This is a genomic window from Sphingomonas colocasiae (assembly GCF_019880585.1).
Taxonomy (GTDB): Bacteria; Pseudomonadota; Alphaproteobacteria; order Sphingomonadales; family Sphingomonadaceae; genus Sphingobium_A; species Sphingobium_A colocasiae.
Genome location: NZ_JAINVV010000009.1, coordinates 1 through 115343, shown reverse-complemented (window position 1 = coordinate 115343; position 115343 = coordinate 1). Strand labels below are relative to the sequence as shown.

Here is a 115343-nt window from a genome sequence, read left to right as displayed (position 1 = left end):
ACGACGGATCGGAAGGCTATACGCGGCGCGGTGACCTGATGGTCTCGCCCTCCGGCCTGCTCCAGACCGGGGACGGCCATCTCGTCCTCGGCAATGGCGGCCCGATCTCGATCCCCACCTCCGCCTCCGTCTCGATCTCGCCCGATGGCTCGGTCCAGGTGGTCGCGCCCGGCGGCGATCCGAAGGCTCCGGAGACCGTGGACCGCATCAAGCTGGTCTCGCCCGAAGGCACGCAGATCGCGAAATCGGTGGACGGGCTGTTCCGCGTCGTCGGCGATGGCGCGCTGCCGGCCGATCTCGACGCCCGCGTCACCACCGGCGCGCTCGAGCAATCCAACGTCAACAGCGCGCAGATGCTTGTCGAGATGATCGAGAACCAGCGCTCGTTCGACATGCGCACCAAGATGCTGACCACCGCGAAGGACCTCGACGAGGGCGGCGCGGCGCTCATGCGCATCAACTGATTCCAGCGAAGGACTGATCCATGCCCACTTCCGCCATGCATGTCGCCCGCACCGGGCTCGAAGCGCAGGACGCGCGGATGCGCGTCATCGCGAACAACCTCGCGAACGTCGGCACCACCGGCTTCAAGCGCGATCGCGCGTCGTTCGAGACGCTTGCCTATCAGGACGTCCGCGTCGCCGGCACCCAGTCGAGCAGCGAGACCAAATATGCGATCGGCCTGAATCTCGGTACCGGCGTGAAGGTGCAGGGCACCGCGCGGATCGAGACCCAGGGCGCGCTCAATACGACGAGCAATGCGCTCGATCTCGCGCTCGACGGCAATGGCTATTTCCAGGTGCAGATGCCCGGCGGTCAGATCGCCTATACCCGCGCCGGCAATTTCGCGCGCTCGCCCGAAGGGCAGCTCATCACCGCGCAGGGCTATCCGGTCCAGCCCGGTATCACCATCCCGGAAAATGCCACCGAGATCACCGTCGGTCTCGACGGCACGGTTTCCGCGACGATCGCGGGCGAGACCGAGCCCAGCCAGCTCGGCCAGCTCACGCTCGCCAGCTTCGCCAACCCCGCGGGCCTGCAGGCGGCGGGCGACAACTTCCTGCTCGAGACCGCCGCGAGCGGCGCGGCGCAGGTCGGCGTCGCCGGCCAGGAAGGCCGCGGTTCGATCCGCCAGGGCATGCTCGAAGGATCGAACGTCAATGTTGTCGAGGAGCTGGTCGACATGATCGAATGCCAGCGCGCCTATGAGGTGAATTCCAAGATGATCTCCGCTGTCGACGAAATGCTGCGCAATGCGAACCAGACGCTTTAACCGCACCGTCGGCCTGCTGCTCGCGGGCGGCCTCGCCTTCATGCTGTCGCCCGCCGACGCGAAGAAGGCCAGGCCCAAGCCGGGCTTCGAGGCGACTCTGCCGTTGCCGCCCGCGCAACCCCCGATGGTTGCCGATGGCGCGATCTTCCAGGCCAGCAGCGGCTATGCCGCGCTCCACGAAGGCAATCGCGCCCGCGCGGTCGGCGATCTGCTGACCGTCGTGCTGGTCGAACGGATCACCTCGTCTAAGTCCGCCACATCGAAGACGGCGCGCGACGGAGGCTTCTCGATCACGCCGCCCACGGCCGGCCCGCTCGATTTTCTGAACCCCAATGCCCTTAAGGCTTCGGGCGGATCGTCGTTCAATGGGAATGGCGCCGCCGCTCAACAGAGCGCGCTGGGCGGCGAGGTCAGCGTGACCATCGCCAAACTGCTCGGAAACGGCAGCGCCATCGTCAAGGGCCAGAAGCGGCTCACCTTGAGCCAGGGCGAGGAATGGGTGCAGTTTTCGGGAATCGTCCGGCTTGCCGACATCGACCAGATGAATCGCATCGCGTCGACGCGCGTTGCCGATGCCCAGATCGAATATTCGGGCAACGGCCAGGTCGCGCGCGCCAGCCGCGAGGGCTGGCTGCAGCGCTTCTTCAACATGATCAGTCCCTTCTAAGGCTCAAGGACCCCACGCCATGATCCGTCTGCCGAAGCTTCTTCTCGCACTTTTCGCCGCCGCGCTGCTTCCCGCCGCGCCGGCGCAGGCCGAACGCGTCCGCGATCTCGGCAGCTTCCAGGGGGTGCGGACCAACCAGCTCGTCGGTTATGGCGTGGTCGTCGGCCTTGAGGGCACGGGCGACGACAATCTCGAATATGCCGCGCAGGCGATGAAGGGCGTGACCAATCGGCTCGGCCTGCAATTGCCGCCGGGCATCCAGCCGGGGCTGAAGAACGCGGCGGCGGTGATGATCACCGCCGATCTTCCCGCCTTCGCCAAGCCCGGCCAGCGCATCGACATCACGATTTCCGCGCTGGGCAAGGCCAAGTCGCTGCGCGGCGGATCGCTGGTGCTTTCGCCGCTGATGGGCGCCGACGGGCAGATCTACGCGATGGCGCAGGGCAATCTCGTCGTCGGCGGCCTGGGCGTCTCGGCGCGCGACGGATCGAAATTGTCGGTCAATGTGCCGACGGTCGGCCGCATTCCGCTGGGCGCCACGGTCGAGCGCGCGGTCGCGACGGGCTTCGATACCCGCGACGTGCTGCGCTTCAACCTCAACGAAGCCGATTTCCTGACCGCGCAGCGCATCCGCGACGCGATCAACCAGAAATTCGGCCCCATCGCCACGCTGGAGGATGCGGTCACCGTATCGCTCGCGCTGCCGACGGGCGCCAATACGCGCGGCGCGATGATGGCGGCGATCGAGATGCTCGATATCACGCCGGCCGAAGCGCCCGCGCGCGTGATCGTCAACAGCCGCAGCGGCACGGTGGTGATCAGCAGCGCCGTGCGTCTTGCGCCGGCGGCGGTCAGCCATGGCAAGCTCGTCATCCATATCGACGAGGCGCCGCAGGTGGTGCAGCCCGCGCCTTTCTCGCGCGGGGAGACCGCGGTGCAGGAAAACAGCACCATCTCGGTCGAACAGAGCAACAATCACCTAGCCGTGCTCAATCCCGGACCGTCGCTGTCGGCGATCGTGGATTCGCTCAACAAGCTGGGCGTCAGCCCTCCCGATCTCGTCGCGATCCTCGAAGCGCTGAAGCAGGCGGGATCGCTCAAGGCGGAGTTGATCGTGATATGAAGATCGCCAATTCCCTTCCCCTCGCATCCAGGCCGGCGGAACAGCAGGCTCAGCTTGGCAAGGCGGCGCAGCAGTTCGAGGCGATCTTCGTCCGACAGATGCTGGCGGCCGCCCACAAGGCGAAGCTGGCCGACGGGTTGTTCGACAACAGCGCCGTCGAACAGTTCCAGTCGATGCAGGATTCGCGGCTGGCGGACATCGTCTCCGAAAATGGCGGGCTCGGCCTCGCCCGTACGATCGAGCAGCAGCTCTCGCGCCAGATCGGCGGTAACGCACCATGAGTTCCGATCTCATCTCGATCGCGCGCAGCGGCGCCAGCGCTGCGCGCATCGCGCTCGACGTCACCGCGCAGAACATCGCCAATGCCGGCACCGACGGCTATGTCCGTCGCTCGGTCGCGATGGCAGAGGTGTCGGGCAGCGGGATGCTCTACACCCAGAACGACGTCTCGCTTCACGGCGTGCGCGTCTCTGGCATCGTGCGCAATGCCGACGAGTTCCGCCTGGCCGAAGTGCGCCGCACCGGCAGTGACCTGGCGCGCGTCAACGCCGAAGTGGGGGCGCTTTCCAATATCGAGAGCGCGCTGGAACAGCCCAAGATCTCTTCGGCGATCGCGACGTTCGAGGCGAGCCTGCAGGGGTTGAAGGCCGATCCGACCAATCCCGCGCTCCGCGCGGTGGTGCTGGAAAACGCCCAGTCGGTCGCGGACGCGCTGAACGCGGCGGCGGGCGGCCTCGATTCTGCCAGGACGGCGCTGCAGGCCGATGCCGCGGACGGTGTCAGCAAGCTCAACCAGCTTTCCGCCGATCTCGCCAAGATCAACACGCGGCTCGTCCGTTCGAGCGAGGGCAGCAGCGATCAGGCCGCCCTGCTCGACAAGCGCGATTCGATCCTGAAGTCGATGAGCGAGATCGCCGGCGTCTCGGTGACGATCGGCGCGCATCGCACCGCCGAGGTCAGCCTGGGCGGCGTCGCGCTGGTGACGCCCGATGGCGCGTCGACCGTGGGCGTCGGCGTCGCGGCGGACGGATCGCTCGCCTTCGATGTCGGCGGCACCGGCGTCGCGATCGTCTCGGGATCGCTGGCGGGCACCGCGACCGGGCTCACCCAGGTCAATGACGCGCGCGCGCGGCTCGACGATGTCGCCGCCACCATCATCGGTGCGATCAATGGCGCGCAGGCATCGGGCGTCGCGCTCGACGGCAGCGCCGGCCAGCCGCTGTTCGGCGGCACCGGCGCGGGCGACATCACGATGGTCGCGACCACGGGCGGCGCGATCGCCACGGCGCCGGCGGGCGCGGGGGCGGACAGCCGCAACACCGGCAATCTCGATACGATGATCGCCGCGCTTGGCGGCAGCAACGCGCTGCGCAAGTTCGACGCGCTGCTGAACGACACCAGCGCGGCGGTTGCCGCGCGATCGGTGACGCGCGACGCGCTCGGGGTGATCGCCAGTGGCGCGGAGGGCGCGCTCGCCACCCAGGCGGGCGTCAGCCTCGACGACGAAGCCGCCAATCTGCTCCGCTTCCAGCAGGCGTTCCAGGCGTCGGGCCGGATCATGCAGGTTGCGAAGGACCTCTTCGATTCCATCATCTCGATCAACTGAGGCTGACCATGACCAGCATCGGCACCGACGGATTCTACAATCGCTCGATCGGCAGCCTGTCGTCGCTGCGCGCGCGCGCCGAGAAGCTGCAGACCCAGATCGCGACCGAACAGAAGCTGCAGCGCGGTTCGGACGATGCGGTCGCGGCGCGGCAACTGCGCCAGCTCGATCACCAGGATACGCTGGCCGCCGTCCACAAGACCAATGCCGCGATCGCCAATTCGGACATGGCGCTGGCCGATCAGGCGCTGACCGAACTCGGCAATCTCGTGATCCGCGTTCAGGAACTCGCGACCCAGTCGGCCAATGGCACGCTCAACGATGCCCAGCGCAAGATCAACGGCGAGGAGATCGCCCAGATCCACAAGAGCATGGTGGCGATCCTGAACGGCAAGGATTCGACAGGGCAGCCGCTGTTCGCGGGCACCGCCAACGGCCCGGCCTATGCTGTCGCCGCCGACGGCACCGCCAGCTATGCGGGCAATACCACGCCGGGCGAGCTCGACGTGGGGGAGGGCATCACCGTCGCGCGCAGCCTGACCGGCCCCGAATTCCTCAATTTCTCGGTCGACGGCACCGACACCGATCTGCTGACCGTCGTCCACAATCTCGCTACCTCGCTCCAGTCCGGCGCCGCGACGGGCGCGAGCGACGCCAGCGCCGCGCTCAAGAGCCTGACGGCCGGGCTCGGTGCGATCGGCACCGGCCACGCCATCATCGGCGCACGCCAGGCGCGTGTCGAACTCGCCACCTCGCTCGCCACCGAGCGCGGCGAGGTCCGCGCGGCCGACCAGACCCGGCTGGGCGCGACCGATCTGCCGACGGCGATCGCCGAACTGCAGGAAATGATGACGGTGCTGGAAGCGAGCCAGGCCAGCTTCACCAAGCTCTCCAGCCTGTCGCTGTTCGACTATCTCCGGTGAAATTTCGCGCCCGATCGCGGTTAACAACGCGCTGACCATGCCGTTCTAACAGATGACGCTCCCTGCCTTGGGGGCGGACCGTTTCAAAGTCCTGGCCGCGCATCGGCCATTCCGGGGGAAGCATGTTCGTAGCCATCGGCATTGTCGTTCTGATCGTCATGGTCTTTGGCGGCTTCACCATCACCGGCGGTGCGCTCGGCCCGGTGATGGAAGCGATCCCGCATGAAATGCTGATCATCGGCGGCGCCGCCGCCGGCGCGCTGATCACGGGTAACTCGATGCACGAGCTGAAGGCGCTGGGAAGCGGCCTGGCCAAGGTGTTCAAGGGGCCGAAGCACAACAAGCAGGATCACATTGATGCGATGCTGCTGACCTCCAAGCTGATGCGGATGCTGCGCACCGAGGGGCCGGTGGCGATGGAATCGCATGTCCAGGATCCCAAATCTTCCGCGATCTTCGCCGAATATCCGCGCATCCTCGCCAATGACGCGCTGGTCGCGCTCATCTGCGACACGCTGACGCTGATCGTGGTCTCCTCCGGCACGCTTGAGGTCCATGCCGTCGAGGATGTGATGGACAATGCGATGAAGACGCATTTCCACGAGATGCAGGAACCCGTCCACACGCTCCAGTCGCTGTCGGACGCGCTGCCCGCGCTCGGCATCGTCGCGGCCGTGCTCGGCGTGGTGAAGACGATGGGGTCGATCGACAAGCCGCCGGCGGTGCTGGGCGGCATGATCGGTTCGGCGCTGGTCGGCACCTTTCTGGGCGTGCTGCTCGCCTATGGCATCGTCGGTCCGCTCGCGACCCGCCTGAAGCAGGTCGCAGACGCCGACGAGCAGATCTTCCACGCGGTCAAGCAGATCGTCATCGCGTCACTGCACAATTATCCACAGCCGCTGGTCGTGGAGGCCGCGCGCTCGGGTCTCAGCCACGCCTTCCGCCCGGGCCTCTCGGAGATGCTCGACGGGCTGAGGAGTCGCTGAGGTGACGACCAAGGCCAAGAAGGGGTCGAACCTGCCGCCGCCGATCATCGTCAAGAAGATCATCGTGGCGGGCGGCGGCGGCCATCATGGCGGCGCCTGGAAAGTCGCCTATGCCGATTTCGTGACCGCGATGATGGCGTTCTTCCTGCTGCTGTGGCTGCTCGGCGCCACCAACGAGAACCAGCGCAAGGGCATCGCCGACTATTTCTCGCCGACGCTTGTCAAGATGCGCGAGCAGAGCGCGGGCAGCAACGGCATGTTCGGCGGTGATTCGATCACCTCCGCCGACAATTATCCGCATCGCGCCTCGCAGACGGGCACGCGATCGATCACCATCCCGCGCGACACAACGGGCGGCCCGCGCGAAGGCGCGACCGAGGATCGCAAGATCGCGCAGGGGCCGACGCCCGAGCAGAAGGCGCTCAAGCTGAACGCACTGCGCCAGCGCGTCACCCAGCGCGTCGAAACGCAGGACAAGCTCAAGCGGCTGGCCAGCCAGATCCGCTTCGTCCAGACGCGTGAGGGCATCCGCATCGATCTGGTCGACGACGCCGATTTCTCGATGTTCCAGCTCGGCACCACCGTGCTGGTGCCGGAGGCGGTGGAGCTGCTGCGCATCATCGGCGACGCGGTGAAGGACGAAAGCGGCGCGCTCACCATTCGCGGCCACACCGATTCGCTGCCCTGGCGGCGCGGTCAGGTGGCGAGCAACTGGTCGCTGTCCTCGGGCCGCGCGGAGGCGACGCGCCAGACGCTGATGCGCTTCGGCGTGCTCGAACCGCGCTTCCGCCGGATCGAAGGCGTCGCCGATCGCGAGCCACTGATCGTGAAGACGCCCACCGATCCCAGGAACCGCCGGATTTCCATCACCATCGCGGACTAGGGTCCGGCACCATGACTGATGAGGCCGTGACGAGGACGAATTGGGTTCATGGCCAGGCGCGAGTGCGCCGGATGGCATCGCTATCCGGCAATCGAGCCACGACGCCAGGGATCCAATTCCTCCTCGCCCGAAGGGTGGCATCATCATCAGTCATGGCGCCGGACCCTGGGGCTGTTCGCCATCGGCCCATGCCGGTTTGCGACCGGCGACGGAGCCGTGCCCGGACTTCCAGATCTGGTCGATTTCGGCCGATGCGATGGGCGTCGAGACGCCATATTCACATAAGCACCGGATTTGAGATGCAATTTCCCGTTGCATTTTGCACGGATATGACTCAAATCGGGAAATCCCTGTATGTCCCGAAATGGGAAACAGGGGTTGCGGCAGCCTTAGCCTGTGGGGGGCTTTGGGGTCGCTCTAGCCTGTGGGGGGCTAAGTGCTGCTTTTCTCGCGACGCCGCGATGGCGTTTCCTGCGTGATATCCGGCGTTGCGCGCCGTCGATTCCGTTCGGTCACCAACTGATGGGCGCCGCGGGCCTGATCGGCGCGGCCGTGGTCCAGTCGCTCGGATTGGCGAGCGAAGTGCAGACCACGATCGTGACTCAAGATCGCGAATGGGCGACGTCGCTCGCGCAGGAACTGCGCGACCACCATCTGCCGACATTGACGCCGGCCAGCCCGGCGCGCTGGCGCGAGCATTTCGACCAGGAGCGCGCGAACTGCGTGATCTTCGACCTCGATCATGGCAGCGACGGCGTGTTCGACGCGATCGCGCAGATCAGGAACCAGGCGGCGCACACGATGATCGTCGCGGCGGCATCGTCGCCTTCGATCAAGATCGTCGTCAACGCTATGCGCGCCGGCGCCATCGATTTCGTCAACAAGCGCCACCCGGTTCAGGAAACGCGCGAGCAGATCCGCGAGGCGGCCGCCCGCGCGCGCGAGCAGGAAGTCGCGCAGGTGGCAGGCAATGCCCATCGTACGCGTATCGATGCGCTCAGCGCGCGCGAGCGTGAAGTGCTGCGCCTGCTCGCGGCCGGCCTCGCCACCAAGCAGATCGCACACCGCATGGAGTTGAGCCCGCGGACCGTGGAGATGTTCCGCCGGCGCATCCGCCAGCGTCTGGAAGCCAATTCGATCGCGGAAGCGATCAGCATCTGGATGAGCCATCGCGACCAGCCGGAGCTCCTCGCCGTCGCCTGAATCGAGGCTTCCCAAGGTCCTCCGTACGGGGCAGGTCATCCGACCTTCGGGCATATGCATTCACGCGAATGCTTGGCCGCGCCCTGCTGGCAATGGACCTTGCGGCAGGCGTGGAATCCCAATCCGCCAAACCCGCGCAGGCTGGCATCTCTCAACCGGATCGCGCTCCATTCCTGTGGCAGATGCAGACTCTCGCTGACGGACGCGTATCTGTCCGGTCACCGCAAAAGGAAACGCCCGGCGACCTTGCGGTCGCCGGGCGTCTTTTCGGCCGTTCCTCGAAACGATGCCATTGCCTTTGGCTGGGTAGGCAATGGCGATAGCGGCACCCCCCACGAGCCCGCATGATCGGAAACGGCCGTCCTTCCCGGCTTCGGCGCAACCCGGCGCGAGGGGGCCGGGTGCCGATGCCTGGGAGTAGAAAACCCGCGATGTGCAATCGCGGTGCGATCCGTTCCGCCGGGGCCGGCGCTTGTGCCGGCCCCGGCGGGTGACGGGATCAGCGCAGCAGCGAGAGAACGTTCTGCTGGCTCTGGTTCGCCTGGGCGAGCATCGCGGTCGACGCCTGGCTCAGGATCTGCGCCTTGGCGAGCGCGGCGGTTTCGGCCGAATAATCGGCGTCCTCGATGCGCGAACGGGCGTCGGACAGATTGGTCGAATTGGTCGTCAGATTGTTGACCACCGATTCAAGGCGGCTCTGGCCGGCGCCGAGCGAAGCGCGCGCGGCGTTCACCGAGTCGAGCGCGGTGTCGACATTGCCGATGGCGGTGCCGGCGGCGGTGTCGCTGGCGACGCTGAACGCCACGGTGACGCCGGTCAGTGCCGAGATCGACAGAGCGACGGTGTCGGTGCTTTCCGCGCCGGTCTGGATCGTGACGCTGGTCGCGGCCGTGGTGCTGAACAGCGTGACGTCGTTGAACTTGGTGTTGCTGACGATGCTGCTGATCTGGCTGGTCAACTCGGTCACTTCGGTCTGCATGTTGGTGCGGTCGCTGCCGCTATAAGTGCCCGACTTGGACTGGACGGCCAGTTCGCGGACGCGCTGCAGCATGTTGGTGACTTCGTTGAGCGCGCCTTCGGCGGTCTGCGCCAGCGCGATGCCGTCATTGGCGTTGCGGATCGCCTGGTTCATGCCGCGGACCTGCGCGGTCATCGAGGTCGAGATGGCGAGGCCGGCGGCGTCGTCCTTGGCGCTGTTGATGCGCTTGCCGGTCGACAGGCGCTCCATGGCGCTGCCCAGCGCCTTGCTGGCGGAGGTCGAAGCGTTCGCTGCCCGCAGCGACGCCATGTTCGTGTTGATCACAGTCATGTCTAGTCTCCAATTCTTGCTGACCCACGCCCCATTTCGTGGGCCGGATGTCGCTTCAGGCAACATGTGCCGTCAGCAAGAGCGGCGAACCGGCCGGAGAGTTAAGGGTGCAGGGTAAAATTAACCAGACAACATACTGATATAATTGAATAATAATTCTCTTCTACAGGGTTTTCACCGTATCCCCGATTGCGGCGTCGTTAACCTTAACACCCGCATAACCATCGTATTGAAGCTGCGAAGTTGCCTGGTGGGGGGCATTCGAAAATGACCGGACTCGATCATGACGATATCGTGCTGCGCGCACATGGACAGCTGGTCCATCGCGCCTCGGCGATCTTCGCGGCCTCGGCGGGCAACCGCGGCGACGCCGGATGCACGCTGACCGCGTCGGATACCGCGCAGCCCGCCGGTCGTGGCCGCGTCGTCGCGCTGGAGCGCAATGATGAGCCCTTCATCGAACGGCTTGCCGGCAACCGGCTGAAGCTCGGCTATGCCGATGGCGGTTCGGAAGCCGCGCTCGCGGCGTTGATCGCCTGCGTTACCAAGGCGGGCGATCCGATCGCCGCCGATCCCGAAAGCCTGGCAGTGCTCTCGCTCGCCGAGCGGCTGGCCGTCAGCGATATTCCCGTGCTCATCAACGGCCCGACCGGCACCGGCAAGGAAGTGCTGGCGCGTTTCATCCACTCGCGCAGCGCGCGGGCCGACAAGCCCTTCGTCGCGGTCAATTGCGCTGCGGTTCCCGAAGCGATGCTCGAAGCCTTGCTGTTCGGCCACCAGAAGGGCGCGTTCACCGGCGCACACAATGCCGGCGAAGGTTTCTTCCGCGCGGCCGATGGCGGCACGCTGCTGCTCGACGAGATCGCGGAGATGCCGCTGGCGCTGCAGGCCAAGCTGCTGCGCGCCTTGCAGGAAGGCGAAGTGGTGCCGCTGGGCGCCACCCGTCCGATCAAGATCGATGTCCGCATCGTCGCCTGCGCCAACCGTGACCTGCCGCTCGAAGTGGAGGAAGGCCGTTTCCGCGCCGACCTTTTCTATCGTCTCAACGTCTTTCCCCTGTCGCTGCGTCCGCTGTGCGAGCGCCCCGAGGATGTCGCGCCGCTCGCCTTCGCGCTGGCGTTGCGCCATGCCCCGGCCGGCGCGCCGCTGCCCTGGATCGCGAACGACGCGCTCAACGCGCTGAAGGCGCACAACTGGCCGGGTAATATCCGCGAACTCGAGAATGTGATGCGCCGCGCGCTGCTGCTCTCGAACGGCGATGGTGAGATCGGCCTGCGTCACATCCATTTCGATCGCCCCGCGCGGCTGGTCACCACCAATGTCGCAGTCCAGTCGGTCCAGCCGGTCGAGGTCGCCGCGCCGGTCGCCGAACCCGTTGCCGGTGAAGCGCTCAGCAAGGTCGTCCAGCTCTCAGAGGCGCGCGCCATCATGGCGACGCTGGAGGCCTGTGACGGCAGCCGCGTCCGTGCCGCCAAGCGGCTGGGCATTTCGGAACGCACGCTGCGTTATCGCCTGGCGCGCTTCCGTGAGGCCGGCCAGATGATCGCGGGAGGCACGGCATGACTTCCCCCGTCGGCGGCGCGTCCGGCCTTCAGCAGATCCTGGCGATGCGCCAGGAGATGATCGACAAGAACCAGCTTCTCCAGTCGTTGCGCGCAGGCGCCGGTGCCGGCGCCGCGCCGGCGGAGGCGCCGAACGCACCCGTCGCGCCCAATGGCCCGGCGGGCGGTTTCACGGATGCGCTCAAGACCGCGCTCGACGGCGTCAATGCGACGCAGCAGCGCGCTTCGGATATTTCCGCCGCCTATGAACGCGGCGAAGTGACGGACGTCGCCAAGGTGATGCTGGCGCGTCAGGAAGCGGGCATCGCGTTTGAAGCGACCTTGCAGGTCCGCAACAAGCTGCTGTCCGCCTATCTCGACATCCTGCGAATGGGAGTCTGATAGATGAGCGATCTCGTTCCGGCTTCGGCGCCCGTTCCGCTCGGCAATGCCCGGGCGGTGGATGGGCAGCGCCCGGCCATTCTTCAGCAGATCAGCGGCTTCGCCGCGCAGCCCGCGGTCAGGCGGACCCTGCCCTATGCCGCCGCCGTCGGCGTGCTCGGCTCGGCCGCGCTGGCCTGGATGGTGCTGAGCCCCGCGCCGCAGCGCGTGCTCTATTCCGAGCTCGCGGACGGTGAAAAGGCATCGGTGACCCAGGCGCTCGACAAGGCGTCGATCCCCTACAAGCTCGATCCCGCGACCGGCGCGATCACGGTGGGCGAGGGCGATATCTATCGTGCGCGCATGATGGTCGCATCGGACGGCGCGGTGGCGGCGCCCAGCAGCGGCACCGACCTGATCGATTCGATGCCGCTGGGCGCCAGCCGCAGTGTCGAGGCCGAACGGTTGCGCGCCGCGCGCGAACGCGAACTGCAACTGACGATCATGGAGATCGACGGTGTGGAATCGGTCCGCGTCCATCTGGCGCAGGCCGAGAAATCGGTGTTCGTGCGCGACAATTCGCCGCCGCGCGCGTCGGTGATGCTCAAGCTTGCGCGCGGGCGCCAGCTTTCCGACGGACAGGTGACCGCGATCGTCAATCTCGTCACCGGATCGGTGCCGGGTCTGTCGAACGACGAGGTCAAGGTGATCGATCAGCATGGCCGGCTGGTGTCCGACCGGAATGCCGGCAATGCCAATATCGACCGGCTGAACATGCAGTCGCGGATGGAGGAGAAGCTGCGCGGGCAGCTTTCGCAGTTGCTGACGCCGATGTTCGGGGAGGGCAATTTCTCCACCGAGATCCAGGTCGATCTCGACATGAACGCCGTCACCTCCGCCCGCGAAAGCTGGAACAAGGACGGCGCCGTCCGCACCGAAACCACGCAATCCTCGCCGGTGCCCGAAAACCCGATCGGCTATGGGGTGCCGGGCGTGCTGTCCAACACGCCGCCGCCGCCCACACAGGTCGTGCCGGGCGCGCCTGGAGCACCCCAGGCCAATCCCGCCAAGCCGGCCGTGCAGACCGTCGGCGGAGCCGCGCCGGCGACACCGGCGGCTGGTGCCGCCGCGCCCGCTGCGGGCGAGGCCGCGGCGACGCCACCCGCGCCCGAACTGAGCCAGAGCGCGACGCGCACTTATGAACTGGGCCGCGAGGTCGCGGTTTCGAACGGCACGCCGGGCGATATCAAGCGCCTGTCGGTCGCCGTCGTGCTGAGCAGCGCGGCGATGGCGTCGCGCAAGCCCGCCGATATCGCGCAGATCAAGTCGCTGGTCGGCGCCGCCGTCGGCGCCAATACCCAGCGCGGCGACCAGGTGGAAGTGATCGCGCGCAAGTTCCAGAGCGAACCGGTCGTCGTCACGCCTTTCTACGAACAGCCCTGGTTCGCCACGGTGCTCCGCAACGGCGTGGCGCTGATCTGCGTGCTGCTGCTGATCTTCTTCGGCCTGCGCCCCGCCATCGCGGCGATGCGCCGCAAGTCCGAGGGCAAGGCCGGCGGTGATGCCGAGGGCGAGGGGCCGCGCGCGCTCGTGGCCAGTGGCGAAGCCGAGGACGGTGACGCGGGCGCCGCCGCCACGCTTTCGACCGAGGCGATGCTGACCGAGCGGCTCGACCGGATGAAGCTCGCCGATCAGGTCGGGCTGGCCCAGCGCTTCATCAGCGAACAGCCGGACAGCGCGATGGCGGCGATCCGCCAGATGCTGGCCGAAGCCGAAACCGCAAAGGCCGATGCGGCATGACCGAGCAGAAAACCACCTTCACCAAGGCCGAGCGTGCCGCGATCATGATCATGATCATGGACGACGAGCAGGCCACCGAGGTGCTGCGCCATCTCGAGCCGCAGGAACTGCGGCTGCTCGGCCAGGCGATGTGCGACCTGAAGGAGGTCGCGCCGTCGCAGGTCGCGGCCACGATCGGCGGTTTCCTCGATCGCACCCAGCGCCAGGGCCTGGTCAATCACGACAATACCGGCCGGGTGCGCAATCTGATGACGATGGCGCTGGGCGAACGCAAGGCGGACAGCCTGATGTCGCGCATCGCGCCGGCGGCCAAGACCAGTTCGATCGAGCTTACCAAATGGCTCGACGCCTCGGTGATCACGCCGCTCGTCAAGAACGAGCATCCGCAGCTTATCGCGGTGCTGCTCACCAATCTGGAGCCGGAGACCGCGGCGCAGGTGCTCCACGCGTTGCCGCGTGCGATGCAGCCGCAGGTGGTGCATCGCATCGCCACGCTCGGTCCGGTCACCGCCGGCGCGCTGGCGATGCTCGAAACCGTGCTGTCGCAGCGCATCACCGACAGCCATGGCCCGGCCGCGCTCAATATCGGCGGCCCGCGCGAGGCGGCGGAGATCATCAACAACGCGTCGCGGGCGACCGAGAAGCGGATCATGCCCGAGCTCATCAAGATCGACCGCTTCGTCGCGAAGCAGATCGAGGGGGAGATGTTCAAGTTCGATCATCTGCTGTCAATCGACGACAAGTCGATGGGCGCGCTGCTGCGCGAAGTCGATTCCGAACAGCTCATCGTCGCGCTCAAGGGGCTGGAGGACGAGGATCGCGAGGCCTTTTTCCGTTGCATGTCCAGCCGCGCCGCCGACGGCGTGCGCGACGAGATCGAGGCGCGGGGCCGCATCAAGCTCAGCGAAGTGGTCGATGCTCAGAAGGCGATCGTCCAGATCGCGCGCAGGCTGGCGGCCGAGGGCACGATCTCGTTCGGCGCCGGCGATGACGATTATGTCTGAGCGGATCCATGACTAGGGCATTGTCGATCAGCGAACTCGCCGATTTGCTGGCGCAGGGGGACGGGGAGGGCGAGGCCGCCTTCGAAGACACGGGATTCGAGAGCGGATCGGCCGAGGCGCCGATGCCGGAAACCGAGTTGTCGGCGCCGTCCACGCCGATCGCGGAGCTTGCCGTTCAGGCGGCCCGCGCCGCCGCAGCCGCCGAGCCGGGGCCGGTGATGCCGCGCCATTTTTCGCCCGATCCCGATATCGCCAGGGCATTGGGCGTGATGCCGCAATCGAGCGAGGACGATCCGATCCGCCAGGCGTGGAAATCGGGATTCGAGGATGGCGTCGCCACCGAAAAACGGCTCTCCCGCGAAATGCAGGGCGAGGATGTCGCGGCGCTGACCGCGCTGGGCGAGCAGATCCACCAGATCGACGCGGCGAGCCTGCACATGCTCGAAAGCCGCATGCGCGATGCCGTCGTCGCATTGTGCCGCCAAGTGATCGACGATTGCGCGATCGCGCCCGAGCGGCTCGCGGCGCGCATTCAGGCTGCGGTGCGCATGCTCGCCGCCACGCACAACGAAAAGCGCGTCGAGGTGAGCCCGACCGATTTCAAGCTGCTCGGCGGCCAATTGCCGGCCGAATGGACCGTCATCGCCAATCCCGATCTCGCGCGCGGCGCAATCCGCGTGATGACGCCCGAAGGCGGCGTCGAGGACGGGCCGGAACATTGGAAACTCGCGCTGGAAGAGGCGATCCGCACATGCTGAACGGCCTGGCCGCACTGCTCGACCGGTTCGAAACGGCCGAAATCGACAGCGCGCCGCACAGCTTCGGTCGGCTGACCGCCTGTGACGGCCAGTTGCTCGAGGTCAGCGGCCTGGCCGTGCCGATCGGCACGCAGTGCCTGGTCGACTATCGGCCGGGGCACAGCGTTGCCGCCGAGGTCATCGGTTTCCGCAACGGCCTCACCATCATGATGCTGCTCGCCGATCCGATCCTGATCCGGCCGGGCGCGCTGGTCCGTCCCGCCGGATTGCCGGGACTGGTGCCGGTGGGACATGAATTTCTCGGCCGGTCGGTCGATGGCGAAGGGCGGGCGATCGATGGTGGCCCGCCGATCCGCGCCGGCGAATTGTGGCCGGTCGGCGGCATTCGCGGCAATCCGCTCGATCGCAGCCCTGTCCGTCAGCCCTTCGATACCGGGGTGCGCGCGCTCAACGCGCTCACCACCTTCGGCATCGGCCAGCGCGTCGGCATCATGGCCGGCTCGGGCGTCGGCAAATCGGTGCTGCTCGGCATGATCGCGGACGGCGCACGCGCCGATGTCGTGATCGTCGGCCTGATCGGCGAACGCGCGCGCGAAGTCTCCGATTTCGTCCAGCACCGCATGGCGGGCGAGATGCGCCACCGCACCGTGGTGGTGGCGGTGCCTGCCGATCACGCACCCAATCTGCGCGTGCGCGGTGCGCTGCACGCCACCGCGCTCGCCGAATATTTCCGGGCGCAGGGCCTTTCGGTGCTGCTGATCATGGACAGCCTGACCCGCGTGGCGCATGCCGCGCGCGAGATCGCGCTGCTGCTGGGCGAACCCTGTTCTGCGCGCGGCTATCCGCCATCGGCGCTGTCGACATTGACCAAGCTGGTCGAACGCGCAGGCAATTCGGAGGAGAGCGGCGGCGCGATCACCGGCATCTACACCGTGCTCGCCGACGGCGACAATCAGGACGATCCGGTGGTCGATACCGCGCGATCGATCCTCGACGGGCATATCGTGCTGTCGCGCGATCTGGCGCAGCGCAACCAATATCCCGCGATCGACGTCGCGGCGTCGCTCAGCCGCGTGATGAGCGACATCGTCGACAAACCGCATATGAAGGTCGCGCGCGAATTCCGGGCTCTCTCCGCCACCTACGAAACCAATCGCGACCTGATCCTGATGGGTGCCTATCGCGCCGGCAGCGATGCCGGGATCGATCGTTCGATCGCGATGCACGAGCATCTCCAGCAGTTCATCTGCCAGGCCGAGGAGGACCGCGTGACGCTGGCCGACAGCATCGATCAGCTCGCCGCGTTGCTTGGCCATGGCCAATGATCCCCAGCGGCTGAAGCGGCTGCGGCGGATCGAGAAGGTCCGCGCGGTCACCAAGGAGATGAAGCTCGCCGAAGCGGCGCGCGCCGAAAGCACGCTGCACCAGTTGCGCGGCCTTGCCGAACGCACCCGGGCGATGGCGGCCGGCTATTCCGCGCGCGCGGATTCGACGCATGCCGGCCAGCTTGCCGGCATGTTCACCTTCTCCCAGTCGCTTCATCGCATGTCTGACAAGGTTTCGGCCGATGCGGCGACCGCCCAGCATCTTGCCGACCGCCTGGGTCGCGACGTGCATGCGGCCGAGCGCAGCCGCGCCACCGCGCAGGAACGCGCCGACAAATATCAGGCTGACATGGCCCGCGCGGCGGCCGCCAACTATGCCGATGCGGCGGGCCGAAAAGGGTTTGGCACGAAGTTTGAATAGAGAAGGGCGAACCTGCTCCAGGAGCTTTGCCCAATGCCCGACGCCGCCGTCCCCGCCCTTCAGCCGATCGCCCAATTCCTGGCGATTGGTGCGCCGGTGGCGGCCGATGCGGCGGTTTCGGCCGATTTCGCGGCTTTGCTGGCGCAACAGGTCGTCGACGGAACGGCAATGGCTTTGCCGGAACCCGGCAAGATCTTGCCGGCTGGCCGGCAAGATCTTGCCGCCCTGCAATTGCCGGTCGTGATCGTTCCCGAAGATGGCGTTGCCGAGGACGGGATCGACATGCCGGTGGCCGACGACGCCGAAGGTGATGACGAGGGTTCGGCCGATCGGGCGATGCCCGAAATCCTGTTCCCGATCTTCGCTATGCTGTCGCAGCCGGTGCCCGTGCGGGCCGAGCCGGCTGCCGGGACATCGGACGCGCCCGTTGCGTCGCCTTCGCTCATGCAGCCGATGGCGATGACGGCGCCGATCCTGCCCGAAGGCGCGGCTCCGGTCGCGACCCAGTCTCCGGTCACGTCGGCCATGCCGGCCGCGCAAGTCGCGCCCGTCGCCGCGCCGGCCGTCACCGCCGCACCCGGACAGACCATGTTGTCCTCCGATATCGTCGAGGCCGTTCGCGCCGCGCCCGCCGCCGCGCTGCCCACGCACAGCGTCGCGTTCGTGATGCGCGCCGATCCGGCCGCAACGCCCGTCACGGCGACGCCGTTCGCGGCCGCGCCTTCGGTGGAGGTCGCGCTCGATGCGCGGCCGGTCGACGGCAAGGCCGAACAGCCCGTGCGGGAGGCCCGGCCGGCGCGCTTCGTCGCGCAGCCGGTGGCGGAAGCACGCAACGCCGCGCTCGCCATCCAGGCCGATCCGATCGCGGAAGCCGCGCCGCGCAAGTCGCGCCTGCCCGCCGATATCGCGGCGCTGTTCGATCCGTCGCCGGTGCCCGGCGCGCCGACCTCCGAATTTCGCGGCGTGGCCGCTGCGTCGGCGACCGCCGCGATCGACGCGCTGCCGCGCGACCGCGCCGTCTCGCTGGTCGATACCATCGCGACGCTGCGCAGCGAGGCGCGCGGTGACACGCTCTCGCTTGCGATCCAGCATGACGATTTCGGGCGGATCTCGGTGCGCTTCGAACAGTCGGACGACAAGGTCGTCGTCCAGTTCGACACGCAGGACGCCGATCTCGCGCGGCTGATCGCGGACGCCGCGCCCGACCTCAAATCGGCCGGCGAACCGCACGGCATGCGCTTCGAGCGCCGCGACGCCACCGCCGGCAATGGCGGCGCCGGCTCGAACATGGGCGGTTCGCACGATGCGCCCCGCCAGGGCCGCGATGCGGCCACAACCCATGGCAGCCAGCGGCCGCAGTCGAGACCGACGCGCGACCGTGGCGGTATTTTCGCCTGACATTGACCTTCCGGAGACCTTGAGATGAGCACCGCAAAAACCATGGGCGCCGCCGAAGCGCCGCCGAAAAAGAGCAAGGGCCTGATGATCAAGCTGCTCGCCGGCGCGACGCTGATCGGCGCGGGCGGCGGCGTCGCCTATGGCCTGATGCTCCAGGGCGTCATCGGCAGCGCGGCCGAAGTGAAGGAAGACAAGAATCCCAAATTCGTCCGCAAGGGCGAGGCCGATCCCTATGCGCCGGTGGGCGAGGGGCATGGCGAGGGCGCCGCCGCGCAGGACGTGGACGGTGAGGGCGGTGAGCCCTATCGCACCAGCTATTACAGCTTCAACGACGAGTTCACGTCGAACCTTCGCGAGAGCGGCCATTTCGTCCAGCTCAGCCTGGCCGCGTCGACCAATTATGACGGCCGCGTGCTGCTGTGGCTCAAGAAGCACGAACTGGCGATCCGCTCGGCCATCCTGATCGTGCTTGCCGATACCAGCGAGGAAGAGGCCTATAGCGTCGTCGGCAAGGAAAAGCTGCAGAAGCGGCTGACCGACGCGATCAACAAGGTGCTCGTCACGAACGAAGGCTTTGGCGGCGTCAAGGCCGTCTACTTCAAGTCGTTCATCGTCCAGTGAACGCGCATGTCGGCATGAAGGGCGGCGGGCGCGGCTCGTCGGCGCAGCACGCGGAAACGCTGCTGGCGGGAAGCCAGTCGGCGACGACCGACCTCGACCCGCTGAACCAGCTTGCCGGCCGTCTGCGCAAGGGCATGAAGATGGGCCTGGAGCCCATCCTCAACACCCTGCCCGAAGTGACGCTCCAGCCCGCGGCGATGATGCGTTACGACACCTATATGGCCGACGTTCCGTCGCTCGCCAGCAACAGCCTGTTCCGCGTCAAGCGCTCCGATGCGCGTTTCCTGCTGTCGGTCGACGGCGGCGCGATCATGCGGCTGGTCGATCGCTATTTCGGCGGCAGCGGCGCGGTCGATCCCGTGCTGCCGCAGGAATTTCCGATGTCGGCCGAACTGATGATCGAACGGCTGGAAACGATGATCGTCGCGCGCCTGGCCGATGCGATGGGAAGCACACCCGAGATCGAGCGCGAGAAGCATGAGGCGACGATCGCCCATCTCGCCTATCTCGAGCCCAGCGACCAGATCGTGCTCTCGCGCATGACAGTGAGCGAAGCCGCGCGCGAGCCCTGGCATATCGATTTCGTCTTCGCCGGCACCGCGCTGCGCATGCTGGCACCCAAGCTTGCCAACCGCGTCACCAGCCGCCGCCCCGGCCGCGCCGACTGGGACGATCTCGTCCAGTCGCCGCTGGGTGAAGTGCCGCTCACGGTGCGCGCGGTGATGGCGGAAAGCTCGATCTCGATGGCGACGATCGCCGCGCTCGAACCCGGCCAGATCCTGCCGATCTCGCTCGCCCGCCATGTCGCGCTGCGCGTCGGTGAACAGGCGATCGGCTTCGGCACCATGGGCAAGCATGAGGACCGCATGGCGGTCCGCCTCAAGCAGATCCTCAAGGACTAAGGACCAGACGATGACCATCACCGCGAAGAAATTCGATATCCTGAAGGATGTCGACGTCCGGCTCACCGTCGAGCTCGGTCGTACCAACCTGAAGCTCAAGGACCTGCTGGCGCTCGGCGAGGACAGCGTCGTCACGCTCGACAAGCTGTCGGACGACCTGCTCGACGTGCTCGTCAACGGCACGCTGATCGCGCGCGGCGAGGTGGTGACGCAGGGCGACCGTTTCGGCCTGCGCATCGTCGAACTCGCCAATCGCGCTGGCGGCGGCGACGAGGATGTCGCCTGATGCTCTGGTACATCGTCAAGCTGCTGATTATCCTGCCGATGATCGCGGGCCTCGCCTATGGCAGCCTGCGTCTCGCCAAGCATATGCAAGGGCGCCTGGCGCCCAATCAGGGCGATCGCATCGCGAAGATCATCGAATCCTCGATGCTTTCGCCGGGCGTGAAGATCGCCGTCATCGAATTCCATGGCCGCGAGATTCTGGTCTCGGCCACGCGCAACGGCCTCGCCACCCTGGCGGAAGCGCCTGCACGGCCGCGCGCCGCGGTGAACGGAGACGCCAAGTGAAGCGTATCCTGTTCGCGCTCTGCCTTGCGCTGATCGCTTTCTCTCCCGAACTCGCGCATGCCGCGGCCGCCGCGCCGCTGCCGATGCCGGCGCCGCCCGCGGCGCTGCCCGGCGCGCTCGATCGCGCATTTGGCGAGATCAGCGGCAATCAGGGCGGCAGCATGTCGCTGTCGCTCCAGTTCCTGCTCATCATGGGTCTGCTCACGATCCTGCCGAGCCTGTTGCTGATGATGACCAGCTTCACGCGCATTCTGATCGTGCTTGCGATCCTGCGCCAGGCGCTCGGCCTCCAGCAATCGCCGCCCAATCAGGTGCTGATCGGCCTTTCGCTGTTCCTGTCGCTGTTCGTGATGGCGCCGGTGCTGGAGCAGGTGAACACCAATGCCATCCAGCCCTATTCGGCGGGCACCATCAATGCGGAACAGGCGATCGCCAAGGGCGGCGAAAGCTTCCACGCCTTCATGGTCACGCAGACGCGCAAGACCGATCTGCAGATGTTCTCCGACATGGCAGGGCAAAAGGGCTATGCCCGCTCCGCCGACATTCCCTTCTCGATCCTGATGCCGGCGTTCGTCACCAGCGAACTCAAGACCGCCTTCCAGATCGGCTTCCTCGTCTTCCTGCCTTTCCTCGTCATCGATCTCGTCATCGCCAGCGTGCTGATGTCGCTGGGCATGATGATGATGTCCCCCACCGTCGTATCGCTGCCCTTCAAGCTGCTGCTGTTCGTCCTTGTCGACGGCTGGGCGCTGCTGATGGGCTCGCTCGCCGCCAGCTTCGGAACCTGATCCGATGGATAACGCAACCTCGCTTCTCGAACTCGCCAACCGGACGATGTGGGTGGTCGCGCTCGTCGCCGCCCCCGTTCTCCTCGCCTCGCTGGCGGTCGGCCTGGTCGTGGGCATGATCCAGGCCGCGACCTCGGTCAACGAACAGACGCTCACCTTCGTGCCCAAGCTCGCGGTCACCGCGCTGGTGCTCGTCATTTTCGGCGGCTCGATGATGGGGCTGATGACCGATTTCACGCAGGACCTGTTCGCGATGATCCCGGAGATCACCCGGTGATAGCGGTCGATTTCGGTTTCGGGACGCTCGAAGCCGAACTCTGGCGGATGATGTTCATCATGACGCGCATCGGCGCGGCATTGCTCGCCGCGCCCATCTTCAGCTCGGCCGGCGTGCCGGTGCAGCTCCGCGTCGCGATCACCGGCGCCGTCGCGATCCTCGTCACCGCCTGGACCGACGTCGCGGCGCCCGCCGCTTTGCTCTCCGCCGCCGGGCTCGTCGCGATGGCGAGCGAAGTGCTGATCGGCCTGGCGATGGGCTTCGTCATCCAGTTGACCTTCGCCGCGCCCACGATCGCGGCCGAAGTGATCAGCGGCACGATGGGCATGAGCATCGCCACCGCCGCCGATCCCAATTCGGGCGCGGGATCGACCGCGCTCGGCCAGTATTTCTCGATCCTGCTGACGCTCGCCTTCCTCGCGGTCGACGCGCATCTCCAGTTCGTCTCGCTGATCGTGCGCAGCTACACGGTGTTTCCGCCGGGCGGAAGCTGGCTCTCGGCCGCGCAGTTCGAACAGGTGGTGAGCTTCGGCGGCGACATGCTGGCGACGGCGGTGCTGCTGGCGCTTCCGGTCACGCTGATCCTGATCCTCGTCAACGTCGTCACCGGCATCGTCAGCCGTTCGGCGCCCTCGCTCAACCTGTTCGCGCTGGGCCTGCCGGCCGGCGTCTTCGCCGGCATCATCGCGCTGGTCATTTCCGCGCCGCTGCTCAACGAACAGTTGCTCGGCCTGGCGGGCGACGCCGTCGCCGATGTCGAGACCATGCTGGTGGCGCGATGAGCGAGCAATCCGGCGAGAAGAGCTTCGCGCCAAGCCAGAAGCGGCTGCGCGATGCCGCCAAGAATGGCGATGTCGTCCGTTCGCGCGAACTGGCGACCGCCGTGGTCGTGCTGGCCGGCGTCGCCTGGCTCTGGTTCGCCGACGACTGGATGATGGCCAGTTTCAGCGAAGTCTTTCATCTCGGCCTGCGCTGGGACCGGGCCGCGCTCGACAATTTCGAACCCGGCGCGGTGCTGCGCGCGATGCTGGGGGCGACGCTGCCGATGATCCTGGCGCTGGGCGCGATCACGATCGTCGTCTCGCTCGCCTCGCAGCTCGCGTTCGGCCATGGCCGCTTCAACGCTGGCAACATGGCGCCCAAGTTCAGCCGCCTCAATCCGCTGTCGGGCCTCAAGCGCATGTTCGGCCCCAATGGCCTGATCGAGCTGGGCAAGGCGCTGGTCAAGGTCGCGCTGCTCGGCGCCATCGCCTGGTGGTTCGCGCAAGGGGTGATCGGTTCGGTGCTGGGCCTGGGGCGCGGCAATCTGATCGGGCAGCTCGACTATGCCTGGGATCTGCTGATCCGGCTGATGCTGACGCTCTCGGCCGGCTTGGTCGTCATCGCGCTGTTCGACGTGCCGATCCAGATCGTCCGCCAGCTCGGGCGCCTGAAGATGACGCATCAGGAAATGCGCGACGAGCACAAGGAAAGCGAAGGATCGCCCGAGAAGAAGGCCGCGATCCGCCAGCGCCAGCGCGAGATCGCCAAGGGCGGCATGCACCGCGCGATGCGCGACGCACAGTTCGTCATCACCAACCCGACGCATTTCTCGGTGGCGCTCACCTATGATCCGACGCGCGCCTCGGCGCCGATCGTGCTCGCCAAGGGGCGCGGCGAAAAGGCGCTGGCGATGCGCGAGCTCGCCAAGGAACTGAACGTGCCCGTGCTCGAATATCCGATGCTCGCGCGCTCGGTCTATTTCACGACGCGCGAGAATATGGTGATCCGCGAGGAGCTGTTCATCGCGGTCGCATCGGTGCTCGCCTTCGTCATGTCGCTGAAGCGCGGCGAACGCCCGGCCCGCCCGGTGATCGACGTGCCGATGCACATGCGCTTCGACGAATTCGGCCGGGCGGCCGAACAATGAGACATATGGGGATTAAGTCCGTGGCACGGCGGACGTTCTAGCGATCATGGACTCGATCATCTCCACCCTGGGCGCCGGTAGCGGCATCGATATGGCAGCGCTGACCACGAAGCTGGTCGACGCGCAGTTCGCGACCAAGATCGCGCGGCTGGAGAAGAAGGACGAGCAGCTCGACGCGCAGATTTCGGCGGCGTCCTCGATCAAGAACAAGATCCAGCTTCTGGCGACGGCGCTCGGCGAACGCGTCCGCACCGGCGATCTGACGCCGCTGCCGACCATCGCCAACGGCGCGGTCGCGACGGTCAGTCGCCTGTCGGTGGCGGCGCCGACCAAGGGATCCTATTCGCTCGAAGTGCAGCAGCTCGCGGGCAGCCAGTCGCTGGCGAGCGCGGCTTATGCCAGTGCCGCCACCACCGTCGGATCGGGCACGCTGACCTTGCGCTTCGGCACCGTCGACGGATCGAGCTTCACCGCCAATGCCGCGCGCGATCCCGTGACGGTCACGATTGCGCCGGGCGCGACCTTGCAGGGTGTCGCCGATGCCATCAACATGTCGGGCAGCGGCGTCACCGCCTATGTCGCGACCACCACCACGGGCGCCAAGCTGATGATGAAGGGCGCTGACGGCGCCGAGAACGGCTTCACCGTCGAAGCGGCTGAAACGGCGGGCGACGAGGGGCTGGCGGCGCTGGCCTGGGCGCCGGGCGGCACGTCGTCGGCGCAACTGTTCTCGACCGCGACCGACGCGCTCTTCAAGCTCGACGGCCTCGAGATGTCGAGCAAGACGAACACAGTGACCGACGCGATCGACGGTCTCTCGATTTCGCTGAGCGGCACCAATATCGGCAATCCCACGCGGATCGGCTTTTCGAACCCGGCGCCCAACATATCCAGCGCGATGAGCGATTTCGTCGCGGCGCTCAACGAGATCCAGGCCGAGATCGCCGAGGTGATGAACGTGCAGAGCGGCGATATCCGCCGCGATGGCGGCGCGCAGGCGCTGCGCCGCGAACTTTCCAACCTGACGTCGAAGATCATCATGCCCAACGCCGCCGAAGGGGAACCGGCGACGCTGGCGCAACTGGGCGTGAAGACCAATCGCGACGGCAGCTATTCGCTCGACACCACTGTGCTCGGCGCGGCGCTCACCGCCAATCCCGAAGCGGTTTCCAGGATGTTCACGCCCGGCCTGTACGGCGTCTATGCGGAGATGGACCGGATTTCGCGCAGCGCTTCGGCGGTCGGGAACCCCGGTTCACTCGCGGCGTCGATCCAGCGCTACACCAGCATGAAGAAGGATATCGTCGAGGATCGTACGACGCTCGACGAGGCGTCGCAGCGCCTGCGTGACCGGCTGACGCAGCAATTCAGCGTCGCGGATTCGCGCGTCGCGAACTTCAAGTCGACGATGACCTTCCTGGAAAACCAGATCGCGGCGTGGAACGCGAAGGACTGATATGCTGGCCACGCGCACCAATCCGGCCGAAACCTATCGGCGCATCGAATTCGACGCGCGCGTCAGCGGCGCCGATCAGCGCCAGCTCGTCACCTTGCTGGTCGAAGAGCTGCTCGCGGCGCTGCAATCGGCGCTGTTCGCGCATGACCACGGCCATAACCAGCGCAAGAGCGCGGCGATGACGCGCGCGATCGCGGTGCTGACGACGATGGAACTGGGCGTGATGCCGGGCGCCGAGGACGGCATCGGCGCGACGCTGCTGCATTTCTATCGCGCGGGAAAACGCACGATCCTCGATTCGGTTGTCGGCTTCGATCGCGAGGCGATCGTGCGGCTGCACGGTGATTTCGACGATATCCGCCGGTCCTTCGTTCAGCGTTGAGCCGTCCTCGCCCGACAGCGTCGCAGGCCCTGCTCTATTCGTTTATCCACAGCGTGTGCGCGTCGATGCGCAGTTTCAGGATCACGCGTGCCGCAGCTGCGCGCGCCGCGATCTCGGCGGCGCGGGTTTCGTTCGCCTGGCGTTCCGCGTAGAGCCGGTCGGCCAGATCGATCGCGCCGAGCGACTGGCCGCGCGCGGAGAGGGCCGCGCTTTCCTCCGCCCGCCGGACGGCTTCGCGGCTTGCCCGCCACGCGTTCAACCGCCCCTGGGCTTCGGCGACATCGGCTGCGGCATTGCTCGCGATTTCCCGCTCGACCTGCATCTGGTCGGCGCGCGCCGCCGTCGCTTCCGCAGCCGCCTGATCGGCCAGGGCCCGACGATGGCCACCGCCCAAGGGCAGCGATGCGAACAGGCCCGCCCCTTTCTCTTCGCCGCCGCGTTCGCTGAACAGGCGGAAACCCAGTGATGGATCGGCCATACGGTCGGAACGCGCACGTCGCGCCATGACGGCGCGGCGGTCCGCCTGGCCTGCGGCGGCGCCGATCTCATGGCTGCGTTCGACGATCAGCGCCTGCAGTCGGGCGAAGCCTTCCGCGGGTATGGCGGGATCGGCCAGGCTGGGCGGGTCGGCGGGCAGGGGCAGGTCCGGAAACCGCGCGGCGAGCAACGCTCGCGCGCGATCACGATCGGCCGCGGCGTCGCCGGCTTGGGTTTCGGCCAGCGCAAGTGCGACATTCGCCTGTTCGAGATCGAGCTGAGCCGCGTCCCGCAGTGCGACGCGGCGTCCCGTCGCCTGTACGAGCGTGCGCTGGTTTGTGACCAGCGCCAATGCGTTGCGATGCAGGTCGGCCGCGCGCAGCCAATCATACCAGAGCTGGGCCAAGGCCAGCGCGGCCTGATGGCGCGCATCTTCCATCAGATCGGTGGCAACGGTGACGGCCAGGGCACCGGAACTGCGATCGAGCGCCGCCTTGCCGGGCAAGCGGAAAGCACGACTGATCGTGGTATCGAATTCGGTATGGTCACCTTCGCGCTCGATGGTGCGGCGGGACAGGGTTCCTTGTGCCGTGATCTCGTGCGATCCGCGCCGGAGCGCGTGGCTTTCGGCGCGCGCGGCATCGATGCGTGCCATCGCGGCGGCAACGGTCGGCTGGTTGTCCAATGCGCTCGCGACAATGGCTTCGGGCGGCAGATCGTTCGACTGCGCGATGGCCGGGGCGGAAAGGGTCGCCAGCAGCATCCACAGATGTCTCATGCGATCCGCCCTCCCTGCTCAAGCCTGACGGTGCGCCATCGAAAGGGCAGGCGCCGCCGCGTTCGTGTGGCGGCGTCCAGCGCGCCGGCGAGTTGGCCGGCGTCCAGCTCGACCTCGATCGCCATGCGGTCGAGCGTCCCGGCGACCCGTTCGGCGGTCGCCGCATCGGCATAATCGCGGCCGAGGACCGCCTCGCGGTGCAGATGGACGGGTGCACCCGCATGGTCGCGCAGTGCCGTGGCGATCTGGTCGGCATCGTCGACGCCGCAGAACAGGGTGAGGAGCATGCGGGTCATATCCTGGCCTCCGGCTGCTTCTCGCCGAACCTCTCATAGAGGATGGGCAGCAGCACCAGCGTGAGCAAAGTCGAGGTGAAAAGGCCGCCGATGACGACGATCGCGAGCGGTTTCTGGATTTCCGATCCCGGGCCGGTCGCGAAGAGCAGGGGGACCAGGCCGAAGCCGGTGATGCTGGCGGTCATCAACACCGGGCGCAGCCGTCGCTCTGCGCCCCGGCGCACCGTCTCGGCCATCGCCATGCCGTCCGCGCGCAACTGGCGGAAATAGGAAACGAGGACGAGGCCGTTGAGCACGGCGATGCCGAGCAGGGCGATGAAGCCGACCGATGCGGGCACAGAGAGATATTCGCCCGCCAGCCAGAGCGCGATGATCCCGCCCACCGCCGCGAACGGGATGTTCGCCAGGATCAACAGCGATCCGCGCAGCGACTTGAGCGTGACGTAGAGGACAAGGAAGATCAGCAGCAGCGCCGCCGGGATGACCAGCATCAGCCGGGCGGAGGCACGCTGCTGGTTCTCGAACTGTCCGCCCCAGACCAGGCGATAGCCCGCCGGAAGGCGAATTTTCTGCGCGACACGCGCCTTCGCCTCATCGACATAGCCGACGAGATCGCGGCCGGAAACGAAAGCCTGCACCAGAGCGTAGCGGGCGCCGCTTTCATGATCGAGGCGAATGGGGCCGACGGTGCGCTCCACCCGTGCGAGATCGCTGACCCGTGCCAGTTCGCCGGATGGCGTCGTCACTTGCAGATCGGCGAAGCGCGCGGGATCGTTACGCACCGCATCGTCGCCGCGGATCAGCACCGGAATGCGCTTCTGCGCTTCCGCCACCAGTCCTGCCGGAAGGCCTTCGAGCTGGGCGCGTAGCGTATCCTGCAATGTCTCCACCGGCATGCCCGCGCGGCCTGCCGCGACGCGATCGATGTCGAGCTGGAAATAATCGACGGTGTCGTTGGCGACCGTCGTCACTTCGGTCGCGCCGCGTGTCGATTGCAGCTCATGCCGGACGCGGGCCGCGAGTTCCGCCAGCGTGTCGAGATCGGGGCCGAAGATCTTGACGGCGAGGTCGCCGCGCGCGCCGGTCAGCATTTCGGCGACGCGCATCTCGATCGGCTGGGTGAAGGTGGGTTCCACGCCGGGCATGCCGGCCAGTGCCTTGCGCATCTCCTCCACCACGAAATCGCGATCGCCGCGCCACTCGGATTGCGGTTTCAGCGTCACGAATAGATCGGTTTCGTTGAGGCCCATGGGATCGAGGCCGATCTCGTCGGTGCCGGTCCGCGAAATGACGCCGGTCACCTCGGGTACCTTGCCGATCAGTTCCGCTTCGATCATGCCCGTCAGCGCCAGCGATCGATCCAGGCCCATGGTCGGCAGCTTGGTCACCTGGATGACCACCGATCCCTCATCCATCGTCGGCATGAAGGTCTTGCCGACAGCACCATAGGCAAGCACTGCCAGTGCGAGGCCCGCGCCCGACAATGCGTAGACCAGCCGCTTGCGCGCGAAGGCGCCGGCCAGCAGCGCCGCATAGCGCGGCGCGAGCTTGCGCATGATCCAGGGTTCGCCATGCGCACCGCTCTTCAATCCGAAAGACGCGAGAACTGGCACCAGGGTGAGTGCCAGCAGCAGTGATCCGGCGAGCGCGAACATGATGGTGAGCGCAACCGGAGCGAACAGCTTGCCTTCCAGTCCTTCGAGCGAGAGCAGGGGCAGGAAGACGAGTGCGATGATGACCAATCCGGCGGAGACCGGCACGATCACTTCGGCGGTCGCGCGGAAGACGATGTTGAGGCGCGGCGCGGCCTCGTCGCGCGCGCGGCCCAGCCGCTCGACGACATTCTCGACCACGACGACCGCGCCGTCGACCAGCATGCCGATGGCGATGGCGAGCCCGCCCAGGCTCATCAGATTCGCGGACAGCCCCATGCCGCGCATGAACAGGAAGGTGGTGAGCGCAGCCATGGGCAGCGTGACCGCGACGATCGCCGCGGCGCGCCAGTTGCCCAGGAACAGCACCAGCAGCACGATGACCAGAATCGTCGCTTCGATCAGCGCCTTCTGCACGGTGTTGACGGCGCGCCCGATCAGGTCCGATCGATCGTAGAAGATCGAGATCTTGGTGCCTGCCGGCAGGCTGTTCTCCACCTCTGCCAGGCGCGCGCGGATACCGTGCACCACCTGCTGCGCGTCGGCGCCGCGCAACGCGATAACCAGCCCCTGTACAGCCTCGCCCTTGCCATCGGCGGTGACGCCGCCATAGCGGGTGAGCGATCCGGTGCCGACGGTCGCGACGTCGCCCACGCGCACGATCGCGCCGTTACGCGTGACGACCGCCATCTGCGCGAGATCCTGCGCATCGCGCACCGCGCCGACGGCGCGCACGATCAGCGTCTCTTCTCCCGAGCCGAGTCGCCCGGCGCCGTCGTTGCGGTTTCCGCGTTCGATCGCCGCCTTCAGGTCGTCGACCGAAAGGCGAGCGGCCGCGAGCGCAACGGGATCGGGCCGGACTTCATAGCTGCGGACATGGCCACCCAGTGCATTGACATCGGCGACGCCCGGCACGGTCCGCAGCGCGGGCCGGATCGTCCAGTCGAGCAGTTCGCGTTTCTCGCTCAGCGACAACGGTCCGTCGATGGTGAACATGAACACGTCGGAGAGCGGTGTGGAGATCGGCGCCATTCCGCCCTCCACGCCGGCGGGCAGTTCCGCCATCACGCCGGCCAGCCGTTCACCGACCTGCTGCCTCGCCCAGTAGATGTCGGTTCCGTCGATAAAGTCGATCGTGATGTCCGCGATCGCATATTTTGCGGTGGACCGGAGCATCGCCTGATCGGGCAGCCCAAGCATCTCCAGTTCGATCGGCGTGATGACGCGGGTTTCAACCTCCTCGGGCGTCATGCCCGGCGCTTTCAGGATGATCTTGACCTGGGTCTGCGCGATATTGGGATAGGCGTCGACCGGCAGCGTCGAATAGGCCCAGCTGCCGAGGCCCGCGACGACCAGCGCCAGCGCCACAAGCATCAGCCGATAGGAAAGCGACCAGGCGACCAGTCCGCGCAGCATCAATTCTGTCCGGCCAGCGACTTCAGTTCGCTGGTGCCGCTGGTCGCGACCCGTTCCCCCGCGCGCAACCCCTTGAAGATGACGGCGCGGTCGCCCGCCTTTTCTCCGGCTTCGACGGTTCGGGCGGCAACGCCCTTGTCGGTGCGGACGAATATCGTCGGTCTGCCGTCGATGTCGATCACGGCGCCGGCAGGCACGATGACCGCGCCCATGGGTGCCGGGCCCAGCAGGGTCGCGCTGGTCGATCGGCCCGATACGATGCCCGGCGCCGCCGGAATCGCCGCGCGCAACACCGCCGACCGGGTTTGCGGATCCACCACGGCGCCGACGCTGCTCACGGTGCCGCGCACGCCGTCCCCCATCTGCACTGCCATGCCGGGGCGGATCTGGCCGATCAGTCTTTCGGGCAATTGCGCGGTCAGTTCATACCGGCTCGCGGCGTCGATCACATAGGCGGCGGTCGTCCCGTCCACCGGGCTGCCGGTTTGGATCGCTGTGCTTGTCACCCGTCCGGCGATGGGGGCGGTGAGCGTGTAGGTGCCGCTGGCGGGGGAGCCGTTGACCATGGCGACGATGCGCCGCTGCTCGTTCAGCTCCGCCTGCGCTTCGCGCAGCGCCGCGCGCGCTTCGTCCGCACGGGCCCCGGCGATGATCCCCTCGCGCGCGAGCTGGCCCAGCCGACCGTCATTGGCGCGCGCCACCGCCACGCGTGCCGACGCCTGTTCCACGCCGGCGCCCAGCGTCAGCAACTCGCGCGCGGCGACGACAGCGAGGGGCTGGCCGGCGCGCACGCTGTCGCCCTCGACCACCAGTGTCCGGGTGACGACGCCTGGGATGATCGCGGCGACCGCGACACGCGCATTGGGCGGCGGCGCGACGGTGACGGGCACGGTACCGATCGCGATCTCGGTCGCGGTTTCGGCGGCGGCGAAGCGGACCCCGATCCAAGCCATTTGTTCGGCCGAGAGATTGAGTGCGCCGGGTCGCACAGGCATGGCGGCGTTGGCCGTCCCATTCACCGGCTCGGCCTCGGGTTCGGCCGAACAGGCGGCCAGCAGCGTGAGCAGGCCCAGCGATCGCATCTGGTACATGGCGGCTTCATCCCCGGGGAGTGCTTCGGTACGTGGGCGCTGTGTACTTGCCGAACCTGTCAGAATCCTGTCAGGTGCGGCCCATGCGGATCCTGCTGGTCGAAGATGGGGCGGAGCTGGCCCGACGGATGGTCGCGAACCTGACGCGTCACGGCATGACCTGCGAATGGCTGACCACGGCCGAGGATGCGGAGGGGTTCGCGGGTGACGGCTTCACCGCGATGGTTGTCGATATCGGGCTGCCCGGCATGTCCGGCATCGAGCTGGTTCGCCGGCTGCGCGCGCGCGCGATCGCGACGCCGATCCTGATCCTGACCGCGCGGGGGAGCTGGCAGGAAAAGGTCGAGGGGTTGAACGCGGGCGCCGACGATTTCATCGTCAAGCCCGTGCGCGTCGAGGAACTGGTCGCGCGGCTTCACGCCCTCGCACGGCGGGCGGCCGGACATAGCGGCACGCGGCTTATGGCGGGGTCGCTCGCGCTCGATCCCGCAAGCGGCGAGGCCTGGCTGGCGGATGCGCCGCTGGCGTTGACGGCCAGCGAATTCCGCCTGCTCCAGCTGCTGCTCTACAATGCGGGGCGCACGCTCACCCGCCAGGCGATCATCGACGGGCTCTACCGTATCGATACGGACCGGGACGCGAACGCGATTGAGGTGCTGGTCGGCCGGCTCCGGCGCAAGATCGGACGCGAGCGGATCGCGACGATGCGCGGTCTCGGCTATCGTCTGTCGGCATGAACGCGGCATTGCGCAACAGCCTGCGATTCCGTCTGATCGTGGGATCGGCGATCCTGGTGACGATCGCGATCATGATCGCCGGGCTGTTCATCGCCAATCTCTATCAGATACACACGACGGAACGGTTCAGAAGCGAGCTCGACCATCATCTCGAGGAACTGGTCGCGCTGATCGAGCTCGGTCCGGACGGCGGCCGCCAGGTCCGGCAACCTCTTTCGGATCCGCTGTTTCATTTCGACGGCTCGGGTCTCTACTGGCAGATCGATCAGGCCGGGCATCCGCCACTGCGTTCGCGATCGCTGGGGCGCAACCTGCTCATCGCCCGGCCGGACGATGCGGCATGGGCGGATTCAACGGCCGGTGCCGAACCCGTGCTGCAGCGGACGCAGGTCGTGAACGGACCCGGCGGTGCGCGTCTTGCGGTGACGATCGCATCGGCGCGCCGGCTGCTGGAAGCGCAGGTCGATCAGTTCCATCCCGATCTCGCTTGGTCGATGGCGATTCTGGCCTTGCTGATGATCGGTGGCGCTGCAGCGCTGGTCCGCTTCGGTTTGAAACCGGTGCACCGGCTCGGCGATCAGGTGGATCAATTGCGGCGCGGGGAGATCGGCCGGCTCGATCAGCGGGTGCCGGCTGAGGTCGAGCCCGTGGTCGTCCGGCTCAACCAGCTTCTCGATGGCCAGGCGCAGCTGATCGCGCGCGCGCGCACCGAATCGGGCAATCTGGCGCACCATCTGCGCACGCCGCTGGCGCTGATCGCCGACGAGGCGGAGCAGCTTCGCCTGACCGGCCACGAGGCATCGGCGGACTTCCTGCTGGCCCGTTGCGACGCCATGCGCCGGCATATCGATTATCACCTGACGCGTGCTGCCGCAGCGGGTACGCGCGGTGCCGGAACCATGACCGAAGTCGCGCCACTGGTGGGGCAGATCGTCGCGGCGATGGAGCGGCTGCATCTCGCCCGCGCCATCGAGATCCGGGCGGAGATCGCACCGGGCATGATGCTCGCCTGCGAAAGCGGGGATCTGGCGGAAATCCTTTCCAACCTGATCGATAATGGCTGCAAATGGGCACGCAGCCGCGTGACGATTCAGGGTGAGGGGACGCGGATCGCCGTATCGGATGACGGCCCAGGCATTCCGATCGAGCGGCGCGCCGATGCGGTCGCGGTTGGCGTCCGCCTCGATTCCGCAACGCCGGGAACAGGGTTGGGGCTCGCCGCGACCCGTGATCTGCTGCAATTCTACGATGCGGCATTGCAACTCGACGCCGCACCGGAAGGAGGGCTGCTTGCCGTGATTTCGTTCAGGCCGGCGGCACGGCAATAGGCATGGTCATGCGGGGTTGGCGCAGGCCGCATGGCGGTGTCTGGCCCCGCGCCGGAAATATGGCGCGCGATTGTTGAACAGCCTCATCCATTCCCGATGCGTGAGCTGCAATCTGGACTGCAGAAGCCGATCATATCGGGCCGGCGTGTAAAGCGTCGGCCAGTCGGATCCGAAAACGAACCGCTTGATGCCGATCTCGCGCATCTGCGCGGAATAGGCCGATATCAGTGCCGGGTCCGCTTCCTCGTCGACCACGATCAGCGCGACGTCGAAAACGAGATTCTTCGTGCCCGGCTTCCTATGCCGGATCGCGTCGGTATAGCGCGCGATCGCGGCGACCGCCGCGGAATCCAGCCTCCCGGATCCGCCGCCATGCGCGATCTGCACCGGCGAGTCGCCGGCAAAGGGCAGGATCTTTTCGATGAATGTGTCGACGTCGGAGGCCGGATAATCGGCATCGCTGCGCACATGGGCGACGATCGCCAGACGGTTGTCGCGGGCGAAGGCGAAGACCCTGGCGAGCGTCTCGACCTGGTCGGGTGAGCGCGGATCGAAACCGGAATTACCCAACTGCACCTTGATGCCCGTCACGCCCGGTTCGCATGCCCAGTGTCGCAATTCGTCCATCGCGAAGTCGCTCAGCGGATTGATGCCGATGAACGCCAAAAGCCGCCCGCCGGACGCGCGCGCCGCCGCGACTGTGGCGGCGTTCTCGATCCGCGTCAGCCGCGTGGCTTCAGCGGGCGGCAAGGTGCTGAAGCGCGACGCGAACATATAGGCTTCGGAAAGCAGCACACCCTGGCGGATATGTGCTTGGTCGAGCGTCCTCAGCGCGTCTTCGAGCGTACGGGTTTCGAGCATTTGCCGGTCGAGGCGCTCGAAGCGTTCGGGCGATCGTGCGGCCGCTTTTCTCAGCTCCGCCGTCACCTCCGGCCCCTGGATATGAAGATGATGGTCCGCTGCGGGGGGCGGCTGTTGGCCGGCCGCACCGATGGCCTCCCCGGCCGCGAGGCTCAGTGCCATCGCGGCCAGGGCAACCCCTGCCGTCTTCACTAGAACCGGATCCGTGCGCCGGCCGAGAAGTATGTGCCGATCACGTCGTAATAGGGCGAGTAGGTCGACGACTTGGGCGGATCCTTGTCGAACAGGTTGGAGACGTCGATATACAGTTCCGCCTTGGGGCCGCCGCCCGGCATCGCCACCTTCACCGTCGCGCCCAGATCGACATAGGCAAAGGCGGGGATCCGGCCGTTGACGTTGTTGACCGTATTGTCGGTATTGCCCGCCGAGATATAGCGGCCGCGCATATAGGCGCCGAACGCCGGCCCGTCATAGCTGACGCTCGCGGTCGCTCGCAGCTTGGGCACGCCGAAGCCGAAGGCGAAATTTTGCGACTTCACATATTCGATCCGGCTGATGCCGTCGTCGGTGGTCAGGCTGTTCACCCAGCTTGCCAGCCCGCGCAGCGTCATCCGGCCGTCGCCCAGTGCAAAGCCGTAGGACAGATCCACGTCGATGCCGTCGGTCTTGTAGCGCGACAGGTTCACGTTGGACGACAGCACTTGCAGGATATTGCCGGTGCTGTCGCGCTGGACGCGCGCGCACAGATCCTGGTTGCCGTTGGCGCAACGCGCGACGATGTCCTGCGCAGCGAGCGTCACGATCACATCATCGATCTTGATCTTGTAATAATCGATCGAGACGCTGAGACCGGGGAGCGAGGGCGGTGAGAAGACGAAGCCACCCGTCATCGTATCGGCGGTTTCGGGCATCAGCTTCGGATTGCCGCCGCCGATGACGGTCACCTGCGAGCTTTGCCCGGTGACGGGATCGGCCACCGGGGTTTGTCCCTGCGTCCGCGTCGTGAACAGTTCCGCCAGATTGGCCGATCGGATATCGCGAGACCGGGTGAAGCGCCCGCGGAAACCGGGGAAGAATTCGTTGGTCACGCCCAGCTTCCACGACCAGATCGATCCGGTCGTGCTGTAGTCGCTGATCCGGACGGCGCCGTTGAACTGCAGGTCGTTGAGCAGGGCGACATCCTTGACGATCGGCACGAGCACTTCGCCGAATGCTTCCTTGACGGTGAATTTGCCCGCCAGCGGCGCCGTGTTGAAGCTGGTGAACGCGCGCGCCAGCGAAAGCGGATCGGCGATCTGATTGACCGCCTCGCGCCGCGCTTCGGTGCCGATCGCGATCGACACCGGCCCGGCCGGCAGGTCGAAGGGTTCGCCGCGCAGGCTGATGCCGCCGACGTCGAGTTGCGACTTCGCCCGGATCGACGGCGATCCGGTGACATAGGCGGCTGCGGCGGCGGAGACATTGCCGTTGCCGAACAGGTTGATCGGCACGCAATTCGTCGTCGGATTGGTCAGCGCGACGCGGCAGATCGGCTGGCCCGTCACCGGGCTGATCAGCGAATCGATCGCCTGCGCGAAATTCTGCGTCAGGATCTGGTTGTGCGTGCTCTGCCGGTTCCGCGTCTCGCCATGGCTGTAATAGGCGCTCCACCGCCAGCTTTCGCCGAACCGGCCGTCGAGTGCGATCGTGCCCTGGGTCGTCGGCCGGTCGATATCGAATTCCAGCGTCGCGAAATCGCTGTTGAAGCGGCCGAAGGTGAAGCTGGTCTGGCCGGCGGCGGCAAGCTGCGTGCGCACCGTCGCGGGCAGGAAGGCATTGTCGCTCTTGATCGTGATCGTGCCGCGGCTGCTGTCGACATAGGCGTCGTACCGGTTGTAGAAGCGCGAATGCCGGATCTCGGCGGTCAGCTTCAGCGCGTCGGAGAGTTCGTAGCCGATCCGGCCGAGCATGTTGTAGCGACGGATCGGGGCGACCAGCGGCGCGATATCGTCATTGCTCGGCCCCTCGCCGCCAAGCATCGACGTGCCGATCACCGTACCGAACTGGAAGTCGCGCAGCGTGCCGTCGGGATTGAACGCCTTGTTGCGCAGCGCGCCGGACAGGATCAGCCCGCCGACCGCGGCATTGGCGAAGCCGACATCGGGCGCCAGATAGAATGCGCCGGCGCCGTTGGAGACCGACGACCAGCGCCCGGCATTGCGGCGCAGCGTGCGCGGCTGGATACCCTGATTGTCGTAATATTCGCCGCCGATCAGGATATGGCCGCGGCCGCCTGCGAAGGATTTGCCGAACGCGCCTTCGAAGCGATAGCCGTCATAATCGCCGCGGCTGGAAATCGTGGCTTCGCCGCCGAGCTTCACGCCATCCAGCTTGTCGTCGAGCGCGATGTTGACGACGCCCGCGACTGCACCCGAACCCCAGGCCGCAGATGCGCCGCCGGTGACGATGTCGACGCTCCGGATCAGGATGGTGGGAACGGTGTTGAGGTCGTTGTCCGCCGAAAATCGGCGCCCGTCGAGCAGGACCAGCGTACGCGCGATGCCAAGGCCGCGCAGGTCGACGGGGGACGATCCGCCATCGGAATTGGTGGTCGTTACCTGCGGTCCGCGCGTGCCGCGAAACTGGGGCAGGTCGTTCAGCGCCTCCGCGACATTGCTCGGTCCGCCCATCTTCAACGTTTGCGCGGTGACGGAGACCACAGGTGTCGGCGCCTCGAAGGCGCGATCGATGCGCGACGCGGTGATCACGATCTCGCTGGTCTCGGGCTCGGCCAGCGGGTCTTCGGTGGCGATGGTCGCGGACTGCTGCGCAGCTTGCGCCAGGGTGATGGTGCCGTTCTGCGTCGATGTGATCGCGAGCCCGAGCGGCGCGATCAGCCGGTCGAGCGCCTGGCGCGGGGTGAAGCTGCCCCGGACGGTGGGCGTGCGTCGTCCGCTCACCGCAGCATAGGGAAAGACGATCTGGCGATCGGCCTGCTTCGCCCACTCGTTGAGGCCATTGGCGGCCGCCTGCGCCGGAATGTCGAAGCGCTGGCTGCGTTCCTGCGCCGATGCCGGCGTCGCGATCGCGATGCTGGCGATGCTTGCGCTTCCGATGATCGCTGCCCGCAGCGCCGAATGATAATCTCGCATTCTCGTCCCCCCGTTTTTAACCGGCCGGTCGGCCGTGCGGGCCATTGACGCGTCTGCGGGCGCGATCCTCACGTCGCGTAACAAATATTTCTCATTTCGCGCTCAGCACAATGACGTCGCCCCTGCGCTCCGCCTCGACGGGCAGCGATCGTTCGATCGAGGCGCCGAACCCTTCCGGATCGGTCGCACGGAAATAGCCGCCGAAGCGCATCGTGCCCACTGCCGGATCGGCGATCTCGATCCTGACCGCATTGTAGCGGTTGAACTCGCGCGCCGCCTGGGCAAGCGTTTCGCCGGCAAAGGCGATGCGGCCGTCGCGCCAGGCAAGCGAACGCTTGATCTCGTCCGGGTCGCGTGGCGAACGCGCGGCGTCGCCCACCGCGTTGAGCGCATAGCGCTCGCCCGCGGTGACGCGGGCAATCTGTTCGCCATTGCGTTCGATCACGACCGTGCCTTCGGAGACCAGCACTTCCAGCCCGCGATCGACCCGCACCGTGAAGACGGTGCCGACCGCGCGCACGTCGCCCAACTCCGTTTTCACCACGAACGGGCGCTTGGGATCCTTCGCCACCTCGAACAGCGCTTCGCCTTTGCCGAGGCGGATCTCGCGCAGCTTCGGCGCCATTGCGACCGCAACCGCGCTTGCGGTGTTGAGCTCGACCGTCGAGCCGTCGGTGAGCGCGGCGCGATATTGCTCGCCCATGCGCGTCGCCATCTGCCGGGTCTCACCCGCCGGGCCGCCGGGCACGGCGATCTGCCATATGCCGAACGCGGCGGCGAGCGCGGCCGCTGCGGCGACGGGCACCCACCAGCGCCGCGCCTGGGGCGGATCGATCGCGATGCCTTTCAGCGCGACGGCGCGGTCGAACCGGGCATTGACCGCTTCCAGCCGCACATAGGCGCCCAGGTGACGCGCATCGGCGGCGCACCAGGCCTCGAACGCGGCGGCATCAGCCGGATCGAGCGCGCCGGCATCGTGGCGCGCCAGCCAGCGGGCAGCGGCGGCCTCGGTGCGTTCTGCGTCAGTCATGGCCGGCCCTCCTCGACCAGAAAGCGCGGGTCAGTACACCCGGCACGCCCGATTCGCGCGGGGGGCGGGTCAGCACGGCTGCGCACAGGCGGATGCCGCGCGCCACATGTTTCTCGACCGCGCTCTGGCTGACTCCCAGCCGGTCCGCGGTCTCCTTCTGGCTCAACCCCTCGATCTTGCGCAGCACGAATGCCTTGCGGCATGCGGGCGGCAGATGCTCGATCGCGTCCTTCAGCCGGGTCAGTTCCTCATGCGCGCTCAGTTCCTCCTCCGGATCGAGCCCCGGATCGATCGCGCCGAGCCGGTCGACATCGGCGACCGTCCGGATCGGGACGACGCGGCGGCGGCGCACGATCGATCCGGCGGTGTTGCGCGCGGTCTGGAAAAAGAAGGGGCCAGGATTGCGGATGGTTTCGATCGCGCAGGCGGCAAGCCGGGCATAGCTTTCCTGGATCACGTCCTCGACCTCGTCGGCGCTCCATCCGGCACGCGAAAGCCACGCACGGACCTTGGGTTCGTACGGCACGATATGTTCGGCAAACCATTCCGCCCGGGTCGTGGCGAAACCTCCCTGTTCGATCCGCGGTCGAGGCTAGACGATCGGAAGCGGGAAATCCTCACTCCGCTATCGAAAGATTTTTTGCGGATCGAAGGAGGGCGTTGTCGTGGTGCGCCAAACGGCGCCGCGCGGCTGACGCGGGACGATCTCGATTGTGATGAGGGCGCTGTCTGTCGCGCCATGAACGCGCCGATCGTGCGGCGACTTGGTCCTGCGCATGTCGAGGGGGCAGGATCGTCCCGGGTAAAGGTCCGCCCCGGTCCCGGCGTCGCGCTCAGGCGCGGCCGGAACCGGGACGGGAAAAGGATCAGCCGTTCAGCTTGTCCTTGACCGCCTTGGCAGCGGTGAAGCCGAGCTTCTTCGAAGCGGCGATCTGGATGGTCGCGCCGGTCGAGGGGTTGCGGCCTTCGCGCGCGGCGCTGGCCTTGACCTTGAACTTGCCGAAGCCGTTCAGCGAGATCTCGTCGCCCTGGGCGGCGGCATCGGTGATCGCGGCGAAGACCGAGTCCACAACCTTGCGCGCATCGGCCTTGGTCAGGCCATGATCGGCGGCAATGCGCTCGGCGAGATCGTTATTGTTCATATCGGATTCCTTCCTGTCTCGTTGACGCCCGTCGCCGGGCGCGTGTCCATCGGTCGATCGAACCATCGACAGATGGAGGCGCCGCGTACGCGGTTTGGCGCGTTTCGAAAAGAGGGAGTCGTCGCAAGAAGACGCCGGAATCGTTGAAATTGCTCCAGATCGGGGGCTTTCGGGGGCAGGCTGCGGGAAATCGCGTCGAGCCAACGGCATTTGCCGGCGGAAAACGGCAAATGCGCGGCATCGTCCGCCGGGATCGGCCACCATCGGCCCGGCCGGCGATCAGCCCGGCGTTTCGGGTGCCGATCGATACGTCGTGCATGCGCATGCGGATCGTCGGCATATTGACGTCACAAAGGGGCGGCCGCGCCTGGAATCCGGAAATTGTCATCGATCGGAGGATTCTCCAATCGCGAGCGGTGAGAGTCCGCGCTGCCGGATCGATCACTGCGGCTGCGATGCGGCTTTCCAAGCGCGCCTTCATCCATGTACCAAGAATGGAGATGAAAGCGATCGTCGATCCAAGCAATGCCCTGGCGCGCGGCCTCGCCGCGATTCGCGAGCAGTTCCAGGTGCCGGCGTCCTTCCCGCCCGAGGTGCTGGCGGCCGCCGATCGCGCCGCTGCCCGCCCGCTCGACGGCCATGTCGATCGCACCGAACGCGCGTTCGTGACGCTCGATCCCGCGACATCGACCGATCTGGACCAGGCCTTCGCGATCGAGCGCGACGGCGGCGACCTGCTGCTGCACTATGCCATCGCCGACATTGCCTGGTTCGTCGCGGACGGCGACGCGATCGATCGCGAGGCGTGGCGGCGTGGCGCGACGCAATATCTGCCCGACGGCAAGGCCGGGCTCTATCCGCCGGTGCTGAGCGAGCGGGTCGCCAGCCTGTTGCCGGACGGGCCCAGGCCGGCGGTGATCTTCACGATCCGCGTGGATGGGGACGGCACTGTGCGCCTCGACGGCGCCGAGCGCGCGATCGTCCGTAGCCGGGCGAAGCTGGCTTATGACAGCGTCCGCGACACCGATCTGCCCGACGGGTTCGCGGATCTGGCGATGCGGATCCAGGCGGCGGAAAAGCGGCGCGGGGCCGCGCGCGTCGATCCGCCCGAACAGGAGGTGGCTTCATTGCCCGGCGGCGGCTTTCAGCTCGTCTTCCGGCCGCGACTGGACTCGGAGGATCGCAACGCTGCATTGTCGCTGGCCGCCAATCTGGCGATCGCCGATGCGCTTCAGGCGCATCATACCGGCCTGTTCCGCGTCATGGCCGAACCCGACGAACAGGCCGTCGCGCGCCTGCGCCTGACCGCCGCCGCGCTGGGCCTCGATTGGCCCGCCGCGGCGCCGCTCGCGGCGTTCGAACGCACCCTCGACGCCGGCGACGCGCGCCAGGCCGCTTTCATGCTCGCGGTCCGCCGCGTCGGCAACGGCGCGTCCTACATGCCCTATTGCGATGGCGTCGTGCCCTGGCATGCGGCGATGGCCGCGACCTATGCGCATGCGACGGCGCCGCTGCGCCGGCTGGCCGACCGTTATGTCGTGCTGGCGACGCTCGCGATCGCCAACGGCGCGGCGGTGCCTGAAAGCGTTGGCCGCGCCTTCGAAGCGTTGCCGGAGGTGATGGCGCGCGCCGATGCGCTGGGCGGCCGGATCGGCCGCGCCGCGATCGATCTGGCCGAAGCGGTGATGCTCCGCGATCGCGAAGGACAGGTCTTCGCGGCGGTCGCGACCGACATCCAGGACAAGGGCGCACGGATCCAGCTTTGCGATCTGCCCGTCGTCGCGCGCGTGAATGGCGCGGATATCGTGCCGGGAGTCGCGTTGAAGGTCCGTCTGGTCACGGCCGATCCCGACCGCCGCAATGTCGTGTTCGAACGGGTCTAGCACCGGCGCGATGCAGGATCTCAACGATCTCTATTATTTCGTCCAGGTCGTGGATCATGGCGGCTTCGCCGCTGCCGGCCGGGCACTGGGCATCCAGAAATCGAAGCTGAGCCGCCGCATCCTCCAGCTTGAGGAACGGTTGGGCGTGCGGTTGCTCCAGCGCTCCTCGCGCCGGTTCTCGGTCACCGAGATCGGGCGCGAGTTCCATGATCGCTGCGTCGCCATGCTGGTGGAAGCGGAAGCGGCCGAGCAACTGGTCGCCGAAATGCGCACCGAACCGCGCGGCGTGGTCCGGATGAGCTGCCCGACCGCGCTGCTCGCCTTCCAGTTCGGCGCGCTGGTCGCGCGCTTCATGGCGGCGAATCCGGCGGTCGAGGTTCATCTGGAAGCGACCAATCGCCGGGTCGATCCGATCGCGGAGGGCATCGACATCGCCATCCGCGTGCGTTTCCCGCCGCTGGAGCCGACCGAACTCGTCATGCGCCGGTTGGACGAGAGCCGGCAATGTCTCGTCGCCAGCCCGCATCTGGTGCCGCATGCGCTCGCATCCCCGGCGGATCTCGCCGGCTTGCCTAGTCTCGATCTCGGCCCGCCGCATCGACAGCATGTCTGGCAATTGCATCATGGCGATGGCGGCAGCGCCTCGGTCAATCACCAGCCCCGGCTGGTGACCGACGACATGGCGGCGTTGCGCGCGGCGGCGCTTGCCGGCGTCGGCATCGTGCAACTGCCGACGATGATGATCTGGGAAGATATCGAGGCGGGCCGACTCGCGCATATCCTGCCCGACTGGCGGCCGCGCAGCGGCGTGATCCACGCGGTATTCCCATCGCGCCGGGGATTGCTGCCTTCGGTGCGCGCGCTGGTCGATTTTCTGGCGGCGGAATGCGAAGCGCAGCGCCGTCGCGCCGACAGGTTCACGGAATAGAATTTCTCTACTCAATTAATAGAAAAAAGTTCTCCTGTTTTGGAATCGAGAATGGCATTGCGGTGGCATGAGTTCCGTCGCCATATCCCCAAAGACTGCCCTGATCGTCCGCCATGTGCCCTATGAAGGCCTGGCCGGTTTCCGCGCGCCGATCGAATCCGCCGGTTACCGGCTGAGCTGGATCGACGCCAGCGATCCCGAATTTCCCGAAGCGGATCTGGTTTCGCCCGATCTCGTCATCCTGATGGGCGGGCCGATGGGCGTCTATGAAAGCCGGGAGCATCCCTGGATCCCGCACGAGATCGAGCGGCTGAAGGCGCGGCTGGACGCGGACCGGCCGACATTGGGCGTCTGCCTCGGCGCGCAGATGATCGCCGCCGCGCTTGGCGCGCAGGTCTATTCGGGGCCGGAGCAGGAAATCGGTTTCTACCCATTGTCGGTGACCTCCGCCGGCGCGGAAACGCCGCTGCGCCATCTCGACGGTGCCCGCGTGCTGCAATGGCATGGTGACACTTTCGATCTGCCGCGCGGCACCGAATGGCTGGCGCAGACCGATCGCTACCGTCATCAGGCCTTTCGGCGTGGGAAACGCGTGCTCGCGTTGCAATGCCATGCCGAAATGGGGCTCGATCCGCGCATCGACGCCTGGATCGCCCAGTCCGGCCCCGATCTCGATGCGGCGGGTTTGTGCGGCAACCGGCTTCGGCTAGACTATTACCGGCACGGCCCCGACGCGGTTGTCGCGGGGCGGCAGATGATCTCGGCCTGGCTCGGCGAACTCCACTAAGGGATGGAGCGCCAGCCTGCGATGCCCGGGACGAGGAGAGCGGCATGGCGGTGTTGAGGATCGACGATCCGGACCTGATCGAACGCGCGGCGGCGCTGGGCATCACGATCAGCCCATCGACGCCCACGCTGGGCGCGGAGATCGCGGGCATCGATCTCGATCGCCTGCTCGACCCGCCGGTGGCCGCGATCGTCCGCGAGGCCTAGCTGCGGCACAAGGTGATCTTCTTCCGCGATCAGGACATCAGCCATGAAAGCCATATCCGGCTCGGTCGGCTGTTCGGCGCGCTGGAGGGGCATCCGGTCATCCCGCACGCGCCGGGCCATCCCGAATTGCTGCTGATCAGGGGCGTGGAAGGCGTCACGCTGAGCGAGGAGAAGGTCGAGCCCTTCAAGGCCTTCAACAAATGGCATACCGACGTCACCTTCCGCCCGAATCCGTCGATCGCATCGATCCTGCGGGCGCGGACGATCCCGCCGGTGGGCGGCGACACGATCTGGGCCGATGCGGCGGCCGCCTATCGGGGGCTGCCGCACACGATCAGGGACCGGATCGCCGATCTCGATGCCGAGCACGATATCGTGCGCAGCTTCGGGGGACGGGTGAGCGAGGAGAAGCGCGCACAGCTCGCGCGGGATTTTCCGCCCGCGACCCATCCGGTGGTGCGGACCCATCCCGAAACCGGCGAGAAGATCCTCTACGTCAATCACACCTTCACGACGCGGATCCTGGGCATCGCCGAGGAGGAGAGCCGGGAATTGCTGACCTTGCTGTTCGATCGCATCAAGGTGCCCGAATATCATGTCCGCTTTCGCTGGAGCCCCAATGCGATCGGCATCTGGGACAATCGCTCCACCCAGCATTATGCGGTGGGGGACTATTGGCCGGCCGATCGGCTGCTCGAACGCGTCACCGTCTCCGGCGACGTCGTTTCGCGATAGGGGCTGAGAATGATTTCAGCGATGAAAGGAAAAGTTGCTTTCATCCCGATATTCTCAATCATATTAGTAGACTTAATAATTCGGGGCCGGATCGTTCGGTAGCGGCGACCCGATCGCACCGAACGAAAAGCAAATCGGAGAGTCGTTTTCATCAAGCCCTGCGCACCCATGGGCGGCGTGCGGCCATCGGCCGCGCTTGCCCGGCGCGGGGCTGCCTTGATCGAATAGCCGGGAGTTTCCCCTATCTCCCTCTCCCGGTAAATCCTGGGCCGCATGCGAGTCACGCCGCATGCGGCCCCTTTTTGGGAAGCTCAGGCCGTCTCGGCGACGATGTTGCGCAATGCCTGTTCGAACGCGGCGGGCGGCTGCCCACCCGAGATCAGATAGCGATCGTCGATGATCACCGCCGGCACCGAAGCGATGCCGCGCGATTGCCAGAGTTGTTCGGCGCGGCGGACATCCTCGGCATAGCGCCCCGATTCCAGCACCTCGCGCGCGGCCGCGCCGTCGAGCCCGGCCTGTTCGGCGGCGGCGATCAGCACCTCATGGTCGGAGGGGGCCTGTCCGTTCGTGAAATAGGCTTCGAACAGCGCGTGCTTGAGCGCGGCCTGTTTTCCTTCGATCTCCGCCCAGTGCAGCAGGCGGTGCGCGTCAAAGGTGTTGTAGATGCGGCTGTCGTTCGATGTGGCCATGGTGAAGCCGACCTCGGCGGCGCGGGCGCGGATCATCTCGCGATTCGCGGCCGATTGTTCGGGCGTCGAGCCGTATTTCTGCGCGATATGCTCGACGATATTCTGCCCTTCGGGCGGCATGTTGGGATTGAGCTCGAACGGATGGAAGCTGATGCGCGCGTCGATCAGGTCACCGGTCCGCGCCAGCGCTTCCTCCAGCCCGCGCAGGCCGATGATGCACCAGGGGCAGGAGACATCGGACACGAAGTCGATCTTCATCGGGCGGGCCATCGGCAATTCCTTTCGATCAGTCGCCGCCGATATGGGGAGCCCTGGACCGAGCGCCAGAGCTCGATTCATTTGAGCCGAAACAACCAACCATGGTGTCATTCCCGCGTACGCGGGAATCCAGCTTTTCCGTGAAGCGTCAGAAAGAAGAAGCGGGATTCCCGCTTTCGCGGGAAGGACAAGGCGAGTTTGGTTCGAATGGATCGAACCGCTCTAGTATCGATCGGCGACGGTTCCCTTGCCGTGGAAATCATAGCTGAAGGCATCGGCGGGATAGGGAAGCATCGTCCGGTTCCAGTCTTCGAACGCCTGTTTCATCGCCGCGAACCGTTCGGGTTGATGCGTCTTCAGATTGGCGCGTTCGCGCGGGTCGGCGGCAACATCGAACAGATAGTCATGGCCGCCCAGCTTCAGATATTTGAGGTCCCCGTCGCGCATCGCCGACTGGTCGTTGGCCTTGTGCCGCCAATAGAGCTTACGCTGCGCGGGGGCTGACTCGCCGGTCAGCATCGGCAGGATGTTCATGCCGTCGGTGGCGGCGGGGTCGGACAGCGGGGCGGCGGCGGCGGCGAGCAGGGTCGGCAGCCAGTCCATCGACGCGGTCACCTGAGCGGATACGCCGCCGGCGCGGATGCGACGCGGCCAGCGCACGATCGCGGGAACGCGGATGCCGCCTTCGAGCAGCTCGCCCTTCATGCCCGTGAACGGCCAGTTCTTCGAGAAACGCTCACCGCCATTGTCGCTGGTGAAGATCACGATCGTATCCCGTGCGAGCTTCATCCGGGCGAGCGCCTGGAGCACCCGGCCGATATTGCCGTCGAGATTGGTGACCATCTCGGCATAGGTTCTGGCGCTGCCGCCGTCATAATGGAAGGAATCGCGGATCGATGTCGCGATCGCGGCATCTTGCGGCCCTTCCCAGGGCCAGTGCGGCGACGTGTAGTGAAGACTGAGCAGGAAGGGGGCCTCGCCCGCCGCGAAGCGCGACAATTCGTCGATCGCGCGATCGGTCAGCATATCGGTCAGATAGCCGTTGCGCTTCACCGCGGTCTCGCCGTCGAACAGATCGGGCGTATCGACGCCGCGGATGGTGAGGGCATGGGTGAAATAATCGACGCCGCCGCCATAGCTGCCGAAGAACCGGTCATAGCCGCTCTTGAGCGGGCCGAAATCGGGAAGGGTGCCGAGATGCCATTTCCCGACCAGCGCGGTGGCATAGCCCAGGTCGCGCAGGCGCGAGGGCAGAGTGGCGCCGCCTGGCGGCAGGCCGAGCGCGAGGTTGCGGCCCAGCGGCTCGTCGAGTCCGGCGGGCAGGCGATACTGGTAGCGGCCGGTGATCAGCGCCAGGCGGGTGGGCGAGCAGACCGAGGAATTGGCGTAGGCCTGCGAGAGTTTCAGTCCGTCGCGGGCCAGTCCGTCGAGATGCGGCGTCGCGTAATCCTCGCGGCCATAGCAGCTCAGATCAGCGTAACCGAGATCGTCGGCCAGGATGAACAGGATGTTGGGGCGCCCCGATCGCGCGGTGCGCGTGGCGGCGCTTGCCGCAGGGGAGAGGCCGAGTGCCGCGCCCGCCGATGCCTGGGCCAGAACCTGCCGGCGCGAAAGTCCGTCTGTCGTCATCACGCTACCTCGTCCATGTCCACTACGATCTTGCCGATCGCCTGCCGGTCTCGTAGCACCGCGATCGCGTCTCCCCCGCGCGCCAGGGGATAGCGCGCCGAAATGTGCGGGCGAAGCCTGCCGGCGCTGTAGAGGTCGAACAATGCGCGCAGATTGGCGGCATAGCCGTCCGGATCGCGCGCGGCGAAGCCACCCATGAACACGCCGACGATCTCGCAGCCTTTGAGCAGCGGCAGGTTGAACGGCACCGATGGAATGCCGGCGACGAAGCCGACGACCAGATAGCGCCCGTTCCACGCCATCGCGCGCACGGCGGGTTCGGCGAAGCCGCCGCCGACGGGATCGTAGACGATATCCGCGCCGTCGTCGCCCAGCGCTTCGCGGATCAGGCCTGTCATCGCCTTCGCCGACGCGGCATCGCGGGGTTCGCCGTCATGGACGATGACATGCGCGGCGCCCGCCGCGCGCACGGCGTCCGCCTTTTCGGGCGATGAAACCAGCGCGAGCACCGTGGCGCCGAGTGCGGCCGCGATCTCGACGGCGGCGAGACCGACACCGCCCGCAGCGCCGAGTATGACCACGCGATCGCCCGGCGAGATCCGGCCCCGATCGACGAGCGCGTGATAGGATGTGGCATAGGTGGACATCAGCATCGCCGCTTCGGGGCCGGGAAGGTCATCGGGCAGCTTCATCGCCATCGCCGCGTCGCACGCGACATGGTCCGCCAGCCCGCCGATATAGGTGAGCGCCGCGACGCGATCGCCGGGGGCGAAGCCGGCAACACCCTCGCCGATCGCGGCGATCACGCCCGAAACCTCGCCGCCCGGCGCGAAGGGGCGGGGCGGGCGATGCTGATAGCGATCCTCGATGATCAGCACATCGGGATAGTTGATGCCGCAACTCGCCACGCGAATCAGGATCTGGCCGGGTCCGGGCACCGGACGCGCGAGATGTTTCAGCTCCAGCGTTTCGGGGCCGCCGCAGCGCGTGCTCAGCAATGTTCGCATGGCGTTTCCGCAAGTGCCGCTCATCAACCATCCTCCCGCGCCGCCACATGGCCATCATTGTTAAGTAAATTAACAATATGCGCGGAGGCTTGCAAGCGTTTCGCCTGGAGGCCCGACCTCCGCGTGATCAGGAGTTTCGGCAAGTATCTTGTCTTTTAATGTCAATAAAGTTGACATTCGTCCGGCGTTGGCGCAGCTATGGGCGAACAACGCCACTCAGGTGAGTCAAAAGGCGGGAGGGAGAGGATGATGATCGCGATTCGGAGCAGGGGCGATTGGCTGTCGGCGCGGGTTTCGTGCGTCGCAATGGCAATGGTGGCCAGCATCGGCACGGCCGCGGCGCAGGATGCGCCCGCTGACGATCTGGCGAGCGAGATCATCGTTACCGCGCAGAAGCGCGAGCAGAGCCTGCAGGACGTGCCGATCTCCATCCAGGTCGTTTCCGGCAAGGCGCTGCAGGAGACCGGCATCCGCACCTTCGAGGATCTGGGGCCGCTCATTCCCAATTTCACCGTGGTCAAGACACCGGCCGCCAACATCATCTCGATGCGTGGCGTTGCTTCCGGCCCCGGCAGCCCGTCGCTCGAACAATCGGTGGTGATGTTCGTCGACGGCATTTATGGCGGCAATGCGCGCCAATTCGCCTCGCCCTTCCTCGATATCGAGCGGATGGAGGTACTGCGCGGGCCCCAGGGCGCGCTGGTCGGCAAGAACACCAATGCCGGCGCGATCAACATCGTCACGCGCAAGCCCGGCTTCGAATTCGGCGGCTATGTCCGCGCCGACTATGCGATTGATCCCAGCGGTCCGACGGTGGAAGGCGCGCTCGACATCCCGATCGCGGACAATCTCGCGGTCCGCGTCGTCGGCAAATATTCCGATGTCGACGGCTATATGTACAACAGCTTCTCGAACAAGGATCAGCCCGCCCGGCGGGAGATCGTCGGCCGCGCCGTGCTCTATTACGACAATGGCGGCCCGATCACGATGACTGCCAAATATGAGCATGCCGATGTCAAGGTCGACGGGTCGCCCGTCCAGATCATGTCCGCGCTCAAGGGGCGCGGGATCGATCACGTCAAGGAAAGCGGGCTCGCCTTCTCGAACGAGTTCGACAATATCCGCACCGACACCGCGTCGCTGCAGTTCGACATCGAGCTTGGCGAGCACACGCTGACCACGATCACCGGCTATTCGCATTTCGTCAGCAAGAACCGGATCGACGCCGATTTCACCGAAGTGACCGGTGCCAGCGCCGATTTCGACATGAATTTCAACCAGATGTCGCAGGAAATCCGGCTGCTCTCACCTACCGGCAAGACGATCGAATATGTCGTCGGCGCCTATTATCAGGTTGGCGACCTGCTGGAAGAGCGCACGACCGGCGTGCTCTTTGCGCCGGCGGCCAGCACCTATCGCATCATGGATCAGGACAGCCGCGTCTGGTCCTTCTACGGACAGGTCACCGCGAACATCAGCGACAGCCTGCGCGCGATCGGCGCGCTGCGCTATACGCATGAGCGCAAGAGCGCGACCTACAAGCGTTTCTCCGGCCCCAATACCTATACCGATCTGCGCACCGGCACCCAGGTCGCCAATTTCTCGGATAGTCTGCGCGAAGGGCTGATCGATCCGTCGGCGACGGTGCAGTACGACGTCAACGACAATGCCATGGTCTATTTCACCTACAGCCGGGGTTCGAAAGGCGGCGGCTTCCAGGGCGCGATCTCGAACGCGGTGCCCTTCTCCTTCCAGTTCGAGCCCGAGCGCTCGCAGTCTTTCGAGGCGGGCGCGAAGCTGAGCTTCCCCGGTGTCGGCCATCTCAACCTGGCGGCCTACCGCACCAAATACACCAATCTTCAGGTATCGGCTGCCCTGCCCTCGCCCGATGGGCTCAGCGCACCCTTCTTCACGGGCAATGCCGGCGATGCGGTGGTCAAGGGCGTGGAACTGGACGGCCTGATCCGGGTCGCGCGCGGATTCGAACTGATCGGCAATGCCGCCTGGACGCCCAGCGCCAAATATGGCGATTATGGTGCGGGGCCCTGCTATACCGGACAGACGCCCAACGGCACCCAGCCCGGATCGTGCAACCTGTCCGGCCTTCGGCTCAATTTCACGCCGAAATGGGCGGGTGCGGTGACGGCGCGCTATTCGGGCGATATCGGATCGTCGCTCAAATTCACGGGCAGCCTGACGACGCTGTTCCAGTCCTTCTCGCGCCGCGATTCGACGCGTGATCCGTTGGCGGTGCAGCCGGCTTATGCCAAGATCGACGCGCGCATCGGCATCGGCGCACCCGACGAAAGCTGGGAACTGGCGGTGATCGGTCGTAACCTGACCGACAAGACGACGGTGGCGTTCGTCGGCGCCGGCGGCCTGGCGGCAACGGTCTTCTCGCCCGACTCGCGATCGCTGACCGTCGATGCGCCACGCACCTTCGCGGTGCAGGCTTCGTATAAATTCTGATCGGCAAGGGTGGCCAGCACGACGATGACGGCGTTCGATCTCGAAAAGGCCGCGACCTTCAGGAACGGCCACCCTTTTGCCACTTACGAAGCGTTGCGGGCCGATGATCCGGTGCGTCGCCATGACGGCCGCGACGGTCGGCCGCCTTATTGGACGCTGACGCGCCATGCCGATGTCGAGGCGGTTTCGCGCGACAATGTCCGCTTCACCTCCACCCAGGGATTCCGGGTCTTCGAGGAAGGCGGCATCGCGCTGCTGACGCCGAAGATCCGCGAGGCGGTGACGAGCACGATGATGACGATGGACCCGCCGCGCCATGGCGAGGTCCGCCGCCCGCTCCAGCCCAGCTTCCTGCCCTCCGCATTGCGGCGGCTGGAAGCGAGCGTGAACGGCTTCGTCGCCGATCTGGTATCGAACCTGCCCGATGGCGGCGAGATCGAGTTCGTTTCCGAAGTCGCCGCGATCGTGCCGATCCGCACCCTCTGCCTGATGCTCGGCATTCCCGACGAGGATATCGGCAAGGTGTTCGACTGGACCAACCGGCTCGTCGGCACGTCGGATCCCGACTATGCCAGTTCGCGCGAAAGCTCGCTGGCGGCGTTCGAGGAGGTGTTCGACTATGGATTGGCGCTGTTCGAGGCGCGCCAGGCCGATCCGCAGGAGGATCTGCTGACCATCGTCGCGACCATGATGTCGGACGGCGCGCCGCTGCGCGATGCCGTCAAGCGCGGCCTGTTCACCCTGTTGCTGGCGGCGGGCAACGAGACGACGCGCAATTCGCTGTCGGGCGCGATCGTCGCGCTCAGTCGTTTTCCCGACCAGAAGCGCAAGCTGGTCGAGCAGCCGGGCCTGATCGCGGGCGCGGTTCCCGAATTGTTGCGCTATGTGACGCCGGTGATCCAGATGATGCGCACCGCCCTGGTCGACGTCGAGATCGGCGGTGTCGCGATCCCGGCTGGGGATCGGGTGGCGATGCTCTATGGCGCGGCCAATTCGGATCCGGCGATGTTCGCGGATCCGCGCCGGCTGGACGTCGAGCGGACCAACGCGTCGCGTCATCTGTCCTTCGGGATCGGCATTCATCATTGCCTGGGCGCCCGCGTCGCGACGATGCAGCTCGAAGCGCTGCTGACCGCATTGCTCGCGCGCTTCCCCGATATCGCGATCGCCGGCGAGCCCGACTATCTGCAGAGCAATTTCGTTTGCGGCATCAAGCACCTGCCTGTTTCGCTCGGCAGGGCAAGGTGAACATGGCGGTGGCGAAGATGCGGGACGAGCAGCCGGTGTGGAACGGGATCGGGGCGTCCTGGCCCGAAACCACGCTCGAACGCCAGGTCGCGCGGTTCGCGCGTGAAAAGCCCGATGCGATCGCGGTGATCTCGCCCGATGCCGCGCTCGACTGGCGCACGCTCGATGATCGTGCGAACCGGCTGGCGGCGGCGCTGGTCGCGCACGGACTGAAACCGGGCGATCGGCTGGGCTGGCTGGGGCGCAACGGCGTCGATTTTCCCGTTATCCTGGTCGCGACCCGCCGCGCGCGACTGGTCCTGCTCGGCCTCAACTGGCGCCTGTCGGCCGCCGAGATCGCGGCGGTGGTCGATCGCGCGCGCCCCGCGATGATCATCGGCGATGCCGAATTCGCGCCGTTGCTGCCCGCCGGCCAGGCGATGACCGAAACCGGCGGCGCGCTCGACGCGCTGATCGCCTCTGGTGATGTCGTTCGCGTGGAGGGCCAGCGCCCCGACGATCTTACCACCTTGTTCTTCACATCGGGCACCACCGGCGAACCCAAGGCGCTCGCCTATACGAGCGAAGCGGTGGAGCGGATGACCTGCGCGCCGACCACGCTCGATTTCTCGGCCGACGCGCGGCTGCTGATCGTCGCGCCGGTTTTTCACACCGCCGGCTGGGCCTGGACCCAATATGGCCTGGCCGGTGGCATGACGCAGATCCAGCTTCCCGCCGCAACCGCGACCGGCATGCTCGACGCGGTCGATCGCTGGCAGGTAACGCATGCGCAATGGGTGCCGGCGATGCTGAGCACCGCGCTTGCCGAACACCGCGCACGCGGCACCGGCACCACCAGCCTGCGCATGATCGCCTATGGCAGTTCGCCGATCGCGGAGACGTTGCTCGACGCGTGCATCGCCGCGTTCGGCTGCAGCTTCTCGCAGGTCTATGGGCTGACCGAGAGCGTCGGGCCGATCACCCATCTGCCGCCCGATGCGCATGACGCGCGATCGCAGGGCAAGTCGCAGGCGACCGGCCTTGCCAATCCTGGCGTCGAACTGCGCCTGGTCGATGATGACGGCATGGACGTGGGGCCGGGCGAGATCGGGGAGATCTGGGCGCGGCTCGCGCATCCCGAGGCACATCACTGGTCGATCGATGGGGTGGGGGAAAGCGTGGCCGATGCCGATGGCTGGCTGCACACCGGCGATGTCGGCTATCGCGATGCCGACGGCTATCTGTTCGTCACCGATCGCAAAAAGGATGTGATCATTACCGGCGGCGAGAATGTCTATCCGGTGGAAGTCGAAAAGGCGCTGTCCGCGGCGCCGGGGGTGGCGGATGCCGCAGTCTTCTCGCTGCCCGATCCGCGCTGGGGTGAAACCGTGGTCGCCGCGATCATTCCGCAGGACGGCCATAGTCTCGATGCGGCGGCGGTGATCGCGGACTGCCGATCGCGGCTGGCGCATTACAAATGCCCGACGCGCATCTTCGAAACGACTTGCTTCCCGCGCAACGCTTCGGGCAAGGTCCTGCGACGGGCCCTTCCCGAGCTGTTCGGCCAATGAGCCTTGCTGCGGCTCAATTCCTGGCGCATTGCGGAGGGAAGGCGAAGCCGGAACGGGGGCAGCGTGCAGCAATTTCTGATGATGGATCTGCTTCGGGCCTATTACTGGTTCGACGAAGCGCTGCAGGCCGGGCTGAAGCAGCATGGCTGGGGGGATGTGACGCGATCGCAGTCGCTGATCCTCTCCAACGTCGCATTCGGCGTGCGCCGCGCGTCGCAGCTCGCCAAGAATCTGGGGGTCACCCGTCAGGCGATCAGCCAGATGCTGACCGAGATGGAGCGCAAGGAACTGATCACGATGAGCGCGGATCCCAGCGACGGCCGCGCGCAGATCGTCAATTTCAGCACGCGATCGCAGGGGATTCGCGACGACGCGATGAAGATCCTCAACACCATCGAGGCCCGGCTGGGCGAGCAGCTCGGCAAGCGACGCTTCGAGGCGCTGACCGAAGCGCTTTCGCGCGACTGGGGCCCGCCGGCCTTCGTCGACCAATAACCGCGCACCGTCCGGGTGGGACGATGCGTGTCTCCCCAACCGGATAGAGGTGTCATGACCCAGCTTCCCGGCGCCGCGCTTCGCGGCCGATCCGCCATCGTGTTCGGTGGCACCAGCGGCATCAATCTGGGCATCGCGCGCGCCTTCTGCGCGCAGGGCGCCCATGTCTTCGTTGTCAGCCGCAAGCAGGAGAATGTCAACGCCGCGGTCGAGAGCCTGCGCGGCGATGGCGGCCATGCCGACGGACTGGTCGCCGATGTCCGCGATTTCGACGCGGTCGCCGCCATCGCCGCGGCGGTGGCGGAGAAGGCGGGCGGGATCGACATCGTCGTTTCCGGTGCCGCCGGCAATTTCCTCGCCTCGGCGGAAACCATCTCGTCCAACGGTTTCCGCACCGTCGTGGATATCGATCTGATCGGCACGTTCCACGCCGCGCGCGCCTGCCATCCGCATCTGCGCACGCCGGGCGCCAGCATCATCAACATCACCGCGCCGCAGGGCGCGAAGCCGATGATCGATCAGGTCCATGCCTGTGCGGCGAAGGCGGGCGTCAACATGCTGACGCGCTGTCTGGCGCTCGAATGGGGGCCGCAGGGCATCCGCGTCAACGCGATCTCGCCGGGCCCGATCGGGGAGACGGAGGGCATGCGCCGGCTTGCGCCGAGCCGCGAAGCGGTGGATGCGATCACCGGCGTGGTGCCGCTGCGCCGTTTCGGCACGATCGCGGAGATCGCGGAGGCTGCCTGTTATCTCGCTTGTGCAGATTATGTGAACGGCGTGGTGCTCGACGTCGATGGCGGCGTGATGCTCGGCACCGGGGGGATCGTATGAGCGTGCTTGCCGGGCGGACGGTGTTGATCACCGGCGCTTCGTCGGGTGTCGGGCGCGATCTGGCGCGCAGCCTGGCCGGGGCGGGGGCTCGTGTGGTCGCCTGTGCGCGGCGGCGCGCGATGCTCGACGATCTGGTGGCGGAGATCGCGGGCGCGGGCGGCAACGCCTTCGCGCAGGATTGCGATGTGACCGACGCGGCCGCGATCGCCGCCGCCTTCGACGCGGGCGAGGCGCGCTATGGACCGATCGACAGCGTCATCGCCAATGCCGGCATCAACCATGCGGGACCGGCGATGAAGCTGGAGGTGACCCAGCTCGACGCGATCCTGTCGGTCAATCTGCGTGGCGCGTTCCTGACCGCGCAGGAGGGGGCGCGGCGTATGATCGCGGCAGGTGATGCGTCCGATGCGCCGCGCCGGATCCTGTTCGTCGCGTCGATCCTGGGGCTGCGTCCGCAGGCGGGGGCGGCGGTCTACAGCGCGACCAAGGCGGGGGTGGTGATGCTCGCCAAGTCGCTCGCGCTCGAACTCGCGCGCCACCGGATCAGCGTCAACGCGCTCTGCCCCGGTTATATGCCCACCGACATCGTCGACGACTGGTTCGAAAGCGAGGGCGGCAAGCGCCAGATCGCGGGCTGGCCGCGCCGCCGCCTGATGCCCGTCGCGGAACTGGAAGCCGCCGTCCATTATCTGCTGTCGGCGGCCGCGGGCTCGGTGACGGGCACGTCGCTGACGGTCGACGACGGCCAGTCGCTGGCCTGAATAATGTCTAGTTACTTGACAAAATTTGCGTGAGGTCCGACAGTTTTTTCGCGACAGGCAATGAGTCCGACGCGCTGAATCGAGGAGGATGAGATGACCGAAACGCCCGAAGCCCGACCGATCAAGGGCGTCCATCACGGCGCCTTTCGCTGCCGCGACGCGGAACAGACCCGCTGGTTCTACGAGGATGTGCTGGGGCTGGTGACCGAAGGCGGCGTGGTGCTCGACGAAGTACCCGGCACCGGCGCCGACGATCCCTATCTCCACATCTTCTTCCGGATGACGAACGGCGAATATATCGCCTTTTTCGACGCGCCCGCCTCCGCCGATCCGGAATGGTTCCAGCGCAAGGAAAGCTTCGACATGCACTGGGCGTTCGAGGTCGAATCCGAAGAGGCGCTGCTGGCGATGCAGGCGCGGATCAACAGCTTCGGGGTCAGTGCGCTCGGCCCGATCGACCATCATTTCGTCCGCTCGATCTATATGTACGATCCAAACGGCATCCAGGTGGAACTGACCTGCCGCACCGCCGATCACGACGCGATCTTCGCCAAGGAAAAGGCGGAGTTCGCGGACGTGCTCGCGCGCTGGTCCGAACGGACGCGCGCGGCGAAGCTCGAGAAATTCGGCGCCGAGGCGATCGCGAAGCGCGGCCGCGCGCCGGCAAGGGCCTGACCATGTCCGCATCGCGATATGAACGCATCCCCTATCTCGTCATGTTCGACGAGAAATCCGCCTTCAAGGACACCTATGCCGGGGAGATCGGCAAGGTCGTGGTCGAGGCGCATCTGCTGAAGCCCGAAACGCCGTCGGACAGCGTCGTGATCTTCTCGCACCCGATCGGTGGTGGCGCCTATCTGCCGCTCATCGGCACGCTCGCGAAGCACGGCATCCACACCATCTATTGCAACACGCGCTATCGCGGCAACGATACCGCGCTGATCATGGAACGCGCCGCGATGGATTTCGCGGCGTGCGTGCGGGATGCGAAGGAAAGGCTGGGCTACAAGAAAGTCTATCTGGGCGGCTGGAGCGGCGGCGGCGCGCTCTCGCTCTTCTATCAGGCGCAGGCGCAGGATCCACGCGTCACGCATACCCCGGCGGGCGATCCCTACGACCTGAACGCCGCGGACTTCATCCCGGCAGACGGCATCATGCTGCTGGCCGCGCATCTGTCGCGCAACCTGACATTGACCGAATGGCTCGATCCTTCGATCACCGATGAAACCCGGCCGTTCGATCGCGATCCCGAACTCGATCTCTATGCGCCCGATGGACCGAAGCCGCCATTCTCGGATGCGTTCATCGAGAAATACCGCGCGGCGCAGATCGCGCGCAACCGGCGTATCACCGCCTGGGTGAAGGACGAACTCGCCGCACTGAAGGCTGCGGGCAAGCCCAATCACGAACGCTGCTTCACCGTGCAGGGGACGATGGCGGATCCGCGCTTCGTCGATCCCGCCATCGATCCCAGCGACCGCAAGCCCAATTGGTGCATGCTCGGCGATCCTTCGGTGGTGAATGACGGGCCGGTGGGGCTGGCGCGCTTCACCACGCTCCGCAGCTGGCTGTCGCAATGGTCCTATGACGATTCCAATGCCGACGGCATCAAATGCGCGGCGCGCATCTCCGGCCCGATGCTGGTGATCGAAAACAGCGCCGACGATGCCTGCACCCCCAGCCATGCCGCGCGGCTGATGGCGGCCGCCACCGGCTGTACGCAGACGCATCACGTGGTGACGGGCGCCAATCACTATTATTTCGGTCAGCCCGACTTGGCCAACGAAGCCGCCAGGCATATTCGCGACTGGATCGCCGGTCTGGAGGGATGAGTGGAATGAAGGATGAAGCGACTGGGCCGCTGGCCGGCCTGATCGTGGTCGAGATGGGCCAGCTGATCGCCGGGCCGTTCTGCGGCCAGCTCTTGGGCGACATGGGCGCCACCGTCATCAAGATCGAGCCGCCGCGCGTGGGCGATCCGATGCGCCAATGGGGGCAGGGCGTTCCCGTCTGGTGGGAAGTGATCGCGCGCAACAAGAAATCGGTCTCGATCAACCTGCGCGAGGCGGAGGGGCAGGCGCTGGCGCGCCGGCTGATCGACCGGGCCGACATATTGATCGAGAATTTCCGCCCCGGCACCATCGAGAAATGGGGGCTGGCACCCGATACGCTCCACGCCACCAATCCCGGGCTGATCGTCGTGCGCATGTCCGGCTATGGCCAGACCGGCCCCTATGCCGGCCGCGCCGGCTTCGGCGGCATCGGCGAGGCGATGGGCGGCTGGCGCCGCCTGGTCGGTGATCCCGATCGGCCGCCGAGCCGGATGGGCGTCTCGATCGGCGACAGCCTGGCCGCCACCTATGGCTGCATGGGTGCGCTGGCGGCGCTGCACAACCGCGCCGCGACCGGGCTGGGCCAGGTGGTGGACAGCGCGCTCTACGAAGCGGTGCTGCAGGTGATGGAAGGGCTGGTCCCCGAATATACGGTGGGTGGATCGGTCCGCCAGCGTTCGGGGTCGGTGCTGCCGGGCATCGCGCCCTCCAACGTCTATCCGTGCAGTGACGGCGAATATCTGATCGGCGGCAACCAGGATACGGTGTTCCAGCGGCTCTGCCAGGCGATGGGCCAGCCCGAACTGGCGTCCGATCCGCGCTATGCGACGCATGGCGCGCGCGGCGAACGTCAGGCGGAGCTCGATGATATCATCGCCGAATGGACGTCGCGCCACACCGTGGCGGAGGTCGAACAGGCGATGCTCGATCATGGCGTGCCCGCCGGTCGCATGTTCGGCCCGCAGGACATGCTGGACGACCCCCATTTCCAGGCGCGCGATGCGATCGTGACGGTGGAGGGATCTCGCTGGGATGGGCTGAAGATGCAGAACGCCTTCCCCAAGCTGTCGCGCACCCCCGGCTCGGTACGCAGCCCGGCGCCCGAACATGTCGGTCAGGACAATGCGGCGGTGCTGGGCGGGATGCTGGATCTCGATGCAGAAGCGCGCGCCGATCTGGAGGCAAGGGGCATCATCTGAAGCCGGAAAGCTTCAGCCCATCACCGCATCGAGCTGGCGCGCGTCGAGATATTCCTCGATGCGCGTCACCGCGCCGTCCGTCACGAACACCAGCGCGCAGCATTCCACCGCGACGCGGGCGCCGTCGCGGCGCGTGCCGGTCAGCCGGTGCCGATGGACGAAGCCGCCGTCGAACGGGGTGATCCGGCGATCTGCATAGGCGCGATCAGGCATGCGCTTCACGAACAGCGGCAGGAAGGCGGCGACCTCGCGCGCGGCGATATTGCGCTGGGTCGTGTTCGACCAGAGCGTGGCATCGGGCGCGTAGAGGCTCTTGAGCGTCGCGGTGTCGCCGGCTTCGAGCGCGTCGAACAATTTGGTTGCGAGCATGGTCAGATCGGTGGTCATCAGGGCTCCTGGCGGACAAGCGAGGCGCGGAATGCGCGCATGGCGGCGGCGATGCAGATCACGCCGATCGGCCCCGCGATCGCGGTGAAGCTGGTGAGCGACCGGCCGATCAGCGCGGGATCGCCGAAGATGCGGTCGGTCAGCAGCGCGACGGCGGTCGGCGCGAGCGCCAGCGACAACAGCGTCACGACGAACAGGTAGAGCGCGGCAATCCGCGCGCGCAGCGGCGCGGGGGCGAGTTTCTGCACCGCGACCGCGCCGGGCGGATAAGCGGCGGCGCCGAACAGCAGCGCCAGGGAAAACATCGCCGACGCGCCGATCGCGCTGGGCATGAACGGCGCGATGGCGCCGAACAGCGCCATCAGCGCGATGCCCGCGCCGACGACGGACAGCGACGCGGTCGCGGCGCCAGAGCGTGTCCACCGGTCCGAGATCGCGCCGCCGGCGATCGCGCCGATCGGGCCGAGGACGAGCAGGCCGATCCCCAGCATCCGGCCGGCGCCGGCGGGCGTCTCGCCATAGGCGCGGATCAGGAAGGTCGGCGCCCAGGAGAGCAATGCCGTCGTGATCATCCCCGAAATGCCGTTGCCGACGAACAGCAAGGTCAATGTCCGCCATTCGCGGACAAGGAAGGGGCGGAGCGGCATCGGCGTCGCGGCGGTCGCCGCGATGCGCCGGCGCGGTTCGGGAATGGTCAGTGCCAGCAATGCCAGAAGCAGTCCCGGCGGACCGAGGATCAGGAAGACGAGCTGCCAGGCCCGCACCGGGCCGAAGGGGGTTTCATGGCCACCGCTCGTCGTCGCGAAACCGATGATGATCCCGCCGATGATGAAGGCGAGTCCGCCGCCGACCGACACGCCCGACGAAAAGATCGCCATGGCGCGGCCGCGCTTGTCCTCCGGGAACAGGTCCGCGATCAGCGAATAGGTGGCGGGGCTCAGCGTCGCTTCGCCCACGCCGACGCCCATCCGGGCGAGAAAGAGCTGCCAGAAATTGCCTGCCAGGCCGCAGGCCGCGGTCATCGCGCTCCAGAAGGCGATGCCGACCGCGACGATCGCGGTGCGTGAACGCCGGTCCGCCAGCGCCGCGATCGGGATCGCCATGCTGGTGTAGAAGATCGCGAAGGCCAGCCCCTGAAGCAGGCTGATCTGGGTGTCGCTGAGATCGAGGTCCGCGCGCAGCGGCTCGACCATCAGCGAGATGATCATCCGGTCGATATAGGACAGCGTATAGGCGAGGAAGAGCACGAACACCGCCCACCAGGCACGGCCTTCGCCGATATGCGGCGCGTCGCTCGCGGGCAGGGGGGCGGCCATGCGCGCGGTCCGCTACTGGCGGACCGGCCCCAGATCGAGACCCAGCACATGCTTGCCGTAGAGTTCGTTCGCATCGTCGCGATCGAGCAGCACATGGGTGCGCACGGTGTTGATGTCGCGCTGGATCAGCTGGAAGGGCGATCGCTCGTGCTGCGCGCGCGCGCCCGCCATGCCCGCCATGGTGTTGATGATATCGGCGCAGGTGGCGACGGCGAGCGCCGCGTCGCGGCGATAGCGCAGCCGTTCCTCCGCGCTGGAGGTGCGGCCGCTTTCGGCCAGCAGGTCGACATCGACGAAATGGCGCTGCATCAGCCCGTGAAAGGCGTCGTAGCGCGCCATGGCGTCGGCGATCTTGGCCTGGGTGCTCGCGCGCGCGGCATGGTCGATCCCGCCATAGCCGACCCGGCCCTTGGTGAACTCGATGAACTCGTCGATCGCGCGGCGCGCCAGCCCCAGCGACGCACCGACCGTGGCGATCATCAGCACGGTGTGAAGCGATGCACGCAGCCCGCGATATTCGGGAAGGGCCTCGGCGCCCGGCGTCTTGCCGACCATCAGCAGATTCTGCGACAGCGTCAGGTGATCGGGAACGAACAGGTCGCGCACATGGAATTCGCGGCTGCCGGTGCCGCGCATGCCGGAAACGAACCAGTTGTCGACCACCTCCACCTGCGCCTTGGGGATCAGCAGATTGACGGTCTCCGCGCCGTCGGTGCCCTCGACCACCGCGAGCGCGCCCACCCAGTCGGAGAAATCGATGCCGCTGGCGAAGCCCCATTCGCCGTTGACGCGGTAGCCGCCGTCCACCTTGCGCGCCGAACCACCCTTGCCGGAAAAGGTGAGCGGGAACAGCGCGTGACTGGTCTCGCCATACAGCGCCTGCTGCGCTTCCAGCCCGAAATGCGACAATACCCAGTGATGGCATCCCAGGATGCCGAACAGCCAGGCAGTGGATCCGTCGCCCTGGCCGATCAGCAAGGCGGTGTCGAAAAAGGTCGAAAGGCCGGCCTGGCTGCCGCCGAAGCGCTTGGGGGCGAGCATCTGGAGAATGCCGGCATCGAGCATCTCGGCGACCGATTCGTCGGCCACGCGGCGTTCCTTGTCGACGGCATAGCCGCGTTCGCGCAGCGCCGGAATCATCGCGCGCGCGCTTTCGAGCAGCGCTTCCCGATTCGGGCCGGGCTCCCGCTCGCTCGTTGCCGCCGTTTTCGCCTGTGTCGCCATGAACTCTCACCACCCGTTTTAGTCAATCTACTTTACATATTTGGGTCGGGGCTTACAAGGGGGGAAACGACAGGCGCCGATCGGCCGGGTTCAAGGGAGAAGCAGCGTGGCCAATATCCTTATCGTCTTCCATTCGCGCGACGGCATGACCGAGGCGCTGGCCAATGCGGTGGCCGAAGGCGCGATGGCGGCCGGCGGCGGTGTGCGGCTGCGCCGCGCGCGCGAATTGGTGGGGGCGGATGTGATGGCGCTGGCGCCGGGCTGGACGGAGAATGCCACGCGCATGAACGCGCTGTACGAAGCGCCGACCGCCGATGATGCGGTGTGGGCGGATGCGATCCTGTTCGGCACGCCCTCGCGCTTCGGCCTCGTCTGTTCGGAGGTGAAGGCCTATCTCGACAGCTTGGGCGCGCTCTGGGCGCGCGGCAAGCTGGTCAACAAGGTCGGCTCCGCCTTTGCCGCATCGGCGACGCCGCATGGCGGTAATGAAGTGACGAGCCTGACCCTGTTCATACCGATGGCGCATTTCGGCATGGTGATCGTGCCGCCCGGCTTCGCCGACGGCGCGATGTTCAAGGCCGGCACGCCCTATGGCGCATCGGCGGTCTCGCACAACAAGCCGGGGGCGCTGCCCAGCGACGCCGATCTCGACGCCGCGCGCTTCCAGGGCCAACGGGTGACGGAGATCGCGCGGCGGCTGAAGGGATAGGGCTGGTTACGATCCGGCGACGGGCGGTGTTTGATCGGGATTGATGCCCCTACCTTGTCATTCCCGCGAACGCGGGAATCCCGCTTCTTCTTCTTCTTCTTCTTGATGCTTCACGGAAAAGCTGGATCCCCGCGTTCGCGGGGATGACACAGGGGGCGTAACGAGAGAGTAGCTTCTCCCGATCTACAACGTGCGTCCCACGATCAGCCGCATGACCTCGGACGCGCCACCATGGACGCGGTCGATGCGGGCGTCGCGGAAGATGCGGGCGATCGGATATTCGTTCATATAGCCATATCCGCCAAAAAGCTGGACGCAGTCGTCGATCAGCTTCCATTCGGTCTCGGTCACGAACAGCTTGATCATCGCCGCGAAGGCCGCGTCGAGCCGGCCGGCGAGATGTTCGGACAGGCCGTGCTGGAGGAACGCCCTGGATGCGGTCGCCGCGGTCTTGGCGTCGGCCAGCTTGAACTGGGTGTTCTGCAGGTCGATCAGGCTCTTGCCGAACGCCTTGCGGTCTTTGGTGTAGGCGATGGTCTCGGCCAGCGCGCGTTCCATCAGCGCCATGCCCATGCATGCGATCACCAGCCGCTCCTGCGGCAGCATCGCCATCAATTGACCGAAGCCGAGCCCGACCGAACCGCCGAGCAGGGCGTCCTCGGGCACGACCACATCGTCGAAGAACAGTTCGGACGTGTCCTGTGCCTCGCGCCCGACCTTGTCGAGATTGGTGCCCCGGCGGAAACCGGTTGCATCTCCCTCCACCAGGAACAGGCCGATGCCGTCGCTGCCGTCTTCCTTCGCGGCCTTGGCGACGACGACGATCAGTCCCGCGCTCTGCCCGTTGGAGATGAAGGTCTTCTGACCGTTGATCCGCCAGCCACCGTCGCAGCGCATGGCGCGGGTGCGCACGCCCTGCAGGTCCGATCCCGCGCCCGGCTCGGTCATCGCCACCGCCAGGATCGTTTCGCCCGAAACCGCGCGCGGCAGCCAGCGCGCCTTTTGCGCCTCGGTCGCATAGTGGAGCAGATAGGGAGCGACGATACTGCTGTGGACGGCGACGCCGAACCCTTCCAGCCCGCGACGGCCGGTTTCCTCCAGCACCACCCAGTCGTGTCGGAAATCGCCGCCGGGGCCGCCATAGGCCTCGGGAATGCTTGGGCAGAGCAGCCCTGCCTCGCCCGCCATCCGCCAGAATTCCGCCGGCACCTGCTTGGCCAGGCGCCATCCGTCGAGCGTTTCGGGCGTGGCGTGGCGATCGAGGAAACGGGCGACCGCGTCGCGATACAGGATGATCTCCTCATCCAGCATCGGATCGATCTCGCGGATGGGCAGAACGGACGTCATATTGGGTCGGTCTCCAGGCAATGATGTCAATTTACTTGACATATAATCGGCCGCGCGAAAAGGGTGTGCCATGGGAAGAGGACATGATTGAGCCCGAAGGACGGGACGATGCCGCGTCGCTGGCGGCCGCGCTCGAACGCGCATTCGCGCGCCAGCATGGCGCCGTGCCGCGCCTGTCGCCGCTCACCCGGCTGAGCGGCGGCGCCAGCAAGGAGAATTGGGCCTTCTCGGCGACGTCCGACGGCGTCGAGCGCGCGCTGGTGCTGCGCGCGGCGCCCGCCGAATCGCGCTTCGAATCGGCGGGCGTGATCTCGCTTCCGGCCGAAGCTTCATTGTTGCGGCTGGCGCGCGCGAACGGCGTGCCCGTGCCCGAAGTCGTCTGCGAACTCGCCGATGCCGATCGCCCCGGTTATGCGATGCAGCATGTCGCGGGCCAAAGCGTCGGCACACGCATTCTGAAGGACGAGGGGCTCGCCGGGGCCCGCGCCGGCATGGCGCGGCAGTGCGGGGAGATATTGGCGCGCATCCATGCGATCCCCCTGGATGGATCGCCCGCGCTGGATGTGCTGATGCCCGCCGATGCCGTCGCCGCGCTTGCCGAGGGCTATCGTGCGACCGGCCAGCAGCGGCCGGTGTTCGAACTCGCCTTGTGCTGGCTGGCCGATCGCCTGCCCGATTGCGGCGCCCCCGCGCTCGTCCATGGCGATTTCCGGAACGGCAATCTGATCGTAGGGCCGGACGGTATCCGCGCGGTGCTCGACTGGGAAACCGCGCATATCGGTTGCGCGGCCGAGGATCTGGGCTGGCTCTGCGTGCCGAGCTGGCGGTTCCAGCGGCCGGATCTGCCCGTCGGCGGCTTCGGGACCCGCCAGGCGCTGCTCGCCGGTTATCATGCCGCCGGCGGCCGGCCGACATCGATGGACGATCTCCGTTTCTGGCAGATGTTCGGCAGCCTGCGCTGGGGCGTGATGTGCGCCGGGGTCGGCGCGCGCTTCGCGGCCGGCGTCCGTTCGGTCGAGGGCGGCATGATCGCGCGCCGGGCTTCGGAAACCGAATATGACCTGCTGGCACTGATGAAGGAGAGCGGCGATGCTTGACGCACCTTCGGGCGACGACCTGCTGGCCGAGGTGGAACGCGCGTTGAAAGAAGGGATCGCGCCCGGCTTCGCGCAGCGCGTTACGGCCAATGCGGTGGCGCTCGCGCGGCGCGAACGCGCGATGCAGGCGCCGCTCGATGTCGCCGAATGCGAACGGCTGACGGCGCTGATCGGGGAGGCCGGTGATCTCGCCGTGCTCAACGCGGCTTTGTGCGCCGCGATCCGCACCCGCGCGATCGATGCCGGATCGGCGCAGCTGATGACGCATCTTTGGGAAACGACGCGCGCCAAGCTCGCGGTCGATCAGCCCGCCTACCCACCTTTCCGCGCCGAAGCGCAGCAGTGAGGGCCCTATGGATTTCGACCTTCCGTCCGACCTGACCGATTATCTCGCGACGCTCGATCGCTTCATCGCCGACGAGATCGCGCCGCTCCAGGCGGCCGACGACAATGAACGCTTCTTCGATCATCGCCGCGAATGGGCGCGCACCGATTGGGATCGCGGCGGCCTGCCCCGCCATGACTGGGAGGATCTGCTCGCAGAGGCGAAGCGGCGCGCCGATGCCGCCGGCCATCTGCGTTTCGCTTTGCCGGCGGCGTTCGGGGGGCGCGACGGCGGCAATCTCGCCATGGCGGTGATCCGCGAACATCTCGCCGCCAAGGGGCTGGGGCTGCACAATGATCTGCAGAACGAGCATTCGATCGTCGGCAATTTCCCGACCGCGCTGATGATCCGCGATTTCGGCACCGATGCGCAGCGCGAGGCGCTGATCCCGGGCATTCTCGACGGATCGCTGTTCGTCGCCTTCGGCCTGACCGAGCCCGATCACGGATCGGACGCGACGCATATGGAGACGCGCGCGGTGCGGGAAAGCCGCGATGGCGTGGCGGGCTGGCGGATCGACGGCGAGAAGATGTGGATCACCGGCATGCATGTCGCCAGCCATTGCCTGCTGTTCGCGCGCACCGATGGCGCGGCGGGTGATGCGACGGGGATCAGCTGCTTCGTCATGCCCAATCCCATCGAGGGGCTGAAGATCGAGGAATATCTCTGGACCTTCAACATGCCGACCGATCATCCGCGCATGACGCTGGACGGCGTCTGGCTGCCCGAGGATGCGATCCTGGGCACGGCCGGTGACGGCCTCGTCCTCGCCCAGCATTTCGTGCACGAGAACCGCATCCGCCAGGCCGCGTCCAGCCTGGGCGCGGCGGTCTACTGCATCGAGGAAAGCATCGCCTATGCGCGGGCGCGCAAGCCGTTCGGCAAGCCGCTGGCCGCGAACCAGGGCATCCAGTTCCCGCTGGTCGAGCTCGCGACCCAGGCGGAGATGCTGCGCCAGCTTATCTACAAGACAGCCTGGGAAATGGACCGCATGCCCAAGCCGGAGGTGGAGAAGCGCCTCTCCGACAAGGTGAGCATGTGCAATTACTGGGCGAACCGGCTGGTCTGCGAAGCCGCCGATCGCGCGATGCAGGTGCATGGCGGCATCGGCTATTCGCGGCACAAGCCGTTCGAGCATATCTATCGCCATCATCGCCGCTACCGGATCACGGAGGGGGCGGAGGAGATCCAGATGCGCAAGGTGGGCGCATGGCTGTTCGGCTATGCCGGGCCGCGCCGCCACGCCGGAGGCCGGCCGTGAGCGCGACCGGCGACCGGTTCGAAACCATCATCGTCGAGCAGCGCGGCGCGGTCGACTGGCTGACGCTCAACCGGCCCGAACGGCTCAACGCGCTCGACGACCGGATGACGGCCGAACTGCGCGGCTATTTCGAAGGATTGTACGACCGCCCCGATCGCCGCATCGTCGTGCTGCGCGGTGCGGGACGCGGCTTCTGCTCCGGGCTCGACCTGGGCAGCGATCTTGCGCGACGCTTCCGGGAAGGCAATGTCGGTGCGGCTTTCTCGGTCCAGCGCGGCATCCGCAATGTCATGCTGGCGATGCGGCGCTGTCCGCAGCCGATCATCGGCCTGCTTCATGGGGCGGCCGCAGGCGGGGGCTTCGTGCTCGGGCTCGCCTGCGACATCCGGATCGCCGCCGAGAATGCGCGGATGAACGGCGCTTTCATCCGTATCGGGCTGGGCGGCGGTGATGTCGGCGCTTCCTATCTGCTGCCGCGTCTGATCGGCGCTTCCGCAGCCGCCGAACTGCTGCTGACGGGCCGCGATCTCGATGCCCAGCGCGCGCTCCGGCTCAATCTCGTTTCCGAAGTGGTGCCCGAGCACGAGCTGGAGGCCGCCGCCGATCGTTATCTGGAGCCGATGCTGGCGACCGGTCCGATCGCGCTCGGCCTCACCAAGGAGGTGCTCAACGCCAATCTCGATGCGCCGAGCTTCGAAGCCGCGTTGATGCTGGAAGATCGCAACCAGGTCGTTCTCAGCCGCACCGCCGATTTCGGCGAGGGCGTGGACGCGTTTCGTGCGAAGCGGCGGCCGGTGTACCAGGGGGAATAGCGCCACCGGTTGCGCGCCGCACTGTCCGGCGCGAGGCTGAAGCCCTGCGTCATCGCCATCCTGGAGATGACCGTGAAGAACGATAGCGGACCGAAGATCCGGCACGCGATCCGTTGACGATTGATTGGGCATCGCCTGCTATGATCCGCCGACTTGCGGCATTTTTCGTGCATGCTCGCTCGGAAAAACGGAGCGGATATGGCAGACGAGATCGAACTGAAGCTTGAGCTGACAGGCGACGCGGCCGCCCGGATCGAGGCCTCCGGACTGCTGCCCGGCGATCCCCGCAAGGCCCGGCAGCGATCGATCTATTTCGATACGCCCGACCGGGATCTCGCCAGGGCGGGTTTTTCGCTGCGCATCCGCCGTTCGGGCCGCAAGCGTATCCAGACGGTCAAGGCGTCGGGAGCGGGCGCGGCCGGGCTGTTCGTGCGCTCCGAATGGGAGCGTCCGGTTGACGACGACAATCCCGTGCTCGATTGCACCACGCCGCTCGCCACCCTGCTTGGCGATGCGGTCGACGCCGTCGCCCCCGCGTTCGAGGTGAAGATCGACCGGCACGAATGGATCGTCATGGAGGGCGATGCGGTTATCGAACTGGTGCTCGATCGCGGCGAGGTCGTGGCGGGCGAACGCCGTTCGCCGGTCTGCGAGATCGAGCTGGAACTGAAGTCCGGCGATCCGGCCGCGCTGTTCGTGCTCGCGCGCAGGATCGACGCCGTCGCGCCGGTGCGGCTGGGCGTCGTCACCAAGTCCGAACGCGGCTATCGCCTGATCGCGGCGGCCTCGGCGATGGCGAGGGCGGAGCGGACCGAACTCGATGGCGAGATGACGGCGGCTTTGGCCTTCCGGCGGATCGTGCAGTCGTGCGTCCGCCAGTTCCGCCTCAACGAGGCGCTGCTGCTGACCGGACCGAATCCGGAAGCGCTGCATCAGGCGCGCGTCGCGCTGCGCCGCCTGCGGTCCGCGCTTTCGATCTTCAGACCGATGATCGGCGCCGATGGCGACGCGCTGGGCGCGGACCTGCGCTGGCTGGCGTCGGAACTGGGCGACGCCCGCAATCTCGATATGCTGCTCGACCGCGCCGGGCATGGCCCGCTGTACGACCGGATCGCGGCGGCGCGGGCGGTCGCATATGAACGCGTGCATGACGCGTTGCTGTCCGCGCGGGTGCGCGGCCTGATGCTCGCCCTGGCCGAATGGGCGGCAATCGCGAACTGGTCCGGATCGTCCGGCGGCGAGGCGGATGGCGATCAGCCGGCGCGCGGCTTCGCGGTCGCGGCGCTGGATCGCTTCCGGCGACAGGTGAAGCGCAAGGGTCGCGATCTCGCGCATCTTGACGACGAGGCGCGGCACGCGCTGCGCAAACATGCCAAGAAGCTCCGCTACGCGGCGGAATTCTTCGCGGCGCTTTTCGGCCGCAAGCGCGAAAAACGGCGATACAAGCGCTTCGTCAAGGCGCTGGAAGCGCTGCAAGACCATCTCGGCGCGCTCAACGATCTCGTGACGGCGCGTCGGATATTGAAGACGTTGGGCGTCGCCGACGGACCGGACGTATCCGCGTTGCTGGTCGAGGATGCGAAGGACGATCTCGTCGAGGCGGCGGCTGAGGCGCACGAGGATCTGGTCGACACCAGGCGATTCTGGTGATGGCGGCCGCGCCGGGACGCGGCGCCGGACGCTGACATTCGTCCCTCCGGAAAGGATTTCGATCACCCCCCGACTAATCCCCCATCGCGGCGAAAGATCGGCGCGAAACAAAAGGGGGGAAGGTGATGAGGAAATCGACGATCCGAACCATGCTGCGCGCCGGGGCCGCGCTCGGCATGCTCGCGCTGTCCGCCATGGCGGCGGCGCAGGATGCGCCGCAGGGCGAGGAGCCCGGCTTCGGGGATATCGTGGTGACCGCCGACAAGCGCGCGGAACGGTTGCAGGACGTGCCGGCATCGGTGAGCGCGGTCACCGGCGAGCAGCTCCAGGCGGTGCGCGCGACGCAGCTTGCCGATTATGCGGGCTATGTGCCCGGGCTGGTCTTCACCAGCCGGGGCGGACAGGGGCATGGCTATATCGCGTTGCGCGGCCTGGCGCCGCTGGGCGAAACCGCCGCCGTCGGCACTTATATCGACGATACGCCGGTGGGATCGAGCAGCGGCCTGGCCGCCGGATCGTCGATCGTCGTCGATCTGACGCCCTATGACGTCGAACGGGTGGAGGTGCTGCGCGGCCCGCAGGGGACGCTCTACGGCGCCAACGCGCTGGGCGGGCTGATCAAATATGTGACCGTTCAACCCGACACCGGCGGCGTCTCCGCCCGGCTGGGCGGGGAAGTGTCCGATACCGCCCATGGCGGCGGGTTGGGCTGGGCCGCGCGCGGCGCGCTCAACCTGCCGGTGGTGACCGACACGCTGGCCGTACGCGGCAGTTTCCTGTTGCGTCGCTCGCCCGGCTTTGTCGACAATCCGCGCCTGGGCCTGAGCGATCTCAATGATGCGCGGCAGGTCAATGCCCGGCTGGCGATGCTGTGGCAGGCGAGCGACGACGTCACCATCCGGCTTTCCGGCCTGTATCAGCGCAATCGCGCCGACGGCTCCAGCCATGTCTCGCTCGATCCCGTCACGCTCAAGCCGGCCGGCGGCGATCTGCCGCAGCAGCGCCATGTGCTGACCGGCTTCGATCAACGGCTCCAGCATTATTCGGGGAGCCTCGCCTGGTCGCTGGGTGGCGCCGAGCTGCTTTCGGTGACGAGCTATTCGCGCGGCTCCTCGCGCGACACGGCGGACCTGACCGAGCCCTATGCCGCGTTCATCCCGCTGTTCTGCGGGCTGTTGTCCGCGTGCCCGCCGGGAACGACCGGGATCGTGCCGCTTCAATATCGCAGCCGCGTCGCCAAGTTCACGCAGGAGGTGCGGCTGAGCTCGACCGGGGACAGTGCGTTCAAATGGATGGTGGGCGGCTTCTATACCGACGAGACCGCGTCCTACCATCAGGATCTTCAGGCGCGGCGGACCGACGGGACGCTGATCGCCGGGCTCACGCCGTTCGGAACGGTGGTGCTCGATTCGGGCTATGAGGAGAAATCGCTTTTCGGCAATCTCGGCTACAGCTTCGACGATCTGATTGACATCGGCGCCGGTCTGCGCTGGGCCAGAAACGATCAGGTCTATGGCCAGACCACCACCGGGCCGATGCTGGGTGAAGGCAATGTGCCGAACAACCGGTCTTCGGAAGATGTGGTCACCTATATGGCCAATGCGCAGCTTCATCTGGCGCGCGACGCGATGGTCTATGCGCGCTTCGCGACGGGCTATCGTCCGGGCGGACCCAATGTCGCGCTGCCCGGCGTGCCGCCCAAGGTGAATTCCGATTCCACGCGCAATTACGAGATCGGGTTGAAATCGGAATTGTTCGATCGGCGCGCGTTGTTCAACGTCACGGCCTTCCTGATCGACTGGAACGACATCCAGGTGAACCTGCTTACCGCGCAGAATCTGGGCTACCTCGCCAATGGCGGAAAGGCGCGCAGCAAGGGCTTCGAGTTCGAGGCGATGCTGCGCCCGGTGGACGGGCTGCAACTGGGCGTCAACGGCGCCTATACCGATGCGCGGATCAGGAGCGGCGCGGTGCCGCTGGGCGGCAAGGATGGCGACCGCATCTCGTTCATTCCGCGCTTCAGCGGTTCCGCCACCGCCGATTACCGGACCGCATTGGGCGCCCGTGAATTGCACCTCAATCTGGGCTATCGTTATGTCGGCAGCCGTTTCGCGATGCTGGAGAGCAATCCGGCGGCGCGACGGGCGCGTCCCTATGGTCTGGTCGATGCGGGCGCCGCGCTGTCGGACGATCGCTGGACGCTGCGCCTGTTCGCCAAGAACCTGTTCGACAAGCGCGCTTTCCTTTCCCCCGTGCCGCTGCGGCGCGGGGCGACGACGGTCTACTATGTCTCGCCCGTCGTCGAGCCGCGCGTGATCGGGATCAGCCTGGATACCCGCTTCTGATCCGGCCTGACGCCCCGGCCAGTTCGTCGGGGCGTCAGCTTCCCAGCGCCGCGCGCAGCATCTCCTTGGCGCGGGTCAGCCGGATCGACACGCTGTTGGCGGTCAGGCCCAGCATCGCGGCGATCTCGCGCGGGGTGAAGCCCTCCAGCGTCAGCACCACCGGCTCGCGCGCGCTCAGCGGCAGCGTGCGGACCGCGGCCATCAGCCGGCGCTGCTGGTCGTTGCGCTCGATCTCGTCGAAAGGCGAGGGCTGGCCGCAGGGTATCGCCTCGTCGAGTTCCGCCATGCGCGGTTCGGCGGCGGCGCGCGCGACATGGCTGATCGCGCGATTATGCGCGATCCGCGCCAGGAAGGTGCGGATTGACGCGTCGCCGCGAAAGCTGGGCAGCGAACGCCAGACCGCCGCCAATATGTCCTGCTGCAGTTCCTGCCTCTTCGCGGGATCGGCTTCATAGCTGGCCGCGATGCGGGCGAGCATCGGGCCATGCTCGCCGAGCAGGGTCTGGAATGCCTCCTCGCGCGCCATTCCGGTCAGCCGTCCGCTCCGCTCAGCCCCATGGCCGGTTCGGGCGGAAACAGATCGTCCTCGATCGCGTGCAGCCCCCGCAGATAGCGTCTGTTTTCGCGCAGCAACCGTGTGCAGCGCCACAGCAGCAGCCCGAGATAGGCGATCGCGAACACCGCCTTTTCCCAATAGGGGAGCGGCACGAGGCTGCGATAGGCCGGGTCGGCATGGGCATAGCCGAGCACCAGCAACAGCACGATGCCGGTCGCGGCGACGCAATAGCCCGATATCGCCCAGCGGATTCCCGCCTCGGCCTGACGGATCGACACGCGGAATGCACCATCTGCATTGGCGAGGCTGGCGCGATCCATCGCGAAACGCGTCCAGAGCGCCAGGCCGATCGCGAACCCGCCGAACAGCAGCAGCGATATGCCGACCAGCCGCGAGGGCCAGTCGCCGCGATAGAGCAGGAACAGGCCCAGAAGGATCTGGACGATGCCTTGCGCCAGATCGACCGCGAACAGGATCGCGGCGTTGCGCGCCCGGCGGTGAAGCTGGCGCTGCACATGCGCGACGTCGATCGCATCGGCGGGCGTCTGCCAGATCGTCGCCAGCGCGGACCATTTCTGACCCTCGTCGATATCCATATGTCCAACCATTTTCGATCGTCGATGGCTCGGGCCTAACGTCGAATGTCGCTGATCTGAAACGAAAATCATCACCGACGAAGAAAAACGCGCGATCGCGCGAAAGAAAATCCGGATCGCGAAGACTGAATGACTGTCGCTGTTTTTGCGCCCTGTTCGAAAGGGCTGGAATCGGACGCTCTCCCTGCTTTCACGGCGTTGACGCGGCGCGATGAATTCAGCGCGCGCGCCGGTGATTCCCCCGGTTCTTCGAAAAATCGCACCCGCCGCGAAAGAGTTCGGGTGGTTCCCCAGACTGACGGTACGACCGAGACAAAAGGGGAGGGAAGGACCGTGAACCAGATCCGTCGGCTTCGACGAAGCCTTGCGGCATGTCTGCTGGCGACCGCCGTGCTGGCCGCGCCGCCGGCGGCGGCCGATGGCGATTACGACGTCGTCATATTGGGCAGCGTGCGCGGCGGCATGACCGTCGCGACCGGCCAGGGCGTGCGCCGCGTCCATTTTCATTATGTCGATCGCGGGCGTGGCCCCGATTTCCGGACCGAGCAGCGATCCGACGCCAACGGCATTCCGATCGCTTATTCGGCCGATGGCCATAATTATCTGCGCGGCACCGTCGACGAGCGGTTCGATCGCAGCGGCGGTATCGGGCGATGGAAAAGCCGCGCCGACCAGGGCGAGAGCCGCGTGCCCGGCTTCTACCTGCCGCACGAAGGCAGCATGGACACGACGAGCAGCCTGGCCGCCGCATTGCTGCGCGCGCCCGGCGGCGAGCTGGCGCTGCTGCCGCGCGGCAAGGCGCGGATCGAACGGGTGACCGAACGGGCGCTGCCCGCCGGCGGCAAGGCGACGCTCTATTTCATCCATGGCCTGTCGTTTGCCCCCAGTCCGGTCTGGCTGGATGACGCGAATGATCTGGTGCTCGAAGGCAATGGCTGGGTGTCGGCGCGGCGCAAGGGACTGGGCGCGCTGGGCGACGAACTGGTCAAGGCGCAGGAAAAGGCGCTGACCCAGCGCGAGATCGATCAGGCGCAGAGCCTTGCGCGCAAGCCGGCGGGCGCTGTCGTGTTCCGCGACGTGACGCTTTACGACGCGGCGAAACGCGGCCGCGCGGAACATCGCACGGTGATCGTGCGCGGCAACCGCATCGCATGGGTCGGGCCGGCCAGGGCCGCGCGCATTCCCGACGGTGCCGAGGTGATCGACGGCGGTGGCCGCACGCTGCTGCCGGGCCTGTTCGACATGCACACCCATCTGGCGGACAATGTCGGCGGGCTGCTGGCGATCGGATCGGGCGTGACGAGCACGCGCGATCTCGCCAACCAGATCGCGTCGCTGTCCGAACGGATCGCTGCCTGGGATTCGGGTCGGCTGATCGGTCCGCGCGTCTTCCGTTCGGCGATGATTGACGGGCGCCATCCGCTGGCCGGGCCGACCGAACTGCTCGTCGGCACCAGGGAAGAAGCGGTGGCCGCCGTCGCCCGCGCCGCCGACGCGGGATATCCGGCGGTCAAGCTCTACAGTTCGCTCTCCACCGATCTCGTTCCCGTCATCATCGCCGAGGCGCATCGCCGTGGGTTGCGCGTCGGCGGGCATGTGCCCGCCGGCATGACGATGACCCAGGCGATCGAAGCGGGCTTCGACGAGATCAACCACGCCAATTTCTGGATGCTCGGCCTGATGGGGCCGGCGGTCGTGGCGAAGACCAACACGCCGGTGCGCCTGACCGCGCTGGGCGAACATGGCCGCGATATCGATCTGTCGGGCCGGCCGGCGCGCGATCTGGTCGCGCTGACGCGCAAGCGCGGCATCGTGCTCGATCCGACATTGAGCATCCTGGAGGACACGCTGATGGCGGAGCCGGGCAAGCCGGTGCCGAGCATCGCGGCCTTCGCCGATCGCCTGCCCGCGACGGTCGCGCGCTCGGTCTCCGGCGGGGGCATCGCGCAGAACGACACCGAACGCGCGCGCAATCGCCAGTCGCTCGATCGGCTGGGCCAGATGTTCATGATGATGCACCGCGCGGGCGTGACGATGGTGGCGGGCACCGACGGCCCGCCGGGCATCACGCTGCCGCGCGAACTGGAAACCTATGTCGAGGCGGGACTGACGCCGGGCGAGGCACTTTACATGGCGACGCTGGGTGCCGCCCGCGTGGCCGGGGCGGGCGATCGGCTCGGCTCGATCGAAGCCGGCAAGCTGGCCGATCTCGTGCTGGTGGAGGGTGATCCGACCCGGACCATTGCCGACGTCGCCCGCACCTCGCTCGTCATGAAAGACGGGCTGATCTTCGATCCGGACGCATTGTTCGTCGCCGCCGGCATGCAGCCGCGCCAACCACGCACCATCACCAAGGGGGACAAGAAATGACACAGGATCGCAGGCATTTTCTCATCGGTTCGGCGACCGCTGCGGCGGTGGCGGCCGGCGCCGCGAGCATGGCGCAGGCGCGGAGCGCGGCGGGCGCATCGGGTGGCGGCGTCTTCGTCAATTCGCTGGGCACCCTGTTCGGGTTCGACGCACCGCCGCCGCCGCCGGGATCGAAACCGCTGATCGTCGAAAGCCGGCCGGAAATGGTGACCGACAGCGCGGTGCGCGACACCTTGGCCGCCGGCATCTCGGCGGTGAACATCACATTGGGTCATGTCGCGGGGGATATCGATCCCTTCGAGCATAGCGTGGCCGATATCGGGCGGTGGAACCGGATCCTGCAACAGCGGTCCGGCCAGTTGCTCCATGTGCTGAAGGCCGACGACATCGTGCGCGCCAAGCGCGAGGGCAAGCTGGGCGTGATCTATGGTTGCCAGAACAGCACGATGCTGGGCGACAAGGTCGAGCGTGTCGATTTGTTCGCCGATCTTGGCCTGCGCGTCTTCCAGCTCACCTATAACGCGCCGACCGCCGTGGGCGACGGATCGATCGCGCCGGAGAACCGTCCGCTCAGCGCGTTCGGCCGCAGCGTCGTGGAAAAGCTCGCGGAGCGGCGGTTGCTCTGCGATCTGTCGCACAGCGGGCAGAAGACCTGCCTCGACGCGATCCGCCATTCGCCGCGCCCGGTGGCGATCACCCATAGCGGCTGCCGTGCGCTTGTCGACGTGCCGCGCAACAAGACCGACGAGGAGCTTCGCCTGGTCGCCGAGCGCGGCGGTTATGTCGGCATCTATTTCATGCCCTTCCTCACCCATTCGGGGCCGGCGCGCGCGGAGCATGTGGCGCAGCATATCGAACATGCGATCAAGATCTGCGGTGAGGACCATGTCGGCATCGGCACCGACGGCCCGATGTCGCCGGTGCCCAATATGAAGGAATATCTGGAAACGCAGCGCCAATATATCGCGCAGCGCCGTAGCCAGGGGATCGCCGCGCCGGGCGAAAAGGAGGACGCGCCCTTCTTCGTGATCGATCTGCAGGGGCCGAGCCAGTATCGCGATCTTGCCCGGCTGCTGCGCAGCCGGGGCCATTCGCAGGCGCGGGTCGACAAGATCCTGGGGCAGAATTTCTTGCGCGTCGCGCGTGAGGTCTGGGGTTAGTTTGGGCTCTTCGCGGCAGCCCGCAGCGCCGTCCATCCCGCTTCGATCCGGGCGATGCCCCGGGCGATGTCGGGCTGGGCGGCGATCGCCGGCCAATAGGCGGCAAGGCGCGGATGGGCTGCCAGCGGATCGGCACGGTCGAAGACCGGCAGATACTGGACGATGTAGCGCAGCACCGGCGCCGCCGCGAGATCGGCCAGGCTCAGCGCGTCGCCCACCGCATGGCCGCGATCGTCGATCGCGCGGTCGAGACAGGACAGGCCGGCATCGATCGCGGCGATCGCCGGATCGACGACCGTGGCGTCGCGGCCCGATCGGCGGAGTTGCCCGAAGAGCGGCGTCATCGGCCCCATCACATACAGGTCGACGATCCGGGCGATCAGCCGCGCTCGCGCGCGCGCCCCCGGTGTTGTCGGGCGCAGCGCGGGTTCGGGATGGATATCCTCGACATAGTCGCAGATCACGTCGGATTCGGGCAGGATGAAGTCGCCGGCCCGGAGCACGGGGATCTTGCCGATCGGATTGATCGCGCGGAACGCGTCGGAGCGGAGTCCGCCCGGCGGCGGCGTCACTTCATAGGCCAGGCCCTTGATGTCGAGCTGCACTGTCAGCCGCTGCATATAGGGCGAGATATCCGCGCCATAGATCAGATAGGGCGTCACAGCCGGCTCAACCCGCCATCGACGAGCAGCGTCTGCCCCGTCATCATCGCCGATCCGTCGCTGGCCAGGAAGGCGGCGAGCCCGGTCATGTCGTCCGCCTCGATCACCCGGCCGATCGGCTGGTTGCGTGCGAAATCGTCGAACAGGCCGGTGCGCCCCGCCGCGTCGAGCTGACGCTCGGTGCCCGGCGTGCGCGTGAGGCCGGGGGAAATCGCGTTGACGGTGATGCCATGTCCGCCCAGGTCGCTCGCCAGCGCGCGGGTGAGGCCGATCACCGCCATCTTGCTGGCGGTATAGGCGGCGACGCCCTGGCGCGGCAGCGTCAGGATCGATGATCCGATATTGACGATCCGGCCCCAGCCGTCCGCCTTCATCGCCGGGATCAGCCCCAGCGCCATCAACAGGCTCGCCTCGACATTGAGCGCGAAGACCGCGCGCCATTGCGTCAGCGTCAGCGTCTCCAGCGGCGTCACCGGATAGGCGCCGGCATTGTTGAGCAGAATCAACGGCCCCGATCGCCAGCCGAGCACCGCCGCGACGGTGGCGTCGATCTGCTCGGGGTTCGTCAGGTCGCAGCGAAAGGCCATGGCGTCGCCCCCCGCCGCGACGATCGTTTCGGCGATGGGTGTGCAATCCTCGCGGTCGATCAGGGCGACGCGTGCACCATCGGCGGCCAGCCGCCTTGCATAGGCCGCGCCGATTCCCATCGCCGCGCCGGTGACAACGGCGGTGCGCCCGGTGAGCGCTCCGCTCATTTGGGCACCGGATAGGCGCCGATCGCGGCCTGCACGCTCATCTGGCGGATCTCGGTGAAATCATGAAGCCCGGCGGGGCCGGTATAGCCCCAACCGCTCTGCTTCACGCCGCCATTGGGAAAGCCGATCTCGCCGGCCACGGTCTGTTCGTTCACCTGGATCATGCCGGCTTCCAGGCCATGGGCCAGCGCAAGCGCGCGATCGGCATTGCCCGACAATATGGCGGCGGAGAGGCCGTAACAGGTGGCGTTGGCGATGCGAACCGCATCCTCGCCGCTGTCGGCGGCTTCCACCAGCACGACCGGGCCGAAAATCTCCTCGCGCGCGGCGTCGGCGCTGGCGGGCACGTCGGCGAGTATCGTCGGCGCGAACAACCGGCCGTCGCGCGTGCCGCCGGTGAGGATGCTCCCGCCCGCCGCGACCGCCTCCGCCACCTGCGCTTCGACCAGCTCGGCGGCGCGATCGGTGATCAGCGGGCCGATAAAGGTTGCGGGGTCGGCGGGGTCGCCGCGCACCAATGTTGCCGTACGCGCGACGAAGGCGTCGGTGAACCGCGCGAACAGCGGGCGTTCGACGATGATCTTGCGCGCGTTCATGCAGATCTGGCCCTGATGGTAGAAGGACGCGAACAGCGCGGCGTCCACCGCGCGGTCGACATCGGCATCGGCCAGCACGATCAGCGGATTATAGCCCCCCAGTTCGAGTACGGTGCGCTTCAGATGCCGGCCGGCGCGTTCGGCCAGCCGCCTCGCGGTCGGCGCGGACCCGGTGAACATGATCAGCCGCACGGCCTCGCTTTCGAACACGGCGTCGGCGACCGGGCCGATCTCGCCCGGCGCATTGGTGATCACGTTGAGCACGCCCGCGGGCAGGCCTGCTTCCTCCATCACTTCCGCGATCATCAGCCCGGCGACGATCGGCGAGTCCTCGGACGGCTTGAGCACCACCGTATTGCCATAGGCGAGCGGCGTCAGGATCGTCCGCCACGCCAGGATATGCGCGCCGTTCCACGGCGTGATGCCGAAGACGACGCCTAGGGGATGGCGCACGGTGAAGGCGAAGCGGCCGGGCACGCCGCTCCGCAGCACCTCGCCGACCGCCAGATAGGGCCAGCCCGCCGCGACACGCAGCGTATCGATGCTGCGCGCCACCTGGAACGCGGCGAAACCCTGGGTCGCGCCGGTTTCGGCGGTCAGCATCGCGCGGACCTCGTCGGCGCGGCGCGCCAATATGTCTGCAGCGCGCAGGAAGATCGTCGCGCGCGCCTGCGGCGTCGTCGCGGCCCAGGCGGGAAAGGCGGCCGCCGCCGCATCGATCGCGGCCTGCGCATCGGCGCGGCTGGATGCCGCCGCCTGCGCCACCAGCCGGCCGTCATAAGGGCTGGTGTCGGGATAGGTGCGCCCGTCCGCCGCCGGCACCCAGCGGCCGCCGATGAACTGGTCGCGGACGGGGGCTTCGCTCATGCCGTCATCCGGGGGCTGTATGCGGCGAAGGAGGGCGCGATCAGGATGCCGGGCCTGGCACGCATCACTTCGGGAATGGCGCGGATCACCGGCCCGGCCACGCAATATTGCATCGCCTTCGAACGGTCGGGCATGCCTTCGGGTTCGACAAGGTCGATGCGCGCCTTCAGCCCCGGCGCGCCCTTGATCTCGATCTCCCAGCCATCGTCATGATCCCAGCCGGGCATCGACCGGTCGAGCAGCCACAGCATCTGGATCGTGAAGAAGGGCTTGCCGTCCTTCATGCCGCGAAAGCGCCAGCGGAAATTGACGACGCCACCCGCCTTCACCACGCCGACCGGCAGGACGATATCCCTGTCCGCCACGCCGAATTCGTGATCGGCGACCACTTCGTCGAACTCGACCTGCATCGCATTGCCGACAAAGCCGACGACTTCGCCGAAGATATGCTTGAACACCTTCTGCACGCGCGGGCCGCTGGCGATTTCCTCCACCGGCTTGCCGACGCCCATCAGGTCGAAGATGAAGCCCGGCGACAGCACGTCGGAACAATCGTAGATTTCGGTCACCTCGACGCTGTCGACCTGGGTGCAGACGCTGGTGAGCAGCACGGACAGTCGCTCGCCGATGAAACCGGGATTGATGCCCGTGCCGAACAGCACCGAATTGCCCTCGCGGCATGCCTCTTCGAAGCCCTGCGCGTACGCGTCGCCTTCGGCGAGCGGATAGGTATGCGCGATCGTGCTGATCACGCTCTTGCCGCTGCGCAGCAGTCTTTTGATGATCTCGTCATGTTCGTCGTAGGATTCGGACGGGTTGAGCGGCAAATGCAGCACCACATCGGCCTCGGTCGCGACGATCTCGTCGACCGAATTGGTGGCCATGATCCCGGTTTCGCCGCGCCGCGCGATCTCGCCGGCGTCCTTGCCCACCTTGTGCTCGGAATAGACGAACAGCCCGGCCAGCTCGAGGTCGGGATGGTCGATGATCTGGCGCAGGCAGGTCTTGCCGATCGCACCCGTCGCCCATTGGATTACCTTGATCGCCATCAGTCCTCACCTTTCCCGTAATCGTCCTGCCAGCCGCGTTTCAGCCGCCCCGTCTGGATCAGCGTGCCGCCGTCGATCGTGATCGTTTCGCCCGTGATCCAGCCCGATCGCGCGCTCGCCAGGAACAGCGCGGCATCGGCGATGTCGTCGGCCTCGCCGATCCGGCCCATCGGCAGGATGCGTGCGAAGGCGTCGTAATCGACCGCGGCGGTCGCATCGGTGCGCACGACGCCGGGCGCGATCGCGTTGACGCGGATCGCGGGGCCGAGTTCGGCGGCGAGCATGCGCGTCATATGGAGCAGCCCCGCCTTGGCGGTGGCATAGGCGCCCATCGCGCGCGGCGCTGAAAGCCCGCCGATCGATGCGATGTTGACGATCGCGCCGCCATGCTCGCGCATCGATCGCGCCCACGCGGCACGGATCCACAGCAGGGGCGCGCGCAGGTTCAGCGACAGCGCGGCGTCGAAATCACGCATCGGCATCGCGACCAGCGGCCCGTCCGGCGGCGGCCCGCCGGCATTGTTGATGAGCACGTCGATCCGGCCTGTGGCGGCCAGCGCGGCATCGGTGGCGCGCGCGATCGTATCCGTATCCTCCACGCTGCCCGCGACGGCGGTGGCGGCCGCTCCGATCGAAGCGGCTGCCGCGTCCAGCCGGCCGGCATCGCGCCCCACGAGCACGACATGCGCGCCTTCGGCCGCGAACAGCCGCGCCGTCGCCAGGCCGATTCCACGCGATGCGCCCGTCACGATCGCCGATCTTCCCTGAAGCTGCCCCTTGTCCGGCGACGCTGCGGCCATCTCTCTCTCCGGCATTCTGCGATGCTGGGGCGAGCATATAAGTCGGCCGCAGTTAGTCAATCTACTTGATTATTTTTTCCGGCGTCGCGATGATGCCGGCGAAAGGATGGTGCGTGTGGACGGCGTGCATGCGGGACGGACGGCGCTGGTGACGGGCGCGGCGCGGGGGATCGGCCTGTCGATCGCCCGGGCTCTCGCGCAGGGCGGCGCGCGCGTGGCGCTGGTCGATCGCCTGCCGGCGGACGAGCCGGCCGCAACACTGCCCGGCAGCCGGGCGTTCAGCTGCGATCTGGCCGATCCCGACGCGATCGCCACGCTGCTCGACGAGGTGGCCGCCTGGGGCCGGTGCGACATGCTCGTCCATGCCGCCGGCCTGTTTCCGACCACGCCGGCCGATACGCTCACGCTCGATGCCTGGCGGCGGGTGTTCGCGGTCAATCTCGATGCCGCGATGCTGCTGGCACAGGGCCTGGCGCCGGCGATGCGGTCGGGCGGCTGGGGGCGGATGGTGATGATTTCGTCGGGCACGATCGGCGTGCCCCGGCGCGAGGTCGCGGCCTATGTCGCCAGCAAGATGGGACTGATCGGCCTGACGCGCGCGCTGGCGAGTGATCTCGGCGCCGACGGCATCACCGCCAACGCGGTCGCGCCCGGCTTCGTGTCGACCGAGGGTACGCGCGAGAAGTTCGACCGGATCGACGCGCTGGCGTCCTCGATCGCGGCGTGCCAGTCGATCCCGCGTCTCGCGACGCCGGAGGAGATCGCATCCGCCGTCTCCTTCCTCTGTTCGGACGGCGCGGCGATGATCAGCGGGCAGACATGGATGGTCGATGGCGGCTGGCACAGGCTTTGAATATGGGTTTCTTCAGGAGAGTGAGATGACCGCAACCCTTGAGCGCGACCGGGAGAAACCGGTGCTCGACCTGCTCGATCCCGACGTCTTCGCCGCCGGCCACCCGCATGCGCTCTACGATCGGCTGCGCGCCGAAACGCCGGTCTATCGCCATCCCGGATCGGCGGTGCAGCCCGGTTTCTGGGCGCTGCTGCGCCACCGCGACATCGAAACCGTGTCGCGCGATCCGGCGCGTTTCACCTCGACGCGCGGTTTCCGGCTGACCACCGATGTGCGCGCGGGCATGTGGCCTTCGGTCACCTCCGTCCTGGCGCGCACGCTGATCGCGACCGACCCCCCCGAACAGTTGCACCAGCGCGGGCCGGCCCAGCCCTTTTTCATGCCCGCCGGCCTCCGGCGCGTGGAGGAGCAGCTTCATGCCTATGTGGCGGAGCTGTTCGAAGGGCTGGAGCGCGACCTGGCGGACAGCGGTGATGCGCCTATCGAGTTTGTCGAGCGGATCGCCGCGGTCATCCCGATCAAGATGATCAGCCTGTTGCTCGGCATGCCGGCCAGCGACGAGCATCGCATCTTCGACTGGACCAATCGCGTGCTCGGCAGCGACGATCCCGATTATGCGCGCGACATCGACGATGCGAGCAGCGCCTATGAGGAGATGTTCGAATATAGCCTATGGCTGATGGAGGAGCGCCGCCGCGAACCGCGCGACGATGTGATGACCGCACTCGCCCATGCGACCGTCGATGGCGAACCGATGGATCCGGAGATCCGCAAGGGTTTCGCCGCCACGCTGATCGCGGCGGGCAACGATACCACGCGCAATTCGCTGTCGGGCGCGATGCTCACCCTGGCGGCCCACCGGCAAGAACGCGCGCGCCTCGCCGCCAATCCCGCGATGATGGGCAAGGCGGTCGACGAGCTGGTGCGCCACGTCTCCCCGGTCGTGCAGTTCATGCGCACCGCGACGCAGGATAGCGAGGTGGGTGGCCAGGCGATCGCGGCGGGTGAGCGGATCGTGATGCTCTATGGCGCCGCCAATCGTGATCCGGAGATGTTCGCCGATCCGCACCGGCTGATCCTCGACAGGCCCAACGCCAATCGCCACCTCACCTTCGGCATCGGCGCCCATCGCTGCCTGGGTTCGCGGCTGGCGGGCACGCAATTGTCGCTGATGCTGGGCGAGATCCTGCGCCGCTATCCCGATTACCGCATTCTCGGTGAACCGGCGCTGATGCGCAGCAACTTCCTGTGGGGGGTGAAGGCGCTCGACGTGGCGCTGCGGTGATCGGCCCTAGCCCTCTCACCTTGTCATTCCCGCGCACGCGCACGGGTGTCCGGGATTTCAGGGAGTCGTGAGATAATGGCGGTACCGCTTCTCAAATGACCCCAAAAACCAGTCGTCATTCCGGCGAAAGCCGGAATCTCGTGCTCTATGTCGAAGAAGATTCCGGCTTTCGCCGGAATGACGCGAGTTGTGATGAAAGCGCGCGCTTTCTACTGCCCATGTTCTCCCATTGCCGCCTGGAAGCTTGTCTCGACAACAGGACAACAGGCTCATCCCAAGGGATTGCTTGGCTTACGCCTACCTCAGCCAAAAGAATCCCGGACACCACTGCGCGCACGCGGGAATCCAGAGTCGTAGAGTTCGATGATCGACATCTTCTGGATTCCCGCGTGCGCGGGAATGACGGGGTGGCGGCTCAAACCTGCTCGACCAGTTCCCAGTCCCGCTCGAACGGCACCGCCGGGAAATGCTCGCTGTCGAGCGGATCGCCATCGGCAAGCGTCGGGGTGAAGGGCATGCGCAGCTTGTAATAGCCCGTCTGGAAGCGCGCGGTCTCGCCCGCCCATCGCGTCGTGTGCGCGCGGCGGCGGCGGTCGGGGGAGAGGTTGCCGTTCGCGGCATGCGCGGTCCACATATGATGCGCCAGCACGTCGCCGGGCTGCACGTCCCAGCCGATAACCTCCGGGCCGTTTTCGATCGCATCGAAATCGGGGCAGGGATCGCCGCTCGTATTCTTCGCGTCGGGCCGGATATGGCGGACGAAATTGGTGGAGGATGCATAGGCCGGACCCTCATGCGAGCCGGAGGCGTAGCGCATCGCGCCCGATTGCTGGTCGACATCGTCCAGCGCCATCCAGAGCGACAGCGCCTGGGTGCCGTGGATCGGCCAGTTGGGGCCGTCCTGGTGCCAGCTCGTCGGCGTCGGCGTCATCGGTTCCTTCACCAGCATCTGATCGAACAGGAGATTCACCTTCTCCGCGCGCAGCAGCCGCGCCGCGATGGCTGATGCGGGCGAGGCGAAGGCATAGTCGCGGAACGCCGCGTCGCGCCGCCAGACATAGGTTTCTACCGCCAGCCGCCCGCCATCCGCCGCCGCCTCGATATGGATCGGCCCCGGATCGGCGAGCACCCGATCCATCGCCTCGCGCATCCGCGCGACCCAGCCGGCATCGAACATGCCGCGCAGGCAGACCGCGCCGGTGGTCTCGAACGCGTCCACTTCGGCATCGGTGATGGGCCGTATCAATCGACTTGCCATGGCGACTCTCCTCCTGATTTTGTTCAGATACTTGACAAAATAATCGGTCGCGTCAACGTTTCCCCGAAAGCATGGCAAGGAGAGCATCGGCATGGCGGGGCGCGGACGGATCGATTTCCACACCCATTTCGTCCCCGACATCTATCGCGAGACGCTCGCCGCCGCCGGCATCGCCTCGGTCGGGCGCGTGCCCTTTCCGCAATGGAGCCTGGACGGCCTGTTCGAGGGGATGGAGCAGCTCGGTATCGCGCGGTCGCTGCTGTCGATCTCGGCGCCGGGCGTCGATTTCGGCGATCCGGTGCTGGCGATCGATCTCGCGCGCCGGACCAACGATCTGCTCGTCCAGCTCAAGGCCGATCATCCCGGCGTGATCGGCGGACTTGCGACCCTGCCGTTGCCCGACGTGCCCGCCGCGATGGCGGAACTGGCACGGTTGGAGGGATCGGGGCTGGAGGGCGTGATCCTGCTCACCAGCAGTCAGGGGCGCTACTGGTCCGATCCGGTCTTCGCGCCCTTGCTCGAAATGCTCGATGCGAAGGGCGCGCTGGTGCTGCTCCATCCCGGCGTTCCCGCAGGCGCCGAGGCCCTGGGCCTCACCCTGCCGCCGCCGATCCTGGAATTCGTGTTCGATACCACGCGCTGCGTGGCGGAGATGATCTTCACCGGTATATTCGACCGCTATCCCAATATCCGCTGGGTGCTGTCGCATCTGGGCGGAACCTTGCCCTTCGTCGCCTGGCGCCTGAGCATGATGGAGCATTCGCCGCGCCCGGCCTATGCCGAATTCAACGCGCGCGGGCGTAGCGTGCAGAGCTATCTGAAGCGGCTCTATTACGACACCGCCGTCTCGGCGGGGCCGGCCAGCCTCGATGCCGCGCTGTCGCTGGTCGGGCCGGAACGCCTGGTCTTCGGCAGCGACATTCCCTTCCTGCCCTTCGCCTTCGCGCAGAAGACGCTCGCCGCACTGGAGGATTATGAATGGCTGACGCCCGAGGCCCGTGATGCGATCGATTTCGGCACCGGCGGAAAGCTGCTTGAGGTTGGGGCGCTCTAGGGTCCGGACTCTAGGAAATCTGCGCCAGCAGCTTGAGCACCGTGGAATAATAGTCCGCCGGGCTGGCCTCCGGCCGCATCGGCGCGGCGGGCCCCAGCAGCCGCCGCACCAGCGCGTAGCCCCCGTCCGAAAGCGGATAGGGGGCAACCTCGCCGGTCTTCACATCCACCCAGGCCGGGATCGGCTTTCCCGGTTCGGCATAGCTCCGCCAGAAGCGCGCGATGGTCTCGGCGCCCGCCCGCCGGTTGCCGAGCGCCAGGTAGAGCGGGATGCGGATGGCGTCGAAGCCGAAGCGCGGCGGCTTGTCGGCGGCGGGGGCCGCGTGGCCGTCGGCGCCGATATCGGTCCAGTCGGTGGGCAGTTGCAGTGGGCCCGCGCGCGCCTCCACCAGCAGCTTTTCGCCGTCGGCGATCACCGCCGCCCAGCGATCGGCGCCATCGGCCTTGCGGAAGGCGTCGAGCGCCGGCCAGATATAATAAGAGAGGTTGATGGTGGTGCGGCCGGCATGATCGAAACCGGCCAGGCCGGGCAACAGCACGGTGCGCGACCCCTGTTTGCGGACCAGATGGGCGTGGATCGCGGCGCGGATCGCCGTCGCGCGCGCGCCATAGCGCGCATCGCGCCAGCGCACCGCCGCGCGCATCAGCGCCCAGGCGATCAATATGTCGCCATCGGTGGCGTTATTGGGATCGGTCACGCCCTTGCCGGGTTCGAACCGCCAGGAGAACAGCGCTTCGTGGGGGCGTATCAGCGTGGTTTCCGTCCAGCCATGGAGCCGGTCGAAACTGTCGCGATCACCGGTGATCTCGGCGAGCAGCATGGCATAGCCCTGGCCCTCGCTATGGCTGATGCCACCATTGCCGCTATCGGCGATGCGGCCCTCGCTTAGCAGATAGCGGGCCTTGAACGCGTCCCAGCCGGCGAGCTGGACGGGCTTTTTCGGCGCCGCGCTCGCGCATCCCGACATCATCAACATGCTCAGGGCGAGAAACGCGCGCCGCTCAATATCCATGACGCAGTTCGACAAGGCCGGGCGTCGCGCGCGTCAGCCGTGTCGTCAGCGCGGAACCGCTGCCGAGGCTGCGGAACCAGCTTTCATAGGCGCCTTCCAGGATATGCGGCGCTGCCTGCATCCACAGGCCGTCGTCGCCGGCGTCGAGCACGGCGGGCAGGTCGCTATGGATGATGTCGATCCCCTCGTCGTCGAGCTCGAGGCTGACGCGGCCCAGGCCCAGCGCGTCCCACAAGGCGTTCATCTGCGCGACCAGTTCATCGACATCGTCGATCTCTGTCAATTGCAGCATCGCGGCCAGCCGCACGCCCACGGCGTTGAAGAAACCGCGCGCCTGTTCCTCGGTCGCGCCGTCGCTCACCTCGCCGATCATGGCTGCCAGCAGCGCCGGATGGGAGCGCAGCAGCGGATAACCGGACAGGATCGCGAGCTCTTTCATGTCGGCGTCGACTTCAATACGCTTCTGAAACATCATTCGTTCCCTCCACCCAATTGCTGGCGGATGCCGATCAGGCTCTTGAACTCGTTATAATCGCCGAAGGTGTTGAGATTGAGTTCCCCGCCGATCCGGGTGCCGGGGCTGACCCGGTAATAGACGGAGCCGCCCGCCGAGATGCCGAAGCCCGTCTTGCTGATGCTGTCGAAGCGCGAGCGAACATCGTCATTCTGCGCCTTCAGTGAATCGAGCTGCCCCTGCGCCGCCGGATCGGTGGGGTAAAGCGGGCTGCTGCCCTGATCGTAGCTCTGATAGCCGGGCACGATGCTCGCATCGACGTCCAGCCGCTCGCCGCGCATCGCGTAGCGCAGCGGGAAGCTGACCGACAGGAAGCTCTGCGGGCTGAAATAGCCGCCATGGCCGAAGGTGAAGTAGTTCTGGTTGTTGCCGAATTGCTGGTAATTGGCGTTGACGCCCACCGTCAGACTCGACCGCGTATCGCGGTAGACGCGCAGATAGCCGCCCACATTCACCTGGATGCCGTGATTGTCGGCGACGTTGGTGCCGTCATAGCGATAATAGGAACCGTCGGCATAAACACCGCTGCCGTCCCTGTCATAGGAGAAGGAGACGCCGCCGCCGGCCTTCATCACCGCGCCCCAGAACGCGCCGGAGACCGGATCGGTGGTTCCGGCATAGGAGATCACGCTGTCGGTGACCGGGCGTCGTTCCGCCCAGATCCGCGCGGTGGCGTAGCGCGACAGGCGCGGCGTGACGGTGATCCCGCCCGCCACCTGATTCTTTTCGAACCCCAGCGGGGTGGTGCCGATATCGGCCTTCACGATCTTGTTCTCATAGCCCACCGACACCGCGACGCCCGAGGCGTGCTGGGTGTCGGCCTGGGTGAGCTGCGAGGGCTGCTGTTCGACGATGCCGATCGCTTCGGCGGTGGCGTTGCGACCGAAGCGCGCCAGGCCCGATCCGGTGGGCCGGCCGGCATCGAGCACCACCGCGCTTGCCTTGCCGGACACGCGGCCGCCCGCGAAGTCGGTCGAGATTTCCGCCGTGCCGCCCAGTTCCTTGAGCTGGCTCAGGCCCACCTCGCCCGAACGCTGGCGATAACCGGTGCTGACATCGACGCGCGGCCCTGTCTCGGTGCTGAGCGCGCGCATGTCGCGATCGATCGACTGGAGCACGGGATCTGTGATCGGCGCCTGGGCCACTTGGGCCGCAGGCGCTATTGGAGCAGGCACCATCGGCGCGGCATAGGCCGGAGCCGCCTGCGCGTAACCGGGCATCGGTCCCGGACTGATCACCTGGGGCGCGGCCGGATAGGCCGACATCTGCTGCGCGGGCATCGGCTGCTGCGCCGCCGCCTGCGGATTGCCGAGCGCGAAAGGGTTGACCGTCTGCTGGGCCGCCATGAACGGATTGGCGACCGCGCCCTGTGGCCGGTTGGCGAACGGATTGGCCGCAGTGAAGCCGCCGGCGGTGCTGCCGCTGGCGCCGACATAGAGTTCGCGGGCGCGCTTCAGATAGCGCATCGCCGCGCGTTCGTCGCCGCGCGCCTGTTCCATGCGCGCCGCCGCCATATAGACATTGTAGTCGCCGGGGCTGAGCGCGATCGCGCGCGCCGTCGCCTGGCGCGCGGTCTCGAAATCGCCGGCGGCGCTGGCGGAATCGACCAGGCCGATCAGCGCGCCCTTGTCCTGCGGCGCCTGGTTCAGCACCATCTGGAAGGTCTGCGACGCCTGTGGGTACAGGCCGCCCGACTGATAGAGCCGGGCCAGCGCCGAAAGCAGTTCGGGATTGCCCGGCGCGGCGTTCCATTGCGCCTGGAGCAGATCGAAGGCCTGAGCGAACTGGCCCTGCTGGCGCAACCGGTCCGATTGGGCGGCGACGAGAATGCCGTTGAGCCGGGCGACGGCGCGCTGCCCGTCGGGCGTGTTGCCCGTCCGCTCGACCACGCGGTGCACGGCCGATTGGGCAAAGGCGTCCTGGCCGCTCTTGGCGAGCACGCGGACCAGCGGTTCATAGGCGCGCGGATCGTCCGATCCTTCGGACAGCGCCTGTTGCGCGATCAGCGACGCACCCGCGATATCGCCCAGATCGAACAGCGCATCGGCGAGCGCGCCCTTGTTGGCGATGGTCAGCCCCGGCGTGTCCGCGAGCTGGCGAAGCGCCGCCATCGCCTGCGTGCCCTGGCCCTGGCCGGCCATGGTGCGGGCGCGGGCGATCGCGGCATCGGCCTTGATGTTGATCGCCAAGCCGCGCATCTCCGCCGTACGCGCGGCCTGCGGGATCCGATCGAGGAGCGCCTCCGCCTCGGTCGCCCGGTCGGTCTGACTCAGCAGCAGCGCGGCGGCATAAAGCGATTCGGGATCGGATGATGTGCGCAGGCCGCCCGCGATCGCGTCCGCATCGGCGCGGCGCCCGCGCTTCTCCAGGAAGCGCGCGAACTCGTAACGGATCCAGGGGTCCTTGGGGTCGGCCATCATGCCGCGCTGGAAAAGCTGTTCGGCGAGCACGACATTGCCTGTCGATGCCGCGTCCAGTGCCTGTGCGCGGATCGCGCGCGCCTGCACCGATCCCTCCGCCTTGCCGCCGCCCTTGCTTGCCGCCTGCGCGTAAAGCTGCGCGGCGTCGGCATAGCGGCCCTGGCGTTCGTAGATGCCGCCCAGCAGGTCGTAAGCGGGCGACTTGTCGGCGAAGTCGGATTGGACGAGCCCTTCGGCGATGCGCTGCGCCTCGTCCAGGCGGCCGGCATCCGCCGCCGCTTCCCCCTCGGCGATGCCCGCGAAGAAGCGCGCCGAATTGAGCGCTTCGGCCCATTTGGACGCGTTGCTGCCGCGCGAAGCGCGCTGGAGCAGGTCGCGCGCCTCGGCGAAGTGCTGGGTGCGGAGCCGCACCAGCCCAAGCCCGCCGAGCGCGTCTGCATCATTGACGTTGCGCGACAAAGCGGCCTGGAACCGGCGTGCGGCAGTGGCGAGATCGCCGGCATCGAGCGCCTGGAAGCCCGCCGCGCGCGCCTCTCCGCCACGATCTGCGGGTGCGGCCGACCGTTCGGCCGGCGGTCGGGCGGGTGTGGCGTTGGTCGGCGATGCGGGAGCGGCCGGCGGCGTCTGGCGTGCGGCTGTCGGTGCGGGCGCGGGCGATGGTTTGGGCGCCGGGGCCGGAGCGGGCGTCGGGCGCGGCGGCCCGGCCAGCGCCCGGCGCGCGGCGGCATTGCCCGGATCGATCGCGAGCACGCGGCGATAGGCCTGGTTGGCAAGATCGGTGCGGCCGCGCGATTGCCAATAACGCCCCTGTTCCATCAGCGCCGCGACGCCGGGCGCCTGGGCCGCGAGCATCGCGGGGGCGGCGATCGCGATCGCCGCCGTCGAAAAGGCCAACAGCCGAACCGGGTTACGCATCACGCTTCTCCACGGCGGCCAGGCGTTTACGCTCCTGCCGCTTGAGGATCATGTAGATCGGGCCGGAGACCAGCAGGGCCACGAGCAGGCCCGAAAAGGCCATCAGCATCGGGTGGCCGCTGAACCAATAGGCGATCCGCATCCACAGCGGCAGATCGCCGACCCAATAGCCGTTGCCCACCGCGAAGCTCGACATGCCTTCGCCGTTGACGACCGAGAGGTCGCCCTGGACCTGGGCGTTGATCTTCACATCTGCCAGCCCGTCGATCATCAGCGGCAGGCTGACGGTATCGTTGGCGAGCAGCGCGATCACGGTGCGGCCGCGCTCGAAGGGCGACTGGAAGCTGACGATGCCCGCGAAATTGTCGGTGCCGTAGAGCAGTTCGCCCGCCTGGTCCGGCGCCCGGTCGAAGGGCGACTGGCCTTCGAACACGCGCTCCACCGCCCCGCGTTCGGCAACGCGCAGGCGGCCATTCTCGTAACGGACCGGCGCATCGGAGAACAGGCTGCCGAGCTGGGCGAGCTGGGTGCCGCCGAGCACCAATATGTCCTTGGCGGCGAGCGCGTCGGCATCGATACCGCGCGTGACGGTCAGGCCGGTGACGGGCGCGCCGGTCGAATCGCCGAAGCGCCCCATCAGTTGCAGGAACGCCTCCACCGTCGCCGGGCTGGGCTGGGCCGCCATCACCACCGCGGTCTCGGCGAGGTCGGGGCGGATGGTGAAGGGATAGCCGGCATTCGCGAAGGTCGCGAGATCGGGCATGCGCAGCGCGTGATAGGCGCGGGTCAGGTCGATCGTGCTTTCGGGCAGGATGCTGGTGCGGACATTGTCGGGCAGCGTCCCCACGCACTTCTTCTTGTCGGCGATGATCAGGTTGTAGTCGAAGATCAGCTGGTTCTGGCCGAACAGATTGTAGCGCGGCAGCACGACCGACGCCTTGGATGTGTGCGAGGTCGTGTTGTTCTGGCCCGACAGGCTGTCGAGCCAGCCGTCGCCCGCCAGCGGCAGGGTGCGCAGATATTGTCCGTTGATCGACAGGTCGAGCCGCGAGGCCTTGCGATCAAGCCAGGGCGCGCCCGGATAGCGATAGGCAAGGTTGAGCGTCGCCCCCTGGCGCGGCCAGAAGAACAGGTCGGGCGCGACGCGGAAGGCGGTGGTGAGCGGCCCCGGCGGCAGGCCCATGCCCTGCAGCGTATAGGCGTCCACGATCTCGCCCAGTCGCACCGGCCGGTCGGTGCGCAGCCAGCGCGGCGCGCTGTAGCGCGGATAGCTGGGGATGCGCACGCCGTCGACCGAGGCGGTGGCGCCGCCGAACACGCCCTTGCGCGACGCGAGCGCGGCTGCGGCAAGCTTGAGCTCGCGATCGTCGCGGCCCATCACCAGCAGCAACTCGCCGAAGGGATCGGCCGGATTCTTGACGACCGCGACGGTCGCGCCGGTGATGTTGAGCGACAGGCCGGCGATCTGCCGGCGCGGGGTGACGAACACCACGGCGTTGCCGCGCGGAAGCTGGTTGTAGAGCGGCTTGAAGCTGAAGCCGCGATAGCTCGCCATGCCGCCGAACCAGGATGCGAGGCTCGCGGCGGCTTCGAATTCGGCATTGCTGGGCGCGCCGGCGAAGACGAAGGGCAGCTTCAGCGGCGCAACGTCGTAGCGGTCGAAAAAGGGCGCCGGCAGCCGCGTCAGGCTGGGCGCGAGCGGCAAGGTCTGCACCTGAAGGTCGAAATAGGAGCGGACATTGCTGATGTTCGCCCAGAGCGAGGAATGGAAGGGATCCTCGCAGTCGCGCGCATAATGGCCCAGGAAACGGATGTTGAGCTGGTTGTTGCCGGGCAGGAACATCGCCGGATTGACCGGCACCGTGATCACCTGGCCGGCGGCCAGCGCCGGATCGAGCTGGATGGTGCGCGCCACTTCGCCGTTGAGCAGGATCACGAGCTGGCTGACATCGCCGAGCAGCGACGGCGAATAGGCGAAATTGAGCGTCAGATTGGCGCCCGTCACCACTTGGTTGCCGCGCATGCCGAACGGAATGCCGATCTCGCCGCGCGTGCCCTGAAGGCGGATGGGATTGGTGACGCGCAGATCCTTGAAGGTCACGCGCTGCTGCGTGGTGCCGATGCCGGTGGCGGGCAGCACCGCCGGCACATCCTTGGGCACCGCCTGCGCGCGCGCGGCATCGGGCAGGAACAGCAGCGCGCAGAGCAGCGCCGCGCCCGTGGCGGCAATGTCGGAAAGCCGCCGACGCTTGCGGCGATTGGCCGGCGCCTTGGCGATGCGGATAAGCGTCGAGATATCGACGGTCAGAATGTCGCGGATCGAACGCAGGCCCGAAACACCGGTCTTCACCTTGGTACCCTCCCAGGCGTCGGCGCGCCCCATCACGGCGCGGACCAGCAGCCGTTCGCGCGCGCGATCGAGCGGCTGGAAGCGCACCTGCGCAATCCCGCGCTCCATCCGCACGGTATCGACCGGAATGGTCAGCGTATCGTCGCCCATCGGCATCGAGATGTCGGTGACGTTGCGGCCCTGGAGCACGAAGCCGGACGGCATCCGCGCGGCGAGCCCGCCCATCGAGATATTGTTCGACGCGCCTTCGACGACATAGCCGTCCTCGAAATAGAGCGTTACCGGCACATCCACGTCGATGCGGATATGCTGGCGCGTCTGGCGCCGTTCGCGCGCGACGGAGACGGCGGCGACCAGGATGATCAGGCTGAACGTCGCCCAGGCGGCGTTCAGCGCCAGCGTGTCGCTCTGGATGTTGAACAGGTGCGGGAAGAACAGCCATTTCACCACGCCGAACGCGATGCCGAACACCAGCAGCGCGATGGTGATCAGGTGCGGCCGCACGATCGCGAAGTCGAAATAGGTCTTGTCGAGCAGCCCGCCCTTGTCGGTGACGTTGAACTTGCCCTTGCGTGGCTGGAACAGCGTGAAGACCGTCGGCTTGACCAGATGGAAGGCCAGCAGCGTCTCGTAGATCTCGCCCCAGAAGGGGCGGCGGTCGCCGCCCTGGATGCGTTCGCTCGACTGCATCGAAAGGAACAGGTGCGGCAGCGCATAGGCGAAGATCAGCGACGCCGAAGCGTGGATGATGTTCTGCCCCGCGATCAGATAGGAAAGCGGCGAGGTGAGGAACACGATCCGCGGCAGCGGAAACTGGAAATGCAGCATCGCGTTGAGGTAGCAAAGCCGCTGCTGCCAATTGAGGCCGCGGCCGAGCAGTGGATTATCGACGCGGAAGATCTGCGTCATGCCGCGCGCCCAGCGGATGCGCTGGCCGACATGGAGCACCAGCTTCTCGGTGGCGAGGCCGGCGGAAAGCCGCGTGCCGATATAGGCGGTGTTCCAGCCCATGCGCTGCAGCTTCAATGCGGTATGAGCGTCCTCGGTGACGGTCTCGCCCGCGAAGCCGTTGGTCTCCTCAAGCGCGGACCGGCGGATGATCGCGCAGGATCCGCAGAAGAAGGTCGCGTTCCACAGATCGTTGCCCTTCTGCACCGCGCCGTAGAACAGGTCGCCTTCGCCCGGCATGTCGCGCGCGACCGACAGGTTGCGCTGAACCGGATCGGGCGAGTAGAAATGGTGCGGCGTCTGCATCAGCGCCAGCTTGGGATCGGTCTGGAACCAGCCGACGGTGAGCTGGAGGAAGGCGCGGGTCGGCACGTGATCGCAGTCGAAGATCGCGATCAGCTCGCCATCGGTCTTCTTCATCGCGGCGTTCAGATTGCCCGCCTTGGCGTGAAGATTGTCCGCGCGCGTCAGATAGCCGCAGCCGGCGGTGCGCGCGAAGGCCTGGAATTCGGGGCGCCGTCCGTCGTCCAGGATGAACACGCGGAAACGATCGGCGGGATAGTCCATGTCCATCGCCGCGAACACGGTGTTCTGGACGATCTCCAGGCTCTCATTATAGGTCGGAATGTAGACGTCGACGATCGGCCATTCGTCGGGCGCGCCCTCCACCTCGATCACCGGGCGTTCGAGCGGCCAGCTGGTCTGGAGGAAGCCGAGCACCAGGATCACCCAGGCATAGAGTTCGGCCAGATACAGGCCGCTGCCCAGCAGAAAGGCGGGGATGCTGTCGAATTCCAGCGTGTTGGTGGTCCGCCACACGATATAGCGCGTGGAGATGACCAGCGAGAGCGCGGCGATGGTGAGTGTCGCGCGGCGGCTTCGCGAGCGGCCGATCACGATCGCGCCCACGATCGAGGACAGCGCGAACAGCCATTGCGAACGCTCGTCGAGCGGCACGGTGACGACCACGATCGCGAGGGCGGCGACACACAATCCGGAGATGGCGAGCAGCGCGGTGCGCGCGGGCGGCGGCAGGGCGGCGATATCCATGGCGGTCAGATCTGCAGCGAGGCGGCGCCGGCATCCTCGTCGGCGACAAGGCCGAGCCGGCGCTCGACCGCATGGGTCAGCCGGTCGAGATCGATGCGGACCACGCTGGACGGCGCGAATTTCGGGATCGGCTCGAACATGGCCAGCGCCTCGTTCACGGCTTCGTCGCGGCGCACGGTGCCGAGCAGCGAATCGCCCAGCAGTTCGCGGATGAAGGAATGGCTGTGGCGCGAGAGCCGCCTGGTATCGTCGAGCTGGTTGAGCACGAACGCGGTTTTTTCGAGCTGCGCGACGGGCGTGCCGGGCTCGACCAGCGGCAGCGTCGCCAGTGAACCCGCGAAGGGCAGCAGGGGGCAGATGTGCAGATCGCAATGGCTGAGCAGCCGCGTCTTGAGCGCGCGCGATCCGGATGCGATGTCCAGCAGCGTGATGCGGTGCGGATCGAACAGGCCCGGATCGTCCTGTTCGAGCACGTCGAGGAAGCGCCTGTCCTCGGTGATTGCATGGCCGTTGAGCAATTCGACGCCGCCCACCACCATCGTGTCGCCGGGCGCATAGGTCATGCCCGCCACGGTCTGGCTCGGCAGCATCCCGAAATGCAGCTTCAGCGAATCCTGATAGGTGAAATCGATCGCGGTCACCTGGTGTCCGCGTTCGGCGAGGTGCATGGCGAGCTGCGCGGTCAGGAAGGTGCTGCCGACGCCGCCCTTGGGCGAATGAAACAGGATCAGCATCAGGTCTTGTCCGAAAGGCGGCCGAGGAACTGGCGCATGTTGACGACCTCGCCGCGCGGCTCGGCGGCCGGCGCGGCATCCTTGGCATAGCGGCTGAAAAGGCCTGCCTTCCTCGGTGGCGCCGCCGGGCGCTCGACGCGTTCGGGCGGGCTGGTGCGCGTGCGGATCTGCACTTCGGCGGCGGCGAGCGTCGGTGCCTTTTCGCCCATGACGCGTTCGTCGATCAGCAGCGCCTCGAAGATCGGCCAGAGTTCCATGTCCGCGAACGGATCGGGGAATTCCTGATATTTGAAATCCCTGCGGTTCAACCGCGCGAGTAGGCTCTTTGCATCCTGGCGCATTGGGGAGTGCTCCAAAATTAGGATCCCCAGAATGCGCATCAATGGTTAATAAGGTGTTAGGTCTGCGACGAGCCGCTAAGCTGAATATTGATAGACAGGCTTTTTTCTTAATCGCTTGCTGCCGGTTCCTCTGCCCGTGTCGCGATCATGCTCACGCCGCGACCGCCGATCGCTCCGGCCCATGCTCCATGATGGTGGTCCGCCGCATGTCGCGCTTCTCGTGCATGTCGTCGAACGGCGTGGCGCGGTGGAGCGTGCAGCGATTGTCCCAGATCACGAGATCGCCCGCGCGCCAGCGATGCGCATAGACGAAGCGCGGTTGCGCCGCGAAGGCGTTGAGTTCGTCGATGAGCGCGCGGCCCTCGTCCGGATCCATGCCCGCGATCTCTCCGGCATGCGCGCCGATGAACAGGGTCTGCCGTCCGTCGGGCGCCGGGCGGACGATCGGCTGGAGCACCGGGGGCAGCCGATCGCGGATCTCGGTGGGCGGCAGGGGCGATCCGGCGCGTGCGCGTGAGTGCCAGATGGAGTGCCAGGCGGATAGCGGCGCGATCCGGCACCGGATCTCCTCCGGCAGCGCCGAATGGACAGCGCGCAGATCGATGAATTCGGTCTCTCCGCCGTGCGCCGGAACGATGCGCGCGGACAGCAACGACCATTTGGTCGGCAGCGCGTGGAACGAACTGTCGGTGTGGAAGACATGATCGGCCTTGCCGAACTGGCGGCGCGGCGAATCGCGCGGTTCGATCTCCCCATCGGCATTCAGGTTGGAAACGTCGAATATGCCTTCGCCCACGCGCCGCACCTGCGCGGCATCGCGGATGCCCAGGCTGGGCGGCAGCTCAAGCGCGCCGAAGCGACGGCTGAACGCGATCTGCGCGTCGTCGTCGAGCCATTGGTCGCGCAGCACCAGCACGGCATGGGCGTCGACCGCCGCTTCCACGGCGGATGGCATGGCCGGGTCGAACAAGTCCACGGCCGCGGCTTCGGCAGCGAACAGGGGATGCAATGCACGCGTCTGCAGGTTCATGCAGGCCCTCGCCGCTTCCTCTTCAGATGGTCAAGTAAATTTACATATCGGCCGGGCAGTGGCAAGTCCCGCCGATGGCCGCTGGCGATGGGCGGCGGCTCGACGAAAATCATCTGCCTCCATTCGCAACAAGGCAGGCGACAATTCGATTCGGAGCGGCTAGTCAGCGCGCATGACCAGATCCGCAACCGACGTGATGCAGGACATCATCTTTGCCGCCGTCATGGACGGTATCGAGGCGCTCAAGACCGCGTCGAAGGGATTGCCCAACAATCTCGTCCGCGATCTGGGCGCGCTGCACGTCAACACGACCTTCGCGGATCTGCCCCCCGAGTTGCGCACCGCGATCGCGGCGAGCGTGCGCGCCGCGTTCACGCGGCTGCAGAAGGAAGGCTATGTCGTCTCGGGTGGGAAGCCCGCCGGCGGCCCCGATCGTCCGGCACGGCCGATGCCCGCCCATGCGCCGCGTGGCGCGGGGCCGAAGCCAAGGCGTCCGCAATCGCCGAACAGCCGGTCGAGGCCGGGCGGTGGCGGCCGCCCGCCGGGCAAGCCGGGTCCGGGCCGCCCCGGCAACAAATAGCAGATAGCCGTCAAAGCCAGCGCGGGCGGGCGACCGGCTGCGCATTTTGCTGCGCCTTGTCTTCCGGCTCGCGCATCGCGCGCGCATAGCCGCCGGGCGCCAGCCGCACCGTCAATCCCGCGACGAGCGCGACGCAACCAAGATGGAACAGCCATCCGGCCGTGAAGCCGCCGCCGCGATCGTGCAGCGCGGCGAGGATCCAGGGCGGGATCGCCGCGATCACGAAGCCGCCACCCTGCATCAGCGCGGAAAGCGCGCCGGCGCGGGCCGGATTCGGCAGATGGTCGAGCGCGACGATCATCGACAGCGCGAAACAGCCGCCCAGTCCGGCGCCGAGCACGATCGACCAGAGCATCGGCGCGGCTTCGGGCGACAGGATCAGTGCGGTGAATCCGGCCGCCTGCATCGCCAGGCTCAGCCATAGCCAGGGCCTGCGATCCGCCCGCCGGCCGGCGAGCATGGGAAGGAGCAGCGCGGCCAGCGCCTGGCTCGCAGCGACGATCGCCAGCAGCCCACCGCTGGCGGCGCCATCCCATCCGCGCTCCTGATAGGACAGTGCGAGCCAGGCCACGACCGATGCATAGCCGCCATTGACGAGGCCGAAACAGGCCATCAGCAGCCAGGTGCGCGGCAGCCCGATCAGCGCCGGCGTCGCACCGCGCGGCGGCGGGGCATTCCCGCCGCGCGGCAAAAGGCGCGCCGCCATCGCCGTCGCGACGATCGCGGGCAGCGCGAGTGCCGCCAGCGCCAGGCGCCAATTGCCCGACACGCGCGCGATCAGAGGCGCGGCCTGCGCGCCCAGCGCGCCGCCGCCCATCAGCATCGACGAATACAGCCCGGTCACCATGGTCACATGGCGCGGGAAATGCTGTTTGATGACGCCGGGAAACACCGCCTGGACGATCGCCGCGCCCAGCCCGCACAACGCCGCCGTCGCCAGCAGCATCCAGCCCGTGCCGGCGTCCAGCCGCAGCAGCGATCCCAAGGCGAGCATGGCGAGCGCGCCGGTGATGGTCCGCCCGGCACCCAGCGCATCGCGCAGGGCGGGGCCGGCAAAGGCACAGCCGCCCATCAGCAGCATCGGCACCAGGGTGAGCAAGGCGATGCCCTGCATGCCCAGTCCGGTTTCCGAGCCGATCGCCACGGCCAGCGGCCCGATTCCGGTCAGGAACGGTCGCAGGTTCAGGCCGATCATGGCCACGGCCGCGATCAGCAGGGCATTGCGCGGCATGGCTTTCAGCCCGTCAGCCGGGCGTCCTGCCACCGCCGCCATTCGCCGTACAGATCGGGACAGGTGTCGAGCCGCGCCGGCACATGCCGGATGGTCATCGACTGTTCGGAAAAGGGCCGGGCGAGTTCGGCGCGGAGAGCCGCGGTCGACAGGCCATGGGGTTCGCCATCCTCGTTGGAATAGGCATAGGTCACGCTGCCGATGCCGGCGAGCCGCATCGCCGCCATGCACATCGGGCAGGGATGGCCGCTCGCGAAGACCGCGCATGCGCTCAGATCGGCCGAACCGAGCGCCTGGCTGGCGGCGCGGATTGCGGCCAGCTCGGCATGCGCGGTCGGATCGTGCGAACCGATCACATCGTTGACGCCCGTCGCGACGATCTCGCCGCCGCGCACGACGACCGCGCCGAAGGGGCGGCCACCCGCCGTGGCATTGGCATGGGCGAGCGCGATCGCCGTGCGCAGGAAATGGTCTTCAGTCTTCATCGCGCGCGCCGTCAGGGCCTGGCGTTCCACGCGGCGACCTTGGCGCGGGTCTCGGCGAGCATCCGGTCGAGCGCGGCGCGGTCCTGAACCGAGCCGCGCAGGATCACCGCATGGATCGCGCGCGTCGCCGCGATATCCTCCAGCGGATTGCGGTCGAGCAGCACCATGTCCGCCGCCTTGCCGCGGTCGATCGAACCATAGCGGTCGAGCGTGCCGAACCAGGCCGGGCCGGCGCGCGTCGCCGCCGACAGGGCCTGGGCGGGCGTCAGGCCGTAGCGCGTATAGAGCCCCAGTTCGTCGTGCAGGCCGATACCGGGATAGTTGAACGAATTGAGGAAGCCGGCATCGGTGCCCGCCATGATCGTGACGCCGGCCGCCTGGAGCAGCGGCAGCACCGCCGCCTCGCGCTCGATCTGGTCGTGGCGGGCCGCGATCGCCGTGGCATCGGCCTGTGCCGCGCGCTCGACGCGCCATGTATAGGTCGCGCGCAGCCTGGGGCCGATATAGGCGAGGTAATCGTCGTTCTTGTGATCGTCCTGGTCGAGATAGGCGATGATGCGGCCGCCGTTGAGCGTGGGGGTCACGAAGACGCCTTTCTCTACGAAGCGGCGATAGGACGCCATCGCGGTATCCCGGTCGAAGCTCGCATTGATCCGGCGATTGGCTTCCGCCCGGTCGATCCTGCCTGCCGCAAAATCGGCGGCGATCGCGGCCTCGTCCTCCGCACCCGCCTTGAAGGCATAACCCAGATGCTCGATCGAGCTGATCCCGGCGTCGACGGCCTGGCCCACGGTCAGCGCCATCGGGATATGGCCGGATGCGCGCAGCCCGGCGCCGCGCACCTGGCGTAGCGCATGGAGGAACAGGTCCGGCTTCAGCGTGCTGTCCGTGATCTTCACGAAATCGACATTCAGCGTCTTGAGGCGGGCGACCGCGGCGTCGACATCGGCCTCCGATCCGGTTTCGATCGTACCCTTCCAGATCGGCTTGATGCCTTCGATCTTGGGGCCGGAGCTCAGCAGGGTCGGGCCGAACAGCGCGCCCTTGGCGATCTCGTCGCGCCAGCCCAGCACCTGCAGCGGCAGATCGCCGGATGCGTCGCGGACGGTGGTGATGCCGTGCGCGACATAAAGCGGCAGCAGCGCGCGGTTCTCCTCGATCAGATCGGGGCCGCCGCCGAAATGGACATGCATGTCCCACAGGCCGGGGATCAGATAGCGCGCCTTGGCGTCCACCGTCCGTTTCGCGCTCCACTGCTTCGCGACCTCCGCGTCGCCGCCGACCGCGACGATCCGGTCGCCCGTCGTCGCGACCGCCTGATCGGGGATCAGCCGGGCATGTTCGACATCGACGATGGTGGCGTGGCGGATCAGGATATCGGCCCGTTCCTTCGCCGCCGCCTGCATCGGCAGCAGCGCCAGTCCGGCGAGAAGGGTGGAGAGGAGGCGTTTCATGCGTCGAGTCCCGGAAATTCCATGTCAGCAGACCGGTAACTTCGCGCTTTTGCATTCGCAAATTAGATGTATGGAAAAACAATATCCATTATCTGAATGATCATGCTCGATCCGCGCCTGCTCCGCACTTTCGTGACCATCGCCGACACCGGCAGCTTCACGCTGGCGGCGGAACGGCTGCACATGACGCAGTCGACGGTCAGCCAGCAGCTCGGCCGGCTGGAACAGGCACTGGGGCAGGATCTGATCGATCGCGCCGCCAGGCCGGTGCGGGCGACCGCGTCGGGCGAGCGGCTGCTCGGCCATGCCCGGCGGATCCTGTCGCTGCAGGCGGAGGCGGAGACATTGCTGTCGGATCAGGCGGGCACCGCCGCGATCCGGATCGGCGTGCCCGACGACATCGTCACCGCGCCGATGAGCCGTGTCTTCGCGGAATTCGCTGGCCGGCACCGCGAGGTCCGGCTGGACGTCACCACCGGGCTCAGCCGCGATCTCGACCGGCGTTTCCGGGCCGGCGAGTTCGATATCATCGTCGTCAAGGAGCCGAAGGCGAGCGTCGATTGCCGCGCATCCTTTCCGGAAGCGATCGGCTGGTTCGAATCCGCCGGCCGCGCGATTGCATGGCCCGATCCGCTGCCGCTGGTCACCTTTCCGCCGGGCGGCCTGTATCGCGATGCGATGTTCGACCGGATCGAGCGTGAACGCCGGCGCTGGTATGTCGCCTTTTCGGGCACCAGCCTCAGCAGCGTCCTTGTCGCGGTGGAGGCGGGGCTGGGCCTGTCCCTGGTGCCGGCGGGCGTGGCGGCGCACTATGGCGTCCGCCCGTTCGCCGCATTCGGACCGGAACCGGCGATGGTCGCTTCGATCTATGCCTGGGAACGAACCGGCCCATGCGCCATGCTCGTCGAGAGCATGATCGAGGTGCTTGCCCGCCGGTTCGACGCGGCCGGACGACGCCTGGGCTGACGGTGCGGCGGCGATCTCTCTCTGGCCGCCATGTCGCGGCCGGCCGCGCGAACAGGTTCGTCGCATGCGGCAACGGTTTAAATATTGCTGTCACACGATCTTCCTATGTGCGCGGCCCATGGGATCGGATGGCTCAGACTTATATGCCCAGCGCGCCGATCTGCTGCGCTATGTCGGGCGCCGCGTCGATGATCCGGCGCTTCGCGAGGATATCGTGCAGGAGGCGTATCTCCGGCTGCTCACCTATCAGGCAAAGCCCGACGCCAACGTCACCAATGTCGTGGCGTTCCTCCGCCGGATCTCGATCAACCTGGTGCGCGACTATTTTCGCCGTTCGGGCCGGGGCATGGCGACCGAACTGTCCGAAGACCTGCCGTGCCCGCGATCGGATCTGGAAAGCCAGGCGGAACAGCGGCAGTTGATCGTGATCGTTGCGGGCGTTCTGGGCAGAATGCCCGGATTGCGGCGAGAGGTGTTCATCGCCCGGCGGCTGCATGGCGCGTCGGCAAGGGAGGTGGCTGAACGTCTTGGAATTTCGCCGGGCGCGGTCGACACGCATGTCGCGCGGGCGGTGCTCGATCTGCATCGCGCGATGGCGACGCTGGAGAAGCGAGGCGCATCTGCCGGACGATGACACCATCGAGATGGAAGCGGCGCAATGGGTCGCTTCGCGCATGAACGGGGGATCGTTCGACAAGGCGGGTTTCGATGCCTGGCTTGCCGCGGATCCGCGCCGCAAGCCGTTGTTCGACACCATGTGGCGGCGGATCATGGGGGCGGACATCGATCAGGCGCTCCACGATTATGGCCGGCGCCGTCGATCGCGGAAGCGGCTGGCTGCGGGTGCGGCGGCGTGCATGCTGTTCTTGTCCGCCGCCTATCAGGCCCGGCCCGCGATCGAGCTGTTTCTGGCGCCATCGCACAATTATGCGGCGGCCGATGGCGTCATCCGCGAGGTGAGGCTGGATGACGGCACCCGGCTGACTCTGGCTGGCGGCGCGGAAGTGCAGGTCCGCTACACCCGGCACGAGCGCGAAGTGACATTGATGCGCGGTACGATCTTCGCGGATGTCAGGCGCGACGAGACTCGCGTTTTTCGCGTCGAGGCCGGGGATGGCGAAATCACCGTGCTGGGCACGCGTTTCGAGGTGGCGTTGAAGCCGGACATGGTCCGAACCGCGGTGGAGCATGGCACGGTGCGTTTCGGGCGCGATCGCTGGTTCGGCACGCCGTTGGAACTGGGTGCGGATCAGGCTGCGTCACTGACGCCGGATGGGCTGAGCAGAGATGCCGGCGGCCCGCATCGCGTCGCGCGATGGCGCGCCGAATGGGCGGAATATGAGAATGCAACGCTGGGCCAGGTGATCGCGGATCTCGAAAGCGTCTCGCCCGTGCCGATCATCATCGACGGGGCATTGGCGGAACGACGCGTGAACGGGCGCATCCGCCTGACCGACCCGCTCAGGCAAGTCAGAAATCTGTCGGTCGTTCATGAATTCAAGGTTAGTGAGAATGGGAATGCGATCACATTGTCTCAATGATCGGCATGATTTGTAATATGGATTCGTGAATTCCGTAGTAAAAGTGCAACAAAATACTTTGTAAGATTTGTGCCGATCCGGCGTCTTCCCTGTCGAACCCATTCAAGTTCGGTAAAAGGGGAATCTCCTGTGATCATGTCTCTAGGTGCGCTCCGTACGAGGGCAGCCGTATTCGCGCTTGCGATCGGCTCGATCTCCGTTTCGTCGCCGGCCCAGGCGCAGGCAGGCCTGTCGCTGCCGTCGGCATCGCTGTCCGAGACGCTCAATGCGCTTTCGCGCGATGCCGGTGTGGAGATCCTGGCCGATCCGGCTTTGTTGCGCGGCAAGCGGTCCCGTCCGGTTCGTGGCGCATCGACTCCCGAAGCGGCGCTTGGGCAGTTGCTGCGGGGTTCGGGCCTGCGTTACGAGAAGCGCGGCAACGCATTTCTGATCGTGCGGAGCGCATCGGGGCCGCAGACCGGCGCCACGCGTTCGCCGGGCGCGCTTTCGGGGCAGGACCGCGTGGCCGAGCAGCGCGTCGCCGAACGCGCGATCGAGGTCGCCGGCGCGGATGGCGAGGGCGAGGCCGCGATTGTCGTGACGGGGTCGCGCATCGCCCGCCCCGAGCTCGAATCGCCGATGCCGGTGAGCGTCATCAGCATGGAGACCGCGCAGCGCGTCGGCCGGACCAACGCCTATGACGCGCTGTTGCTCGATCCCGCCGTAGGCCCGGGCATCGGCCCGCGCAGCGTGAGCGATCCCGTCAACAATTCGGGTTCGGATCACGGCATCGCAACGGTGGCGCTGCGCAACATGGGCACCAATCGCAGCCTCACGCTGATCGACGGCATGCGCCGCGTATCGAGCTCCGCCACCAGCTCGGCGGTGGATCTGAACATGATCCCCCCCGCCATGATCGACCGTATCGAGATCGTGACCGGCGGGGCCGCGGCGATCTATGGTGCGGACGCGGTAACGGGCGCGGTGAACATCATCACCAAGGATGTCATCGACGGCCTGAACATCTCCGCCAACCAGGGCATCTCCCAGCATGGCGATGGCGAACGATCGGTGCTCTCGATCTCGACCGGCGGCAAGTTCGCGGACGGGCGCGGGTCGCTGGCGATCGGTGGCACCTATTCGCGCAGCGGCGCGGTCTATACCGGCGACCGCGCCTTTTCCCGCGGGCGTATCCTGTTCCAGTCCAATCCCGCGAGCAGGAGCGCGACAGATGGTATCCCAGACCGGATCATGATCAAGGATTTCCGACAGATCTTCGTCGGATACCAGCCGAGTTTCTATTGGGCGGCGGACGACACCAATTATATCGTCGATGTCGCCGACAATGTCGTGCGCAAGCCGATCGGCGGTACCCGGATCAGCGGTGGCAACTACGGTTTCTGGTCGGGCGGCGAGGGCGGCCAGCTCGAGGACAGGCGCATGCTCCAGTCCCAGCTCGAAGCTCTGGCGGTGATCGGCAAGGTGAAATACGACGTCACCGATGCGGTGACCTATGAAGCGCGCTTCGATTACGGCCGTTCGCACTCCTTTGTCGGCGGCAGCCTGTTCCGGCAGGACAGTCGCGCCAACACCGTCAACAATCATGGCGGCGATGTCGCCTATCTCGACAATCCCTATCTGCCGTCGGCGCTGCGCCAGTTCATGCTCACCAACAATCGCACCGCGCTGGGCATCAACCGCGCCTATGGCAATTTCCCGGCGATCGAGATCCTCCATGACTATGAGAGCTTCACGATCTTTCAGGGGCTGGGCGGGCGGCTGGCCGACAGGCTGAACTGGCAGGCCTTTTATCAATATGGCCGCACCACCGACGATGTGAACTACACCAACGTTCCGCTGGCGTCGCGCTATGCCGCCGCGCGCGACGTCATCGCCGATCCGGCGACCGGCGCTCCGGTCTGCCGGAGCGCGGCAGCGCGCGCGGCGGGCTGTACACCGTTCAACATCTTCGGAAACGAGCCGCTTACCCAGGCGCAGCAGAATTACATGCTGACCGACAGGACCGGGCGGCGCGTCAACACGCAGCAGGTCTATGGCGCAAGCGTCGCCGGCGACCTGCTTTCCCTGCCTTATGGCGATCTGTCGATCGCGCTGGGCGTCGAGCGGCGGCGCGAGACGCTGGACACGGTCGACGATCCGCGCGCGGCAACCGGTGAAGTCGCCTATTTCGGCCTGGCGGGCGCGCAGCCGGATATCCGCGCGTCGCGCAAGGTATCCGAAATCTATGGCGAGCTGGTCGTGCCCGTGCTGCGTGGTCTGCCGTTCGCGCACCGGCTGGAGGTGGAGGGCGCCTATCGCTATTCGGACTATAGCGGTTACGGCAAGACCGATACCTGGAAGCTCGGCGCCACCTGGGAGCCGATTCCCGGCCTGGCGCTGCGCGGCGTGCGTTCGCGCAGCGTGCGCGCACCCAATTTCGGCGAGCTTTACCGGCCCCAGACCGAAACCGCGAGCGGCAGTCCGGCCGATACCTGCATGGGCGCGGCCTATAATCTGACGCCCGAGCGCGCCGCCAATTGTCGCGCGCTCGGTATCGCCGCGCCGCTGCCCTATGAACAGCTCGGCCCGGTCATCGTTTCCGGCGGCAACCCCAATCTGCAGCCCGAAACGTCGAACAGCCTCACCCTGGGCGCGGTGTTCCGCCCGCGCTTCCTGCCCGGCTTCGATGCCACGATCGATTACTGGAATATCGAGATCAGCAACGTCATCGCGTCGTTCGGGGCCGGGGATGTCTATCGGCTCTGCACCGATCTACCGTCGATCGACAATGTCTTCTGCCGCTCGATCCAGCGCGACCCGGTGACGCATCTCGCGACCCGGCTCGAAACCTTCCTGGTGAACGCGCAGGAAATGGGCGCGCGGGGCATCGATGCCGGCATCAACTATCGGCGCACGCTGGGCGAGGGGACGCTCGGCCTGTCGCTCAAAGGCACCTATCTGCTCAAATATATGCTGCACACCACGCCGGGGCTTACTGCCGGCGACGTGCAATATGACGGCGCCTATTCGAACCCGCGATTCCGGGGAACGATGCTGCTGAGTTATTCGACCGAAAAACTGGATTTCAATCTGAACACGCGCTTCGTGAGCGCCGCCAATTATGCGGTCGGGCCGACGGTTACTGCCGAATCCTATCCCGACAACCGGATCCCGTCGCGCACCTATAACGACATTTCGGTGGGGCTGCGGGTCGACGAACGGTTCCGCATCGCGATCGGTGTCGAAAATGTGCTCGATGTCGATCCGCCGATCTTTCCCTATGCCCAATATGGCGCGGGGGGCATCTACGACGTGATGGGCCGATATGTCTTCACCAGCATCAATCTGAAGTTCTGATCCGCGCGGCCGGCGGCCCGATACGTCGGGTTGCCGGCTCCGCCCTGTCTTTCCCGGGATGCATAATATGAAAAGATCCGGTCTCGCATTGATGTTGCTGCTGGCTGCCGGTCCATTGGCGGCGCAGGTGCCGGCGGCGGCGATGAAGAACGGTCGCGGCACGATGGTGATGGCGCATCGCGGTTGCTGGGAAGGCGGCGCTCCCGAAGTCTCGGTTTCCGCGATCCTCGCCTGCCAGGCGATCGGGCCGGACAGCGTCGAGATCGATGTGCAGCGCACGCGCGACGGGCAGCTGGTGCTGATGCATGACGACACGGTCGACCGGATGACCGATGGAAAGGGGCTGATCGCGGACATGACGGGCACGCAGGTTCGCGCGCTTCGCCTGCGCGAAGGGGCGGGCGGCCCGGCCGCGCCGCTCACCGACGAACATGTGCCGACCCTGGAAGAAGGGCTGAGGGCCGCGAAGGGCCGGTTCACCGTCAATCTTCATCTCAAGCTGCCGGTCGAGCAGGAGGTTGCCGATATCGTGAAACGGCTCGGCATGGTCGGGCAGGTGACGACCTGGGTGGCCGGCAAGGCTGATGACGACCGGCTGATCAACTCGCCCTTGCGTGGCGCCATCGGAATGATTCCCGTCGTCCACGAATGCGCCGATCCGGCGGGCGCATCCTGCCAGGCAAGTCCGATCGCGAACTATGCGCCGATCGAGCCCGTCGGCTTCTACGTCATTCCCAAGGCCATGCTGTCCAGCGAACCGGCTGAAACCTTCGTGAAGCGGGTCGTCACCGGTGCGCGACCCGCAGGTGCATGGATCATGGCGAGCAGCTTGTTCCAGGTGGATATGCTGCCGCGCGAGGAACGTCGCGCAGTCTGGCGCAGTCTGATCGACCTGGGCGTCGACTTGATCATGACCGATCATCCCGGTGATCTGATCGACCTGCTCCAAACGGGCATGACGACCGCGCGATAGCGATTGATCCGAAGGCCAGCGCGCCATCCATCATTTTATTCACACTCGTGAGAGTGAATATTGACTCCCTCGCGAACAGGCGGCATGAAGCTGTCATGCCGGCATGCGATCGGCGCGAGATGGAGAGGGGATGATGAGGGCAAGGCTGTTTGTGTCCGTATGCGCGGGCGCGCTGTTCGCGATCCCGGCAGGTGCTGCCGCGCAGGCGCGGGATGATGCCGCACCGCAATCCGACGAAAGGGACGAGGGGGCTGCCGTCAGCGGCGACATCATCGTCACCGCCACGCGCCGCGAGGAACGCATCCGGGACGTTCCGATCAGCATCACCGCGTTCACGCAGGAAGCGCTGACCGAAAAGGGCATTGTCGGGTACGAAGGCATCGGTCGCGAGACGCCGGGTGTCGTGCTCAATCGCCCGACGCAGAATTTCAACAATTTCACGGCACGCGGCATCGCCACCAACGGCTATAACGCCAATCTGCAAAGCTCGGTCGCCATCTATATCGACGAACTGCCCGTCTCGACGATCGGCAACACCACCGTCGTCGATCCCAATCTTTTCGACGTCGAACGCGTCGAGTTCCTGCGCGGGCCGCAAGGCACATTGTTCGGCTCCGGTTCGCTTTCTGGCGCGATGCGCATTTTGACCAAGAGCCCCGATCTCAACGATTTCGACGCATCGGTGCTTGTCGATTTCGGCCTGACCGGATCCGATTCCTTCCGCCAGCGCTATAATGCGATGGTCAATGTGCCGCTGGTCGACGATCGCCTGGCGATCCGCGCGGTGGGTTTCTACCGGGACGAGGACGGTTATCTCGACAATGTCGGCACCGGCGTCCACAATTCGAATTCGCTGATCGATTATGGCGGCCGGCTGGTGCTGAAATGGCAGCCGACCGATCGGCTTTCGATCAAGCTGCTCGGGTCCTACGAATACAGCAATCCAAGGGACAGTTCGCTCACCAATCCGGCGCTGGGGCGCGAAAAGCGGGTGTCGGACGAACCCGATCGCTTCACCGGCAAGCAGATGATCGCCAACGCCACGGTCGAATATGAATTCGATTTCGCGAAGCTGACCAGTTCCTCCACCTATTCGGATTTCGATCAGCGCTTCTATGTCGATCTGGCCGGCACCTTCGCGCCCGGCTCCTTCCCGGGCGCGCCGATCGCGTTCGGCCTGGATGCCGATGCGTACGACAAGGTCTTCGTACAGGAATCGCGCCTGGCCTCCACGCTGGACGGGCCGTTCCAGTTCGTCGTCGGCGGCTTCTATCTGCACCGCCGCCGCGACGTGGACTATTTCTACCGTTCCTCGATCCCGTTTCTGCAGGCGCGGGGCCTGACCGGGCTGCCCGACAAATATTTCCAGAAACAGTTCACCCATCAGATCAGTCAGGAACTGGCGGGCTTCGGCGAACTGACCTATCGTTTCTCCGACAGGTTCTGGCTGACCGCGGGCATGCGCTACGGCCGCATTTCCGCGCAGGGCTTCACCGAGGCAGGCGGCTATCTCGCTTCGGCCTTCGGCTTCACCTATTATGACTATGCGCTGCTCGGCATCCCCGTGAACTTCAATACCTTCACGCCCTATGCCGCGGTGGAGGGCGTCAAGGCGAAGGGATCGAAGCCGTCGTGGAAGGCGAGCGCCACCTTCAAGCCCAACGACAATCTCACCACCTACGCGACCTTCGCGACCGGCTTTCGCGCACCGATCGTCAATGCCTTTGCCGGCCGGCCGAGCCTGGTCGATCCCAATGACATCATCATTCCCTTTGGCGCCAGCTCGGACGACCTCAAAAGCTATGAGGTCGGCGCCAAGGGCAGCTGGCTCGGCGGGCGGGTGACGATCAATACCGCCTTCTACCTGATCGACTGGAGCAATATCCAGGCACAGGCGAACCGCGTGTCGGACTCGGTCCAGTTCGCGACCAATATCGGCGCGGCGCGCAGCAAGGGCTTCGAATTCGAGATCGGCGTGATCCCGGCGACGGGCTGGGCGGTGGGCGTCAACGGCGCGTACAATGATTCCAAGATCACCCGGCTTTCGCCGGAGGAGGCCGCGATCTCCGGCGCGGTGCTTGGTCATCGCCTGTCCGCGCCGCGTATCCAGGGGGCCGCCTATGTCGCCTACAGCTTCGATCTTGCGAGCGACGTCCAGGCGACGATCGCGGCGAATGCGCAGCATATCGGATCGTTCAACAGCAGTTTCCCGAACACGCCGGGGCGCCCGAACGTGCCGCTGGTGACCTTCGGCAAAACCGACGACTATACCAATGTCAATCTCAGCTTCGGGCTGAAGAAGGGTGACTTGTCCGCGCAGCTTTATGTCGAGAATCTCTTCGACGATCACTCGATCACCTATATCCACCCCGAAGCCTTTCTGGTCAGCCGCTTCGGGACGATGCGGCCGCGCACCGTCGGCATCCGCGTCGGTTACGGTATCTAGGCGATGACGGGTGCCGATCCCGCATTGGCTCCGGCCGTGCCGCCCGCGCGGCCGGATCGGCGCGCCTGGTTCGTGCTGGGCGTGCTCTGCTTCGTCTATGTGCTGAACTTCCTCGACCGGCAGTTGCTGTCGATCCTGGCGAAGCCCATCCGCGACGAGCTCGGGCTGACCCACGGCCAGATCGGGCTGATCAGCGGGCTCTACTTCGCACTTTTCTATGGCTTGATCTCGATCCCTGTCGCCTGGTTCGCCGATCGCGCGAACCGGGTGAAGGTGCTGTCCTTCGCGTGCGCCTTGTGGAGCGCGGCGACGGTCGCCTGCGGTTTTGCTGCCAGCTATCCGCAGCTTGCGCTGGCCCGCATGACGGTGGGCGTGGGGGAGGCAGGCGGCGTGCCGCCATCCTATGCGATCATCTCCGATTATTTCCGCCCCGGTACGCGCGGTACCGCACTTGGGCTCTACAATCTCGGCCCGCCGATCGGCAATGCGCTGGGTGTGGCGTTCGGCGCGTCGGTGGCGGTCGCCTTCAGCTGGCGCGACGCGTTTATCGCGGTTGGCGCGATCGGCGTGGTGACGGCGCTGATCGTCTATCTGACCGTGCGTGAACCCCCGCGCGGCGGGCTCGACATTCCCGCCGATGCGCCGCAGACCGCCTATGAACCGCCCGCCAAGGCGCCGTTCCTCGCGACCTGCCGGATGTTCTTCAGGCGGCGCGTGCTGCTCCTGGTGGCGCTGGCCACCGCCGCCAACCAGTTCATCACCTATGGTTCTGGCAATTTCGCGACGCTTTTCCTGATGGAGGAAAAGGGCATGACGCTTGAGCAGGTCGCTATCTGGTATTCGTTGCTGATCCTGTTCTCGATGGGCGGGGGCATCTTCTTTGCCGGGCGGCTCGTCGATCGGCTCGCGCCGCGCGACAAGCGGGCCTATGCGCTGATTCCCGCCATCGGGCTGACGGTCGCCATTCCCTTCTTCGTCGCGTTCGTCTGGGCGCCGGGCTGGGAACTGGCGATGATCATGCTCATCGTGCCGTTCGCGCTCAACTATTTCTACCTCTCGCCGGCGGTGGCGCTGGTGCAGGAGGAGGTGAAGCCCAATGAACGGGTGTTGGCCGGCGCGCTGCTGCTGCTGGTGATGAACCTGGTCGGCCTGGGCCTTGGGCCGACCTGGCTGGGAGCGGCGAGCGACTGGTTCGGCGCGCATGGCCATGCCAGGCCGCTGCAATCGGCCTTCTACACGCTGGTTCCGTTCTACGGGCTGGCGATCCTGCTTTTCCTGTTGCTCGCGCGGGCGATCCGCAAGGAGGCCGCACGATGAAATGCCCGTTTCTTGTCGCCGCGGCGATCTCGCTGCTTGCCGGCACCGCCTCCGCGCAGGTCGTCCAGGCGCCCGCCGGTGCTGTCGAGGGCAAGGCGGCGCGCGGCATCGCCGTGTTCAAGGGCATTCCCTATGCCCGGCCGCCCGTGGGTGACCTGCGCTGGAAGCCGCCGGCCGCGCTGCCCGCATGGCAGGGGGTGCGCAAGGCGCAGGGCTTCGGCGCCGCCTGCATCCAGCCGCGCCCGCGTGCCGGCAGCATCTATGCCAATCCACCCGCGAAGATCGACGAGGATTGCCTGACGCTCAATATCTGGGCGCCCGAACGGGCAAAGGATGCGCCGGTCTTCGTCTGGATCCATGGCGGCGCGCTGACGACGGGCTACAGCCATGAAGCGATGTATGACGGCGCGAAGCTCGCCGCGCGCGGCATGATCGTCGTTTCGATCAACTATCGCCTCGGCGTGCTCGGATATCTCGCTCATCCCGGCCTCAGCGCGGAATCGGCGGCCGGTGTATCGGGCAATTACGGCCTGCTCGACCAGATCGCTGCGCTGCAATGGGTGAAGGCGAATATCGGCGCCTTTGGCGGCGATGCCGGCAACGTGACCATCGCGGGCGAATCCGCCGGCGCGCTCAGCGTCATGTATCTGATGGCGGCGCCCCGGGCGCGGGGGCTGTTCCACAAGGCGATCGCGCAGAGTGCCTATATGATCTCGACGCCGTCGCTGAAGGACGCGCTCCATGGCGAAGCCGCCGCCGAGGAGACGGGCCAAAAGGTCGCGGCGGCGCTCGGCGCGCCCGATATCGCGGCGCTTCGCGCCATGGATCCGGTCGCGCTGACCGAGAATGCCGCGAAAGCCGGCTACATGCCCTGGGGCACGATCGACGGAAAGGTCCTGCCGCGCCAGCTTGTCGAAATCTTCGATCGCGGTGAGCAGGCGCCGGTGCCGCTGATCGCCGGCTTCAATATCGGCGAGATCCGCTCGCTGCGGTTCCTGGCTCCGCCCGCGCCCGCCAGTGCAGGTGCTTATGAGGCGGCGATCCGCGCGCGCTATGGCGACCTCTCGGATGCCTGGCTGCGCCTCTATCCATCGCGTGATCCGGGTGAGGCCGTGCTCGCCGCGCCGCGCGACGCGCTCTATGGCTGGACGGCGGAGCGGCTGGCGATCGGGCAGACGGCGATCGGCCAGCCTGCCTATCTTTATCTGTTCGACCATGGCTATCCGGCGGCAGACGAGAATGGCCTGCACGGCTTCCATGCCGCGGAAATCCCGTTCGTCTTCGGTACCGCCGCCGACGCGCCGCCGTTCTGGCCCAAAATTCCCGACACCGTTGGGGAGAAGCGTTTCTCGGCGGCGATGGGCGATTATTGGGCGTCGTTCGCGCGCGACGGCAATCCGGTCGCGAAAGGGCAGGCGGCATGGCGACCCTATGGCAAGGACGCCGCCTTCATGGCGTTCGCGGATGTGCCGCGCGCCGGCGTGCGGCTGATGCCGGGCATGTATGCGCTGCACGAAGCGGCGGTCTGCCGGCGTCGCGCGGCGGGCAACCTGCCCTGGAACTGGAATACCGGCACCGTCTCGCCCGTGCTGCCCGCAAGTGCGGATTGCCCATGATCCACGGTGCGATTCAGGATTTCCCGCTCACGCTCGACAAGTTCCTCGATCATGCCGCCCGCTGGCATCCCGATGCGGAGGTGGTGACGGCGCGCGAGGATGGGGGGATCGGCCGGATCGGCTACGCCGCGCTGCGCGCACGCAGTCTCGCGATCTCGTCGCTGCTCGCGGGTTTCGGCGTGGGTGAGGGCGACCGCGTCGCGACGCTCGCCTGGAACAGCCAGGCGCATGTCGAATGCTGGTATGCCGTGATGGGCATTGGCGCGGTCTGCCACACGCTCAATCCGCGCCTCACCGCGCTGCAGCTTGCCGCCATGGCGGTCCGGTCGGGCGCAAAGCTGCTCGTCGTCAGCGTCGATCTGTTGCCGCTCGCGCGGCTGATCGTCGAACGTGCGCCCGGTATCGGGCGGGTGCTGGCGATCGATGGCGATGGCGGCGAATGGCCCGCCGGTGCACCACCGCTTGACGTGCTCGAACCTTTGATCGCTGCCGCGCCCGGCGGCGTGTCCTGGGGCGGCTTCGACGAGCGAGCGCCGGCCGGGCTCTGCTTCACCTCAGGCACGACGGGCGCGCCGAAGGGCGTCACCTATACGCATCGCGGCAGCTTCCTTCACACGCTGCGCACGCTGCAGGCCGATGTCATGGCGTTTACCGCGCGGGATGCCGTGCTGGCGGTGGTGCCGATGTTCCATGCCAATGCTTGGGGGCTGCCCTTCGCGGTGCCGGCGGTCGGCGGCAAGCTGGTGTTGCCCGGGCGCCAGGCCGACGGCGCCAGCCTGGCGAGGCTGATCGCGGCCGAGGGGGTGACGATCGGTGTCGGCGTGCCCACGGTATGGCTCGGGCTGGTCGAGCATCTTGAGGTGGCCGGGGGCGCATTGCCGTCGCTCAAACGGATCATCGTCGGCGGTGCGCCGATGGCGCCCGCGCTGATGGCGCGCATCGAACGCCGCCTGGGCGTGACGGTGCAGACGAGCTGGGGCATGACGGAACTTTCGCCGCTGGGCACCATCGCCCCGCCCGACGATCCGGATCGCAACCCCGCGATATCGGGCCGGCCCGCGATCGGCGTCGATCTGCTGCTCACCGACGCGGCCGGCATACCGCTCCCCGATCAGCGCGGGGGCGAGGGGCATCTGCAGGTTCGTGGCGCATCGGTGGTCGATCGCTATTTCGGGCAGGCCGAAGCCGCGACCGATGCCGATGGCTGGTTTTCGACCGGCGATCTCGCGCGCATCGATGCGAAGGGCAATCTGATGATCACGGGTCGCGCCAAGGATCTGATCAAGTCGGGCGGGGAATGGATCAATCCGGCGGAGATCGAGGCGGTGGTCGGCGCGTTGCCGCAAGTGTCGCTCGCGGCGGTGATCGGCCGGCAGGACGCGAAATGGGGGGAACGCCCGGTGCTGCTCGTCGAAATGAACAATGGCGAGGAGCTGGACGATGCGGCGCTGCTGGCGCCGCTGGAAGGGCGGGTGGCGCCGTGGTGGATCCCCGATGCGATCGTCCGGCTGCCGGCCATGCCGCTGGCGCCGACCGGAAAAATCGATAAGATTCGCTTGCGCGAAGACTATGGCGGGGCTTGAGATGTCTGTCGGCGCGGCCGCCGGTGCATCCGGCGAACAGGGATTGAAAGCGGAACGAGTGGCAGATCAGGCGAAATCGCGTCGGCGATCCACCAAGGCTGAACAGCGCGCCGAAACGATGGAACAGATTCTCGACGAGGCGGAGAATCTCTTTTCGAAACACGGCTTGCATGGCGTCACGCTGAAGGACGTCGCCAAGCGCGTCGGCGTGCATCACACGCTGCTCAACTATTATTTCGCGGACAAGAAGACGCTGTTCGACGCGGTCTTCGCGCGCCGCGCGGTGGTGACGAGCACGCGCCGGATGGAGGCGCTCGACGTCTATGATCGCGCGACTGCCGGCAAGCCGACGATCGAGGGTGCGCTGCATGCGTTCCTCGATACCGATCTGGATCTCTATATCCATGGCGGTGAAGGCTGGAAGAATTACGGCGCACTGAGCGCCCAGGTCGCCAATACCCCCGAATGGGGCGCCGAGATGATGGACAGCCATTTCGATCCCGTCGTGCTGCGGCTGATCGATCTGCTGAAAAAGGCCATGCCCGATTGCGCGGCCGAGGACATTTTCTGGGGCTATCATTTCGTCACCGGCGCCCTGATGGTCACGCTGGCGCGAACCGGCCGTATCGACAAATTGTCGGGCGGTATCTGCCGATCCGAGGATTTCGAGGCGATCAAGGCGCGCATGGCCGCATTCATGGCGGCGGGTTTCCGGCAGATCTGCAGCGCGAAAAGCGTCTAGCGCTCTCAGTGGCCTTATGTCTGACCAGTTCGCGACTAATATTAACTAACTAGAGAGTGAATAAGAGGAATCAGCATCATGACGATGGCATCGAATGCGGATCGGCCGCTGAATGGGCGCGTGGCGATCGTGACCGGGGCGGGCAGCGGGCTCGGGCGGGCGCACGCGCTGTATCTGGCGACACAGGGGGCATCGGTGGTCGTCAACGATCTCGATCCGGCGGCAGCACGCCAGGTGGCTGCGGAAATAGAGGAGCAGGGCGGGGTTGCGCTGGACGCGCCCGCATCCGTCACCGATGCGGCGGCGATCGGCGAAATGATCGCGAACGTGCAGGACAGTTGGGGCCGGATCGATATCCTCGTCAACAATGCCGGCATCCTGCGCGACAGGAGCTTCACGAAGATGACGCTCGACGATTTCCGGCTGGTCGTCGACGTTCACCTGATCGGGGCGGCGATCTGCTGCAAGGCGGTCTGGGATGTGATGCGCGCGCAGCGCTATGGTCGCATCGTGATGACGACCTCCTCCTCCGGCTTGTGGGGGAATTTCGGCCAGGCCAATTATGGCGCGGCGAAGCTGGCGCTGGTCGGTCTGATGCAGACCCTGGCGATCGAGGGCGAGAAGTACGGCATTTGCGTCAACAGTCTTGCGCCGACCGCGGCGACGCAGATGACGCATGGCGTGCTCGCGGAGGAAAGTCTGGTGGAACTCGATCCGGCGCTGGTCAGTCCCGGGCTGCTGGCATTGGTGGGAGAGGATGCGCCGACGCGCGCTATCCTGTGCGCGGGTGCCGGGCATTTCGCGAGTGCGGAGATCATGCTGTCCGAAGGGTGTCATATCGGTGCTGGGCCGGAAGCCGGCAGCAGGCTCGTGGCGAACTGGCCCTTGGTGATCGATCGCAAGGCGGCGGTCGCTCCGGCCTATGGCTTTGCCCAGGCGGAACGCGAAGTCGCCAGCGCGCGCCGCAATGCGGCGATTCGGTTTTCATAGGAGCGGCGCGACTCACGGCCGAAGCCGAGATCACACGATTCGGCGCGATCCGGCGTCGAATCGCGCAACCAAGCCGATTCGAAAGCGCGAGCGCATGTCGGTTCGTAATCCGGTCCGGTGAATATGCAGAGGGGCGATGGAAAGGGGGATCAGGCACGTGCCGTGGCGAGGGTGGCCATACGCCCGGAAACACGGGGTTTGGATGCCGGTCTGCAACAGCCCTTCCGGAACGGTGCGATGACGGAATTCGGCCGATTACAGATTTCCTACAAAAAGGCGTTGACGTGTCTCAGGGCCCTCCATATATGCCCTCTCACCGCAGCGGGGGGCCACACTGGCTCTGGCAGCGGTCGCAAAAAACTAGGATGCCCGGTCAGCCCCGGTAAGAGGGGGAAGGTCAGGCGTCCGCGTTTTTGGCTC

103 protein-coding genes (1 of these 103 running past the window's edge) are annotated in these 115343 nt (G+C 66.7%); 68 read left to right on the top strand and 35 right to left on the bottom strand.

The window, feature by feature from the left end; all coding sequences use genetic code 11:
* From K7G82_RS19285 to K7G82_RS19240, 10 genes are all read left to right on the top strand, one after another.
* Positions 1–464: the 3' portion of a flagellar basal body rod protein FlgF gene (locus tag K7G82_RS19285; RefSeq protein WP_222991567.1), read on the top strand. It extends 277 nt beyond the left edge of the window; the window shows 464 of its 741 coding nt (coding positions 278–741); its start codon lies off the left edge, out of view; the stop codon is at positions 462–464.
* Positions 465–484: 20 nt separating this feature from the next.
* The gene (gene flgG, locus K7G82_RS19280; protein ID WP_222991566.1) at positions 485–1273 is read left to right on the top strand and encodes a flagellar basal-body rod protein FlgG; all 789 of its coding nucleotides are present in this window, start codon (positions 485–487) and stop codon (positions 1271–1273) included.
* On the top strand, positions 1254–1940 hold the full coding sequence (locus K7G82_RS19275) for a flagellar basal body L-ring protein FlgH (protein ID WP_222991565.1): 687 nt from the start codon (positions 1254–1256) through the stop codon (positions 1938–1940). The genes flgG and K7G82_RS19275 overlap by 20 nt, the downstream gene beginning before the upstream one ends.
* 19 nt (positions 1941–1959) lie before the next feature.
* Positions 1960–3063 carry a flagellar basal body P-ring protein FlgI gene (locus K7G82_RS19270; RefSeq protein ID WP_222991564.1) on the top strand — a complete coding sequence of 368 codons (1104 nt, stop codon included), beginning with the start codon at positions 1960–1962 and terminating at the stop codon, positions 3061–3063.
* The gene (locus tag K7G82_RS19265; protein ID WP_222991563.1) at positions 3060–3344 is read left to right on the top strand and encodes a rod-binding protein; all 285 of its coding nucleotides are present in this window, start codon (positions 3060–3062) and stop codon (positions 3342–3344) included. The genes K7G82_RS19270 and K7G82_RS19265 overlap by 4 nt, the downstream gene beginning before the upstream one ends.
* Entirely contained in the window at positions 3341–4669 is a 1329-nt protein-coding gene (gene flgK, locus K7G82_RS19260; protein ID WP_222991562.1) for a flagellar hook-associated protein FlgK, read from the top strand. Before K7G82_RS19265 ends, flgK begins: the two co-directional genes overlap by 4 nt.
* Before the next feature lie 8 nt (positions 4670–4677).
* Positions 4678–5592 (top strand): flagellin N-terminal helical domain-containing protein, encoded by a 915-nt coding sequence (locus K7G82_RS19255; protein ID WP_222991561.1) that lies wholly within the window; start codon positions 4678–4680, stop codon positions 5590–5592.
* Positions 5593–5714: 122 nt separating this feature from the next.
* Positions 5715–6578 (top strand): flagellar motor stator protein MotA, encoded by an 864-nt coding sequence (gene motA, locus K7G82_RS19250; protein ID WP_222991560.1) that lies wholly within the window; start codon positions 5715–5717, stop codon positions 6576–6578.
* Position 6579: 1 nt separating this feature from the next.
* Positions 6580–7461, top strand: coding sequence for a flagellar motor protein MotB (locus K7G82_RS19245; protein ID WP_222991559.1), 882 nt, complete (start codon positions 6580–6582; stop codon positions 7459–7461).
* Positions 7462–7983: 522 nt separating this feature from the next.
* Positions 7984–8664 (top strand): response regulator transcription factor, encoded by a 681-nt coding sequence (locus K7G82_RS19240; protein ID WP_222991558.1) that lies wholly within the window; start codon positions 7984–7986, stop codon positions 8662–8664.
* Positions 8665–9163: 499 nt separating this feature from the next.
* Here K7G82_RS19240 and K7G82_RS19235 read toward each other — a convergent pair whose 3' ends face one another.
* Positions 9164–9973, bottom strand: coding sequence for a flagellin N-terminal helical domain-containing protein (locus K7G82_RS19235; RefSeq protein ID WP_222991557.1), 810 nt, complete (start codon positions 9971–9973; stop codon positions 9164–9166).
* Positions 9974–10240: 267 nt separating this feature from the next.
* On the opposite strand from K7G82_RS19235, the gene K7G82_RS19230 reads away from it, so the two are divergent.
* The 18 genes from K7G82_RS19230 to K7G82_RS19145 are packed head-to-tail and all read left to right on the top strand — an operon-like array spanning position 10241 to position 25506.
* On the top strand, positions 10241–11536 hold the full coding sequence (locus K7G82_RS19230) for a sigma-54 interaction domain-containing protein (protein ID WP_222991556.1): 1296 nt from the start codon (positions 10241–10243) through the stop codon (positions 11534–11536).
* Positions 11533–11916 carry a flagellar hook-basal body complex protein FliE gene (fliE, locus tag K7G82_RS19225; RefSeq protein ID WP_222991555.1) on the top strand — a complete coding sequence of 128 codons (384 nt, stop codon included), beginning with the start codon at positions 11533–11535 and terminating at the stop codon, positions 11914–11916. The genes K7G82_RS19230 and fliE overlap by 4 nt, the downstream gene beginning before the upstream one ends.
* A 3-nt stretch (positions 11917–11919) precedes the next feature.
* On the top strand, positions 11920–13695 hold the full coding sequence (gene fliF, locus K7G82_RS19220; protein WP_222991554.1) for a flagellar basal-body MS-ring/collar protein FliF: 1776 nt from the start codon (positions 11920–11922) through the stop codon (positions 13693–13695).
* Positions 13692–14699: a flagellar motor switch protein FliG gene (gene fliG, locus K7G82_RS19215; protein ID WP_222991553.1), complete on the top strand. Its 1008-nt coding sequence runs from the start codon at positions 13692–13694 to the stop codon at positions 14697–14699. The genes fliF and fliG overlap by 4 nt, the downstream gene beginning before the upstream one ends.
* Before the next feature lie 8 nt (positions 14700–14707).
* Positions 14708–15457 (top strand): FliH/SctL family protein, encoded by a 750-nt coding sequence (locus K7G82_RS19210; protein ID WP_222991552.1) that lies wholly within the window; start codon positions 14708–14710, stop codon positions 15455–15457.
* Positions 15451–16782, top strand: a complete 1332-nt coding sequence (locus K7G82_RS19205) for a FliI/YscN family ATPase (protein WP_222991551.1) — start codon at positions 15451–15453, stop codon at positions 16780–16782. Before K7G82_RS19210 ends, K7G82_RS19205 begins: the two co-directional genes overlap by 7 nt.
* Positions 16772–17203: a hypothetical protein gene (locus tag K7G82_RS19200; protein WP_222991550.1), complete on the top strand. Its 432-nt coding sequence runs from the start codon at positions 16772–16774 to the stop codon at positions 17201–17203. The genes K7G82_RS19205 and K7G82_RS19200 overlap by 11 nt, the downstream gene beginning before the upstream one ends.
* 33 nt (positions 17204–17236) lie before the next feature.
* Positions 17237–18601, top strand: coding sequence for a hypothetical protein (locus K7G82_RS19195; protein ID WP_222991549.1), 1365 nt, complete (start codon positions 17237–17239; stop codon positions 18599–18601).
* A gap of 24 nt (positions 18602–18625) precedes the next feature.
* Positions 18626–19222 (top strand): flagellar basal body-associated FliL family protein, encoded by a 597-nt coding sequence (locus tag K7G82_RS19190; RefSeq protein WP_246623702.1) that lies wholly within the window; start codon positions 18626–18628, stop codon positions 19220–19222.
* Entirely contained in the window at positions 19219–20124 is a 906-nt protein-coding gene (locus K7G82_RS19185) for a FliM/FliN family flagellar motor switch protein (protein ID WP_222991548.1), read from the top strand. Before K7G82_RS19190 ends, K7G82_RS19185 begins: the two co-directional genes overlap by 4 nt.
* Before the next feature lie 10 nt (positions 20125–20134).
* Entirely contained in the window at positions 20135–20410 is a 276-nt protein-coding gene (fliN, locus tag K7G82_RS19180) for a flagellar motor switch protein FliN (protein ID WP_222991547.1), read from the top strand.
* Complete coding sequence (locus K7G82_RS19175) at positions 20410–20694, top strand: flagellar biosynthetic protein FliO (protein ID WP_222991546.1); 285 nt, start codon at positions 20410–20412, stop codon at positions 20692–20694. Before fliN ends, K7G82_RS19175 begins: the two co-directional genes overlap by 1 nt.
* The gene (gene fliP, locus K7G82_RS19170; RefSeq protein ID WP_425517294.1) at positions 20691–21482 is read left to right on the top strand and encodes a flagellar type III secretion system pore protein FliP; all 792 of its coding nucleotides are present in this window, start codon (positions 20691–20693) and stop codon (positions 21480–21482) included. The genes K7G82_RS19175 and fliP overlap by 4 nt, the downstream gene beginning before the upstream one ends.
* 4 nt (positions 21483–21486) lie before the next feature.
* Positions 21487–21759 carry a flagellar biosynthesis protein FliQ gene (gene fliQ, locus K7G82_RS19165; protein ID WP_222991545.1) on the top strand — a complete coding sequence of 91 codons (273 nt, stop codon included), beginning with the start codon at positions 21487–21489 and terminating at the stop codon, positions 21757–21759.
* Positions 21756–22541: a flagellar biosynthetic protein FliR gene (fliR, locus tag K7G82_RS19160; protein WP_222991544.1), complete on the top strand. Its 786-nt coding sequence runs from the start codon at positions 21756–21758 to the stop codon at positions 22539–22541. The genes fliQ and fliR overlap by 4 nt, the downstream gene beginning before the upstream one ends.
* Positions 22538–23668, top strand: coding sequence for an EscU/YscU/HrcU family type III secretion system export apparatus switch protein (locus K7G82_RS19155; protein ID WP_222991543.1), 1131 nt, complete (start codon positions 22538–22540; stop codon positions 23666–23668). The genes fliR and K7G82_RS19155 overlap by 4 nt, the downstream gene beginning before the upstream one ends.
* Positions 23669–23714: 46 nt before the next feature.
* Complete coding sequence (gene fliD / locus K7G82_RS19150) at positions 23715–25124, top strand: flagellar filament capping protein FliD (protein WP_222991542.1); 1410 nt, start codon at positions 23715–23717, stop codon at positions 25122–25124.
* A 1-nt stretch (position 25125) separates the two neighbouring features.
* Positions 25126–25506, top strand: coding sequence for a flagellar protein FliS (locus K7G82_RS19145; protein WP_222991541.1), 381 nt, complete (start codon positions 25126–25128; stop codon positions 25504–25506).
* 34 nt (positions 25507–25540) lie between these two features.
* Here the strand turns inward: K7G82_RS19145 and K7G82_RS19140 are convergent, their stop codons facing one another.
* The 4 genes from K7G82_RS19140 to K7G82_RS19125 are packed head-to-tail and all read right to left on the bottom strand — an operon-like array spanning position 25541 to position 31216.
* Complete coding sequence (locus K7G82_RS19140; RefSeq protein ID WP_222991540.1) at positions 25541–26761, bottom strand: TolC family protein; 1221 nt, start codon at positions 26759–26761, stop codon at positions 25541–25543.
* Positions 26758–27057, bottom strand: coding sequence for a DUF3240 domain-containing protein (locus K7G82_RS19135; RefSeq protein ID WP_222991539.1), 300 nt, complete (start codon positions 27055–27057; stop codon positions 26758–26760). Before K7G82_RS19135 ends, K7G82_RS19140 begins: the two co-directional genes overlap by 4 nt.
* Complete coding sequence (locus tag K7G82_RS19130) at positions 27054–30125, bottom strand: efflux RND transporter permease subunit (RefSeq protein WP_222991538.1); 3072 nt, start codon at positions 30123–30125, stop codon at positions 27054–27056. Before K7G82_RS19130 ends, K7G82_RS19135 begins: the two co-directional genes overlap by 4 nt.
* Positions 30125–31216: an efflux RND transporter periplasmic adaptor subunit gene (locus tag K7G82_RS19125; protein WP_246623701.1), complete on the bottom strand. Its 1092-nt coding sequence runs from the start codon at positions 31214–31216 to the stop codon at positions 30125–30127. The genes K7G82_RS19130 and K7G82_RS19125 overlap by 1 nt, the downstream gene beginning before the upstream one ends.
* Before the next feature lie 83 nt (positions 31217–31299).
* Here K7G82_RS19125 and K7G82_RS19120 point away from each other — a divergent pair, with 83 nt between their 5' ends.
* On the top strand, positions 31300–31953 hold the full coding sequence (locus K7G82_RS19120) for a response regulator transcription factor (RefSeq protein WP_222991537.1): 654 nt from the start codon (positions 31300–31302) through the stop codon (positions 31951–31953).
* On the top strand, positions 31950–33281 hold the full coding sequence (locus K7G82_RS19115; RefSeq protein WP_222991536.1) for a sensor histidine kinase: 1332 nt from the start codon (positions 31950–31952) through the stop codon (positions 33279–33281). The genes K7G82_RS19120 and K7G82_RS19115 overlap by 4 nt, the downstream gene beginning before the upstream one ends.
* 6 nt (positions 33282–33287) lie before the next feature.
* Here K7G82_RS19115 and K7G82_RS19110 read toward each other — a convergent pair whose 3' ends face one another.
* From K7G82_RS19110 to K7G82_RS19090, 5 genes are all read right to left on the bottom strand, one after another.
* Positions 33288–34334 carry an amidohydrolase family protein gene (locus K7G82_RS19110; RefSeq protein ID WP_222991535.1) on the bottom strand — a complete coding sequence of 349 codons (1047 nt, stop codon included), beginning with the start codon at positions 34332–34334 and terminating at the stop codon, positions 33288–33290.
* Positions 34334–37273, bottom strand: a complete 2940-nt coding sequence (locus tag K7G82_RS19105) for a TonB-dependent receptor (RefSeq protein ID WP_222991534.1) — start codon at positions 37271–37273, stop codon at positions 34334–34336. Before K7G82_RS19105 ends, K7G82_RS19110 begins: the two co-directional genes overlap by 1 nt.
* Positions 37274–37364: 91 nt before the next feature.
* On the bottom strand, positions 37365–38303 hold the full coding sequence (locus K7G82_RS19100) for a FecR family protein (RefSeq protein WP_222991533.1): 939 nt from the start codon (positions 38301–38303) through the stop codon (positions 37365–37367).
* Positions 38296–38832 (bottom strand): RNA polymerase sigma factor, encoded by a 537-nt coding sequence (locus K7G82_RS19095; RefSeq protein ID WP_343228622.1) that lies wholly within the window; start codon positions 38830–38832, stop codon positions 38296–38298. Before K7G82_RS19095 ends, K7G82_RS19100 begins: the two co-directional genes overlap by 8 nt.
* 337 nt (positions 38833–39169) lie before the next feature.
* On the bottom strand, positions 39170–39445 hold the full coding sequence (locus tag K7G82_RS19090) for an HU family DNA-binding protein (RefSeq protein WP_222991531.1): 276 nt from the start codon (positions 39443–39445) through the stop codon (positions 39170–39172).
* Between the two features lie 500 nt (positions 39446–39945).
* Here K7G82_RS19090 and K7G82_RS19085 point away from each other — a divergent pair, with 500 nt between their 5' ends.
* The 5 genes from K7G82_RS19085 to K7G82_RS19070 all read left to right on the top strand — a co-directional run bounded on the left by K7G82_RS19085 (position 39946) and on the right by K7G82_RS19070 (position 43984).
* The gene (locus K7G82_RS19085) at positions 39946–41328 is read left to right on the top strand and encodes an RNB domain-containing ribonuclease (protein WP_222991530.1); all 1383 of its coding nucleotides are present in this window, start codon (positions 39946–39948) and stop codon (positions 41326–41328) included.
* Between the two features lie 10 nt (positions 41329–41338).
* Complete coding sequence (locus tag K7G82_RS19080; RefSeq protein WP_222991529.1) at positions 41339–42256, top strand: LysR substrate-binding domain-containing protein; 918 nt, start codon at positions 41339–41341, stop codon at positions 42254–42256.
* 67 nt (positions 42257–42323) lie between these two features.
* Positions 42324–43043: a glutamine amidotransferase gene (locus tag K7G82_RS19075; protein WP_222991528.1), complete on the top strand. Its 720-nt coding sequence runs from the start codon at positions 42324–42326 to the stop codon at positions 43041–43043.
* A 44-nt stretch (positions 43044–43087) separates the two neighbouring features.
* Positions 43088–43249, top strand: coding sequence for a hypothetical protein (locus K7G82_RS29875; RefSeq protein ID WP_246623700.1), 162 nt, complete (start codon positions 43088–43090; stop codon positions 43247–43249).
* Positions 43250–43261: 12 nt separating this feature from the next.
* On the top strand, positions 43262–43984 hold the full coding sequence (locus tag K7G82_RS19070) for a TauD/TfdA dioxygenase family protein (RefSeq protein ID WP_343228612.1): 723 nt from the start codon (positions 43262–43264) through the stop codon (positions 43982–43984).
* A 311-nt stretch (positions 43985–44295) separates the two neighbouring features.
* Here the strand turns inward: K7G82_RS19070 and K7G82_RS19065 are convergent, their stop codons facing one another.
* From K7G82_RS19065 to K7G82_RS19055, 3 genes are all read right to left on the bottom strand, one after another.
* Entirely contained in the window at positions 44296–44946 is a 651-nt protein-coding gene (locus K7G82_RS19065; protein ID WP_222991527.1) for a DsbA family oxidoreductase, read from the bottom strand.
* 210 nt (positions 44947–45156) lie between these two features.
* A complete protein-coding gene (locus tag K7G82_RS19060) occupies positions 45157–46563 on the bottom strand; it encodes a sulfatase-like hydrolase/transferase (RefSeq protein WP_222991526.1) in 1407 nt (468 codons plus the stop codon).
* Positions 46563–47594: an NADPH:quinone oxidoreductase family protein gene (locus tag K7G82_RS19055; protein WP_343228611.1), complete on the bottom strand. Its 1032-nt coding sequence runs from the start codon at positions 47592–47594 to the stop codon at positions 46563–46565. Before K7G82_RS19055 ends, K7G82_RS19060 begins: the two co-directional genes overlap by 1 nt.
* Before the next feature lie 225 nt (positions 47595–47819).
* Between K7G82_RS19055 and K7G82_RS19050 the strand changes: the two genes are divergently transcribed.
* From K7G82_RS19050 to K7G82_RS19010, 9 genes are all read left to right on the top strand, one after another.
* Positions 47820–50039, top strand: coding sequence for a TonB-dependent receptor (locus tag K7G82_RS19050; protein ID WP_222991525.1), 2220 nt, complete (start codon positions 47820–47822; stop codon positions 50037–50039).
* A 9-nt stretch (positions 50040–50048) separates the two neighbouring features.
* Positions 50049–51287, top strand: a complete 1239-nt coding sequence (locus K7G82_RS30235) for a cytochrome P450 (RefSeq protein ID WP_222991524.1) — start codon at positions 50049–50051, stop codon at positions 51285–51287.
* Between the two features lie 2 nt (positions 51288–51289).
* Positions 51290–52837, top strand: a complete 1548-nt coding sequence (locus K7G82_RS19040) for a class I adenylate-forming enzyme family protein (protein ID WP_222991523.1) — start codon at positions 51290–51292, stop codon at positions 52835–52837.
* Positions 52838–52915: 78 nt separating this feature from the next.
* Positions 52916–53332, top strand: a complete 417-nt coding sequence (locus tag K7G82_RS19035; protein WP_222991522.1) for a MarR family winged helix-turn-helix transcriptional regulator — start codon at positions 52916–52918, stop codon at positions 53330–53332.
* A gap of 54 nt (positions 53333–53386) precedes the next feature.
* Positions 53387–54163, top strand: coding sequence for an SDR family oxidoreductase (locus K7G82_RS19030; protein WP_222991521.1), 777 nt, complete (start codon positions 53387–53389; stop codon positions 54161–54163).
* The gene (locus tag K7G82_RS19025) at positions 54160–54924 is read left to right on the top strand and encodes an SDR family NAD(P)-dependent oxidoreductase (protein ID WP_222991520.1); all 765 of its coding nucleotides are present in this window, start codon (positions 54160–54162) and stop codon (positions 54922–54924) included. Before K7G82_RS19030 ends, K7G82_RS19025 begins: the two co-directional genes overlap by 4 nt.
* Positions 54925–55017: 93 nt before the next feature.
* Positions 55018–55599: a VOC family protein gene (locus tag K7G82_RS19020; protein ID WP_222991519.1), complete on the top strand. Its 582-nt coding sequence runs from the start codon at positions 55018–55020 to the stop codon at positions 55597–55599.
* Positions 55600–55601: 2 nt separating this feature from the next.
* On the top strand, positions 55602–56756 hold the full coding sequence (locus K7G82_RS19015) for an alpha/beta hydrolase (protein WP_222991518.1): 1155 nt from the start codon (positions 55602–55604) through the stop codon (positions 56754–56756).
* A gap of 5 nt (positions 56757–56761) precedes the next feature.
* On the top strand, positions 56762–57955 hold the full coding sequence (locus tag K7G82_RS19010; protein ID WP_222991517.1) for a CaiB/BaiF CoA transferase family protein: 1194 nt from the start codon (positions 56762–56764) through the stop codon (positions 57953–57955).
* Between the two features lie 12 nt (positions 57956–57967).
* Here K7G82_RS19010 and K7G82_RS19005 read toward each other — a convergent pair whose 3' ends face one another.
* From K7G82_RS19005 to K7G82_RS18995, 3 genes are read right to left on the bottom strand one after another with little or no spacing between them, the layout of a single operon-like run.
* The gene (locus K7G82_RS19005) at positions 57968–58342 is read right to left on the bottom strand and encodes a nuclear transport factor 2 family protein (RefSeq protein ID WP_222991516.1); all 375 of its coding nucleotides are present in this window, start codon (positions 58340–58342) and stop codon (positions 57968–57970) included.
* Positions 58342–59658, bottom strand: coding sequence for an MFS transporter (locus tag K7G82_RS19000; RefSeq protein ID WP_222991515.1), 1317 nt, complete (start codon positions 59656–59658; stop codon positions 58342–58344). The genes K7G82_RS19005 and K7G82_RS19000 overlap by 1 nt, the downstream gene beginning before the upstream one ends.
* 12 nt (positions 59659–59670) lie before the next feature.
* Positions 59671–60882 (bottom strand): acyl-CoA dehydrogenase family protein, encoded by a 1212-nt coding sequence (locus tag K7G82_RS18995; protein ID WP_222991514.1) that lies wholly within the window; start codon positions 60880–60882, stop codon positions 59671–59673.
* Positions 60883–60988: 106 nt separating this feature from the next.
* On the opposite strand from K7G82_RS18995, the gene wrbA reads away from it, so the two are divergent.
* Complete coding sequence (wrbA, locus tag K7G82_RS18990; protein WP_222991513.1) at positions 60989–61591, top strand: NAD(P)H:quinone oxidoreductase; 603 nt, start codon at positions 60989–60991, stop codon at positions 61589–61591.
* A gap of 183 nt (positions 61592–61774) precedes the next feature.
* On the opposite strand, the gene K7G82_RS18985 is transcribed toward wrbA, so the two are convergent.
* Positions 61775–62938, bottom strand: coding sequence for an acyl-CoA dehydrogenase family protein (locus tag K7G82_RS18985; protein ID WP_222991512.1), 1164 nt, complete (start codon positions 62936–62938; stop codon positions 61775–61777).
* Between the two features lie 83 nt (positions 62939–63021).
* On the opposite strand from K7G82_RS18985, the gene K7G82_RS18980 reads away from it, so the two are divergent.
* From K7G82_RS18980 to K7G82_RS18955, 6 genes are all read left to right on the top strand, one after another.
* A complete protein-coding gene (locus K7G82_RS18980) occupies positions 63022–64035 on the top strand; it encodes a phosphotransferase family protein (protein ID WP_222991511.1) in 1014 nt (337 codons plus the stop codon).
* The gene (locus tag K7G82_RS18975) at positions 64028–64381 is read left to right on the top strand and encodes a DUF6285 domain-containing protein (protein WP_222991510.1); all 354 of its coding nucleotides are present in this window, start codon (positions 64028–64030) and stop codon (positions 64379–64381) included. Before K7G82_RS18980 ends, K7G82_RS18975 begins: the two co-directional genes overlap by 8 nt.
* Before the next feature lie 7 nt (positions 64382–64388).
* Positions 64389–65681, top strand: a complete 1293-nt coding sequence (locus K7G82_RS18970; RefSeq protein ID WP_222991509.1) for an acyl-CoA dehydrogenase family protein — start codon at positions 64389–64391, stop codon at positions 65679–65681.
* Positions 65678–66493 carry an enoyl-CoA hydratase/isomerase family protein gene (locus K7G82_RS18965; RefSeq protein WP_343228610.1) on the top strand — a complete coding sequence of 272 codons (816 nt, stop codon included), beginning with the start codon at positions 65678–65680 and terminating at the stop codon, positions 66491–66493. Before K7G82_RS18970 ends, K7G82_RS18965 begins: the two co-directional genes overlap by 4 nt.
* Before the next feature lie 198 nt (positions 66494–66691).
* Positions 66692–68143, top strand: coding sequence for a CYTH and CHAD domain-containing protein (locus tag K7G82_RS18960; RefSeq protein ID WP_222991507.1), 1452 nt, complete (start codon positions 66692–66694; stop codon positions 68141–68143).
* A gap of 125 nt (positions 68144–68268) precedes the next feature.
* A complete protein-coding gene (locus K7G82_RS18955; RefSeq protein ID WP_222991506.1) occupies positions 68269–70488 on the top strand; it encodes a TonB-dependent receptor in 2220 nt (739 codons plus the stop codon).
* A gap of 34 nt (positions 70489–70522) precedes the next feature.
* Here the strand turns inward: K7G82_RS18955 and K7G82_RS18950 are convergent, their stop codons facing one another.
* Positions 70523–71014: an RNA polymerase sigma factor gene (locus K7G82_RS18950; protein ID WP_222991505.1), complete on the bottom strand. Its 492-nt coding sequence runs from the start codon at positions 71012–71014 to the stop codon at positions 70523–70525.
* A 5-nt stretch (positions 71015–71019) separates the two neighbouring features.
* On the bottom strand, positions 71020–71640 hold the full coding sequence (locus K7G82_RS18945) for a hypothetical protein (protein ID WP_222991504.1): 621 nt from the start codon (positions 71638–71640) through the stop codon (positions 71020–71022).
* Between the two features lie 333 nt (positions 71641–71973).
* On the opposite strand from K7G82_RS18945, the gene K7G82_RS29865 reads away from it, so the two are divergent.
* Positions 71974–74010: an amidohydrolase family protein gene (locus tag K7G82_RS29865; protein WP_222991503.1), complete on the top strand. Its 2037-nt coding sequence runs from the start codon at positions 71974–71976 to the stop codon at positions 74008–74010.
* Complete coding sequence (locus K7G82_RS18935) at positions 74007–75170, top strand: dipeptidase (protein WP_222991502.1); 1164 nt, start codon at positions 74007–74009, stop codon at positions 75168–75170. Before K7G82_RS29865 ends, K7G82_RS18935 begins: the two co-directional genes overlap by 4 nt.
* On the opposite strand, the gene K7G82_RS18930 is transcribed toward K7G82_RS18935, so the two are convergent.
* Genes K7G82_RS18930 through K7G82_RS18910 form a run of 5 tightly spaced genes read right to left on the bottom strand, consistent with a single transcriptional unit; the run spans position 75167 to position 79899 of the window.
* A complete protein-coding gene (locus K7G82_RS18930) occupies positions 75167–75832 on the bottom strand; it encodes a glutathione S-transferase family protein (RefSeq protein WP_222991501.1) in 666 nt (221 codons plus the stop codon). The two genes, K7G82_RS18935 and K7G82_RS18930, sit on opposite strands and share 4 nt — an antisense overlap.
* On the bottom strand, positions 75829–76587 hold the full coding sequence (locus tag K7G82_RS18925) for an SDR family NAD(P)-dependent oxidoreductase (protein ID WP_222991500.1): 759 nt from the start codon (positions 76585–76587) through the stop codon (positions 75829–75831). The genes K7G82_RS18930 and K7G82_RS18925 overlap by 4 nt, the downstream gene beginning before the upstream one ends.
* The gene (locus K7G82_RS18920; RefSeq protein ID WP_222991499.1) at positions 76584–78050 is read right to left on the bottom strand and encodes an aldehyde dehydrogenase family protein; all 1467 of its coding nucleotides are present in this window, start codon (positions 78048–78050) and stop codon (positions 76584–76586) included. Before K7G82_RS18920 ends, K7G82_RS18925 begins: the two co-directional genes overlap by 4 nt.
* Complete coding sequence (locus tag K7G82_RS18915) at positions 78047–79099, bottom strand: NAD(P)H-dependent amine dehydrogenase family protein (protein WP_222991498.1); 1053 nt, start codon at positions 79097–79099, stop codon at positions 78047–78049. Before K7G82_RS18915 ends, K7G82_RS18920 begins: the two co-directional genes overlap by 4 nt.
* A complete protein-coding gene (locus tag K7G82_RS18910; RefSeq protein WP_222991497.1) occupies positions 79099–79899 on the bottom strand; it encodes an SDR family NAD(P)-dependent oxidoreductase in 801 nt (266 codons plus the stop codon). Before K7G82_RS18910 ends, K7G82_RS18915 begins: the two co-directional genes overlap by 1 nt.
* 115 nt (positions 79900–80014) lie before the next feature.
* Here K7G82_RS18910 and K7G82_RS18905 point away from each other — a divergent pair, with 115 nt between their 5' ends.
* Positions 80015–80752: an SDR family NAD(P)-dependent oxidoreductase gene (locus K7G82_RS18905; RefSeq protein WP_222991496.1), complete on the top strand. Its 738-nt coding sequence runs from the start codon at positions 80015–80017 to the stop codon at positions 80750–80752.
* A gap of 25 nt (positions 80753–80777) precedes the next feature.
* Positions 80778–82037, top strand: coding sequence for a cytochrome P450 (locus tag K7G82_RS18900; protein ID WP_222991495.1), 1260 nt, complete (start codon positions 80778–80780; stop codon positions 82035–82037).
* Positions 82038–82452: 415 nt separating this feature from the next.
* On the opposite strand, the gene K7G82_RS18895 is transcribed toward K7G82_RS18900, so the two are convergent.
* Positions 82453–83295: a phytanoyl-CoA dioxygenase family protein gene (locus tag K7G82_RS18895; protein ID WP_222991494.1), complete on the bottom strand. Its 843-nt coding sequence runs from the start codon at positions 83293–83295 to the stop codon at positions 82453–82455.
* Between the two features lie 91 nt (positions 83296–83386).
* On the opposite strand from K7G82_RS18895, the gene K7G82_RS18890 reads away from it, so the two are divergent.
* Positions 83387–84349 (top strand): amidohydrolase family protein, encoded by a 963-nt coding sequence (locus tag K7G82_RS18890; RefSeq protein WP_222991493.1) that lies wholly within the window; start codon positions 83387–83389, stop codon positions 84347–84349.
* 10 nt (positions 84350–84359) lie between these two features.
* On the opposite strand, the gene K7G82_RS18885 is transcribed toward K7G82_RS18890, so the two are convergent.
* The 7 genes from K7G82_RS18885 to K7G82_RS18855 form a co-directional block, all read right to left on the bottom strand.
* Positions 84360–85319, bottom strand: coding sequence for a family 8 glycosyl hydrolase (locus K7G82_RS18885; protein WP_246623698.1), 960 nt, complete (start codon positions 85317–85319; stop codon positions 84360–84362).
* A gap of 31 nt (positions 85320–85350) precedes the next feature.
* Positions 85351–85836, bottom strand: coding sequence for a cellulose biosynthesis protein BcsD (gene bcsD, locus K7G82_RS18880; RefSeq protein WP_222991491.1), 486 nt, complete (start codon positions 85834–85836; stop codon positions 85351–85353).
* A complete protein-coding gene (locus tag K7G82_RS18875; RefSeq protein WP_222991490.1) occupies positions 85833–89210 on the bottom strand; it encodes a cellulose biosynthesis protein BcsC in 3378 nt (1125 codons plus the stop codon). Before K7G82_RS18875 ends, bcsD begins: the two co-directional genes overlap by 4 nt.
* Positions 89203–93558, bottom strand: coding sequence for a UDP-forming cellulose synthase catalytic subunit (gene bcsA, locus K7G82_RS18870; RefSeq protein ID WP_222991489.1), 4356 nt, complete (start codon positions 93556–93558; stop codon positions 89203–89205). The genes K7G82_RS18875 and bcsA overlap by 8 nt, the downstream gene beginning before the upstream one ends.
* Before the next feature lie 5 nt (positions 93559–93563).
* Positions 93564–94292 (bottom strand): cellulose synthase operon protein YhjQ/BcsQ, encoded by a 729-nt coding sequence (locus K7G82_RS18865; protein WP_246623697.1) that lies wholly within the window; start codon positions 94290–94292, stop codon positions 93564–93566.
* A complete protein-coding gene (locus K7G82_RS18860; protein ID WP_222991488.1) occupies positions 94292–94633 on the bottom strand; it encodes a hypothetical protein in 342 nt (113 codons plus the stop codon). The genes K7G82_RS18865 and K7G82_RS18860 overlap by 1 nt, the downstream gene beginning before the upstream one ends.
* A gap of 151 nt (positions 94634–94784) precedes the next feature.
* Positions 94785–95663, bottom strand: coding sequence for a TauD/TfdA dioxygenase family protein (locus K7G82_RS18855; protein ID WP_222991487.1), 879 nt, complete (start codon positions 95661–95663; stop codon positions 94785–94787).
* A 172-nt stretch (positions 95664–95835) separates the two neighbouring features.
* On the opposite strand from K7G82_RS18855, the gene K7G82_RS18850 reads away from it, so the two are divergent.
* Positions 95836–96243: a hypothetical protein gene (locus K7G82_RS18850; RefSeq protein WP_222991486.1), complete on the top strand. Its 408-nt coding sequence runs from the start codon at positions 95836–95838 to the stop codon at positions 96241–96243.
* Between the two features lie 10 nt (positions 96244–96253).
* On the opposite strand, the gene K7G82_RS18845 is transcribed toward K7G82_RS18850, so the two are convergent.
* From K7G82_RS18845 to K7G82_RS18835, 3 genes are read right to left on the bottom strand one after another with little or no spacing between them, the layout of a single operon-like run.
* Positions 96254–97474, bottom strand: coding sequence for a cyanate transporter (locus K7G82_RS18845; RefSeq protein WP_246623696.1), 1221 nt, complete (start codon positions 97472–97474; stop codon positions 96254–96256).
* Positions 97475–97479: 5 nt separating this feature from the next.
* The gene (locus K7G82_RS18840) at positions 97480–97959 is read right to left on the bottom strand and encodes a nucleoside deaminase (RefSeq protein ID WP_222991484.1); all 480 of its coding nucleotides are present in this window, start codon (positions 97957–97959) and stop codon (positions 97480–97482) included.
* 11 nt (positions 97960–97970) lie between these two features.
* Positions 97971–99413 carry an amidohydrolase family protein gene (locus K7G82_RS18835; protein WP_222991483.1) on the bottom strand — a complete coding sequence of 481 codons (1443 nt, stop codon included), beginning with the start codon at positions 99411–99413 and terminating at the stop codon, positions 97971–97973.
* A 102-nt stretch (positions 99414–99515) separates the two neighbouring features.
* Between K7G82_RS18835 and K7G82_RS18830 the strand changes: the two genes are divergently transcribed.
* From K7G82_RS18830 to K7G82_RS18780, 11 genes are all read left to right on the top strand, one after another.
* A complete protein-coding gene (locus K7G82_RS18830) occupies positions 99516–100379 on the top strand; it encodes a LysR family transcriptional regulator (RefSeq protein ID WP_222991482.1) in 864 nt (287 codons plus the stop codon).
* A gap of 118 nt (positions 100380–100497) precedes the next feature.
* Entirely contained in the window at positions 100498–101013 is a 516-nt protein-coding gene (locus K7G82_RS18825; protein WP_222991481.1) for an RNA polymerase sigma factor, read from the top strand.
* 40 nt (positions 101014–101053) lie between these two features.
* Positions 101054–101920 (top strand): FecR family protein, encoded by an 867-nt coding sequence (locus tag K7G82_RS18820; protein ID WP_222991480.1) that lies wholly within the window; start codon positions 101054–101056, stop codon positions 101918–101920.
* Positions 101921–102055: 135 nt separating this feature from the next.
* The gene (locus K7G82_RS18815; RefSeq protein ID WP_246623736.1) at positions 102056–105256 is read left to right on the top strand and encodes a TonB-dependent receptor; all 3201 of its coding nucleotides are present in this window, start codon (positions 102056–102058) and stop codon (positions 105254–105256) included.
* A gap of 67 nt (positions 105257–105323) precedes the next feature.
* Positions 105324–106229, top strand: a complete 906-nt coding sequence (locus tag K7G82_RS18810; RefSeq protein ID WP_222991478.1) for a glycerophosphodiester phosphodiesterase family protein — start codon at positions 105324–105326, stop codon at positions 106227–106229.
* Between the two features lie 133 nt (positions 106230–106362).
* Positions 106363–108675: a TonB-dependent receptor gene (locus K7G82_RS18805; protein ID WP_222991477.1), complete on the top strand. Its 2313-nt coding sequence runs from the start codon at positions 106363–106365 to the stop codon at positions 108673–108675.
* Positions 108676–108678: 3 nt separating this feature from the next.
* Positions 108679–109992, top strand: a complete 1314-nt coding sequence (locus K7G82_RS18800) for a spinster family MFS transporter (RefSeq protein WP_222991476.1) — start codon at positions 108679–108681, stop codon at positions 109990–109992.
* Positions 109989–111608: a carboxylesterase/lipase family protein gene (locus tag K7G82_RS18795; protein WP_222991475.1), complete on the top strand. Its 1620-nt coding sequence runs from the start codon at positions 109989–109991 to the stop codon at positions 111606–111608. Before K7G82_RS18800 ends, K7G82_RS18795 begins: the two co-directional genes overlap by 4 nt.
* Positions 111605–113191, top strand: coding sequence for an AMP-binding protein (locus tag K7G82_RS18790; protein ID WP_222991474.1), 1587 nt, complete (start codon positions 111605–111607; stop codon positions 113189–113191). Before K7G82_RS18795 ends, K7G82_RS18790 begins: the two co-directional genes overlap by 4 nt.
* 118 nt (positions 113192–113309) lie before the next feature.
* Positions 113310–113933 carry a TetR/AcrR family transcriptional regulator gene (locus K7G82_RS18785; protein WP_222991473.1) on the top strand — a complete coding sequence of 208 codons (624 nt, stop codon included), beginning with the start codon at positions 113310–113312 and terminating at the stop codon, positions 113931–113933.
* A gap of 78 nt (positions 113934–114011) precedes the next feature.
* Complete coding sequence (locus tag K7G82_RS18780; protein WP_425517293.1) at positions 114012–114923, top strand: SDR family NAD(P)-dependent oxidoreductase; 912 nt, start codon at positions 114012–114014, stop codon at positions 114921–114923.
* Positions 114924–115343 lie beyond the last annotated feature (420 nt).

Coding starts and splice junctions, on each gene's coding strand:
- flgG (WP_222991566.1), top strand. CDS start 485: ATGCCCACTTCCGCCATGCATGTCGCCCGCACCGGGCTCGAAGCGCAG.
- K7G82_RS19275 (WP_222991565.1), top strand. CDS start 1,254: ATGCGAACCAGACGCTTTAACCGCACCGTCGGCCTGCTGCTCGCGGGC.
- K7G82_RS19270 (WP_222991564.1), top strand. CDS start 1,960: ATGATCCGTCTGCCGAAGCTTCTTCTCGCACTTTTCGCCGCCGCGCTG.
- K7G82_RS19265 (WP_222991563.1), top strand. CDS start 3,060: ATGAAGATCGCCAATTCCCTTCCCCTCGCATCCAGGCCGGCGGAACAG.
- flgK (WP_222991562.1), top strand. CDS start 3,341: ATGAGTTCCGATCTCATCTCGATCGCGCGCAGCGGCGCCAGCGCTGCG.
- K7G82_RS19255 (WP_222991561.1), top strand. CDS start 4,678: ATGACCAGCATCGGCACCGACGGATTCTACAATCGCTCGATCGGCAGC.
- motA (WP_222991560.1), top strand. CDS start 5,715: ATGTTCGTAGCCATCGGCATTGTCGTTCTGATCGTCATGGTCTTTGGC.
- K7G82_RS19240 (WP_222991558.1), top strand. CDS start 7,984: ATGGGCGCCGCGGGCCTGATCGGCGCGGCCGTGGTCCAGTCGCTCGGA.
- K7G82_RS19235 (WP_222991557.1), bottom strand. CDS start 9,973: ATGACTGTGATCAACACGAACATGGCGTCGCTGCGGGCAGCGAACGCT.
- K7G82_RS19230 (WP_222991556.1), top strand. CDS start 10,241: ATGACCGGACTCGATCATGACGATATCGTGCTGCGCGCACATGGACAG.
- fliE (WP_222991555.1), top strand. CDS start 11,533: ATGACTTCCCCCGTCGGCGGCGCGTCCGGCCTTCAGCAGATCCTGGCG.
- fliF (WP_222991554.1), top strand. CDS start 11,920: ATGAGCGATCTCGTTCCGGCTTCGGCGCCCGTTCCGCTCGGCAATGCC.
- fliG (WP_222991553.1), top strand. CDS start 13,692: ATGACCGAGCAGAAAACCACCTTCACCAAGGCCGAGCGTGCCGCGATC.
- K7G82_RS19210 (WP_222991552.1), top strand. CDS start 14,708: ATGACTAGGGCATTGTCGATCAGCGAACTCGCCGATTTGCTGGCGCAG.
- K7G82_RS19205 (WP_222991551.1), top strand. CDS start 15,451: ATGCTGAACGGCCTGGCCGCACTGCTCGACCGGTTCGAAACGGCCGAA.
- K7G82_RS19200 (WP_222991550.1), top strand. CDS start 16,772: ATGGCCAATGATCCCCAGCGGCTGAAGCGGCTGCGGCGGATCGAGAAG.
- K7G82_RS19195 (WP_222991549.1), top strand. CDS start 17,237: ATGCCCGACGCCGCCGTCCCCGCCCTTCAGCCGATCGCCCAATTCCTG.
- K7G82_RS19190 (WP_246623702.1), top strand. CDS start 18,626: ATGAGCACCGCAAAAACCATGGGCGCCGCCGAAGCGCCGCCGAAAAAG.
- fliN (WP_222991547.1), top strand. CDS start 20,135: ATGACCATCACCGCGAAGAAATTCGATATCCTGAAGGATGTCGACGTC.
- K7G82_RS19175 (WP_222991546.1), top strand. CDS start 20,410: ATGCTCTGGTACATCGTCAAGCTGCTGATTATCCTGCCGATGATCGCG.
- fliQ (WP_222991545.1), top strand. CDS start 21,487: ATGGATAACGCAACCTCGCTTCTCGAACTCGCCAACCGGACGATGTGG.
- K7G82_RS19155 (WP_222991543.1), top strand. CDS start 22,538: ATGAGCGAGCAATCCGGCGAGAAGAGCTTCGCGCCAAGCCAGAAGCGG.
- fliD (WP_222991542.1), top strand. CDS start 23,715: ATGGACTCGATCATCTCCACCCTGGGCGCCGGTAGCGGCATCGATATG.
- K7G82_RS19145 (WP_222991541.1), top strand. CDS start 25,126: ATGCTGGCCACGCGCACCAATCCGGCCGAAACCTATCGGCGCATCGAA.
- K7G82_RS19140 (WP_222991540.1), bottom strand. CDS start 26,761: ATGAGACATCTGTGGATGCTGCTGGCGACCCTTTCCGCCCCGGCCATC.
- K7G82_RS19135 (WP_222991539.1), bottom strand. CDS start 27,057: ATGACCCGCATGCTCCTCACCCTGTTCTGCGGCGTCGACGATGCCGAC.
- K7G82_RS19130 (WP_222991538.1), bottom strand. CDS start 30,125: ATGCTGCGCGGACTGGTCGCCTGGTCGCTTTCCTATCGGCTGATGCTT.
- K7G82_RS19125 (WP_246623701.1), bottom strand. CDS start 31,216: ATGTACCAGATGCGATCGCTGGGCCTGCTCACGCTGCTGGCCGCCTGT.
- K7G82_RS19120 (WP_222991537.1), top strand. CDS start 31,300: ATGCGGATCCTGCTGGTCGAAGATGGGGCGGAGCTGGCCCGACGGATG.
- K7G82_RS19115 (WP_222991536.1), top strand. CDS start 31,950: ATGAACGCGGCATTGCGCAACAGCCTGCGATTCCGTCTGATCGTGGGA.
- K7G82_RS19105 (WP_222991534.1), bottom strand. CDS start 37,273: ATGCGAGATTATCATTCGGCGCTGCGGGCAGCGATCATCGGAAGCGCA.
- K7G82_RS19100 (WP_222991533.1), bottom strand. CDS start 38,303: ATGACTGACGCAGAACGCACCGAGGCCGCCGCTGCCCGCTGGCTGGCG.
- K7G82_RS19090 (WP_222991531.1), bottom strand. CDS start 39,445: ATGAACAATAACGATCTCGCCGAGCGCATTGCCGCCGATCATGGCCTG.
- K7G82_RS19085 (WP_222991530.1), top strand. CDS start 39,946: ATGAAAGCGATCGTCGATCCAAGCAATGCCCTGGCGCGCGGCCTCGCC.
- K7G82_RS19080 (WP_222991529.1), top strand. CDS start 41,339: ATGCAGGATCTCAACGATCTCTATTATTTCGTCCAGGTCGTGGATCAT.
- K7G82_RS19075 (WP_222991528.1), top strand. CDS start 42,324: ATGAGTTCCGTCGCCATATCCCCAAAGACTGCCCTGATCGTCCGCCAT.
- K7G82_RS29875 (WP_246623700.1), top strand. CDS start 43,088: ATGGCGGTGTTGAGGATCGACGATCCGGACCTGATCGAACGCGCGGCG.
- K7G82_RS19065 (WP_222991527.1), bottom strand. CDS start 44,946: ATGGCCCGCCCGATGAAGATCGACTTCGTGTCCGATGTCTCCTGCCCC.
- K7G82_RS19060 (WP_222991526.1), bottom strand. CDS start 46,563: ATGACGACAGACGGACTTTCGCGCCGGCAGGTTCTGGCCCAGGCATCG.
- K7G82_RS19055 (WP_343228611.1), bottom strand. CDS start 47,594: ATGAGCGGCACTTGCGGAAACGCCATGCGAACATTGCTGAGCACGCGC.
- K7G82_RS19050 (WP_222991525.1), top strand. CDS start 47,820: ATGATCGCGATTCGGAGCAGGGGCGATTGGCTGTCGGCGCGGGTTTCG.
- K7G82_RS19040 (WP_222991523.1), top strand. CDS start 51,290: ATGGCGGTGGCGAAGATGCGGGACGAGCAGCCGGTGTGGAACGGGATC.
- K7G82_RS19035 (WP_222991522.1), top strand. CDS start 52,916: ATGATGGATCTGCTTCGGGCCTATTACTGGTTCGACGAAGCGCTGCAG.
- K7G82_RS19030 (WP_222991521.1), top strand. CDS start 53,387: ATGACCCAGCTTCCCGGCGCCGCGCTTCGCGGCCGATCCGCCATCGTG.
- K7G82_RS19025 (WP_222991520.1), top strand. CDS start 54,160: ATGAGCGTGCTTGCCGGGCGGACGGTGTTGATCACCGGCGCTTCGTCG.
- K7G82_RS19020 (WP_222991519.1), top strand. CDS start 55,018: ATGACCGAAACGCCCGAAGCCCGACCGATCAAGGGCGTCCATCACGGC.
- K7G82_RS19015 (WP_222991518.1), top strand. CDS start 55,602: ATGTCCGCATCGCGATATGAACGCATCCCCTATCTCGTCATGTTCGAC.
- K7G82_RS19010 (WP_222991517.1), top strand. CDS start 56,762: ATGAAGGATGAAGCGACTGGGCCGCTGGCCGGCCTGATCGTGGTCGAG.
- K7G82_RS19005 (WP_222991516.1), bottom strand. CDS start 58,342: ATGACCACCGATCTGACCATGCTCGCAACCAAATTGTTCGACGCGCTC.
- K7G82_RS19000 (WP_222991515.1), bottom strand. CDS start 59,658: ATGGCCGCCCCCCTGCCCGCGAGCGACGCGCCGCATATCGGCGAAGGC.
- K7G82_RS18995 (WP_222991514.1), bottom strand. CDS start 60,882: ATGGCGACACAGGCGAAAACGGCGGCAACGAGCGAGCGGGAGCCCGGC.
- K7G82_RS18985 (WP_222991512.1), bottom strand. CDS start 62,938: ATGACGTCCGTTCTGCCCATCCGCGAGATCGATCCGATGCTGGATGAG.
- K7G82_RS18980 (WP_222991511.1), top strand. CDS start 63,022: ATGATTGAGCCCGAAGGACGGGACGATGCCGCGTCGCTGGCGGCCGCG.
- K7G82_RS18975 (WP_222991510.1), top strand. CDS start 64,028: ATGCTTGACGCACCTTCGGGCGACGACCTGCTGGCCGAGGTGGAACGC.
- K7G82_RS18970 (WP_222991509.1), top strand. CDS start 64,389: ATGGATTTCGACCTTCCGTCCGACCTGACCGATTATCTCGCGACGCTC.
- K7G82_RS18960 (WP_222991507.1), top strand. CDS start 66,692: ATGGCAGACGAGATCGAACTGAAGCTTGAGCTGACAGGCGACGCGGCC.
- K7G82_RS18955 (WP_222991506.1), top strand. CDS start 68,269: ATGAGGAAATCGACGATCCGAACCATGCTGCGCGCCGGGGCCGCGCTC.
- K7G82_RS18950 (WP_222991505.1), bottom strand. CDS start 71,014: ATGGCGCGCGAGGAGGCATTCCAGACCCTGCTCGGCGAGCATGGCCCG.
- K7G82_RS18945 (WP_222991504.1), bottom strand. CDS start 71,640: ATGGATATCGACGAGGGTCAGAAATGGTCCGCGCTGGCGACGATCTGG.
- K7G82_RS18935 (WP_222991502.1), top strand. CDS start 74,007: ATGACACAGGATCGCAGGCATTTTCTCATCGGTTCGGCGACCGCTGCG.
- K7G82_RS18925 (WP_222991500.1), bottom strand. CDS start 76,587: ATGAGCGGAGCGCTCACCGGGCGCACCGCCGTTGTCACCGGCGCGGCG.
- K7G82_RS18920 (WP_222991499.1), bottom strand. CDS start 78,050: ATGAGCGAAGCCCCCGTCCGCGACCAGTTCATCGGCGGCCGCTGGGTG.
- K7G82_RS18915 (WP_222991498.1), bottom strand. CDS start 79,099: ATGGCGATCAAGGTAATCCAATGGGCGACGGGTGCGATCGGCAAGACC.
- K7G82_RS18910 (WP_222991497.1), bottom strand. CDS start 79,899: ATGGCCGCAGCGTCGCCGGACAAGGGGCAGCTTCAGGGAAGATCGGCG.
- K7G82_RS18900 (WP_222991495.1), top strand. CDS start 80,778: ATGACCGCAACCCTTGAGCGCGACCGGGAGAAACCGGTGCTCGACCTG.
- K7G82_RS18895 (WP_222991494.1), bottom strand. CDS start 83,295: ATGGCAAGTCGATTGATACGGCCCATCACCGATGCCGAAGTGGACGCG.
- K7G82_RS18890 (WP_222991493.1), top strand. CDS start 83,387: ATGGCGGGGCGCGGACGGATCGATTTCCACACCCATTTCGTCCCCGAC.
- K7G82_RS18885 (WP_246623698.1), bottom strand. CDS start 85,319: ATGATGTCGGGATGCGCGAGCGCGGCGCCGAAAAAGCCCGTCCAGCTC.
- bcsD (WP_222991491.1), bottom strand. CDS start 85,836: ATGATGTTTCAGAAGCGTATTGAAGTCGACGCCGACATGAAAGAGCTC.
- K7G82_RS18875 (WP_222991490.1), bottom strand. CDS start 89,210: ATGCGTAACCCGGTTCGGCTGTTGGCCTTTTCGACGGCGGCGATCGCG.
- bcsA (WP_222991489.1), bottom strand. CDS start 93,558: ATGGATATCGCCGCCCTGCCGCCGCCCGCGCGCACCGCGCTGCTCGCC.
- K7G82_RS18865 (WP_246623697.1), bottom strand. CDS start 94,292: ATGCTGATCCTGTTTCATTCGCCCAAGGGCGGCGTCGGCAGCACCTTC.
- K7G82_RS18860 (WP_222991488.1), bottom strand. CDS start 94,633: ATGCGCCAGGATGCAAAGAGCCTACTCGCGCGGTTGAACCGCAGGGAT.
- K7G82_RS18855 (WP_222991487.1), bottom strand. CDS start 95,663: ATGAACCTGCAGACGCGTGCATTGCATCCCCTGTTCGCTGCCGAAGCC.
- K7G82_RS18850 (WP_222991486.1), top strand. CDS start 95,836: ATGACCAGATCCGCAACCGACGTGATGCAGGACATCATCTTTGCCGCC.
- K7G82_RS18845 (WP_246623696.1), bottom strand. CDS start 97,474: ATGCCGCGCAATGCCCTGCTGATCGCGGCCGTGGCCATGATCGGCCTG.
- K7G82_RS18840 (WP_222991484.1), bottom strand. CDS start 97,959: ATGAAGACTGAAGACCATTTCCTGCGCACGGCGATCGCGCTCGCCCAT.
- K7G82_RS18835 (WP_222991483.1), bottom strand. CDS start 99,413: ATGAAACGCCTCCTCTCCACCCTTCTCGCCGGACTGGCGCTGCTGCCG.
- K7G82_RS18830 (WP_222991482.1), top strand. CDS start 99,516: ATGCTCGATCCGCGCCTGCTCCGCACTTTCGTGACCATCGCCGACACC.
- K7G82_RS18825 (WP_222991481.1), top strand. CDS start 100,498: ATGGGATCGGATGGCTCAGACTTATATGCCCAGCGCGCCGATCTGCTG.
- K7G82_RS18820 (WP_222991480.1), top strand. CDS start 101,054: ATGAACGGGGGATCGTTCGACAAGGCGGGTTTCGATGCCTGGCTTGCC.
- K7G82_RS18815 (WP_246623736.1), top strand. CDS start 102,056: ATGTCTCTAGGTGCGCTCCGTACGAGGGCAGCCGTATTCGCGCTTGCG.
- K7G82_RS18810 (WP_222991478.1), top strand. CDS start 105,324: ATGAAAAGATCCGGTCTCGCATTGATGTTGCTGCTGGCTGCCGGTCCA.
- K7G82_RS18805 (WP_222991477.1), top strand. CDS start 106,363: ATGAGGGCAAGGCTGTTTGTGTCCGTATGCGCGGGCGCGCTGTTCGCG.
- K7G82_RS18800 (WP_222991476.1), top strand. CDS start 108,679: ATGACGGGTGCCGATCCCGCATTGGCTCCGGCCGTGCCGCCCGCGCGG.
- K7G82_RS18795 (WP_222991475.1), top strand. CDS start 109,989: ATGAAATGCCCGTTTCTTGTCGCCGCGGCGATCTCGCTGCTTGCCGGC.
- K7G82_RS18790 (WP_222991474.1), top strand. CDS start 111,605: ATGATCCACGGTGCGATTCAGGATTTCCCGCTCACGCTCGACAAGTTC.
- K7G82_RS18785 (WP_222991473.1), top strand. CDS start 113,310: ATGGAACAGATTCTCGACGAGGCGGAGAATCTCTTTTCGAAACACGGC.
- K7G82_RS18780 (WP_425517293.1), top strand. CDS start 114,012: ATGACGATGGCATCGAATGCGGATCGGCCGCTGAATGGGCGCGTGGCG.